Genomic DNA, 115,343 nt, shown 5'->3' with positions numbered 1-115,343 from the left:
GTGATCGCCAACGGCGGCATCGTGTTCTCCGGTACGCCGGACGAACTGCAGGCCAGCCAGGACCCGCTGGTGCGCCAGTTCCTGCACGGCCAGCCGGACGGCCCGATCCCGTTCGATGCGCCGGCGCGCAACTACGGCTTGGAGAACGCGTGATGGTGCCGATGCACGAAAAGCGTGATTCCTGCCCCCTCACCCGCATGGCGGGAGAGGGTTGGGGAGAGGGCGCTTCTGCGCGCAAGGCTGCTCCCCTCCGCCCTTCGGGCACCTCCCCCCGCAAGCGGGAGGAGAACAACAGCGGCTTCTGCACATCCAACACTTCAGGAGTCGCTCTCTAATGCCCTTCGCCTCCTCCATCCGCTCGCTCGGCCGCGCCGGCCTGTTCTCGCTGACCGTGCTGCGTGGTTCGCTGCCGACCCGTGACTTCCTGGCCGAGCTGACCCGCGAGATCTACAAGATCGGCGCACGTTCGCTGCCGATCATCGCCGTGGGCGGCGCGTTCGTCGGCCTGGTACTGACCCTGCAGGGCTATCGCACGCTCACCACCTTCGGTGCTTCCGATGCGCTGTCCACGCTGCTGGGCCTGTCGCTGTACCGCGAGCTGGCGCCGGTGCTGACCGCGCTGCTGTTCATTGGCCGCGCCGGCAGCTCGATCGCCGCCGAACTGGGCCTGATGCGTGCCACCGACCAGATCAAGGCGCTGGAGCTGATGGCCATCGACCCGGTCGCCAAGGCGGTGGCGCCGCGCTTCTGGGCGGCGGTGCTGACCGTGCCGCTGCTGACCGGCATCTTCTGCTCGCTGGCCATCACCGGTGGCTACTTCGAGGCGGTGCATGTGCTGGGCCAGGACAACGGCACGTTCTGGTCGGGGCTGCGTGGCAGCGTCGACTTCTGGGATGACTTCGCCGTGGCCCTGCTCAAGTCGGCGATCTTCGGCGGCACCGCGGCGCTGGTGGCGGCCTACGTCGGCTTCCACGCCGAGCCGACCATTGAAGGCACCTCGGTGGCGACCACCCGCGCGGTGGTCAACGCCTCGCTGCTGGTGCTGATGTTCAATTTCGTGCTGTCGGCACTGCTCTTCCAGTAATACCCACGTCCCGCGCCGGTCGCGTGGGAACAGAACCCGAACGGCTTCGCCGCGGCGAAGCACCAGATGGATCAGGAGTGAGATAACAACATGGCCATCCGTGGACCCAGACTCGAATTTTCCGTCGGCGCCTTCCTGCTGCTGGCCCTGGCCTCGCTGCTGGTGCTTGCCGTGGCATCGACCAACCAGCGCTTCGGCGTGGGCGGCGGTGACTACGTGCTCAAGGCCCGCTTCACCCAGATCGGCCAGCTGCGCAAGCAGGCGCCAGTGAAGGTCGGCGGCGTGACCATCGGCCAAGTGGCTGATATTCAGCTCGACCCGGTTAAATACGACTCCATCGTCACCCTGGCCCTGGACGGCAAGTTCAAGGATCTGCCCGCCGATACCTCGGCAGGCATCTTCACCAGTGGCCTGCTGGGCGAAAGCTACATCGGCCTGCAGCCCGGTGGAGACCCGGAACCGCTCAAGTCCGGTGACGAGATCGTCTTCACCCAGCCGGCGGTGGACCTGATCCAGCTGGTTGGCAAGTACATGTTCAGCGGTGGCGGCAATGCCGCCGGCGCCGAGACCCACGAAACCCCCGGCGCAGACGCGCCCGCAATGGAACCGCAACCATGAACGTGAAACTGCTCGGCGCCGTGCTTGCTTCGGCCCTGCTGGCCTCCACCCCGGCACTGGTCAGCGCGCAGGCGCGCCCGGCCGCCACCGCGGCCCAGCCGTCGCCGGCCGCACGCACCGTGCTGGATTCCAGCACCCGCATCATCGACACGCTGCAGTCCCGCCGCAGCGAGTTCCGCAGCAACCCGGCCGCCCTGCGCAGCTTCATCGACGGCGAGCTCAGCCGTGGCTTCGACCGCGACTACGCCGCCCGCCTGGTGCTGGGCGTGCACGGCCGCGGCGCGTCGGACGAGGACGTGAAGCTGTTCGCCGACGCCATGGCCGACAACCTGATGTCGCGCTACGGCTCGACCCTGCTCGACATCCAGGGCAAGCCGAGCTTCCGCTACAAGGGCGAAACCGCGCTGCCGGGCAACCGCGGCGTCAAGGTAACCACCGAACTGGTGCGCTCGGGCAGCGAGCCGACCCCGGTGGAGTACCTGATGCGCAACGTCGGCGGCCAGTGGAAGATCTTCGACGTGATGATCGAAGGCATCTCCTACGTGCAGACCTTCAAGAACCAGTTCGACGCCCCGCTGCGCCAGAAGTCGATCCGCCAGGTGGCCACCGAGCTGCGCAGCGGCAGCATCCAGGCCAACGCCGGCCCGGCTCCCCGTGGCAAGTAATGCCAGCGCCCGCATCGAGGGCGACACCCTGCACCTGGCAGGCGTGCTCGACCGCGCTGCGGTAACGGCGTTGTGGCCGCAGCTGGCGCGCGTGCCGGGCACGTTGCGCCAGCTCGACCTGCAGCTGCTGGAACGTGTCGACAGCGCCGGGCTGGCCGTGCTGGGCGAGCTCGCCGCACGCCTGCGCGCGCATGGGCCAGTGCAGGTCCTCGGTGCGCCGGCAGGGCTGGACGAACTGCGGGCAGCCTACCGGCTGTCCCCGTCACTCGATTTCAATGCGACCGCAGCAGGAAGCTGACATGAGCCTCATCCGCACCCTCCCCCTCCTTGCCTGCGTCATGCTGCTGGCCGCCTGTGCCGGCAAGCCGGCACGCGACAGCGCGCCGGCCTCCCGCCTGGTCGAACCGTCGCAGGCCATCGAACAGCCCGTGGCGGCCAATGACGTGCCGGCGGCGGCGGAAACCCCCGCCGTCGATACCGACACCTCCGGGCACGACACGCCACCGCCGGCCGCGGCCAGTGCGGGCACCGCCAGCGAAGAGGTGGCCCCCACCGCTGCCGAGGACGACTTCGCTGCGCTGTACGGCGGCCCGTCACCCGGCACCGGCGCGGAGGAAGCCACCGGCGCATCGCCGTCCTACGACCCGTGGGAGAAGTACAACCGCGGCGTGCACCGCTTCAACAATGCCGTCGACCGCAGCGTCGCCCGTCCGCTGGCCACCGCCTACACCAAGGTGGTGCCGCAGTTCGCGCGCACCGGCGTGACCAACTTCTTCAGCAACCTGCGCTCGCCGCTGACCATGGTCAACCAGCTGCTGCAGGGCCATGCCGATGACGCCTGGGACACGCTGGGCCGCTTCCTGATGAACAGCACCTTCGGCATCGGCGGCCTGTTCGACCCGGCCAGCAAGGCGATGGTGCCCAAGCGCAGCGAGGACTTCGGCCAGACCCTGGGCACCTGGGGCTGGCGCCAGTCGCGCTACGTGGAACTGCCGTTCTTCGGCCCGCGCACGGTGCGTGACGTGTTCGGCCTGGCCGGCGACATGCCGCTCTCGCCGATCCGCCAGATCGAGATGGACAAGGTCCGCATCGGCCTGCAGGGCCTGCAGCTGGTCGACACGCGTGCCCAGCTGATGGCGGTGGACTCGCTGCGTGACACCGCCGTCGACGAATACGCCCTGACCCGCGATGCATGGCTGCAGCGCCGCACGTACCAGATCGAGCGCGACCTGCGCCACAACCGCGGCGACGACGACGATGACCCGACCACGATCCCGGTCGATGCGATGCCAATGCCCGATTGGGGCAATTGATCGCCGCTGATGCCGCAAAAGAAAAAGCCCGGGGAAACCCGGGCTTTTTTTGTGCCGCTGGAACCCGTTACGCAGCAGGGCCGGGAGGCGATCCCGGCCCCACGCATCACGCCGCCAGGGCGGTATCGATGGCCGCCAGCAGCGCCGCGTTGTCAGCCGGGGTATCCGGCGAGAAACGGGCGACGACGCTGCCGTCCTTGCCGATCACGAACTTCTCGAAGTTCCACAGGATCGCCGGCGCGGCGTTGGTCGGGATGTCCAGGCTGGCCAGCTTCTCGCGCAGCGGGCCATCACCGGTGGCAACCGGCTGGGCCGCGGTCAGCTGCTGGTACAGCGGGTGGATGTCGGCGCCGGCCACGCTGATCTTGGAGAACATCGGGAAGCTGACGTCGTAGGTGAGCGCGCAGAACTGCTTGATCTCGTCCTCGCTGCCCGGCTCCTGGCCGTTGAAGTTGTTGGCCGGGAAACCCAGCACTTCCAGGCCGTCACCCTTCTTCTGGCGGTACAGCTTTTCCAGGCCTTCGTACTGCGGGGTGAGGCCGCACTTGGAGGCGGTGTTGACCACCAGCAGCACCTTGCCGCGGTAGTCGCCCAGCGTGGCCGGTGCGCCATCGATGGTGGTCAGCGCGGTGTCATACACGGAAGCAGTCATTGCGATTTCCTGCGGGGGTTGGGGAGGGCAAGCATAGCGGGCGTGGATGGCGCTGGCACGACATCGGGGTGCCCGTTACGCGCTGTTCCAGTGGTGCCGGTAATGCCCGGCGTCGCCTGCGATCAGGTTTCGTCGGCACCCGTGTCTTCGGCCTCATCCTCGCCGCCGAGATCGCCGAGCAGCGCCTGAGAGGCATCGGCCGACAGCGATTCCACGCCGCGCAGCTTGCGCTCGATGGTGCGGGTCTTGCGGCTGGCATCGCCCAGGCTCTTGCCGACCGTGTTGATCTGCTTCTCGGCCTTCTCCAGGATGCCGGCGAACTTGCCGAACTCGCCCTTGACCGCGCCCAGCAGGCTCCACACTTCGGAAGAACGCTGCTCGATGGCCAGCGTGCGGAAGCCCATCTGCAGGCTGTTGAGCAGCGCGGTGACCGTGGTCGGGCCGGCGATCACCACGCGGTGCTCGCGCTGCAGCGCGTCGACCAGGCCCGGCCGGCGGATGGTTTCGGCATACAGGCCTTCGGTCGGCAGGAACATCACCGCGAAGTCGGTGGTGTGCGGCGGCACGATGTACTTCTCGCTGATCGACCTGGCCTGCACGCGGATGGCCCGTTCGAGCTGGTTGCCGCTGCCACGTACCGCCTCCAGGTCACCGGCTTCCTGCGCATCGAGCAGGCGTTCGTAGTCCTCGCGCGGGAACTTGGAGTCGATCGGCAGCCATACCGGCGCCTGGTCGTTGCCGCGGCCGGGCAGGCGCACCGCGAAGTCGACCATCTCGCCGCTGTCCGGGCGCACCTTCACCCCGCGCGCGTACTGCTCGGCGGTCAGGGTCTGCTCCAGGATGTTGTCCAGCTGCACTTCACCCCAGCCGCCGCGGTTCTTGACGTTGCTCAGCACGCGCTTGAGGTCGCCCACGCCGGTGGCCAGCTGCTGCATCTCGCCGAGCCCGCGCTGCACCTGCTCCAGCCGCTCGGACACCAGCTTGAAGGACGAATCCAGGCGCGTGTTGAGCGTGCTCTGCAACTTCTCGTCCACGGTCTGGCGCATCTGCTCGAGCCGGGTGGCGTTGTCGCCCTGCAGGTCCTTCAGGCGCGCTTCCAGCGTCTGCCGCATCTCGTTGATGCCGGTCTCGTTGCGCTGGGTCAGCTCGACCAGGCGCTGGCCGAGCAGTTCACCGAAGCGCTGCTGCAGCTGCACGCCTTCCTCGCGGCCCTTGCGGGTGTCTTCCACCAGCGCCTGCTGCAGGCCGGCCAGCTGGCGCGCGAACACGTCCATGCGCCCCTGCTGCTGTTGGCCGAAGGCATCAAGCTGGTCGCGTACTTCCTGCAGGCGCGCGCCGAGCAGCTGCGCCAGCTGCTGCTGCAGCACGTTGTTTTCCTCGCGGCCCTTGCGTGCGTCGTCGTTGAGGCTGTCGCGCAGCAGGTCCAGGCGCTGGTCGGTGCGGGTGGACAGGTCGGTGAGGTTGCGGCCGAAGCCGTCCATGCGCGCGTCCTGCTGGCGGGTCATCGCCTCCAGCTGCTCGCGCAGTTCGCCGCGGCCGATGCGTTGCTCCTCGCGCAGCGCATTCTCCAGCGTGGCATTGTCGGCGCGGCGGAACAGCAGCACCAGCTGCAGCACGAGGACGACCAGCACCAGGGCCGCCAGGATCAGGGTTTCGGTTTGCATGCATGCAAGTGTAGCCCCGTCGATCTCACCGCCTGCGCCGCATCTGCGATCATGTAGGCCCCCTGCATCACCCATTTCCCATGAAGCCGTCGCTTTCCCTGCTGCTCGGCCTGGCCTGCCTGGCGCCCTTGCCGGTACCGGCCGCGCCCTCGCAGACCGTCACCTCGCCCCACGCACTGCCCGCCCACGACACCCGTCCCAAGGTGTTCCTGGCCGGCAGCATCGAGATGGGCAAGGCCGGCGACTGGCAGCAGCAGGTGCAGCAGGCACTGGCCGACGAAGGCGTGCTGATGCTCAACCCGCGCCGCGCCGACTGGAACCCGGCCTGGCGCCCGGAAGCGGATGAACCCGAGTTCCGCCGCCAGGTGGAATGGGAGCTGGCCGCGCTGGAACAGGCCGACATCGTGCTGATGTACTTCACGCCGGGCACGCAGAGCCCGATCACGCTGCTGGAGTTCGGGCTGTACGCGCGCTCGGGCAAGCTGCTGGTCGCCGCACCGGCCGGCTTCTGGCGCAAGGGCAATCTGGACATCACCGGTGACCGCTACGGCGTGCCGCGCCATGACGACCTGCCGGCGCTGATCACCGCGGTGAAGCAGCGCCTGGCCGCACAGCGCGCGGCCCAGCCCGGGACCTGAGCCATGCCGTGGATGGGCATCAACGACGTCGGCACCTTCGTGGTGGCGGTGATCCTGTTCCTGATGCTGCCCGGCCCGGGCACCTTCACCCTGCTCACCGCCACCGCGCGCGGCGGCGTGCGCGCCGGCTACGCGACGCTGGGCGGGTGGATGCTGGGCGACCAGATCCTGATCGCCATCGCCGCCACCGGCGTGGCCGCGTTGTTGCAGGCACACCCGGCGCTGTTCGCCGGCCTGCGCTACCTCGGTGCGGGTTACCTGATCTGGGTAGGCGTGCAGCTGCTGCGTGAACCGGCCGCCGGCAGCAACGGCAGCGACGCGGTCCAGCACGGCCGGCGCTGGTTCCGGCAGGCCTTGCTGGTCGGCGTGCTCAACCCCAAGGCCATCCTGTTCTACATGGCCTTCTTCCCGCTGTTCATCGACCCGGCGCGGCAACGTGGCGCGCTGACCCTGGCGACCATGGCGGTGCTGATCGCCGTGCTGAGCATCGGCTGGTGCTCGGTGCTGATCTTCGGCGGGCAGTTCATCGCCCGGCGCCTGGCCGGGTATCCACGGGTCGGGGTCTGGCTGCGCCGCGCGGTCGGCGTGTGCCTGATGGTGTTCGGCGTGCGGCTGGGCCTGGAATAGGAGCCGCTGCGCCAGAGCGGTACGATCGGCCGACAACCCTGGCTGTGCGAGGCGGGCAATGAAGATCTCCTGCAAACGGGCCTATGAGGCCGCCAGCGCCGACGACGGCCAGCGCTTCCTGGTCGACCGCCTGTGGCCGCGCGGCGTCAGCCGCGAGAAGCTGCAGGCCATCTGGCTGAAGGACGTGGCCCCGAGCACCGCATTGCGCCAGTGGTTCGACCACCAGCCCGAGCGCTGGGAGGCGTTCGAGCACCGTTATGCCGCGGAACTGGCCGGTTCCCCGCAACACCTGAAACCGCTGCGCGACGCCCTCGACGCCGGCCCGGTCACGCTGGTCTACGGCGCGCGCGACACCCGGTACAACCAGGCCGTGGCGCTGCGGGATTACCTGCTCGCCCACCCTCGCCATTCATGATCAGCGCGCGGCCCCGGTTTTGTGCCGGTTCCGGCAGCGATGCCAATGGCAATCGCCAAAGCTCGCTGAAACCGCGCATCTTTCTGGCTTTGCTGCACTGCATTCGGCGACACTCGCCGACTTCCTGAATCACCACGAACCGTGAGGTCCGCATGCAGTCCTGGCTCCGGCGCAAGCCCATCGACCAGCTCACCGAACACGAAGAAGGCCGCCGCCTGATCCCCTCGCTGAGCTGGCCCCACCTGGTCGCACTGGGCATTGGCGCCATCGTCGGTACCGGCATCTACACGCTGATCGGCGTGGGCGCGGACAAGGCCGGCCCCGCGGTGCTGCTGTCCTTCATCATCGCCGGCGTGATCTGCGCCTGCGCGGCGCTGGCCTATGCCGAGCTGTCGACGATGATGCCGGCCGCCGGCAGTGCCTATACCTACAGCTACAGCGCGCTGGGCGAGACCATCGCCTGGGTGGTGGGCTGGAGCCTGATCCTGGAGTACTCGCTGGTGGTCAGCACCGTGGCGGTGGGCTGGTCGGGCTACTTCGTCGGCTTCCTGGAGTGGCTGCACACCTCCTTCGGCTGGAACGTGATGCTGCCGCAGGCGCTGGCCGCCGGCCCGCACGCCGGTGGCGTGATCAACCTGCCGGCCATCGTCATCACCTTCCTGGTGGCCGGCATGCTGATGCTGGGCACGCGCGAGAGCGCCACGGTCAACGCGGTGCTGGTGGTGCTCAAGCTGATCGCGCTGGCGGTGTTCGTGGCCGTCGCGCTGCCGGCCTTCAACGCCGAGAACCTGCAGCCGTTCATGCCTTACGGTTTCCCCAAGTCGGTCAGCGCCGACGGCGTGGAGCGCGGCGTGATGGCGGCCGCGGCGATCATCTTCTTCGCCTTCTACGGCTTCGACGCGATCTCCACCGCCGCCGAGGAAACCAAGAACCCCAAGCGCGACCTGTCCATCGGCATCATCGGCTCGATGGTCGGCTGCACCATCATCTACCTGCTGGTGGCCGCCGCCGCGGTCGGCGCGATGAGCTACACGGTGTTCGGCAAGAGCGCCGAGCCGCTGGCATTGATCATGCGCGAACTGGGCCACGGCACCGCCGCGCTGGTGATCGGCATCGTCGCCATCATCGCCCTGCCGACCGTGCTGCTGGCCTTCTTCTACGGGCAGAGCCGCATCTTCTTCGTGATGTCGCGCGATGGCCTGCTGCCGCGCGGCCTGTCCAAGGTCAACCAGCGCACCGGCACGCCGGTGGTCATCACCCTGTTCACCGCCGTGCTGGTCGCCGCCCTGGCCGGCGTGGCGCGCCTGGACGAGATCGCCGCCCTGGCCAACGCCGGCACCCTGGCCGCGTTCACCGCAGTGGGCCTGTGCCTGCTGGTGCTGCGCAAGCGCGAGGCCGGCCGCGAGCGCAAGTTCCGCGCACCGCTGGCGTGGATCGTCGGCCCGGTCGCCATCCTGGGCTGCATCTACCTGTTCTTCAGCCTGCCCACCCGCACCCAGCTGTGGTTCCTGGCGTGGAACGCACTGGGCCTGGTGGTCTACGCGGTGTACAGCCGCCGCAATGCGGTGCTGGGCAAGCGGTAATCCACCGTTCCATGTGGATGACACAAGGCGGGCTTCGGCCCGCCTTGTGTTTGTGGGATTACATCCCAGCCTACCTGCGTTACCGAGCCTGCCTGGCCGCGTAGTCCTGCGCCTGGCGCATCACCCGCAGCACGTTGCCGCTCCAGATGTTGGCGATCTGCGCCTCGCTCAGGCCACGGCGCTGCAACCATGCGGTGATCTTGGGCAGGTCGGCGGCGTCTTCCATGCCGATCACGCCACCACCGCCATCCCAGTCCATGCCGATGCCCACGTGGTCCGGCCCGACCACGTCCAGCATGTGGCCCAGGTGCTGGAAGAAGTCATCCAGCGTCGCCTTGCGGCGTGGGTACTTCTGGTCCAGCTCGGCCATCGCCCGGGCCAGTTCCACGCCCTTGGCCATGCTCATGTCGTCCCAGCCCCCCAGGCGCTTGCCGAGTTCTTCCTCGGCCTGCTTGCGCTCGGCGGTCTTGGTCTCGTCGATCAGGTAGCCGCCATAGGCATTGGCCTGGATCACGCCCCCCTTTGCGGCGAGCTGGCGCAGGCGCGCGTCGTCGAGGTTGCGCGGGTGGTCAAACACCGCCTTGGCCGAGCTGTGCGACAGGATGAACGGCACCGGCATCATCTCGATGAGGTTGTCGAACACCGCATCGGACGCGTGCGACTGGTCGATCACGATGCCCAGCTTCACCGCCTCGTTGACCAGCGCCTCGCCGGCCGGGCTCAGCCCCTTCCACTCCGCGCCCTTGGGGTCGGTGGCCGAATCGGCGAACTCGTTGTTGGCGAAATGCACGGTCGACATCAACCGCAGGCCGGCCTTGTAGTAGAAGCTGAGCAGCGAGGGGTCGGCCACCAGCGGGCTGCCGTTCTCCATGCTGATGTAGACCACGCGCTTGCCGGCGGCCTTGATCCGCGCCGCGTCATCGGCGCTCAGCGCCAGCTGGAACTTGTCCGGGTTGGCGGCCAGCATCTCGTGGATCTGCAGCATGCGCTGCAGGCCATGGTCGCGTTCGGCGGTGTGCGCGGCCGGGGTGCGGTCGCCCTGGTCGGTGTAGATGGCGAAGAAGCCGCCATCGAGCGCGCCTTCGACCATGCGCGGGTAGTCCACCTGCGACAGCGCGTTGTGGTCGTGGCGCTGCATGATGTTGAAGTCCGCCCGGGCGAAGTTGGCCGGGGTATCCAGGTGCGAGTCCAGGGTCAGCAGGCGGCGCTGCAGTTCACTGGCCTTGGCCAGTTCGGCCTGGCTGAACTCCACGGCCGAGGCCGCCAGCGGGAAGCACAGCGACAGGGATACCAACAGGGACAGGGGACGCAGCGTCATGAGGCCTCACCAGGGGTGGAAAGGCCCGACCTTAGCCCCGCCTACCGGTCACGGCCAGTGACGGACGGCATGGGCGCGCCGGACACCCGCCGCGCGCGATCCGCCCCCTCCCTTTGGCGCAGCCAAGGGGAGGGCTGGGGAGGGGTAAGGCCCTCCCGCCGAGCGTGGGTTAATCCACCACGCGGCAGAACACCGCCTTGAGGTAGCGCGATTCCTGCACGTGCGCCATGAACGGATGGTCCGGGCCGGCACCGGCCACCTTCAGGATCTGGATGGTGCGGCCGGAATAGAACGCGGCGCGGCGCAGCATGTCCAGGAACTGGTCCTCGGCCACCAGGCCGGTGCAGGAGAACGTGGCGAACAGGCCACCGGGCTTGACCACGCCCAGCGCCAGCTTGTTCATGTCCAGGTACTTCTTCAGCGCATTGATGACCTGGTCGCGGTCGCGGGTCATCTTGGCCGGGTCCAGGATCACCACGTCGTACTGCTCGCCGCGGTTGGCCGCATCACGCAGCCACGGGAAGATGTCGGCCTGCACGAACCGCGGCTTGGCGTTGTTCAGGCGTGCATTGCCCTTGGCGATCTGGATCACGTCCTGGTCGATGTCCACGCCCAGCACGTCGCTGGCGCCGCGCGCGGCAGCGTACACGGCGAAGCCACCGGTGTTGCAGCACAGGTCCAGCACGCTCTTGCCTTCCACCTGCTGGCTCAGCCACTCGCGGTTCTCGCGCTGGTCGGCGAAGAAACCGGTCTTGTGCGCGCCGGCCGGGTCGGCACGGAACTTGATGCCGTACTCGGTGATGACCGCTGGTTCGGTGGTGGTGTTGCCGTGGAAGTCGAAGCTTTCCTGCTTCTGCACGTGCTCGTCGGCGAAGCTGTGGAAACGGCAACCCGGGAACTGTTCGCGCAGGGCCTCGTAGATCCACTCGCGGTGGCGGAACATGCCGGCGGCGAAGAACTCGACCACAATCAGGTCGTCGTAGCGGTCCACCACCAGCCCGGACAGGCCGTCACCCTCGCTGTGCACCACGCGCCAGGCGTTGGAGACCTGGTCCAGCTTGAGCACGTCACGGCGCAGCGACACCGCCTCGGCGATCTTGCGGCTGAACCAGGCCTGGTCCACCGCCACCTCCGGATGGGTTTCCAGAATGCGCACGGCAATCCGCGAATGACCGTTGTAGAAGCCCCGGCCAATCCACTCACCGTCCACGCCGACCACGTCGACGATGGTGCCGGACTTCGGCTTGACGGTCGGCTTCTCGACCAGTTTCTGGAAAATCCACGGGTGGCTGGAGCGCCACGCGTTCTTCAGGCGTACGACGGGGAGTGGGGTATTCATGCCGCTATTGTAGCCGCGCCGGGGCCGCTCCCGCGGTGCTCTCATTGACTGTGCGGGGCGCAGCCGGCAGTATTCAGCCCCAGAAGGGGAGTAGCTCCCAGACGTTGTCGCCGTCAGTTCGAGCCGCAAGGCTCCGGTGCAACGGCAGTTCCGGCCTCCGGTACTGTGAGCAAGACCTTCGCCGCATTGGCGAAGCTCTGTCCCCGGTCTCCCCGATTCCGTGTCCAGCTCTTGGCCTGTGTGGTTCCGAGAACCCTTTTAACGACCGGAATTTCCCATGATCCAGACAATCGGTAATCCCTGGCTTTGGGGCGGCTTCATCGCCGTCGTCATCGCCGCCCTGTTGATCGACCTGGTGCTGATGCGCCACGGCGGCCCGCACAAGGTCACCTTCAAGGAGGCCCTGCTGTGGTCCATCGGCTGGGTGGCGTTGGCCCTGGCCTTCAATGCCGGCCTCTGGTACTACCTGAACGAGACCGCCGGTACCGCGGTGGCCAACGAGATCGGCCTGCAGTTCCTGACCGGCTACCTGATCGAGAAGGCGCTGGCGGTCGACAACATCTTCGTGTTCCTGCTGATCATGGGCTACTTCGCGGTGCCCGAGACCCAGCGCCAGCGCGTGCTGATCATCGGCATCCTCGGCGCCATCGCGCTGCGCACGGTGATGATCTTCGCCGGCACCGTGCTGGTGAACCAGTTCCACTGGCTGCTCTACGTGTTCGGTGCGTTCCTGCTGTTCACTGGCTGGAAGATGTGGTTCGCCGCCGGCCAGGAGCCCAGCCTGGATGACAACCCGGCGCTGAAGTTCATGCGCAAGCACCTGCGCATCAGCCACGAGTACAACGGCAACCGGCTGGTCGCCGAGAAGGACGGCGTGCGCTGGTTCACCCCGATGTTCGTGGTGCTGATCCTGATCGCGGTCACCGACGTGATCTTCGCGGTGGACTCGATCCCGGCCATCTTCGCCATCACCACCGACCCGTTCATCGTGCTGACCTCGAACGTGTTCGCGGTGCTGGGCCTGCGCGCGATGTTCTTCCTGCTGGCCGGCATGGCCGACCGCTTCCACCTGCTGCCGTACGGCCTGGCCGTGATCCTGGCGTTCATCGGCGCCAAGATGCTGCTGATCGACCTGTACAAGATCCCGGTGCCGGTGTCGCTGGGCGTGGTCGCCGCGATCCTGGTCACCACCATGGTCCTGAGCCTGAAGATCCCGCCGAAGCAGAAGCACGGCTGATCCACCGCCGCCAGCGGGATTGTCCCGTTGGCGGCACAGCGGTTCCCATGCCCGTCCCCCTTGCAAACCGGGGACCCGCCGCAATCCCAATGACATGGATACGCCAAACGTCCCCGCCACCGGCGCCTCGCCGGCCAATGACCGCAGCGACCGCAACCGGGTGCTGCGCGCCTTCAACCTGAGCCTGGGCTTCGTGCTGCTGCTGGTGGCCGTGTTCGCCGTGCAGAGCAGCGGCTGGGACTGGCGCGCCTGGTCGGTGGCGCCCCTGGAAGCCAAGGGCCTGTGGGGCCTGCTGGGCGCCCCGCTACTGCATGGCTCGATCGAGCACCTCGGTGCCAATGCGGTGGCCCTGCTGATCCTCGGCACGCTGGCCGGCAGCGTCTACCCCAAGGCCACCGTGCGCGCGCTGCCGCTGCTGTGGGCGGGTTCCGGGTTGGGTGCCTGGTTGCTGGGCGAGCCCGGCAGCCATCACCTCGGTGCCAGCGGCGTGACCCACGGCCTGATGTTCCTGGTGTTCGTGCTGGGCCTGCTGCGCCGCGACCGGCCGGCCATCGCCGCCGGCATGATCGCCTTCCTGTTCTACGGCAGCATGCTGATCACCATCCTGCCGCATGAGCCGGGCGTGTCCTGGCAATCGCACATGGGCGGTGCCGCCGCCGGCGTCATCGCCGCGCTGATGTTCCGCCACGCCGACCCGATGGCCCCCCGCAAGCGCTACAGCTGGGAAGACGAGGAGGAAGACGAGGTGCTGGCCGACGCCGATGAGCTCGAGCCACCGTCCCCGCGGCAGGTACCGGTGTTGTGGCAGCCTCGCGAGGGCCGCGACTACGAAGTGGTGGTGCCGCTGCGCCGGCGCGACCCGAACGACCCCGCGTAAGCGCGGCCCGGGCCGTCAGGCCTACCCCTGCCGCGAGTAGCGCCCCGCGATGGCCAGGCGCAACCCGCCCCATGCCAAGGCGGCAGGCACGAGTACTTCCAGCACCGCGATGAAGAGCTGCAGCAGGAAGCCGTAGGGTTCGGCTCCCCAGTGATAAACCACCGAACCACTGCCCCGCCAGTGGCTCACGCGGAGCGTTCCACTGCCCAGTGCGTGCAACAGCACCCAGGCCTGGCTGAGCGCCAGAACGGCGAGGAATGCCCCGATCAGCGCCATGACGACGCGGACGCCTGCCGGCAGGGCATCGTCCTGTCGAGGGGCGCGCGGTCGCGTTCCAGGGGCGCCCTCCACGACGCTGGCCTGCCGTGGGGGCCGGTGCCGGGGCGCGGCTGCCGGCGAGTTCAGCGGCACGACCACGATCCCGGCCGGAGCCTCCACCTGCAGATGCGTGGCGATCCGTTGCAGCCATTCGCCGGTGACGCCGCTGCCCGGCCGCACGGCGATCGTTTCGAAACTGAGCTGGTGCTCGCTTCCATCGGCGTGCATCAGCCATAGCCGCACGGGGGCACGGGCGCTATCGCCATGGCGCCGGAGCTGCAGGCGAGGCTGACCCGCCAGCACGAACGCCGCATCGACGCGCCGCGCCCTTCCAAACAGGTTGTGGGAGATGCGGATGCCCTGGTTGCCGGGCCTATCCAACACCAGCGTCTCGCGCAGACGGAAACACCAGAGCGAAGCCAGCGCCATGGCGATCATCAAAGCCGATGCCAGCCCTGCCAGCACCGGGTCCATCCCGGTGCCATGGAGGTCGCGCGAAAAGAGCAGCAGCACGGGGCCGACGGTGAAGACCAGGCTGAAAGCGACCAGCAGTACCGTCGCCACCGCGTTGCGCGAATGGATGCGCAGCACGGCGCCTTCCTCGAACCGGTAACCGATCAGCAAAGCGTCCCTCCATGATCCTGCCAATGCCCACTGCCGGCATTTTCACACAGGACAACCGCCCCCCCCTTTGGGCACCGCCGTGACTGGCAAGCGATGACAGGGCGTCAAGTGATCGATCCGGTGCCGCCAACCCGCGGCGGCCCGGGCCGAAGCAGCTGCGGCGTCGCGGTGCAGGCCGCTCCTTACGGAGTGCCGTCCACCGCGCGGCGGCCCAGTGCGGGATCGTCGGTGAACAAGGCATCGATGCCGGCCTTGAGGTACTCGCGCATCTCGGCCACCGATGCCTCCGGGTTGCGCGCGTTCTCCACACCCTGGCGCATTGCCGGCGGCAGGAACGGGTTCTCCGGGCGGAAGGTGTAGACCACCACCTGCAGACCGGCGGCATGCGCATCCCCGACCAGTGCGGTGGGCGCAGCCAGGCCCCCCTGCGCGTTCCACGGGATCACCATGCGCCGTTCCGGGCCGATGGCGTCGGCGTAGCCGGCGATCTCCTTCAGCCCGGCCGGCGTCGCCATCTGCGCATAGGTCAGCGTGCCGCCGGCCAGCGCCACGTCGGCCGGCATGTCGCCGGCAGCATCCAGCAGCTGCAGCAGGCGGATGTTGGAATCGCGGCCCAGCTTGGCGCGCAGCGCGCGCAGGTTGGCGGTCTCGAAGGACTGCACCATCACCGGCGCCACCTTGGTATAGGCATTGCCCTGCAGCGCGGCCAGCAGCTTGTCTTCCATCGGCAGGCCAATGCCGCGGAAGTAGCTGCCGTGCTTGATCTCCGGCACCAGCCCGATGCCGCGGTTGGCGCGGCCGGCCTGCTGCACCAGGAAGCTGATGATCTCGTCCAGCGAGGCAATGCGGAACTGCCCGTCGAACGCAGTACCGCGCACCTGTGGCAGGCGCTCGCGGGCGTACAGGGTCTTCAGCTCGGCCAGGGTGAAGTCTTCGGTGAACCAACCGTCGATCTTCTTCCCGTCGATCACCTTGGTGGTACGGCGCTCGGCGAATTCCGGATGCGCGGCGACATCGGTGGTCGAGCCGATCTCGTTCTCATGGCGTGCCACCAGCACGCCGTCCTTGGTCATCACCAGGTCCGGCTCGATGTAGTCGGCGCCGTCGGAGATGGCCTGGGCGTACGCGGCCAGGGTGTGTTCGGGCAGCAATGCGCTGGCACCACGGTGCGCGTAGACCGAAACGTGTGGATAACTCTGGGCGGCGTTGGCGTGCATTACCGGGCAGCATGCCATGCCTGCCATCATCAACCATCCCCACCTGGACATCGCACCGCACCTTCATAAAAAAACGAAGGCGCAATGATGCCGCTGCGATGTGACCGGCGAAAGAAAGAACAGCCTCAGGCCGGCTGCAATCGCCAGCCATCCCTGTCCAGCTGCAACGTGGCATCGATGCCAATGGCCTGCAGGAAGGCCGGATCGTGGGAGACCACGACCAGCGTGCCGCGGTACTGCCGCAGCAGGCCTTCCAGGGCTTCCAGTGATTCCAGGTCCAGGTGGTTGCCCGGCTCGTCCAGCAACAGCAGCTGCGCCGGCGGGTCCGCGTAGAGCACGCAGGCCAGCGCCGCCTTGAGCCGCTGCCCGCCACTGAGCCGGGCCGAGGGCAGCACCGCCTGCGCGGCGTCCAGGCCCAGCAGCGAGAGACGGCTGCGAGAGACGGCTTCCTCCTGCAGCGGGTTGCTTTCGCGCAGCCCCTGCAGCGCACTGCATTGCGACGGCAGGACCGCCAGTTGCTGGTCCAGCAGCGCTGCGGGCACCGCAACCTGTACGTTCCCCGCCACCGCTTCGCACTGACCGGTCAGCAGCTTGAGCAAGGTGGATTTGCCGGTGCCGTTGGCTCCACTCACGGCCAGGCGCTGGCCCCGGCGCAGCGACAGGTCCAGCGCGGGCTGCGCCGGGTCGCTCCACGGCAGACGCACGCCTTCCAACCGCACCACCCATTCCGGGCCACCGGAGAGCAGCGCCGGCATCAGCAACACCGGTGGCGGCGCATCCAGCTGCGCATGCGCTTGCCGCACCGCGTCGTCCAGCCCCGCATGCCGTTGCTGGAGCTGCTGTCGTGCCTTGCCAGCGTTGGCTTCGGCACGCTGGCGCTGCAGGCCCAGCAGGATCGGCGCCTGGTTGGCCCTGGCCGCATCGCGGCTGCCACGCGCGCTGCGCTGCTCCAGCCGTTCGCGTTGGACGCGCAACTCCTGCTCGCCCTTGCGACGTTCATGGCGACGCTGCTGCAACAGGGTTTCGGCCGCCGCCCTTGTGGCAGCGCGCGCCTGTGCATAACTGGCGTAGTCGCCACCATGGCTGCGCAGGCCCTGCGGCGACAATTCGACGATGCGCTCCACCTCGGCCAGCAACAGGCGGTCGTGGCTGACCAGCAGCACGCCCTGCCCCCGTGCCCGCAGTTGCGCGGCCAGCCACTGCCGGCCAGCCAGGTCCAGGTGATTGCTGGGCTCGTCCAGGATCAGCAGCTCCACCGGTTGCAGCAGCGCGCCCACCAATGCCACCCGCATCCGTTGCCCGCCGCTGAGCTTATCCACAGGCATGTCCGCAGAGATACCCTCCAGTCCCGCGTCGAGCAACGCCTGCTGCAGCGTTTCGCGCAGCATCCACTGTTCGCCCACCGCGTCGAAGTCGGCCGGGTCGGTGCTGCCCGCCTCGATCCGCAGCAGCGCCGCCAACACGTTATCCACAGCGGCAAGCTCGGCTACCCGCTGCCCTGGAATCACCGCCACCTGCTGCGGCAGGTAGTGGACGCGGCCCATGCGCCGGCAGTGTCCGGCGCTGGGTACGCGCAGCCCGGCCATCATCTGCGCCAGCACGGACTTGCCCACGCCATTGCGGCCGACCAGGCCAGTCAACCGGCCATCGAAGCGTGCGGTGAGATCAGAAAAAAGGCAGCGCCCATCGGGCGTGTGCCAAGCGACGCCATCCAGCGTCACGGATACGGAAGTTGTCATGCGTGGTTCCATCGATGCCCGAAGCACCCGGCCGCCAACGGCAGCAGGGACTGGAAGGGACCGTCATTGCGACGGTGGCATCAATGGCGCATTGGACTGGCTCCGCAGGCGGGGGGATCCCGTAACGGCGCATAGCCTACTGCGCGCAGGCTGAATGTGTCACGTCGCCCCGTCGCTGCCCGGGCTCTTCCCACTCAATGCTTCGATGGCCCGGTCAAAGTCACTCTCGAATACCCTGTCCTGCGTGACCCGATACTTCTCGAACTCGCTCAATGCATGGCTCTGGGCCAGCTTTGCCGAGACGCGGCCGCTGTCCTGCAGCACATCCCTGTCGTCAAACACCAGGAACGCATCGAGCCGCTTGGACCAATCTTCCATCGTCATCGGGATCCTGCGCCGCGCGCGATCTTCGGCCAGCTCCAGATAGGCGTTGACGATGCGGCCCAACGAAGCAAGTTCTTCCCTGTCAAGGTAGTTCTTTGCCACCGTCACGTCGGTCCGCAGGATCTTGCCCGCCGGCGCGGTCGCCCAGGTCTGCAGCCCCATGTTGGGTTTGTTGCCATCCGCACGGCGATGGATGAGTTCGGCGGCAGTGTGCCCGTGGATTGCGTAGTGCAGCTTGTTCTGCACCTTTGCGAAGAACGACTGGGTGGTCGGCGCATCCTTGTTGTAATCGACGCTGGTGGCGTAGATATCGGTGATCTTCTGGTAGAAACGACGCTCGCTGAGACGAATCTCGCGGATTTCGGCCAGAAGCCGCTCAAAGTAGTCCTCGCCCAGGAAGCTGCCGTTTTCCATGCGTTGGCGATCGAGGACGTAGCCCTTGATGGCGAACTCCCGAAGGACCGCTGTCGCCCATTGGCGGAACTGGGTCGCACGGAGGGAGTTGACCCGGTAGCCGACCGAGATGATGGCGTCGAGATTGTAGAAGTCCACCGCCCGCGCCACATTGCGAAGACCTTCCTGCTGAACTATCCGGAATTTCCGGATGGTTGGTTCAGGCGCCAATTCCCCGCTGCTGAAGATGTTCTTCAGGTGCTCACTGACCGTGCGTACATCCACGTCAAACAGCTCAGCCATCAACTTCTGCGACAACCACAACGTTTCATCGTCGTAGCGCGCTTCGATGCTCTGTTCGCCGGCCTGACCGGTAAAGATCAGGAACTCGACGGTGCTATTGCGGATCAGGGTACGTTTTCCGTCGCTCATGCCTGCCCTTCCACGTGACGCAAAATCTGGGGTCGATACTACTTGCCGATGCAGAAACTCGAAAAGATACGCCCCAGCAGGTCGTCGGCCGTCATCCGGCCGGTGATCTCGCCCAGTGCATCGTGGGCCAGCCGCAGCTCCTCGGCAGCCAGTTCGAGCTGGTCGTGGTGCAGCTGCGCGTCGGCGATTTCCAGGTGCCCGGCGGCACTGGCGATGGCCTCGACATGGCGCAGGCGCGCGGAGAACTCCCCCTGCATGCCTTCTCCGGCACCGTCGCTGGCGATGGCGCGCAGGCGCGCGTGCAGCTGCTCCAGCCCTGCCCCGCTGGCCGCCGACAACGCGATGCTGTCGGCCCCCAGGTCCTGCGGCCACTGTGGCAGCAGGTCGCATTTGTTGAATACCCACAGCTGCCGCGCGGCCTGGGCGGCGGCATCGCCAATGGCCTGCTTGCCCGCGTCCGGATCACGCGCATCCAGCACCACGATGGCCAGGTCGGCGCGCTGCATTTCGGCACGGGCGCGGCGCATGCCTTCGCGTTCGATGGCATCGCCACCTTCGCGCAGGCCGGCGGTATCGACCAGTTCCAGTTCCAGGCCGTCGATGCGGATGGTCTCGCGCAAGGTGTCGCGGGTGGTGCCGGCGATGTCGGTGACGATGGCGCGCTCGCTGCCGGCCAGGGCATTGAGCAGCGAACTCTTGCCTGCATTGGGCGGGCCGATCAGCACCGCGTGCAGGCCATCACGCAGCTTGCGGCCACGCTCGGCGTCGATGCGCAGTTGCTCCAGCAGCGCACGCGCCTGTTCGATGCCGGCGCGTACCTGCGCGCCGCCCAGCGTATCCAGTGGCTCATCGGCAAAGTCGATGGCCGCTTCGACATGGATGCGCAGACGCACCAGCTGTTCCCCCACCTCTTCCACGCGCCGCGAGAACACGCCATCGAGCGAACGCCGCGCCGCGCGTGCGGCGCGTACGTCACCGGCGGCGATCAGGTCGGCGATGGCCTCAGCCTGGGCCAGGTCGAGCTTGCCGTTGAGGAAGGCCCGCTCGCTGAACTCACCGGCACGCGCCTGGCGCGCGCCCAGTTCGATGCAGCGCGCGAGCAGTTGTCGCAATACGACCGGACTGCCGTGGCCCTGCAGTTCCACCACGTCCTCGCCGGTGAAGCTGCGCGGGCCGGGAAAGTACAACGCGATGCCGTCATCGATCACCTCGCCGCCAGCATCGCGGAACCTGGCGTAGTGCGCGTGCCGCGGCTGCAGCATCGGGCAACCCAGGTCCACGGCGATCTGCAATGACCGCGGCCCGGAGACGCGCAGCATGCCGACGCCGCCGGCAGCGGCGCCGCTGGCAATGGCAACGATGGTCTGGCCGGTGGACAACGCGCTCATCCGCTACAGCTTCTGCAGTTGCGCGCGCGCCTGGGCCGCGCCGCTGCCTTGCGGCTGCAGCTCCAGGTAGGTGCTGTAGGCCTGCCTGGCCTTGGCCTTGTCGCCGGCATTGAAGTACGCATCGCCCAGGTTGAGGTAGGCCACCGCACGCGAGGGATCGATCTTCACGGTGTTCTCCAGCCAGCGCGCAGCCTCGGCATAGCGCTGCTGGCGGTAGTAGACGAAGCCCAGGTTGTTGGCCGCCAGGGCGAAGTCCGGACGCAGTTTCAGCGCTTCGGTGAACTGCGCCACGGCCTCGTCATAGCGCTTCTCGCGGTACAGCTGGAGGCCGCGGTCATTGGCCTGCTGGGCACGCTGGCGGTCGGACACCGCCCCGGCCGCCGGCACCACCAGCGTGCTCCTACCGCCCTGCAGGTCGGTCACGGTCACCGGTGCCTCGGCCTCGCCCTTGGCATCCTGGGCGGCGTCGACGCGGTTGTTGAGCGCGATGGCATCGGCCGAGAGCTGGCGGGTATCGGCGGTCAGGTATTCCTGGCTGTCCGGCACCTGGAACACGAACTCGCCGCCCTGCGATCCGGGCAGGCTGCCGAATGCCGGGGTCTGCCGCGACACCGCCGACACCGCCGGTGCCACGTACGCGGCCAGCTCGGTGCCGGTGATCAGGCCATCGCCATTGAGGTCGCCCTTGCCGGCCAGCGCCTGCAGCAGCACCCAGGTGAACACCGAATGCCCGTTCGGGCCGCTGTCGGCCACCTGCTGGTCGGCGCCACCGGCGGTCAGCATCTGGCGGGCGCTGCGGCGCGCGTTCTCGCGCAGGAACGCCGACGAGGACGGCCCGCCGCGGGTCAGGCCCAGGCCGCTGTAGCAGGCATCCATGACGAACATGACGTGCTTGGCGCGCATGCTCTCGGCGATGTTCTGGATGTCGGTCATCGCGATCGCGTCGGTGGCGAACTCGTTGGGGTCCGAATCCACCGGGATGATGTAGCCTAGGTCGCGCCCGGAGGCGAGCTGGCGGGTGGCACCATGGCCGGCGAAGAACACGAACACGCGATCGTTCCGGCCGGTGCGGTCATCGGCCAGGCGGTCGTGGAAGGCGGCCAGGATGTTGTTGCGCGTGGCCTGTTCGTTCTTCAGCACGATCACCTGCGAGGACGGGAAGCCGAACTGCCCGGTCAGGGTATCGGCGATGGCCTGCGCGTCATAGCTGGCGTACTCGAGCTTGGGCCACCTGGCGTAGTCGTCGATGCCGATCACGATGGCCCACGACTTCTCGTAGCCGGTGGTCACTGTGGCGTCGCTGGCCGCGCCCTTGCGCGGGCGGCTGACGCTGAAGTCACGGCCGTTCCAGCCGGCGAACTGGTAGCCGTCGGCGATCAGCCGGTCCAGGATCTGCGGCAACGCCTTCACCGCGCGGTCGTGGATGTCATGGAACAGGATGATGCCCTTCTGTTCCTTCTGCACCTGCTCGACCACGCGCTGCACGATCGACTCGGGCACCGGGTCGGCCCAGTCCATCGAATCGATGTTCCACATGATCGACTTCAGGCCGGCCTCTCCGAGCAGCTGCAGGCCTTCGGCGTTGCGCGCGCCATACGGGAAGCGGAACAACGGCGCGCGGCGGCTGTCCACGTCCTTGAGCAGGATGTCGGTGCCCAGCACCTGCTCGCGCAGCGCGTCGCCGCTGGTCCGCGAGAGCTGTGCATGGGTCAGGCTGTGGTTGCCCACCGCGTAGCCCTGCTCCATCAGGTTGCGGCTGATGCCGGCCATCGGCCCGAGCTTGACCTTGCCATCGGGCTGGATCGCGCCCAGGTTGCGGCCCACCTCGAAGAACACGCCCGGCACGTCGTAGCGCTTGAGAATGGCCACCACTTCATCGGTATAGGCCTTGTGCGGGCCGTCATCGAAGGTCAGCACCACGGTCTTGGCCGGCAGGTCGCGGCCGAAGATCTCGCGCTCGCTGTCCTTCATCGACATCGGGTAGGGCTCGATCACCCCGTAGTCGCGCAGGATCGCCTCGCGGCTGTATTGGGTATGCAGGTGGGCGATGTAGTCGTCCCACTTCTCGCGCTTGAGCGTGATGGCACGGGTGCGATCGAAACGGCTGAAAATCCGGGTGATTTCCTGGTTGTAGTTGCGCTCGATCTCGTCCAGCGCCTCCAGGTCCTCGCCGATGCGCTGGTGCAGCTTCACCGCCGGCAACGAGGAGTCCTTGCCGACCCGCTCGTGCAGGTCACGCAGCACTTCGCGGAACGCTAGGCGGTCGGCGTCGTACAGCTCCGGTGCCGATTCGATGTAGTCCAGCACCGTGCCCAGCGTGGCGAAGCGTTGTGGGCTGCTCTCGCGCAGCAACGCATCGAACTGCGCGGCGATGGCCTCGCGCTGCTCCAGCCCGTCATGGAACAACTGTTGGCCAATGCGGCTGGAGGTGGTGCGGTCGGCCGGCGTCTGCTGTGCCTCATCGGCCAGCAGCACGACGATGCGGCGATGGCCATCCAACTGCTTCTGCAACGCGCCCAGCAGCGGTGCCGCCGCCGGGTCCGTCGCTGCTGCCGCGGCGGCGCTGGGTTGGGCGACGGGCGCCTTGCCGGCCAGTTCCTGCTGCCTGCCACAACCGGAGGCCAGCACGCAGGCCAACAACAGGGGCGACAACAGCGCGCGGGACGAAGGCAGCGAACGGGGCATGGCGGGCTCGACGACGGAAAACGGTGGAAGGGGCGCGAACGCGGGGCGATTCTAACGCCACATGCGAAAAGCCCGCCTTGCGGCGGGCTCCTCGACTTACTTGGCTTCGACCTTGGCCGGCAGCGTGTCCTCGCCGTGCTTCTTGATCATGTACCACTGCTGCAGCAGGCTCAGGCCACCGTTGACCACCCAGTACAGCACCAGGCCGGACGGCATGAAGGCCATCATCACGCCGAACACCAGCGGCATGAACTGCATCATCTTCTGCTGCATCGGGTCCATGCCCACGGCCGGCGTCAGCTTCTGGGTGAACCACATCACCGCCATGTTGATGACCGGCAGGATGAAGTACGGGTCACGCGCGGTCAGGTCCTGGATCCAGGCAAACCACGGGGCCTGGCGCAGTTCCACCGACTCCACCAGCACCCAGTACAGGGCGAAGAAGATCGGCATCTGGATCAGCAGCGGCAGGCAGCCGCCCATCGGGTTGATCTTTTCCTTCTTGTACAGCTCCATCATCGCGGTCTGGAACTTCTGGCGGTCATCGCCATAGCGTTCCTTCAACTGCGCGATGCGCGGCTGGAACTTGCGCATCTTGGCCTGCGACTTGAACTGCGCATTGGCCAACGGGAACAGCGCCAGCTTGAGCAGGATCACCAGGCCGATGATCGACCAGCCCCAGTTGCCGACCAGCTTGTGCACCTGGTTCATCACCCAGAACAGGCCCTGGCCGATGATCGCCATGATCGAGAAGCGGCTGTAGTCGACCACGCGGTCCAGGCCCTTCACGTCTTCCTTGGCGATCTGGTTGACCAGCTTCGGGCCCACCCACAGGCGCGCCTCGGTGCTGACCTTCTGCCCCGGTGCCACGGTGAAGCCCGGACCGCTGGCTTCGATCACGTTGCGCGGGCCGTTCTGCGACAGGCGGTACAGCGCGGCCTGGTCGGCCTGCGGGATCCACGCGGTGAAGAAGTGGTGCTGCAGCATCGCCGCCCAGCCACCGGTGATGGTCTGGTTGAGGTTGCCGTCATCCATGTAGTCCTTGAACGCACGGCGCTGGTAGCCATCTTCCGGGCTGAACCAGGTGGCGCCATTGAAGCTGAAGGAGTCCGGGTTGGTCATGCCGCGGGTGACGATGGACGGCACACGGTCCAGCTTGCGGAACACGTAGCCCTGCCACGGCGCGCTGCCGGCGTTGCTCACTTCATCCTTCACCGAAACGGCGTACTCGCCGCGGGTGAAGGTATAGGTGCGGTGGATGCTCACGCCGTTGGGGCCATTCCACACGAACGGCACCTGCACCTGGTTCTGGCCGTCGGCCAGCACCACCTCGGTGGCGTTGCCGGCCGGCTGGAAACCGGCGGCGCCAGGTACCGGCGAACCGGACTGGCTGGCCCAACCGGCGGTGGCGGTATACGGGTGCGCCTTGTCCTCGGTCAGCAACTGCACCGGCGGGCTGCCGGCGGCCTTGGTCTGCGGGAACTGCAGCAGGTCGGCGTCGAGCACGCTGCGGCCATCAAGCACCAGCTTGAGGACGTCGGTGGTGACGGTCACGCGCGGTGGGGCACTGGCCGCTTCGACGCCGGCAACCGCCGGGGCGGCCGGAGCCTCATGGCCGGGGACGGTGGCCTGCGGCACAGTACCGGTGCCGGGCACGGCGAGGTCGGCATCGTTGGACACCGGCACGGCCGGCTGGGTCGCGGCCACGGTGGCCGGATCCGGCGCGTTCTTCTCGCGACCCCATTCCATCCACAGCAGCACGGCCACCATCAGCCAGGCGAAAATCAGGAATACACGGGTCTGGTTCATCAGCAGGCTGGCTCGGCTCGGCCGGACGAAGCATCCGGCGCGTTCAAAGGAGTGGGTTCAGCGCCCTTGCGCGGCGGCATTGTGCCGTCCGCGCCCGAAGCGGGCAATGCGCCGGCACGGCGCAGCAGGCGTTCGAACGCCTCGCGGATCTGTTGATTGCTGGCCGTCTTGGCCGCCGAGCGGGCAACGACGACGAAATCGCCATCGGCCAGGCACGGCAAAAGATGGCGTGTTGCATCGCGCAACACACGCTTGATACGGTTACGGCCGACCGCACGCGTATCCACCTTCCGTGACACGGCCATGCCCAACCGAGCGGGGGCATCCCCTTTCAGCCAGTGGAGTGTCATCAGCGGGTCGGACACACGGCGGGCGCCGTTGAAGACCGTAGAGTATTCAGCGCGCGTACGAACCCGCGCAGAGCGAGGGAATCGCTTGCGCGGGAAGGCACTGCTCACGATTGAAGTTGCATGTGCCGCGGAGAGCGGCAACGCAATCAAGCGCTGAGGACTTTGCGGCCCTTGGCGCGGCGACGCGACAGGACCTTGCGGCCGTCAGCGGTCTTCATGCGGGCACGGAAGCCGTGATCGCGCTTGCGCTTGAGGTTGCTGGGTTGGAACGTGCGCTTGGTGGCCATGGGGGCACCTGTATGAATGGGACGGAAAGAACCGGAAATTCTATAGAAGCGCCCCCCACCCCGTCAAGCTTACGAAACGACGGATATTCACAGGCCGGTGCACAGCTTGTGGATGAGCCTGTGAATAAATCCGGGACAAGCATTCCCGCATCCGGTCTGCGGTGGTAGTCTGGGCCATCCACTTTTCCCTGTTCCGGCCTGTGGCCCGGCGGCTTCCTGCGCCTTGCCGACAAGGCCTTTGATGATTATTGCTGATGGATGCCTGGTCTCTTTGTCTTGAACGTCTTGAAGCGGAATTCCCGCCGGAAGATGTCCACACCTGGTTGAAGCCCTTGCAGGCCGACCAGCGCGCTGACAGCCTGGTGCTGTACGCGCCCAATGCCTTCATCGTCGAGCAGGTGCGCGAGCGGTACCTGTCGCGCATCTCCGAGCTGCTCGCCCATTTCGCCGGTTTTTCCGAGGTCATCCTGGAGATCGGCTCGCGCCCCCGCGTGGCCGAGCCGGCCCCGCTGCCGGTGAGCAGCGGCGTCCAGGCGCCGGCATCGGCACCGGTGGTGCCGTTCAACGGCAACCTAGATGCGCACTACACCTTCACCAACTTCGTCGAAGGCCGCAGCAACCAGCTGGGCCTGGCCGCCGCGTTCCAGGCGGCACAGAAGCCCGGCGACCGCGCCCACAACCCGCTGCTGCTGTACGGTGGCACCGGCCTGGGCAAGACCCATCTGATGCTGGCCGCCGGCAATGCCATGCGCCAGGCCAACCCGGGTGCCAAGGTGTTGTACCTGCGTTCGGAACAGTTCTTCAGCGCGATGATCCGGGCGCTGCAGGAAAAGACCATGGACCAGTTCAAGCGCCAGTTCCAGCAGGTGGACGCGCTGCTGATCGATGACATCCAGTTCTTCGCCGGCAAGGACCGCACCCAGGAAGAGTTCTTCCACACCTTCAACGCGCTGTTCGACGGCAAGCAACAGATCATCCTGACCTGCGACCGTTACCCACGCGAGGTCGAAGGCCTGGAAGCGCGCCTGAAATCACGCTTGGCCTGGGGCCTGTCGGTGGCGATCGAGCCGCCGGATTTCGAGACCCGCGCGGCCATCGTGCTGGCCAAGGCACGCGAACGCGGTGCCGAGATCCCGGATGACGTGGCGTTCCTGATCGCCAAGAAGATGCGCTCGAACGTGCGCGACCTGGAAGGGGCACTCAACACCCTGACCGCCCGCGCCAACTTCACCGGCCGCGCGATCACCACCGAGTTCGCCCAGGAAACCCTGCGCGACCTGCTGCGTGCCCAGCAGCAGGCGATCAGCATTCCCAACATCCAGAAGACCGTCGCTGACTACTACGGCCTGCAGATCAAGGACCTGTTGTCCAAGCGCCGCACCCGTTCGCTGGCCCGTCCGCGCCAGGTCGCCATGGCGCTGACCAAGGAGCTGACCGAGCACAGCCTGCCGGAAATCGGCGATGCCTTCGCCGGCCGTGACCACACCACCGTGCTTCACGCCTGCCGCCAGATCAAGACGCTGATGGAAACCGACGGCAAGCTCCGCGAGGACTGGGACAAGCTCATCCGCAAGTTGAGTGAGTAAGCCATTCGGGGCACCGGATAGGTCGTAGGGAAGAAGCCGGACGAATCATGCACCGACGCCGCAGAGGCGTCATCGCACAAAACGGTGCATGATTCGGGGGCAGACGTTGGGGAAGTTGTGGATAAAAACGCGTCTTCAAAAACGTGCAAAGTTATCCACAGCATTCCCCACCCGTTCCGGGCCAGTAGTACAGAGGGTTTCAGTGCATAGAAACCTTTTTAAAACAAATACTTGGGTGTGTTTTAAACCAAATCTGGCTCTACCAGCACCACCAAGCTTTTGATTTAACCCACATCTTTTAAAAGCATAGGGGCACGAAACCACATGCGTTTCACACTGCAGCGCGAAGCCTTTCTCAAGCCGTTGGCCCAGGTCGTCAACGTGGTTGAACGCCGCCAGACTCTGCCGGTTCTGGCCAATTTCCTGGTCCAGGTGCAGGGTGGTCAGCTTTCATTGACCGGTACCGACCTGGAAGTGGAGATGGTCTCCCGCATCGCGGTCGAAGACGCCCAGGATGGTGAAACCACCATTCCGGCGCGCAAGCTGTTCGAGATCATCCGCGCCCTGCCCGATGGCAGCCGCATCACCGTTTCGCAGACCGGCGAAAAAATCACGGTGCAGGCCGGCCGCAGCCGCTTCACCCTGGCGACCCTGCCGGCCAACGACTTCCCTTCGGTTGACGAAGTCGAAGCGACCGAGCGCGTTGCCGTGCCGGAAGCGGCGCTGAAGGAACTGATCGAGCGCACGGCGTTCGCAATGGCCCAGCAGGACGTGCGTTACTACCTCAACGGCCTGCTGTTCGATCTGCGCGACAAGACCCTGCGTTGCGTGGCTACCGACGGCCATCGCCTGGCACTGTGCGAAACCGAGCTGGAAAGCAGCACCGGCAAGCGCCAGATCATCGTGCCGCGCAAGGGCGTGACCGAGCTGCAGCGTCTGCTGGAAGGCGGAGATCGTGAAGTCGAACTGGAAGTCGGACGTAGCCACGTCCGCGTCAAGCGCGACGATGTCACCTTCACTTCGAAGCTGATCGACGGCCGCTTCCCGGATTACGAAGCGGTGATCCCGATCGGTGCCGACCGTGAAGTGAAGATCGAGCGCGAAAGCCTGCGTGCTTCGCTGCAGCGCGCCGCCATCCTGTCGAACGAAAAGTACCGCGGCGTTCGCGTCGAGGTGACCCCGGGGCAGCTGAAGATCAGCGCGCATAACCCGGAACAGGAAGAAGCGCAGGAAGAAGTCGAGGCCGATACCCAGGTCAATGATCTGGCCATTGGCTTCAACGTGAACTACCTGCTCGACGCCCTGTCGGCACTGCGCGACGAGCATGTGGTCATCCAGCTGCGCGACTCGAACTCCTCGGCGCTGGTGCGCGAAGCCAGCAGCGAGAAGTCGCGCCACGTCGTGATGCCGCTGCGTCTCTGACCGGCGTTCCACGTGGAACCTGATTCCGGGGCGGACGTTTCGGACGCCGTTCGCAATGGTGGCAATGGGCCGCCATTGCAGCCGGTCTTGCGCAGTTTCCTCTCAGAGGCCCAGGGCACTTCGCATCAGCCGTCGCGCCACCTGTTTTTTTTCTTTTCTGGATCTCGAATTCCGGCAAAGGGACCTGCCCCAAGCACCGGGTTCTTCCAACGGTGATCCGATTCCGGGCTCAGATGGCCCCGGCTTGGAGGCCATCTTCGGAGCAACGCGAGATGCTGCGGTTCTGGTTGCCTGGCTGATGGGTATCGAGAACGCCATTTTCCGCAGAAGCTCGGCAAGCGGGTTGTTCCGTTGAGCTTGGCCGGCCATGGGACCGCAGATTTCGCCAGTTCCGCAGCCGTTCGGCTGGAAAGCGAAGCGCGCAGGCAGCAGATCCCCGATGTCGCTTCGCCCAGCGTCCGCCGTTTGCCCCTGGTTTCGTTGACTTCTGCCGGTATCGGGCCGCATGACGAGTCCAGAAACGGCAATATCCGCGGTTTCGGAGTGCCTGCGTGGGGCGAGAAGGCCGGCAGGTTCCACGCGGCGCCTTCGAACCCAGCTCAGCGCCCGGGGATTTCTTCAAATCTGAAAGTCAGGTGGCGTGCAGGACTTCCGGATTTCGCCATTTGAGCCGCTTTGTCCCGGCCCTGTTGCGGCGATGCTTTTTCGCAGCTCTATGCTTTAAATCTGAGAATAAATCTAAAGCTTGGTGGTGCTGGTAGAGCTGGATTTCATGTAAAACTATGCTAAGTGACTGTTTTAGCTAAATATATTAGCTTCGAAACCCCCTTGAAAAGTGGCCGTCAAGCCTGTGGATATCTGTGCATAAGGTGATCTCTGTGGAAAAGTGCCAAATTTATCCACAGATTGCCAAAGTTATACACAGACCTTTCCCCCAGAGCTGTCCCGCGAGGAAAAAGCGTCCAAGAACAGCCCACCGCGAGCGGGGCGTGATTTCGTGAAATCTGAAACGGCGTGAAGGGTTGGATGCTGCAGAATTCGCGAAATTGCAGGTGTTCCACGTGGAGCGCCTGGGCGAGCGTATTGCCCGCACCCTGTTGGCAGATGCTTTAAGCTGCGCCCTTGTCCGCCGCGGATGGCGCGGTGGTTGGGTACTTGAGCGTCAATGCATATCGTCCGTGTTGCCCTGAACCGCGTCCGTCGGTTCGATTCGGTGGAATTGGCGCCCCGCCCTGGCATCAACCTGATTACCGGCGCCAATGGCGCTGGCAAGACCAGCCTGCTGGAAGCGCTGCATCTGATGGCCTACGGCCGCAGTTTCCGCGGGCGCGTACGCGATGGCCTGGTCCAGAAAGGTGCGGACAGCCTGGACGTCTTTGTGGAATGGGAAGAGCGCGGAGCCGGCGGTGAGACCGTAGTTCCACGCCGAGCCGGGCTGCGTCATGGTGGCCAGAGCTGGAAGGGCCGTCTGGATGGCGAGGATGTCGCGCAACTGGGCACATTGTGCGCCGCGTTGGCGGTGGTGACCTTCGAACCGGGCAGCCATGCCCTGGTCAGCGGGGGGAGCGAGCCCCGTCGTCGCTTCATCGATTGGGGATTGTTCCACGTGGAACCGGACTTTCTCCCCCTGTGGCGGCGTTACACCCGGGCGTTGAAGCAACGCAACGCGCTGCTCAAGGCCGGGGCCCCGGGCTATCAGCTTGATGCCTGGGACAGGGAATTGGTTGAAGCGGGCGTGCCGCTGACTTCGCGCCGCCAGCACTACGTGGAACGTCTGCAGGAGCGGGCGATTGCCATTGCTGCCGATCTGGCCCCGACCCTGCAGTTGCAGACCCTGGAACTGCTGCCGGGGTGGCGCCGCCACGAGGTATCGCTGGGGGATGCCCTGCTGCTGGCCCGCGAACGTGACCGCAATGCCGGCTTCACGTCGGTGGGACCACATCGCGCGGACTGGGATGTGGGCTTTGCGCAGATCCCAGGCCGCGACGCGCTGTCCCGCGGGCAGGCAAAGCTGACCGCACTGGCCTGTCTGTTGGCCCAGGCCGAGGACTACGCTGCCCTGCGCGGTGAATGGCCGGTCATCGCGCTGGATGACCTGGGCTCGGAACTGGACCGCAATCATCAGCGGCGGGTGCTGCACCGCCTGGCCCAGGTGCCGGCCCAGGTGTTCATCACCGCCACCGAAGTACCGGCAGCCCTGGAAGAAGAGCTGCGCCCGGCGGCAATGTTCCACGTGGAACACGGCACGCTGCAGGCCGTGGTTTGAGCCTTCAGGGCGGAAATCTGCCCGGTAGGTATAATCGGAACGTCACCCCTATCCCTCATGCCCCTGCCGTACCGGCAGTGCATGACCTGCGGAGCCTACGGCAAGCGCAATGAGCGAAGAACAGAACACCCCGGCCACGAACGGCAATTACGACGCCAACAGCATTACCGCCCTGGAAGGCCTGGAAGCGGTCCGCAAGCGCCCCGGCATGTACATCGGCGACGTCCATGACGGCACCGGTCTGCATCACATGGTGTTCGAGGTCGTCGACAACTCGATCGACGAAGCGCTCGCAGGTCACGCCGACAACGTCACCGTCACCATCCACGCCGACGGTTCGGTGTCGGTGTCGGACAACGGCCGCGGCATCCCGGTCGGCAAGCACGAGCAGATGAGCAAGAAGCTCGACCGCGAAGTGTCCGCGGCCGAAGTGGTGATGACCGTCCTGCACGCCGGCGGCAAGTTCGACGACAACAGCTACAAGGTTTCCGGCGGCCTGCACGGCGTCGGCGTCAGCGTGGTCAATGCGCTGTCGGAGAAGCTGATGCTGGATATCTTCCAGGGCGGCTTCCATTACCAGCAGGAGTTCAGCCACGGCGCGGCGGTGCGTCCGCTGGAAAAGCTGGAAACCAGCGACAAGCGCGGCACCACCGTGCGCTTCTGGCCGTCGGTGGTCGCGTTCAACAACAACGTCGAGTTCCACTACGAGATCCTGGCGCGCCGCCTGCGCGAACTCTCGTTCCTCAACTCCGGCGTCAAGATCGCCCTGGTCGACGAACGCGGCGAAGGCCGTCGGGATGACTTCCATTACGAAGGCGGCATCAAGAGTTTCGTGGAACACCTGGCCCAGGTGAAGACCCCGCTGCACCCGAACGTGATCGCGGTGACCGGCGAGTCCAACGGCATCGTGGTGGAAGTGGCGCTGCAGTGGACCGATTCCTACCAGGAAACGATGTACTGCTTCACCAACAACATCCCGCAGAAGGACGGCGGCACCCACCTGGCCGGTTTCCGTGCCGCGCTGACCCGTACGCTCAACAACTACATCGAGCAGAACGGCATCGCCAAGCAGGCCAAGATCAGCTTCACCGGCGACGACATGCGCGAAGGCATGATCGCGGTGCTGTCGGTCAAGGTGCCGGACCCGAGCTTCTCCAGCCAGACCAAGGAAAAGCTGGTCAGCTCCGACGTCAAGCCGGCGGTGGAAAGCACCTTCGGCGCCAAGCTCGAAGAGTTCCTGCAGGAAAACCCGAACGAAGCCAAGGTCATCGCCGGCAAGATCGTCGATGCCGCGCGTGCCCGCGAGGCCGCCCGCAAGGCGCGTGACCTGACCCGCCGCAAGGGCGCGTTGGACATCGCCGGCCTGCCGGGCAAGCTGGCCGACTGCCAGGAAAAGGACCCGGCGCTGTCGGAACTGTTCATCGTCGAGGGTGACTCGGCAGGCGGCTCGGCCAAGCAGGGCCGCAACCGCAAGAACCAGGCGGTGCTGCCACTGCGCGGCAAGATCCTCAACGTGGAACGCGCACGCTTCGACCGCATGCTGGCCTCGGACCAGGTCGGTACGCTGATCACCGCGCTGGGTACCGGCATCGGCCGCGACGAGTACAACCCGGACAAGCTGCGCTACCACAAGATCATCATCATGACCGACGCCGACGTCGACGGCGCCCACATCCGCACCCTGCTGCTGACGTTCTTCTACCGGCAGATGCCGGAGCTGATCGAGCGCGGCTACGTCTACATCGGCCTGCCGCCGCTGTACAAGATCAAGCAGGGCAAGACCGAGCTGTACCTCAAGGATGACCCGGCGCTGGATGCCTACTTGGCCAACAGTGCGGTGGAAAACGCCGCCCTGGTACCGGCCACCGGCGAGCCGCCGATCGAGGGCGTGGCGCTGGAAAAGCTGCTGATGGTCTACGCCGGCGCGCAGGATGCGATCGAGCGCAACGCGCACCGCTATGACCGCGGTCTGCTCGAGGCGCTGGTCGATTTCACCCCGATGGACCTGCAGCACCTGCGCAGCGCCGGTGAGGGCGAAGGCCTGGATGCGCTGGCCAAGCATCTCAACCAGGGCAGCCTGGGCACGCCGCGTTTCACCCTGACCCTGCAGGAACCGAACGAGCAGCGGCCGGCGGCCGTGCTGGTGACCCGTCGCCACATGGGCGAGGAGCACATCCAGGTGTTGCCGTTGTCCGCGTTCGAGTCCGGCGAGCTGCGTCCGCTGCACCAGGCGTCGCAGCTGCTGCATGGCCTGATCCGCGAGGGCGCGACCATCAGCCGTGGCAACAAGAGCACCGAGGTGACCGGTTTCGCGCAGGCGCAGGCCTGGTTGATGGAAGAGGCCAAGAAGGGCCGCCAGATCCAGCGCTTCAAGGGCTTGGGTGAAATGAACCCGGAACAGCTGTGGGACACCACCGTGAACCCGGATACCCGCCGCCTGCTGCAGGTACGCATCGAGGATGCGGTGGAAGCGGACCAGATCTTCAGCACCCTGATGGGCGACGTGGTTGAACCGCGCCGCGACTTCATCGAGGACAACGCGCTGAAGGTCATGAACCTGGATATCTGATAGATCCAGCCGCAAGACCCGGGCGCCAGGCATCCATGGCGCCCGTCTTCTGCCCACCGCCTGCTCTGCAAAGGCCCGCGATGTCCGTCCCTCCCCCGCTCTCCCCGCCCATGGCACGCAAGGAATCGCCGGTCATCGGCTTCATCGCGGACCTGTTGCTCGCCGCCGGCTTCCTGCTGTGCCTGAGCCTGGCGTGTGGCCTGGCCTGGGGCCTGTGGCGTGGCGTCATGGTGGGCATGGAGGCCGCGAAGAACGGCAATGGCATGCCGGCCGGCAAGGAATTGTCGGGCCTGCTGGGTGACCCGGGCGCGCTGGCGCAGATCCTGATCGCCCTGATATCCACCGGCGGCGCGGCACTGGTGCTGTACTTCTGGCGTCGTCGCGCCACGCCGGCCGAGCGCGCGCAATCGCACCGGAATGCCCGCCGCGGCACGACCTGGGGCTGGACGCTGCTGGTAGCGGCCTGCGTGTTCATTGGCAGCAGCCTGATCAGCTGGATCGGCAAGCAGTTCGGCATCGAGCCGGCCCCGACCAACCTGCCGCTGATGGAACAGGCACTGGCCAACTATCCCCTGCTGCTGGTGGTCTTCGCCGTGTTCCTGGCCCCGGCCTATGAGGAATTGCTGTTCCGGCGCGTCCTGTTCGGCCGCCTGTGGGCCGCCGGCCGACCATGGCTGGGCATGCTGTTGAGCGGTGCGGCTTTCGCGCTGGTGCACGAGGTGCCCGGCACCAGCCCCAACGGGCTGCCGGAGATGCTGCTGTTGTGGTTGATCTACGGGGGCATGGGCATCGCCTTTGCCTGGCTGTACCGCAAGACCGGGACGCTGTGGGCGGCCATCGCCGCGCATGCGATCAACAACGCCATCGCGCTCGGCGCGCTGGTCTGGTTCGGCGCGCAGTAAGCCGAACGCGCGGTTGACGAAAAATTAAGCAGGACGCTCGCACACTGCAGCCATGAATGTGGGGGATCCATCATGAAAGCCGCTGCTTTCGCCATCACTGCCATCCTGTTGCTCGGCGCCTGCGCGACCACCACGTCGCCGACCGGGCGTCGTCAGGTCGTCGGTGGCGTTTCCCAGCAACAGCTGGACCAGCTTGGGGCGCAGGCCTTCGCCGAAACCAAGGCCAAGGAAGCCGTCAACCGCGACGCCCGGCAGAACGGTTACGTGCAATGCGTGGTCAACGCGCTCGTCGCCCAGTTGCCCTCCCAGTACCATGGCGTACGTTGGGAGACGGCGGTGTTCGTCGACAAGGAACCCAATGCCTTCGCCCTGCCCGGCGGCAAGGTCGGAGTGAACACCGGCATCTTCAGCGTGGCCCGCAACCAGGACCAGCTGGCGGCCGTCATCGGCCATGAGATCGGCCACGTCATTTCGCGCCACCATGAAGAACGCATCACCAAGCAGATGGGCGCCTCCGGGCTCCTGCAGGTGGCCAGCGTGCTGGCCGGCGCCGCCTACGGTGAAAGCGCGGCCAGCACGGTCAGCCAGCTCGGTGGCATGGGCGCGCAGACCATGTTCCTGCTGCCCGGCTCGCGCACCCAGGAAAGCGAGGCCGACGTGGTTGGCCAGCGGCTGATGGCCCAGGCCGGGTTCGACCCCTCGCAGGCGGTGAACCTGTGGCAGAACATGATGGCGGCCAGCGGAAACCGCTCCCCGCAATGGCTTTCCACCCACCCGGACCCGGCCAACCGCATCCGTGAACTGCAGCGCGATGCGCCGGCGCTGATGCCTGTTTTCCAGCAGGCCCGCCAGGCCGGACGGGTCCCGCGGTGCGGATGACCCGGGACATTGCTGCAGTACACCAACGGAAGTGATTTCTCCGTCAAATATTTTCTGCTACGTTTGCGTGCTCGGTTTCTTTCCGAATAGTCCGAACTCCGCTCCCAAGCGGTCCCATCGAGGTGAACCATGATCTTCCGCAGCCATAAACAAGCCGTGCTTTCCGTCCTTATCGCGACCGCGCTCGGTGGTGTTGTGGTGGCTGATGCCGTTGCACAGTCGCGTTCGTCCGATCGCAACGAGCGTCGCGGTGGCCGTGGTAGCGCCAAGGCTGAAGTGCTGTTCCCGGAAGCGACCCGCCAGGAGCCCAACGGCAAGGCTTCCTCGAAGATGAGCGGCAAGCTGCAGAAGCTGTTCGAGGCCTACAACAAGAGCGAGTTCGAGCAGACCCGTGCGCTGGCCGATGAAATCATCGCCGCCGAGGCTGCCAACGACTACGACAAGGCCGTGGCCAACCAGCTGGCCTCGCAGGCCGCCTACAACTTGGATGACAACGCCGGCGCCAAGCAGTACCTGCAGCAGGCGCTCACCCTGAACCAGCTGGACAACAACGGCCACTACCAGGCACTGCTGATGCTGGCCCAGCTGCAGATCCAGGACGAGCAGTACGCCGAAGGCCTGGCCAATCTGGACAAGTACTTCGCCGAGTCCAAGTCCAACAAGCCCGAAGAGCTGATCATCAAGGGCCAGGCCCTGTACCAGACCGAAAAGTACGCCGAGGCCATCCCGGTGCTGCGCGCCGCCATTGCCGCCTCGCCCGAGCCGAAGGACAACTGGAACCAGCTGCTGATGGCGTCCTACGCCGAAGCCGGCCAGACCGGTGAAGCGGTCAAGGAAGCCGAGGCGCTGGCCAGCCGCAACCCCTCGGACAAGAAGGCCCAGCTCAACCTGGCCAGCATGTACATGCAGGCCGACCAGATGGACAAGGCCGCCGCAGTGATGGACAAGCTGCGTGCGTCCGGACAGCTCACCGAAGAGCGCGAGTACAAGCAGTTGTACTCGATCTACGCAAACACCGAGAACAAGGAACGGGACGTCATTGCGGTGATCAACGAGGGCCTGGAGAAGGGCATCCTCAAGCCGGATTACCAGGTTTACCTGGCCCTGGCGCAGTCGTACTACTACAGCGAGCAGATCCCCCAGGCGATCGAGGCCTGGCAGAAGGCCGCTCCGCTGTCCAAGGATGGTGAGACGTACCTGAACCTGGCAAAGGTTTTGCATTCGGAAGGCCGTATCCCGGAAGCAAAGCAGGCTGCCCGGGACGCAAAGGCCAAGGGTGTCAAAAACCCGGCTGATGCCGACAAAATCATCAACCTGAAGTAAGCAGGAATAACGCCTGAACAGCTGTTTTTGAGATGCGCAGCTGGTCAGGATTGGTATAAGCTTGGAGGTTCCTGCGGTGTCATGCACCGCTGAATCTCAGGGGCGACAGTAATGCTTGCCCCGCCTCACTACAGAGCTCTTGGCGCATGACGGAACAATTGGTCTTCCACCACAGGTACGACGACAGCGATAAGGATAAGGGTCTGAGCTGGCCCCGTATCGCTGGCATCGCCTTTGTAATCGCACTGCACTTGGCAGCCCTGATGATGCTTCTGATCCCGGCCGTGGCCCCGAAGGCCGCTGCGGAGAAGGAACGCAACGTCATGGTGACGCTGGTCGACGCCCCGCCGCCGCCGCCGCCACCGCCGCCGCCGCCGCCGCCGCAGGACATCCCGCCGCCGCCGGTCAAGAACCTGGCGCCGCCGAAGCCCTCGCCGCTGCCGCCGCCGCCGGAAGCCCCGGTGATCGACGTGCCGGAACCGCGCCCGAATGACGTGGTGACGCCGCCGGCCCCGCCGGCTCCGCCCGCCCCGCCGGTCGACATCCAGGCCAGCGTGGACATCTCGTCCAAGAACATGAACCCGCCGCGTTACCCGCCGGCCGCTTTCCGCGCCGGTATCCAGGGCGAGGTCATCCTGATCATTGATGTCGATGCCAACGGCAACGTCACCAATGTCGCCGTCGAGAAGTCCAGCCGCAACCGTGACCTCGACCGTGCTGCCATGGAAGCGGCGCGCAAGTGGAAGTTCAACCCCGCCTCAAGCGGTGGACAGAAGGCGGCTGGTCGCGTCCGCGTCCCGGTCAACTTTGCGCTGAGCTGATCCGTGTGGCGGCCAGGACTGGCCGCTGCTGGAACGGTTCAACTTTAGCTACACCCTTTAACACCACACACAACAAAGGTAAGCGTCATGCTGCAGGAAATTTTCATCGCCGCTGCTGCCGGGGGCAACGCAAACAACGCCCTCTCGCAGATGGGCTTCGAGCACCTGATCCACGAAATGACCTCCAAGCCGGGTGACTTCGCCGTCTCCTGGGTCGTGCTGATCACCCTGGTGGCGATGTCGGCCATGTCCTGGTACTGGACTGTCATCAACATCTTCCGTACTGCCCGCCTGAAGTCGGCCGCTGGCCGCGTTCCGAGCCTGTTCTGGGATGCCCCGAACGCCCAGGACGCCATCCGCGCCATGGAAGAGCAGCCGGCTTCCGAGCCGTTCTCGAAGATCGCCCTGGACGCTGCCCAGGCTGCTGCCCACCACCAGCAGGCCGGTGCCGCCGAGACCCTGAGCCGTTCGGAGTTCGTCGATCGCGCCCTGCGTCAGGCCGTGACCCGCGAGTCCAACAAGCTGCAGGGCGGCATGATCCTGCTGGCCACCGTCGGTGCAACCGCTCCGTTCGTGGGTCTGCTGGGTACCGTGTGGGGCATCTACGGCGCGCTGATCAAGATCGGTGCAACCGGTTCGGCCTCGATCGACGCCGTTGCCGGCCCGGTGGGTGAAGCGCTGATCATGACCGCCATCGGTCTGTTCGTGGCTATCCCGGCCGTGTTCGCCTTCAACTTCTTCAGCAAGATCAACAGCGCGACCATCAGCAAGTTCGATACCTTCGCGCACGATCTGCACGACTTCTTCGCCACTGGCTCGCGCGTTCGCTGAGCCAGTAAGCCGAGCAGTCCTCGCAACGATATAGACGGAGCCCGTTATGGCTTTCAGTAGTGGTAACAGCAGCGGCCCGATGGCCGACATCAACGTGACGCCCCTGGTGGACGTCATGCTGGTGCTGCTGATCATCTTCATCATCACGGCTCCCCTGATGTCCCACAAGGTCAAGGTGGAGTTGCCCGAGGCCAACCTGATCCAGAATCCGGACGATGCTGAAAAGCGTCCGAATCCGATCACGGTTGCCGTCAAGGAAGACGGTTCGCTCTACTGGAACGACGAGCCGGTCTCGAAGGAGACCTTGGAATCGCGTTTCGCCACCGCTGCGCAGCAGACGCCGCAGCCGCCGCTGAATCTGCGTGGTGACAAGACCACCAAGATGAGCGTGATCAACGAAGTGACCAAGATCGCGCAGGGTCAGGGCATGCTGGACGTCGGTTTCGTTGCCACCAAAGAAAAGGGGCAGTAAGCGATGGCATTCAGTAGTGGCAACAACAAGGGCCCAATGGCCGACATCAACGTCACGCCCCTCGTGGACGTGATGCTGGTGCTGCTGATCATCTTCATCGTGACCGCGCCGATCATGACGTACCCGATCGCCGTGGATCTGCCGCAGCGGGTCATCAACCCGCCGCCGCAGCTGCGCGAGCCGCCGCCGCCGATCGATCTGCGCGTGGATGCGAGCAACCAGGTTTTCTGGAACAACAGTCCGGTGAACGTGGCTGACCTGCAGCAGAAGATGGAAGAAGAGGTACAGAAGGATCCGACCAACCAGCCGGAACTTCGCATCGAAGCAAGCCCGGATTCGGAGTATGAAGTCATGGCCAAGATCCTTGCCCAGGCCAAGAATGCTCAGATGAAGAAGATTGGCTTCGTGCAGTAATACTGCAACACCAAGTCATGACGCGACTGGAAAACGCCCCCGGAAACGGGGGCGTTTTTTTTGCTTCGCGAATCGTAATGGCGCGCAGCGGTGGAAACCGGAATGGGGCGCGCTGCCCTGCCCTGCTGTGCACCGGCAGGGAGCAGTTGGACACGAGCGCCAGGTGCTAGGTGGCATCGAGTGACGGGCTTGTGGATAAATGAAGCAGAAGGCGGCCGCGGTAGCGCATCTGGAAGGGGAAGCGCGTGGCGGCGTGCAGATTGCGTTGCGCCGGAAAGCCCTGCGTCGCGAACCTCCCGCTGTGGATAAACATGCGCCGGGCCTAGGTACGTGTGCGGAAAATCGCTGGGTTCCACGTGGGATTGCGCTGCAGAATGCCTGGCACCGAGCCTGATTCGGCGCCATCGATCGGAGAAACAAGGCGTGCCTGTTGGGATATCCACAGATTCGGCGCAGGCTGTGGATGAAACTGCAGCCTCATCCAATCCGATGCATCGCTCCGGATGCACGATTGCAGGCCATCAGGAGGTGTTGTTATCCACAGCTCCTGCGCTGAGCGGCTCGATTCCCCAGCCTGGTGAACGCGGATTCCATGGTTATCCACAGGCCACGGTGCACCCGTTTCGGGATGCCGGATGGCGCTTATCCACAACCGCCAGCGAGTGGCGTCATTCTGCCAAGGCGGATCCGGGCGGATGATCGGTCTGGCTGTGGATAACTCCTGCTATACCTCGCGAAGCGCTATCACTGACAAAGCAGCCGGATTTCCGGGAATCTACAGAAATTGCGCGATGTTCAGCGATCTTTGTGCCTGACACCCGACGCATCAGGAACGCCCGAGCAGGGGGCGCGGACGGAATCAGGCTGCCTGCCGCACCCCCGGCGTGGCAGGTCCAGGAGCGCGACAGGGGACCGGTGGATAAGTCATGCCTCTGAACGTACCGGGCGCCAGATATCCACAACAGAGCAGCGGGAGGGCTGCCGGTTGCCATCGAACCGGTGTTTATCCACAGGAGAAGGGCAAAGCAGCGCTGCATCAATGCCCCGAATGGCCCCGGATGCTCCCGTTTGTGGATAAAAATGCGTTCAAGCGACGAGGGATGCCTACTTATCCACAGCAATCTGGGGATAAGCGGCTTCGCAGGCCTCCGGTGTGCTTCGTGAGCCGGACGACACCTGATCTATCCACAGGTGCTGACCGAATCAGGCTCGTTGCCTGTACATGGGCCGTTGCAGCTGTGGACAAGTCCGGGCCGGAAGCACGCGGCGCCCGGGAAAATAGAGCTATTTGTCGTCCTATTGGTAGAATTTAGGAGAAGATAATCGCCGAAATGGCCCTTTTCGATACGGCGAATCCATCCACAGGGCATCGTCGCCAGGGGCCCAGGAGAGCATCCGCTTCCTGCTACATGCCCCGCGTGTCCTGCAAGTCCTCTTCGGATGGTCCGGCGTTCCTTCCCCGCTCCGCCATCAAGCGTGCAGGGCCCGCACTTGAGGGGATGACTGTGCCCGCACTTGAGGGGATGACTGTGGATGGCTGTGAAAGCCATCGCCCGGCCTGTGGATAACCATGTGAATGATCATGTGCTCATGCCGCATGCGCATGTCGTCCATCGCCGGGTACCCCGCCTCCGACCTGGATCAGGCGTCGACGGCTGGTTCCCCTGCCCGCTCGATGATCGTCAGGTAGCCTGCCACCGTGGCTTCGATGCCTTCGTACAGGGCCTCGCCGATCAGTGCATGACCGATGGAGACCTCCAGCACGTCGGGGACCTGGGTCAGGAAGTGATACAGGTTTGCCTGCGACAGGTCATGTCCGGCATTGACGCCCAACCCGGCGGCCTGCGCGCGGCGTGCGGCATCGGCAAACAGGGCCAACGCCGGGTCCACCGGGCCGGTGGCGAAGGCCTCGGCGTAAGGGCCTGTGTACAACTCGATGCGATCAGCGCCCAGGGCTGCGGCCTGGGCAAGGTCGGGATTGCCGGCATCGACGAACAGGCTGACCCGGCAGCCATATCCCTTGAGCGTGGCGATCAACGGACGCAGGCGTTCGCTGTCCCGGCCGAAATCGAAGCCATGGTCGGAGGTGAGCTGGCCGTCGCCGTCGGGTACCAGGGTGACCTGCGCCGGACGGGTCTGCTCGCACAGCGGCAGCAGGCCGGGATAGCCCTCGCGCGGCGGCGCGAACGGATTGCCTTCGATGTTGAACTCCACGCCATGCTGGCGGGTGAGTTCGGACAATGCGTAGACGTCGTCGGCGCGGATGTGGCGCTGGTCCGGGCGCGGATGCACGGTGATGCCGTGCGCGCCGGCGCGCAGGCAGGTCATCGCGGCACGCACGACGTCCGGATCGCTGCCGCCACGCGAATTGCGCAGCACGGCGACCTTGTTGACGTTGACGCTGAGCTGGGTCATGGCTGGTTGGGGTCCTGCAGCTGCGGGGGGGCGGGAGCCGCTGCCGGCGCCGGCGAAGGGGGCGTTGTGGTCGCGGCGTCGGCAGTGGCCGCGGGACGGAGCTGCTCGCGCAGCGCCTGCAGTTCGGCCGCATGCAGTGGCCGCGGGACATCGTTGACCACGCCGTCGAACTTGGCCGCGTACAGCCCCTTCACCCACAGCAGCATGAACACCAGCGCCGCCACCAACGACAGCACCAGCAGGGCCATGTTCGTCGTGGACAGGGCGAACACGAATGCAGCCAACGCAAGCAACAGGAACAACCAGTACATGGTCTCGACCTCCCCGGAGAGGACTGCAGTTTAACGGCCGCTGCAAGCCCGGTTCCATGGGTTTGAGCATGGACGGAACGGCGGAGGGCATGGACGGCGAAACGCTCCCAGCCGCCGCCGGTTCAGCGACGACGGATGGGACGTGCGTGCAGTCTTCAGAGCAGTGGTGAGGCCAGCCGGGCCACGGCCTCCGGCAGCCGCTGCCGCCACAGGGGGCGCTGGCTGCTTGGCACCACCTCGGTGGCGCTGTCGAACTCCCGCTGCAGGATGGCGTCCAGCTCGGCGGTCAACCCGCGGTCGTTGTACATCATCGACAGCTCGAAGTTCAGGCGGAAGCTGCGGTGGTCGAAGTTGGCGGTGCCGACGATGCAGGTGTGGTCATCGGCGATGAAGGCCTTGCTGTGCAACATGCGCGGGCCGTACTCGAAGATGCGCACGCCGGCCTCGAGCAACTCGTCGAAGTAGGAGCGGGCGGCCAGGGTGACGAACTTCGAATCGCTCTGCCGCGGGACCATCAAGCGCGTGTCCAGCCCGCCGAGCGCAGCCGAGGTCAGCGCCATCCGGGCGGCTTCGCCGGGCACGAAGTACGGGGTGACCAGCCAGACGCGGTGGCGGGCTTCCTGGATGGCGGCCACGTGCAGGCGGTGGATCGCCTCCCATGCCGAATCCGGCCCGGAGACCAGCACCTGCGCGCGGATCGTGCCCTGGTCGCGCCGCGGCACGTCGGGCGGGAACAGGTCCTCGCGCCGGAAGTTGCCCGCGCCCTGCCCGGTGGCGTAGATCCAGTCTTCCAGGAACACCAGTTGCAAGCTGTGCACCACATGGCCCCGGATGCGCATGTGCAGGTCGCGATACGCATTGGGGTTGCGGCTGTCGTCTTCCTCGTCGGTGACGTTGATGCCGCCGGTAAAGGCGACCTCGCCGTCCACCACCACCAGCTTGCGGTGCGTGCGCAGGTTCAGCCATGGGCGCTTGAACGGCTTCAACAACTGGCGCGGGTGGAACCAGGCCACTTCGCCGCCGGCGTCGAGCAGCGGTTGCAGGAAGCGCTTGCCGATGCGCGAGGAACCCACCGCATCGAGCAGCAGGCGCACCTTGACGCCGGCCCTGGCGCGTTCGACCAAGGCATCGCGCATGGCGGTGCCGGCGTGGTCGGGCTCAAAGATGTAGTACTCCAGGTTCACGTGGCGACGCGCCTGGCCGATGGCGGCGATGATCGCCGCGTAGGTGGCCGCGCCATCGACCAGCCAGTCGACTTCGGTGGCGGTGCTGGGCGGCAGGCCGGTGGTGGCCTGCCCGACGCGCGCCAGCTCGGTGCAGGTGTCATCCTGTGCGCCGACCGCGTCGTAGGTGCCCAGCCCCTCGCGCGAGCGCCCGCGGCGCAGGCGCTGGCGGACGATGCGTTGTGGGCCGAACAGGTAGAACACGAACAGGCCGATGTAGGGCAGTGCCGCCAAGGACAGGATCCAGCTCAGCGTGGCCACCGGTTCGCGCTTCTGCAGCACGATGTAGCAGGCCAGCAGGACCAGGTAGACCACGTAGGTGGCGGCCAGGATCTGGCCGACGTGGGGAAGGCTGGACAAGCTGGCCCAGAGGCTGTGGAAGGCATCGCGCATCCACCGATTCTAGCCATCCGACGGCGCACGCGAGGGACAAAAGCCGCCCATGGCGCCGGTCGATCACCTTGTGCAAGGCCGGCTGAAGCGCCGGGCAGCTGAATGTGGCCAGTCGCTGACAGTGAGACAGGCGCGCGCTAGCGTAGGCCGATGTCGACCCCCTCCCCCATCAAAGGCCGCGGTGCCAGCAGCTACCTGCCCGGCCGGTTCGAGACACAGCTCACCGAAGCCGTGGACGATGGCTGGGCGACAGAGGAGAGCGAGGAGTTCGCCCAGGCCCGGCTGCGCACGGACGTACGCCCGGAAACCGCGCGCAGCATCATCAGCCGCAACACCTCGCCGGACGTGGGTTTCAGCCAGTCGGTGAACCCGTACCGCGGTTGCGAGCACGGGTGTTCGTACTGCTTCGCCCGCCCCACGCATGCCTACCTCAACCTGTCGCCGGGGTTGGACTTCGAGACCAAGATCTTCGCCAAGGTCAACGCGGCCGACGTGCTGCGCCGGGAGTTGTCCCGGCCGGGCTACGTGCCGCAGCCGATCGCGCTGGGCATCAACACCGACGCCTACCAGCCGATCGAGCGCAAGCTGGGCATCACCCGGCAGCTGATCGAGGTGATGCTGGAGACCCGGCACCCGTTTTCGCTGATCACCAAGAACGCGCTGGTGGAGCGTGACATCGACCTGCTCGCCCCGCTGGCCGGGCAGCAGCTGGTGAGCGTGCATTTTTCGGTGACCTCGCTGGACCCACACCTGTCGGCGAAGCTGGAGCCGCGTGCCTCGGCCCCGCATGCCCGCCTGCGCGCGATGCGGCGGCTGAGCCAGGCCGGCATCCCGGTGGGGGTGATGGTGGCGCCGGTCATCCCGTGGATCAACGACGCCGAGCTGGAAGCGGTGCTGGAGGCCGCCCGCGATGCCGGGGCCTGCAGCGCGGGCTATGTGCTGCTGCGCCTGCCCTACGAAGTGGCACCGCTGTTCCGCGATTGGCTGCAGGCGCACTACCCGCAGCGTGCCGAACACGTGATGAGCACCATCAACCAGCTGCGCGGCGGCAAGGATTACGACAGCCAGTTCGGCAAGCGCATGCGGGGCGAAGGGGCGTACGCCGACCTGCTTTCCAACCGTTTCAAGCTGGCGCGCAAGCGGTTGGGGTTTGATGCCCAGAACAGCCATTGGCCGAAGCTGGACTGCAGCCGTTTCATCGCGCCGGCCCCGCCGAAGAAACCGTCGCTGCAGGGCGAGTTGTTCTGAGCGGGCAGGCCGGTTGCCGGGTCAATCGCCGCCACCTCCACCGTCCGCGCCACCATCGCAGCTGCCCGCATCGCCGCTGCACTCGCTGGCATAGGCGTCGGTTCCCAGGATCGGCCCGCCGCCGTCGGATGCGGTGAACGTGTCATCGCGCGGTGTGGCCGCAGTATTGGCCTGGGTGCTGGCGAAGCTCAGGCACAACACCGCGCCGATGACCGGCAGCAGCCAGATCGTGGCGATCTGCAGCACGCGCTGCGAGGCGGACAGGTCCGGCACACGGAACACTGCGCCGGTGGCGAGGAGATTGACCAGGACGAGCAACAGCGCGGCAAGCGCGATCCAGTTCATCGGTGAGCTCCAGTGTTCGCGTGATGCGGGCCGGGTGCCGAGCAGCGTAATGCCTGCCGCGTGAAGGGGGGACGTGGCGCCTAAGGCTGCCCGTACAGCCGCTGGGCGGACTGGAACAGGATCCAGCTGGTGGCGATGAACTTGTCGCCGCCCTGCGGGCGGTTGCCGCGATGGGTGTGGGTGAAGGCGGTCGGTGCGATCAGCAGGCTGCCGGTGCGCGGGGCAACCTTGCGTTGCTGGAACAGGAACTCGGTCTGGCCTTCGTCGAAACCGTCGTTGAGGTAGAGCGTCCACAGCAGGTGGCGGTGCAGGGTTTCACCGCTGGCGTCGCGCGGGAACAGCTCGCAATGCCAGTACGGGTAGCCGCCCTCGCCCGCGGTGTACCACTGCAGGTTGATCGCGCCCGGACGCAGGCAGGTGCGGGCCAGGTCGGACAACGCGCGCTCGTCCATGGCGGGGAAATCATCGGCGGTGAGGCGGCGCGGTTGGCCGTCGCTGCCGGGGACCTGCAACATCAGCGGCGAGATCAGGGCCTGTGGATAACGTCGTAGATAACGCAGCAGGCCATTGAAGACGGCGACCTGCAGGCGCTGGTCGACATCGCGCCAATCCTCGCTGCCGCTGATGCGCAGGTCGCGGCTGTGCTTGAGGTCCGGATGCACGCCGCCGCCCACGCGGCCGGGTTGCAGCTGGTTGCTGTGCTGCATGCGCTGCACGATCGCCGCGCAGTCCTGCGCGGACAGCGCGTCGTCGTAAACCTCGATGAAATCCACGTCGCTCATCGGTGGTTCCCAGGAGAACTGAGGCCGATGGTGGCGTGGAACACCTGCTTTGGGTAGTGCCAGGCCCACCCGGCGGTGCATTGCCGGGTGGGCTGCAGCGGAGCGTGGCCCCGCTGCAACGAGCGGTGATCAGTTGGCGTCGTGGTCGGTGTGGTAACGGGTGGCTTGCGCCACCTCGTTCTTCGAACCGAGGAACACCGGCACGCGCTGGTGCAGCTGGGTCGGCTGGAGGTCGAGGATGCGCTCGCGGCCGTTGGTGGCGGCACCGCCGGCCTGCTCGACCAGCAGCGCCATCGGGTTGGCTTCGTACATCAGGCGCAGCTTGCCGGCCTTGCCCGGGTCCTTCCTGTCCCACGGGTAGATGAAGATGCCGCCGCGGGTCAGGATGCGATGCACGTCGGCCACCATCGAGGCGATCCAGCGCATGTTGAAGTCCTTGCCACGGCTGCCTTCCTTGCCGGCCAGCAGGTCGGCCACGTAGCCCTGCATCGGCGCTTCCCAGTGGCGCTGGTTGGACATGTTGATCGCGAACTCCTTGGTGTCCGCCGGGACCTGCATGTTGCGCTGGGTCAGGATGAAGGCGCCGGTCTCGCGGTCCAGGGTGAAGGCGTGGGTGCCATGGCCGACGGTCAGCACCAGCATCGTGCTCGGCCCGTAGATGCAGTAGCCGGCGGCCACCTGCTGCACGCCCGGCTGCAGGAAGTGTTCGTCGCCGGGTTGCTTCACGCCGGCCGGGGCACGCAGCACCGAGAAGATGGTGCCGACCGAGACGTTGACGTCGATGTTGGAGCTGCCATCGAGCGGATCGAACAGCAGCAGGAAGTCACCCTGTGGGTATTCCGACGGCACCGGCTGGCTGTGGTCCATCTCCTCCGAGGCGCAGGCCGCCAGGTGGCCACCCCAGGCGTTGGCTTCGAGCAGGATCTCGTTGGAGATCACGTCCAGTTTCTTCTGTGCCTCGCCCTGCACGTTGCCGGTGCCGGCATCGCCCAGCACGCCCCCCAGGGCGCCCTTGCTGACGGCGATGGCGATCGAGGTGCAGGCGCGGGCGACCACCGCGACCAGCTGGCGCAGGTCGGCGTTGATGCGCTTGTTCTGTTCTTCCTCGATCAGGAAGCGGGTCAGCGACGTACGGGACATGGACGGGAGCTACCTTCAGACAAAAGGAGCGCTATTGTCGCGGGTTGTCCTGCTTTTTTCGAGCTGATGGCCATGCCGTGTCCTTTTGCGGACAAAAGCAGCCATGCGGCGCTGCCGTTGGCTTTATCCACAGGGTCCGTACCATGGAGGCCCGGAGGGGAGTGGCATGGATTGGAATCAGGTGACACATGGCTTGTTGGCAGCCCTGGGCATCGGGCTGCTGATCGGTGCGGTGCGCGAGCGCCAGCACGGCACGACCCGCACGCTGCAGGCCGGCGTGCGTACGCACGCCCTGCTGGCGCTGATGGGCGCGGTGGCGATGCTGCTGGGCTTGCCGGCGTTCCTGGTGGCACTGCTGGCCGCCGCCGCCCTGGCCTGGACCAGCTACCGCATCAGCGCGGCCGACGACCCGGGGCTGACTGGCGAGATCACCATGCTGACCACGGTGCTGCTCGGCGGGCTGGCACTGGAGCAACCGGCGCTGGCCGCCGCATTGGGCGTGGTGGTGGCGATCCTGCTGTGGGCCAAGGCGCCGTTGGCGCGGTTGAGCCGCGAAGTCATCACCGACCAGGAGGTGCGCGATGCGTTGCTGCTGGCGGCGTGCGCGCTGGTGGTGCTGCCGATGCTGCCGATGCTGCCGTCCGAGGCGGTGGATCCCTGGGGCGTGCTGGTGCCTTACAAGCTCTGGCAGATCGTGGTGCTGGTGATGGGCACCGGCATGCTTGGGCATGTCGCGCTGCGTGCGGTGGGCGCGCGCTGGGGCCTGCCAGTGGCCGGCTTCTTTTCCGGTTTTGCCTCCTCCACCGCTTCGGTGGCGGGGTTCGGGCGCAGCAGCCGGGCGGCACCGGCACTGGTCCCGCCTTCGGCATCGGCCGCCTTGCTGGCCAACCTGGCCTCGTTGTTGCTGTTCGCGGCGGTGATTGGCACCACCTCGCCGGCCCTGCTGCGCGCCAGTGCGTGGCCATTGCTGGCCGGCGCGCTGGTATTGCTGGGGTTCGCGGCACTTGGCCTGCGCCATGTGCCGGATGAAGCGGTGCCCGAGACTTCGACGGCCAAGGCATTCCAGCTGCAGCATGCGCTGATGATCGCGGTGGCGATTGCCGCGGTGCTGCTGGTATCGGAAGGGCTGCGCCAGCTGTTCGGCCAGGCCGGGGCGCTGGTGGGCGCGACGGTGGCGGCGCTGGGTGAACTGCATGCGGCGGCGGCAAGCATCGCCAGCCTGACCACGTCCGGCGGGCTGGAGCTGGGCCAGGCGCGTTGGGGCGTGATCGCCCTGCTGGCGTCGGCGTCGTTGGCCAAGTCGGTGCTGGCCTTCCTCAGTGGCGGTGCACGCTATGGCGGCATCGTCAGCGTGGGGCTGGGCGGGATGGTGGTTGGCGCGGCGGCGGTGGCCTGGCTGGTCGGATGAGGAACCTCGGGGAGCGGAAGGGCTTTGCGATCCTGCGGAACCCCACGCATCAGGCATTTGGCCGCTGGCTTCCGGTTCGCCGAGGACGTGCTGGAGAGAGGTAAAGCTCTTCGTACGGCACTAAAAAAGCCCGGGTTTCCCCGGGCTTTTCAACAGGACAGCGACGGTCGATCAGCCGCGGCTGACCTCGTAGACGGCCTTGGCCACGTAGTCCAGGTTCTTCTGGCTCAGCGCGGCCACGCAGATGCGGCCGGTGCCGACGGCATAGATGCCGTAGTCGTCACGCAGCCGGTCCACCTGCGCCTTGCTCAGGCCCGAGTACGAGAACATGCCGGCCTGCTTCTCGATGAAGCTGAACTCCGGCGCGCCCAGGGCGGCCAGCTTCTGCACCATGCCGGCACGCAGGGCGTGGATGCGCTCGCGCATCTCGGTCAGTTCGGCGTCCCACAGGCCACGCAGCTCGGCGCTGCCCAGCACGCCGGCCACCAGGGCGGCGCCGTGCGTGGACGGGCTGGAGTAGATGGTGCGGATGATGCGCTTGACCTGCGACTGCACGGCCTTGGTCGAGGCCGCATCCGGGCCCACCACCGACAACGCGCCGACGCGCTCGCCGTACAGCGAGAACGACTTGGAGTACGAGTTGGCGACGATGAAGCTGTCGATGCCGGCCTCGGCGATGATGCGCACGGCCTGGCCGTCCGGCTCGATGCCCTTGTCGAAGCCCTGGTAGGCCATGTCGATGAAGGGGAACAGCTGGCGGTCCTTCAGCAGCGCGGCAACCTGCTTCCACTGCTCGGTGCTCAGGTCCGCGCCGGTCGGGTTGTGGCAGCAGGCATGCAGCAGCACCACGGTGCCCGGCTGCAGCTTCTGCAGGTCGGCGACCATGCCGGCGAAATCCAGGCCGTGGGTGGCGTTGTCGAAGTAGGTGTAATCGACCACGTCGAAACCGGCGGCGCCGAACACGGCGCGGTGGTTTTCCCAGCTCGGGTTGCTGATGGCCACGGTGGCGTGCGGCAGCAGCGTGCGCAGCAGGTCCGCGCCGACGCGCAGCGCGCCGCTGCCGCCGATGGTCTGCGAGGTGGCCACGCGGCCGGCGGCCAGCAGGTCCGAACCTTCGCCGAACACCAGCTTCTGCGTGGCCAGGGTGTAGGCCGGCAGACCGTCGATGGGCAGGTAGCCACGCGGTTTGGCCTCGGCCACCAACTGCTGCTCGTACTGCTTGACGGCACGCAGCAGCGGGATGCGGCCGTTTTCGTCGTAGTAGATGCCGACGCCAAGGTTGACCTTGGTCGGGCGGCTGTCAGCGTTGTATGCCTCGGTCAGACCCAGGATCGGGTCGCCAGGAACCTGTTCCACGTTTGCAAAGAAGGACACGGCGGTACTCGTTTCAGAGTGGCGGGGAGTGGGGGTGTCCGGCGCGGATCACGCACGGCGGCCAGAACCGCCACATCGTAGCAGGGTGGGGCGGCGATGGCCGGAGGATTTCAGTTGGAACTACAGCGGCAGTCATGCACGCGTCGCAGGCACCACCTGCGCGATCATGAACGGATGCGCACCCCTGCCCCGTTCCTGATCGTTTCCGGCCTGTTTCTTGCCGATCCCGTCCACGCCGTCGAACCGGTGCCGGAAACCCTGCGTGCCGTGCAGGTACAGGCGGCCAAGGTGCATGCGGTGGATGACTTCGAATTGCCCGCCTCCAGCACCACGGTGGACGTGGGCACTGCTGGCAATGGCCGCGGCGCGCTGGTGGGCGAAGCGCTGGGCGGCGTGCCGGGCCTGTCGGCGCGCGAACGCCAGAACCTTGCCCAGGACACCCAGCTGTCGATCCGCGGCTTTGGCGCGCGCTCCACCTTCGGCGTGCGCGGCGTGCGCCTGCTGGTCGATGGGGTGCCGGCGACGATGCCCGATGGGCAAGGCCAACTGTCGCATTTCAGCCTGCTCGGCGCGGACCGCATCGAGGTGCTGCGCGGTCCGTTCTCGGCGCTGTATGGCAACTCTTCCGGCGGCGTGCTGCAGCTGTGGAGCGCCGATGGCCAGGCCGGTGACCCGTGGCGGTTGCGCAGCAGCGCCGGCAGCAATGGCAGCGCCAGCACCGGCGTGCAGCTCAAGGGCAAGACGGGGGCGATGCATTACAACGTGGCCGCCAACCACTTCCGCACCGATGGCTGGCGTGACCACAGTGCGGCGCGACGGGAGTCGCTCGCGGCGCGGTTGGGGTTCGCGCTGGCCCCGGGGCAGCGCCTGGACCTGCTGCTCAACGGCTTCGATGCCCCGCACGCGCAGGACCCGCTGGGCCTGACCCGCGTGCAGGTGCAGGCCGATCCACGCCAGGCCACGGCGGTCGCCACCCAGTACGACACCCGCAAGTCGGTGCGGCAGAACCAGGCCGGGCTGGTCTACACGCTGGACCGGGAGCACCAGACCTGGCGCCTGATGGGCTATGCCGGGCAGCGTGCGGTCGAACAGTTCCTGGCGATCCCGCCGGCGACCCAGGGCAACCCGCTGCATTCCGGCGGCGTGATCGACCTGGACGGCAACTACGGCGGCGTGGACGCGCGCTGGGCCTGGCATGGCGCGCTTGCCGGCCGGCCATTGGAGCTGGTGCTCGGCGCCAATGCCGACCGCCAGCGCCAGCACCGCACCGGCTACGAGAACTTCATCGGCACCACCTATGGCATCAAGGGCCGGTTGCGCCGTGACCAGCGCGACCAGGTGCAGAACGTGGACCAGTTCGCGCAGGCATGGTGGCAGTTCAGCCCGCGCTGGTCGGCGCTGGTCGGTGCGCGGCACACGCAGGTGCGGTTCCGCTCGCAGGACCACTACCTCACCGCCGGCAACCCGGATGACAGCGGCCGCCGCGACTATTCGGCCACCACGCCGGTCGGCGGACTGGTGTTCCGCGCCAACGACGGCCTGCGCCTGTACGCCTCGGCGGGCCGCGGCTTCGAGAGCCCCACCTTCAATGAGCTGGGTTACCGCGCCGATGGCGGTGCGGGGATGGCGCTGGACCTGTCCTCCTCGACCAGCCGCAACTACGAACTGGGCGCCAAGTGGCGTGCACAGAGCGGGGCGCGCCTGGAACTGGCGCTGTTCCGCGCCGATACCGATGACGAGCTGGCGGTGGCGACCAACAGCGGTGGGCGCAGCAGCTACCGCAACATCGGCGCCACCCGTCGCCAGGGCGTGGAGCTGGGATGGCAGCAGCCGATCGGCGAAAGCCAGCACCTGCAGCTGGCCTGGACCTGGCTGCAGGCCAGCGTGCGTGACGGCTACCTGACCTGCACCGGCCTACCCGCGCCGTGCCGGGTACCGACCAACCGGGTGGCGCCCGGCAGCCGCCTGCCGGGCGTGCCGCGCCAGCAGCTGTCCGCGCGTTGGCAGTGGCAGCCAGGGGCATGGCAGTGGGCTGCCGAAGTGGTCGCGGCCAGCGACATGGTGGTCAATGACCTGGCCGATGCGCGCGCACCGGGCTACGCCCTGCTGAACCTGGAGGCGGCACGGGAATGGCTGACCACGCGCGGTCCGCTGCGGGTGTTCGCGCGCGTGGACAACGTGCTGGACCAGCGCTACATCGGCTCGGTCATCGTCAACGACGGCAACCAGCGCTACTACGAGCCGGGACCGGACCGCGGTGTCACGCTGGGGCTGCAATGGTTGTGGGACCGGGGTTCCTGAGCCTGCGGCGGGCAGCCGTCCAGGGCCCCGCTCTGCCCTGCCCCATTCACCGGCCGTCTCTCACTGTTCGCTAACAGGCAGCTCACGGCGAACTGACGGGAGGGGGCGTAATTGTGGCTGCCCCGCAGGAGGAGGGTCGTGCCATGTACCGCCCTGACCGTGTCGAACACCGCCCCGCCCCGACGTTGTTCCGGGCTGATCCGAGCGTGATCCGGCGTGGGCGACTGCAGCGCAACGCGCATGCCGCCGACGAGGTGGCGCAGGACTTCGTGCAGTACAGCCTGGATGACTACGCGCGTCGCCGTCGTGGCGCACTGCGCTGGCGTGACCTGCAGCCGGCCTATGCCTTCGCGCTGGTCACGCACGCGGCGGATTGGCCGCGCGGCAGTGCCGACACCGAAGCCGAGCTGGCCGCGCACTGGGAGCAGAGCCGTGGTGAATCGCGGCTGGGCTGGGAGAAGGTGCGCGGGGTGATCGAGGATGCGTGGCTGGCGCTGGATCGGATGCCGACTGCCGCGGTGCACGTGCGGGCGGGCTGAGGGAGAAAGCCCAAAGCGACCCTCCCCGGCCCTCCCCTGGGCTGCGCCCAAGGGAGGGCGTGTTCATGGCTTCCACCCTCCCCTGCACCTTCGGCGCAGGCGGGGGCAATGCATCAGGCGCTGAAATCCAGCACCACGCGGCCTTCGATGGCACCGGCGTGCATGCGCGCGAACACGTCGTTGATGTTCTCCAGCGTGTCGGTGCTCACCGTCGCGGCGACCTTGCCGTCGGCGGCGAACTGCAGCGATTCCTGCAGGTCCAGGCGGGTGCCGACGATGGAGCCGCGCACGGTCACGCCGTTGAGCACCATGCCGAAGATGTTGAGCGGGAAATCGCCCGGCGGCAGGCCGTTGAGCGATACCGTGCCGCCACGCCGCACCATGCCCAGCGCCTGCTCGAAGGCCTTCGGCGAGACCGCCGTCACCAGCGCACCATGGGCACCGCCGATCTCCTTCTTCAGGAACGCCGCCGGGTCGGTGGTACGGGCATTGACGGTGACGGTGGCGCCCAGGCGCTTGGCCAGGGTCAGCTTGGCCTCGTCCACGTCCACCGCGGCCACGTTCAGGCCCATCGCCTTGGCGTACTGCACCGCCATGTGGCCCAACCCGCCGACCCCGGAAATCACCACCCAGTCGCCGGGCTTGGTGTCGGTCATCTTCAGGCCCTTGTACACGGTGACACCCGCGCACAGCACCGGGGCGATCTCGACGAAGCCGACGTTGGCCGGCAGGTGGCCGACATAGCCGGCGTTGGCCAGCGCGTACTCGGCGAAGCCACCGTTGACCGAGTAGCCGGTGTTCTGCTGGCTCTCGCACAGGGTTTCCCAGCCGCCCAGGCAGTGCTCGCAGTAGCCACAGGCCGAGTACAGCCACGGCACGCCGACGCGGTCGCCTTCCTTCACGTGGGTGACGCCGGCACCCACCGCCACCACGTGGCCAACGCCTTCATGGCCGGGGATGAAGGGCGGGTTGGGCTTGACCGGCCAGTCGCCTTCGGCGGCGTGCAGGTCGGTGTGGCAGACGCCACAGGCTTCGATCTTGACCAGAATGTCACCGGCGGCCGGGCGCGGCACCGGTACTTCCTCGATGGTCAGCGGCTTGCCGAATTCACGAACCACCGCAGCTTTCATCGTCTTGTCCATCGTCGATCTCCTTACTGGGGGATAGCCCTACTCTGACGCCGGCCCATGTCCGGCGCATTGATCGTGATCACGCCCGGCACGTTGGCGTGCCGGGCATGTGGGGTCAGAAGAAGCCCAGCTTCTTCGGTGAATAGCTGACCAGCAGGTTCTTGGTCTGCTGATAGTGGTCGAGCATCATCTTGTGGTTCTCGCGGCCGATGCCCGACTGCTTGTAGCCTCCGAACGCGGCATGCGCCGGATAGGCGTGGTAGCAGTTGGTCCACACCCGCCCGGCCTGGATGGCGCGGCCCATCCGGTACAGGCGCGAGGCGTCGCGGCTCCACAGCCCGGCACCCAGGCCGTAGGCGGTGTCGTTGGCGATCTGCAGGGCTTCTTCCTCGGTCCTGAAGGTGGTCACCGAGACCACCGGCCCGAAGATCTCCTCCTGGAAGATGCGCATGTCGTTGCGGCCCTTGAATACGGTCGGCCTGACGTAGAAGCCGTCTTCCAGGTCGCCGTGCAGCGTGTTGCGCTCGCCGCCGATCAGCACCTGCGCGCCCTCGGCCTTGCCGATCTCGATGTAGGACAGGATCTTGTCCAGCTGCTCCTTCGAGGCCTGCGCGCCGACCATGGTGTTGGGGTCCAGCGGGTTGCCCTGGACGATCGCCGCCACGCGCGCCAAGGCGCGCTCCATGAACGCCTCGTAGATCGACTCCTGGATCAGCGCACGCGACGGGCAGGTGCACACCTCGCCCTGGTTGAAGGCGAACATCACGAAGCCTTCCACCGCCTTGTCCAGGAAATCATCGTCCTCGGCCATCACGTCGGCGAAGAAGATGTTGGGCGACTTGCCGCCCAGCTCCAGCGTCACCGGGATCAGGTTCTGGCTGGCGTACTGCATGATCAGCCGGCCGGTGCCGGTTTCACCGGTGAAAGCGATCTTGGCGATGCGCGGGCTGCTGGCCAGCGGCTTGCCCGCTTCCAGACCAAAGCCATTGACGATGTTGAGCACGCCCGGCGGCAGCAGGTCGCCGATCACTTCCATCAGCACCAGGATCGAGGCCGGGGTCTGTTCGGCCGGCTTGAGCACCACGCAGTTGCCGGCGGCCAGCGCCGGGGCCAGCTTCCAGGCGGCCATCAGCAGCGGGAAGTTCCACGGGATGATCTGCCCGACCACGCCGAGCGGCTCGTGGAAGTGGTAGGCCACGGTGTCCTCATCCAGCTGCGACAGGCTGCCTTCCTGCGCGCGCAGGGCACCGGCGAAGTAGCGGAAGTGGTCGGCCATCAGCGGCACGTCGGCGTTGAGCGTCTCGCGGATCGGCTTGCCGTTGTCCCAGGTCTCGGCGTGGGCGATCAGCTCCAGGTTCTGCTCGATGCGGTCGGCGATGCGGTTGAGCAGGTTGGCGCGCTCGGTGCTGGAGGTCTTGCCCCAGGCATCCCTGGCGGCATGCGCGGCATCCAGTGCCAGCTCGACGTCCTCGGCATTGGAGCGCGCCACCTGGGTGAACGGCTTTCCGGTGACCGGGGTGATGTTGTCGAAGTACTGGCCGCTGCGCGGCGCCGCCCATTGGCCGCCGATGTAGTTGCCATAGCGGGGCTTGAACAGCGACTGCGGGTCGGTGGCCATGGGCTTGGTGGACAGGACTGCGTTCATGCGTGCATCTCCGGGATCAGCAATGGGATGGACCGCGCGCGGCGGTGGTCCCTGCAAGGCGCAAGAGCGATGCCAACTTCGCCGTGCTGCGTTGCCGCACGCGGCAAATGCCGCCGGGACGGCGCCGCGGGGCGTCCGGTGTTGCGCTGCATCAGCCCCGGACGTTGCAGTGGCCGCGGCGCTGTGCTGTTAATCGGAACAGGCAAACGGACACCTGTCGCAATCTGCGACACAGGAGTTTCCATGGCACAGCTACCGCAACACCGCGTGGGCAACGCCCGGCGTTCGTTCTTCGAGCGGGGCACCCTGCCCGTCGGCACCGTGCCCGATGCCATCCTGCAATCGTGGCGACGTTGTCAGCGCAGCGGCCTGGCGGTCGATGCGCAGCCGCAGCTGGAACCGCTGCCCGGTGCCAATCTGCGTGAACTGCGCGAGCGCCACGAGCGCCTGTGGCACCTGGCGCGGGCCGAGCTCGATGGCCTGGCTGCGCATGCCGCCAGCACCGACAGCATCGTACTGCTCACCGACGAATCCGGTTGGATCCTCAATGCCGAGGGCAATGCCGGCTTCCTGGACAGGGCCGGCCGCGTCGCGTTGATGCCCGGCGTGTGCTGGAGCGAAGCGGCGGTGGGCACCAATGCCATCGGCACCGCTATCGTCGAAGGGCGGGCCATCGAGGTGCGCGGCGGCGAGCACTTCTTCGCGCCGCACGGCATCCTCAGCTGCGCGGCCACGCCCATCCATGACCCGCATGGGCAATTGGTCGGCGTGCTGGATTTCACCGGACCGGCCAGCGTGCAGCAGATGCATGCGCTGGGCCTGGCGCGGTTGGCGGCCAATCGCATCGAGCACCGCTTCTTCGAGAACGGCATGGACAGCTGCGAGCTGCTGCGCCTGCACCACGACCGCGCGCTGCTGGGGACCGCCGGTGAAGGGGTGCTCGGTTTCCGCAATGGACGGTTGGTGGCGGCCAATGGCGTGGGCTTGCGCCTGTTCGGGCTGGAGCGTGGTGACATCGGCCGCGCCTCGTATGAGGCATTGTTCGATGCACCGCTGTCGCGCATGCGCGATGACGGCATGCTGCAGGACCGTAGTGGCCGCATCCTGCACGGCCAACTGGAGGCGTCGGCGGCGCGCGTGGCGCGTACGCAGGCGGTATCCGTGCCGGTGCCGCAGGCGCGCCCCGCCCTGCCCTTGCCGGCGGCCGGCACGGTATTCAGTGCGGCGCAGGAACAGCAGCTGGGGCGCGCCGGCCGTGTGCTGGAGGCCGGTCTGCCGGTGTTGCTGCAAGGCGAGACCGGCACCGGCAAGGAGGTTGCGGCGCGCGCGCTGCATGCGCGTGGCAGCCGTGCCGGCAAGCCGTTCGTCGCGGTGAACTGCGCGGCGCTGCCGGAAGGATTGATCGAGGCCGAGCTGTTCGGCTACGAGGAAGGCGCCTTCACCGGCGCGCGTCGCCAGGGCAGCCCGGGCCTGCTGCGCCAGGCACAGGGCGGCGTGTTGTTCCTGGACGAGATCGGCGACATGCCACTGGCCCTGCAGCCACGCCTGCTGCGGGTGCTGCAGGACCGCGAACTGTCACCGCTGGGGGGTGGCAAGCCGGTCAAGCTGGATTTCATGCTGGTCTGCGCAACGCATTGCGATCTGCAGCAGGCGATGGATGAAGGTCGTTTCCGTTCGGATCTGTACTACCGCATTGCCGACCACGTGATGCGCTTGCCGGCGTTGCGCGAGGAAGCGGACCGTACCGCGCTGGTGCAGGCGCTGTGGGCGCCGTTGGCGCAGCAGCGCACGTTGTCGGACCAGGCCCTGCAGAAGCTGGCGGCCTACCACTGGCCGGGCAACCTGCGGCAGCTGGTGGCCTGCCTGCGCACGCTGGTGGCGTTGAGCGAGCCGACCGCGGTGATCGCGGCGGAGGGCTTGCCGGAATATCTGCTTGTGGCGTCCCCACCTGCCGTCGTCCCGGCCGGCGACGGCAGCCTGCAGGAGATGACGCTGGAGGTGATGCGCCAGGCGCTGGCGGCGTGCGATGGCAATGTCAGCCAGGCGGCGAAGCGGCTGGGGGTGAATCGCAGTACGTTGTATCGGCGGTTGAAGCTTTAGGAGCCAGACCCCTCCCCAACCCTCCCCTTGGCTGCGCCAAAGGGAGGGAGCAAAAGCGGCAATCGCTGCTATCTGAAAGACCTCGCATAACCGCCCCCTCCCTTTGGCGCAGCCAAGGGGAGGGTTGGGGAGGGGTAAGCGCCCTGCCCCGTCTTCCAATCAACCCGGCAACACCGACGCCTGTCGCGCCAACTGCTCGATGCCGGCCCAATCACGTGCCTGCAGCAGCTCGCGGGTGGTCAGCCAGCTGCCGCCCACGCACAGCACGTTGGGCAGGTGCAGGAACTGCGCGGCGGTCTGCGCGCTGATGCCGCCGGTCGGGCAGAAGCGCACGTCGCTGAACGGGCCGTTCCAGGCCGAGAGCATGGCCGCACCACCGGCCTGCACCGCCGGGAAGAACTTGAACGTATCCAGGCCCTGCTCCAGCCCGCGCATCAGTTCCGAGGAGGTGGCCACGCCCGGCAGCAACGGCAGGTCGGTGTCGCGCGCGGCGGCATACAGCCGGTCGGTGGCGCCCGGCGATACCGCGAAGCGCCCGCCAACCGCCTTGACCTGTTCCATCTGCGCCGCGGTCAGCACCGTGCCGGCGCCCACCACCGCATCGGGTACCGCCTCGACCATCGCCTTGATCGCGTCCAGCGCGATGGACGTGCGCAACGTCACCTCGATCACCGGCAGCCCGCCACGGAACAGGGCATGCGCCACCTGCACCGCATCGTCCACGTTCTCCGGGGTGAACACCGGGATCACCGGGGCCAGTTTGAGCACTGCGCGTACGCGCGGATCAGCGCCGGACATCGAATTTTCCTTCGCCCATCAGGGCCATCACGTCGGCCACGCCGACCGGGTTGAAATCACCGGGGATCGAGTGCTTCAGGCAACCGGCCGCCAGGCCGAAGCGAAGGGTGGTGTCGGCGTCCAGGCCCTCGATCAACCCGTGCAGCACGCCGGCAGCGAACGCGTCGCCACCGCCGATGCGGTCAATGATATCGGTCAGCTCCTCGACCGGTGCGAGCGCGCGCGTGCCATCACGGCCGAGCAGCATCGCGCCGATCGAATGGTGGCCTACGCTGTGCGCGGTGCGCTGCGTGCAGGCCATGTACTGCAGGCGCGGGAAGGCGGCGAAGGCCATCGCCGCGGCCGCGTCCACGCGCGCCTGCGCGTCGGCCTGCGCGAACTCGCCGCCCAGCACCACGCCGATGTCACGGTAGTCGGCGAACACGATGTGCGCGCAGTCGAACAGGTCGCGCAGGATCGCCTTGGCGTCCCCGCCCCAACGTTCCCACAGCTTGGGTCGGAAGTTGCCGTCGAAGGAGACCTTGATGCCCAGTGCGCAGGCTGCGCGCGCGGCATCCAGCGTGGCCTGCGCCGCTTCCGGCCCCAGTGCCGGGCTCACCCCGGACAGGTGCAGCCACTGCGCGCCCTGCAGCAGCGCCGGCCAGTCGTAGCTGTCGGCGCGCGCGCTGGCGAAGGCCGAATCGGCGCGGTCGTACACCACTTCACTGGGACGGTGGCCGGCACCGGTGGTCAGGAAGTACAGGCCCATGCGGCCTTCGGCGCGGCGCACGCGGCCGGTGTCCACGCCGTGGCGGCGCAGCTCACCGGTGACCGCGGCACCGAGCGGGTTGTCGGCGACCACGCTGACCATGGCCACGTCATGGCCGAAGTGGGCCAGCGACACGCCGACATTGGCTTCGGCGCCACCGCAGTGCACCTCCAGCAAAGGGCTTTGCAGCAGCAGCTGGTGGCCGGGGGCGCCCAGCCGCAGCAGCAGCTCACCGAAACAGACAACGCGGGGGGAATTCATCGGGACTCCTGCTCATCGTCGAACCGGCGCGCATCATGGCACGGGAAATTGACTATCGGTGTCATTTCGCCGCTTCTGTCCTCCTGTCCCGTCGCCGCAATGGGCGGGAATGTCCTTGGGACAAGGTATTGCAAGGGTCTTGCGGCCTGTTGCAGTGCAAGATGCCCCACCTTCACGCAGCTGCTACTTTCCGTTTTGACTAGCGGTGTCATCCGCGCTCAGCAGTACATAACGATCAGCCGATTCGCATGTAGACCTTGGAGAGGGGAAGCACATGGATCCACGTAACGCATCAAAAAAGACACCGGTTACCTTGCTCGCGCTGGGCATCGGCCTGGCCCTGCAGGCCGGCACCGCCGCCGCCCAGGACGCGGGTACCGCGGCGACCGAACTGGATGCGGTGACCGTCACCGGCTACCGCGCCAGCGTCGAGAAGGCCCTGGACATCAAGCGCGGCGAAACCGGCATGGTCGATGCCATCGTCGCCGAGGACATCGGCAAGTTCCCGGACAGCAACCTGGCCGAATCGCTGCAGCGCATCCCCGGCGTGGTGATCACCCGTGACGGCGGCGAAGGCCGCAACATCTCGGTGCGCGGCCTGGGCCCGGACTTCACCCGCGTGCGCATCAACGGCCTGGAAGCGCTGAGCACGGTCGGGAGCAGCGATGGCCAGGGCGGCACCAACCGCGGCCGCGGCTTCGACTTCAACGTGTTCGCCTCGGACCTGTTCTCGCAGCTGATCGCGCGCAAGACCGCCTCGGCCGACGTGGAAGAGGGCTCGCTGGGCGCCACTGTCGACCTGCGCACCGCGCGTCCGTTCGACTACGACGGCCTGACCATCGTCGGCAACGTGCAGGCCGGCTACAACGATGCCTCGCAGTCGGCGATGCCGCGCTTCGCCGGCCTGATTTCCAACAACTGGGCCGACGGCAAGTTCGGCGCGTTGTTGTCGGTGGCGTATTCCGAGCGCGAGACGGTGGAAGAGGGCACCGGCACCGTGCGTTGGGCCGGTGGCAATACCAACGGTGGCTTCAACCCGGCCTCCGCGTTCAAGGATGCACTGCGTGCGGACGTATACTCGCCGCGCTTCCCGCGCTACACGCTGATGGAGCATGACCAGAAACGCCTGGGCGTGACCGGCGCGCTGCAGTTCAAGCCCAGTGACCGCACCACTTTCAGCCTGGATGCGCTGTACTCCAAGATCGACGCCAAGCGCGACGAGAAGTACATCGAAGCCAATGGCCTGAGCAAGTCCAGTGCCGATGGCAAGAAGGAAATCCTGGTCAACGACGGCGAAGTGCGCAACGGCGCGCTGGTCTACGCGCAGATGGACAACGTCGACATCCGCGCCGAGAACCGCCACGACGAGTGGAGCACCGAGTTCTACCAGGTCAGCCTGGACGGCGAGCACCGCCTGAGCGACAACTTCACGATCACCGGCAAGGTCGGCACCTCGCGTTCCAAGCACGAGAACCCGATCCAGGCCACGATCATGATGGACAAGCTCAACGTCCAGGGCTACAGCTACGACTACCGTGGCAACGCCAACAAGCCGGTGTTCAACTACGGCGTGGACCCGACCGATCCGAATGGCTGGACGCTGTCCACGGTCCGCCTGCGCCAGAACTACGTGACCAACGAGTTCAACAACGGCCAGTTGGAGTTCGCCTGGAACCTGGGTCCGTCGTTCACGCTGGAAGGCGGCTTGCAGGCCAAGAACTACAGCTTCTCCTCGCTGGAGCGCCGCCGCCAGGCCGCCGAGACGCAGGTGCCGACCTTCGACAATGGCACCCGCATCGTGCCGCCGGACATGACCGAGCAGGCCAGCCTGCAGGGCATGAGCGGCTCGCCGGGCAAGTGGGTTGTCCCCAACTTCAGCGCGATCGTCGACAAGTTCGGCATCCTCAGCAACCAGGGCAGCTACCTGGTCACCGACTATGCGCCCAGCCATCGCGGTGTGGACGAGCAGGACCGCAGCGGTTGGCTGATGGGCAAGTTCTCCACGGAGATCGGCGCGATCCCGGTGTCGGGTAACGTCGGCGCGCGCTACGTGAAGACCAAGCAGCTCTCGTACGGCATTGGTACCAGCACCGCGACGCCGGTGATGATCACCGCCAAGCGCGAGTACAACGATTTCCTGCCCTCGATCAACCTGGTAGCCGAGATCACCCCGGACTTCCTGGTCCGCTTCGGCGCGGCCAAGGTGATGTCGCGTCCGGGCCTGGGCAGCCTGACCCCCGGCGTCACGGTCAACGTCAGCGGCAGCGCCAAGGCAGTCAGTGCCGGCAACCCGGACCTGGAACCGGTGCGCGCCAAGACCGTGGACCTGGGCTTCGAGTGGTACTTCAACGAAGGCGCGATGCTCGGCGTCGGTCTGTTCTACAAGGACATCAACAGCTTCATCCAGGCGACCAAGGAAAGCCGCATCTACGCCGATAGCGGCCTGCCGGCGAGCCTGCTGGAGGGCACCGGGGCCACGGTCAACGACGAGTTCGTGTTCACCGTGCCGGTCAACACGCCCGGTGGCGACCTGACCGGCGTGGAGGTCAACTACACCCAGCCGTTCTCGTTCCTGCCGGGCAAGTGGGCCAACTTCGGCACGCAGTTGAACTACACCTACGTCGAATCGAAGGTGCAGTACGTGGCCAGTTCCGGCGCGCTGGCGCAGAAGACCGACCTCACCGGCCTGTCCAAGAATGCGTGGAACGCGACGCTGTTCTATGACGGCGCCAGTTGGTCGGCGCGCGTCTCGGCCACCAACCGCGACGACTATCTGATCCAGGTGCCGGGTACCGAGAAGGGCTTCGACAGCGATGGCCGTGGCGTGCATGGCCAGCGTGGCACCACCTTCCTCGATGCCTCGATCCGCTACCGCATCAGCGACCAGCTGGAGATCAGCCTGGAAGGCGCCAACCTGACCAACGAGGCACAGGAGTCGTGGGTGTCCAACCCGTCGGTGTCGCTGCCGCTGGAATACAGCGAGACCGGGCGCCAGTACACGCTGGGCCTGCGCTACAAGTTCTGATGCTGAAAACCCGTCCCGGTGCAAGGCCGGGGCGGGGCAATGATGGTGCGACGCAGGATGTGAAGACGCGTTGGCGTCGCTAACTTGGCCCCCCGCATGCGGAACCGTTCCGCCGCTGCATGCTTCCAAGAGACGCCCGATGTCCCCACGCTCCATTGTTTCCGCACTGCCCCCGTTGCTCCTGGCTTCCGCGCTGCTGGCTGCTCTCCCGGCGGCAGCGCGGGCTTCTTCGCCGGGCATGCTGTTCCGCGTATCGGCCGACAACGGTTTCGTCTCCGACAGCGCCCAGGGCGACCCGGTACCGAACTTCCAGGACAAGGTGAGCCTGGTCGATGACGGCGCGCACGGACGCGCCATCCAATGGCAGGACGACGGCGTGCTGTCCTGGAACGCGCCGGGCAACATCCAGGCCGCGCGCGGCACCTTGTCGTTCTTCTGGCGCGCACGCTACGCAGTGGGTGAGGCGCCGTTCGTGATCTTCCGCGTCGGCTACGCCGACCACAGCAGCTGGGACATGGCCTGGCTGCGCATCGACTGGAACGGGCAGGGCTTCGATGCCTTCGTCACCGACGCCAACCTGGCGCGTACCCGCGTCTCGTTCAAGCTCGACCACATCCCCGGTCCCGAGCAGTGGCAGCACATTGCCTTCGGCTGGGACGAGGACCACGGCGTGCGGCTGTTCGTGGACGGCCGCGAAGTGGCGCGCGCCGAAACCACCGGTGACTATGACGCGGCGCTGGACCAGTTCGGCCTGGCCGGGCGGGTGATGGCGCCCTACCAGGTACAGAGTCGCTACAACTTCCTGCGCGGCAGCGACGTCGACGAGATCCGCGTCTACGACCGCCTGCTCGACGCCACTGCCGTCGCTGCATTGGCCCGCAATGCCGAGCCGCGCATCGCCGGGGAGGGGACCGGCTCGCAACGCGCGTGGTGGCACCGCCACGGCTGGGATGGCGCGCCACCGCCGTTGCTGTCCACGCCGGTGACCACGGTCCGCAAGATCGAGTTCGCTGACGTCAAGGACAAGCAGCAGTGGATGTGGAAGGGCACCGACGGCATCGCCGAGACGACCTGGCCCGGCGTCTACAACCGCTCGCGCCTGCCCGGGCGCAATGACTACTTCCAGCTGCCGGACTGGAACACCTACGTCGAAGGCGGGCAGCGGCTGGACCTGACCGTGCCCGATGGTGAACGCATCAACCGCGTGGAGATCCGCGGCGCGGCGTTCGGCACGCTGGCCGGCACCGCCGGCACCCTGTTCACCCGGCCCAAGGGCGTGGTGCGCAGCGTTGACGGTTTCGCCGAGCAGCGCGGCGGGGTGCTGCACTTCAGCAACGTGGAGCAGGAGACGCCGATCCAGGAACTCTGGGGCTACTACGTCAGTGACGCAGCCGAGCCGGAAGGCACGGTCAAGCAGCGCTACCTGATCGACAGCAGCGTGCTGCCGGACTACACCAACATCGCCACCCTGCGCGACTACATCGACGGCCGCTTCGCCGCTGATGAGCGCAGCACGGTGATGGCGTTGCCCAAAGGGGCGGGCGCACGCAAACGTGGCGCCGACACGTTGCCATCCGCGCCGGCACCGATCGTGCACGTGCTGATCCCCTCCGGGGTGGGCGATGCGCCGGCGGCGCAGCCGCTGATCCGCAGCTGGGCCTACAGCTGGGAGAACATGCACGACGGCCTGGATGGCGTGGCCATCGACATCCCCGCACTCGACCTGCCGGCCACGCATGACGGCCCGGACGGGAAGGTCATCCCGCTCAACATCCGCATCAAGGACCCGATCTGGCCGGCGCGCGACATGATCGACGTCTCGGTGTCGGTGAAGCCGGGCCAGGCACGCACGCTGTGGCTGGACCTGCGCGACCGCATCCTGACCGCCGACAGCCTGTGGCTGTCGATCGCCTCGGCCGCACCGGGCTTCAACGCCACTTCGCTGGACGGGGCCGAAGTGCGGCTGGTCTTCAAGGACCGCAAGGAGGCGCTCAAGGAGCACGTCGCCGACCGCTTCAACCAGGTCCGCGACAACTGGGGCTTCCTGGTCGAGGAGCACACCACCTCCAAGCGGCAGCGCCTGTACGCGCGCGTCTACGCCGACCTCAGTGACCTGCTGCGGGTGGACCCGGACCATGCGCTCGGCCGCCTGTACTGGAACTACATCAGCTACAACAGCCAGGGCAGGCCACCGTTCACCGCGCCGCAGCCGCCGAAGGGCGTGCCGGCGTGGGCGTTCAACCAGCTCGAGGACCTCAAGCACGTGCGTCGTTTCGTCGACTGGTGGATCGACGAACGGCAGGTGGCGTACGGCGATTTCGGCGGTGGCATCTCCGACGATTCCGACCTGACCCAGCAGTGGCCGGGGCTGGCCCTGATGGGCGTGCAGCCGGACAAGCTCAACGCCTCGCTGACCGCGTTGTCCGACGCGGTGTACCGCAACGGCATGTTCTCCCACGGGCTGAGCACGATCGAGACCGACGAGCTGCATGCCTACGAGGAGGGCATCAACACCAACAGCGCGATGCTGTACCTCAACTGGGGCGACCCGCTCACCGTGGAGCGCCTGATGGAGACGGTGAAGGCCTTCGATGAACGCATCGTCCTGCCCAATCCGCAGGGCCACCTGTTGTTCTCCAGCAACTGGTACGGCGGCAACAAGGTCTACCGCGAGCCGAACTGGCAGTGGCAGAAGCCGTACTCGTTCCCCGCGCTGCACCCGGCGTTCCTGGTCGGCGAGTACAACGCCGACCCGACCGGTCGCAAGCTGGTCACCGGCCTGGCCGACAGCTACCTGGCCCATGCCTACACCGACGACAAGGGACGCTGGGCCTTGCCCAACGAGATCCACTGGGCGACCGGCAAGACCCGCGGCGGCGAGTTGAACCAGGGCTCGGGCAGTGGCGATGTCATGCACTTGTTCTGGGCGGCCTGGCGCTGGAGCGGTGATGACCGCTACCTCAAGGGGCTGGACTACCGCGTGGCGCGTGGCGGCCCGGGCGTGCTGTCCAACCTCGGCGAGAACTACATCGACGTGCTCGGCCGCCAGCAGGACTGGGGCAGGCAACTGCTGGCCGAGGCCGACAAGGGGGCCGGCGGCTTTGCCAACATCACCGCCTGGCAGCTGACCGGCGACATGAAGTACCTGCAGCAACTGCACGCCGATGGCATCCAGGCCAAGGCGCAGCGCGAGTACATGAACACCGAAGGCCACTGGTGGAGTGATCGCGTGGAAGCACCCAGCGAGTTCCTGCAGCGCGTGCGCCTGGGCGGCATCGCGCTCAAGCGCAACCAGAGCTGGCCGGGCCACACGCTGAGCTGGTCGTTCGCGCAGCCCGACGGCGCGGAGCAGGTGGCGCTGGCGGTGCATGCGCCGTCGCGTGAGGCCTTCAAGGTGATTGCCTACAACGTGAGCGCCACGCCGCAGGATGCGACGTTGACCGGCTGGAACATCGCGCCGGGCACCTGGCGGATCCGCAGTGGCGTGGATCGTGACGGGGACGGCGTCATCGATGGCACCGCACAGGTGCGCGAGGTGCTGCTGGAGAAGAGCGTCGGCACCGGGCTGCGCTTCCTGCCGAAGCAGACCCAGGTGTTCGAATTCACCCTGGTCACGCCGGGCGAGCCGGTGGAGACGCGTGCGGACCTGGGCATCGGCCGCGGCGACCTGCGCGTGGAAGGCGGGCGCGTGCTGTTGACCGTGCATAGCCTGGGCCACGTGGCCACGCGTGCCGGGCATGCGCTGCTGGAGGATGCGCGCGGGCGTGAAGTGGCGCGGGCGGCGATTCCGGCACTGGAAGCGCCGCTGGACCTGGTGCCGCGCACCGTGCAGGTGGCGTTGCCGTTGCCGGCAGGTTTCAACCGTAGCGGCGCGCGGGTGCGGGTGATGCAGGACGGGCAGGGTAGCGAAGTGACGCTGCGTAACAACAGTTTGCTGCTGAACTGAGGAGAATCGCGAAGAGCACCCCTCCCCAACCCTCCCCTTGCCGATGGCAAAGGGAGGGGGCAAGAGCAGGCTTCATCGCGAACTGACAGCACTAAGCAGAACCGCCCCTCCCTTTGCCGCAGGCAAGGGGAGGGCTGGGGAGGGGTCGCTTGAAGGGGCTTCAGCGAGAAGCCCGGCCCGTCGGGACGCTCACCCCCGCCAGCGCCGCAGCACCGCGGCCTGGGCCCAACGCGCGGCGATGTTCGGCGCGGTGATGCACACCGCCTCGTCGGTCACGGTGGTTACCGCACGCTCCAGCAACTGGATGTCGGCCTCATGCTGGCGCGCCACGTGCGGGTCCTCGAAGAAGATCGCGCGCTGGCAACGGTGCTCCAGCACGCGGTCGGCGATCTGTGCATCGCCGCCGAGCGGACCGCTCTGGAAACGCTGCACCCATTCCTTCTCGCGCGGCCAGCCGCGGCTCCACGCCATCTCGTTCAAGCGCTGGCCAGTGGTGCCGGTACCCACGCGTTCGGCGAACTGCGAGAGCACGTCGAAGTGCTCGGCGGCGAAGGCCAGCATCTGCGGCTTGCGCGCGTCGTGCGCGATCAACGCCAGGCACTGGTTGCCGAAGTCATTGAGGTCGTCCGCGCCGGGGTCCGGCGCCAGGCCGGCGTGGATGCGCTCCATCTCGATCCAGTCACGCGCGGTGGCCACCGTCGAGATGAACGGCTTGCCGTGGATCACGCACTGGCGCTTGAGCGCGATGGCCTCGGGAAAGATCGAGGACGGGTCCACCGGATCAATGAAGTAGATCGCGCCATCGAGCGTGCGCTCCGGCGAGCCCATGCCGACGACTTCGGCGACCAGCTTCATCAACCCGCCCTCGCGGCCATACGGGTAGCGGTGCAGGGCAGGGTAGTCGGCCAGCGGGCCGGCGCCGACGATGGCGTCATGGGTGCGGCCCACCGCATGCAGCTCCAGGCCCAGTTCGCGGATGCCGCCCTCGCAGGCGCGCAGCCAACGGAACAGCGCCGCGTCGGTGCTTTCATGGTGCAGTCGGTTGGCGGCCAGGCCGATACGCATGACGGGAAACATCCGGAAGGGAGACGCCGCTAGTGTACGGCGTGCTCCGTTACCGCGAAGCGGGTCAGGCCTGCAGCAGCGTGACGATGCTTTCGGCGGCGTCGCGGCCTTCGGCCACCGCGGTCACCACCAGGTCCGCACCGCGTACCGCATCGCCGCCGGCGAACAGCTTGGGGTTGTGGGTCTGGTAGGGCAGGCGGCCGGTACCCCCGGCGATGATGCGGCCATTGCCGGTGGCTTCCACGCCCTGCGAACCCAGCCACTCGGGCAGGGTCGGCGAGAAGCCGAACGCAATGATCACCACGTCCGCTTCCAGCAGCGATTCGCTGCCCTCGATCGGCTCGGCGTTGCGGCGGCCATTGGCATCGGGTGCGCCCAGCTGCGTCTCGACCACGGTCACGCCGATCACTTCGTCGTCGGCACCGGCTTCGATGGCGAGCGGTTGGCGGTTGAACAGGAAGCGCACGCCTTCCTCGCGCGCGTTGGCCACTTCGCGCGCCGAGCCCGGCATGTTGGCCTCGTCGCGGCGGTAGGCACAGGTGACGCGCGCCGCGCCCAGGCGGATCGCGCTGCGCACGCAGTCCATGCCGGTGTCGCCACCGCCGAGCACCACCACGCGCTTGCCGTTGAGGTCGGGCAGGGCGATCTGGTCCTCCCAGCCGGCAATCGGTCGGCCATGCGGATCGTTGCCGCCGACGATGCGGCTGTTCTGCACCAGGAACGGTAGTGCCGGCAGCACGTTCTTCAGGTCCTGGCCGATCAGCCCGCCATCGGTGTAGCGGTATGCACCGGTGCCGAGGAACACCGCGTCGTAGTCGGCCTGCAGTTGATCGACGGTGATGTCGCGGCCGATCTCCACGCCCAGCCGGAATTCCACGCCCATGCCTTCGAGGATCTCGCGGCGGCGGCCGATGACGCTCTTGTCGAGCTTGAAGCTGGGGATGCCGAACTGCAGCAGGCCACCGATCTGCTCATAGCGGTCGAACACCACCGCCTGGATGCCGGCACGCGCCAGGCGGTCGGCACAGGCCAGGCCGGCCGGGCCGGCGCCGACGATGGCCACGCGCTTGCCGGTGGGCTGCACCGCGTGCAGGTCCGGCTTCCAGCCGGTGGCCAGCGCGGTATCGACGATGTACTTCTCCACCGCGCCGATGGTGACCGCGCCGAACTCCTCCAATGTGCAGCTGCCTTCGCACAGGCGGTCCTGCGGGCAGACGCGGCCGCACACTTCGGGCAGCGGATTGGTCGAGTGGCACAGTGTCGCCGCTTCGTGGATGCGGTCTTCCTGCACCAGCTGCAGCCACTGCGGGATGGCGTTGTGCACCGGGCACTTCCAGCTGCAGTACGGGTTGCCGCAGTCCAGGCAACGGCCGGCCTGGTACTGCGCGTCGGCCTTGTCGAACTTGCCGTACAACTCGCCCCAATCGCCGGACGTGCGCAGTTCCACCGGGATGCGCTGCGGCATGGTGCGGGGGAGGTCGAGGAACTGGAAGGCTTGCTTGCGGCTCATGGGAACTCATTGCGTCTGGGAGGCTCCCTTCTCCCGCGTGCGGGAGAAGGTGCCCCGAAAGGGCGGATGAGGGAGGCTTTCAAAGCGCCCTCACCCCGGCCCTCTCCCGTAGACGGGAGAGGGGGACAGTGCATCAGGCAGCGTTGCGCAGCGCGGCGGCCAGCGATTCGATGCTGGCCGCCTTGGGCTTCACCAGCCAGAACTTGCCGACGTAGTCGCGGAACTCGTCCAGGATCTGCTGCGCCCAGATGCTGCCGGTCATCTCGCGATGACGGCCGATCAAGGTGTGCAGGTGCTGGCGGTAGCTTTCGAAGCCCTCGGCCGAGATGCGGTGGATGTCGATCAGCTCGTGGTTGTAGCGGTCCACGAAGTCGCGGTCGATATCCAGCACGTAGGCCAGGCCACCGGTGAAGCCGGCGCCGAAGTTCAGGCCGACCTTGCCGAGCACCGCGACGATGCCGTCGGTCATGTACTCGCAGCAATGGTCACCGGCCCCTTCGATCACCGCCAGTGCGCCGGAGTTGCGCACGCCGAAGCGCTCGCCGGCGCGGCCGGCGGCAAACAGCTCACCACCGGTGGCGCCGTACAAACAGGTGTTGCCGATGATGGCGGTGTTGCGGGCCTCGAAACGCGCACCGCGCGGCGGACGCACCACCAGCCGGCCACCGGCCATGCCCTTGCCGACGTAGTCGTTGGCTTCGCCTTCCACTTCCAGATTCAGGCCATCGACGTTGAACGCACCCAGGCTTTGCCCGGCGGTGCCGCGGAAGCGCAGGTTCAGCGGTGCCTCGGCCATGCCGTGGTTGCCGTGCGCGCGGGCGATGGCGCCGGCCAGGCGCGTGCCCACCGAGCGGTCGGTGTTGTGGATCAGGAAGCGATGCTCGCCGCCGCGCTTGTGCGTGATGGCATCGGCCAGCAGGTCGTCCATCTGCGTGGCCAGGCTGTCCGGTGACTGGTACAGGCGCTGCGCGGCGCAATGCGAACCCTGGTACTGCGCTGGTGCGAGCAGGCGCGACAGGTCGACCTTGACGCCTTCGCGCGGCGAGACCTCCAGCTGTTCCAGCAGGTCGGTGCGGCCGACGATCTCATCCAGCGAACGCGCGCCCAGCAGCGCCAGCCACTCGCGCACTTCCTCGGCCAGCAGCCGGAAGAAGTTCTCCACGCGCTCGGGCAGGCCGGTGAAGTAGCCTTCGCGCAGGCGCTCGTCCTGCGTGGCCACGCCGGTGGCGCAGTTGTTGAGGTGGCAGATGCGCAGGTACTTGCAGCCCAGCACGATCATCGGGCCGGTGCCGAAACCGAAGCTGTCGGCACCGAGCAGCGCGGCCTTGATCACGTCCAGGCCGGTCTTCAGGCCGCCATCGGTCTGCAGGATGGTGCGCCCGCGCAGGTCGTTGCCGATCAATGCCTGGTGCGACTCGGCCAGGCCCAGTTCCCACGGCACGCCGGCATAGCGGATCGAGCTGATCGGCGAGGCACCGGTGCCGCCATCATGGCCGGACACGGTGATCAGGTCGGCGCCGGCCTTGACCACGCCGGCGGCAATCGTGCCGACGCCGGCATGGCTGACCAGCTTCACCGATACCAGCGCATCCGGGTTGACCTGCTTGAGGTCATAGATCAGCTGCGCCAGGTCCTCGATGGAATAGATGTCGTGGTGCGGCGGCGGCGAGATCAGGCCGATGCCCGGCTTGGCGTACCGCAGCCGCGCGATCAGTTCGTTGACCTTGTGGCCGGGCAGCTGGCCGCCTTCGCCGGGCTTGGCGCCCTGGGCGACCTTGATCTGCAGCACTTCGGCGTTGACCAGGTACTCGGCGGTGACGCCGAAGCGGCCCGAGGCCACCTGCTTGATCTTGGAACGCTTCTCGGTGCCGTAGCGCACCGGGTCTTCACCGCCTTCGCCGGAGTTGGAACGGCCACCGAGGCGGTTCATCGCAATGGCCAGCGCCTCATGCGCTTCCGGCGACAACGCACCCAGCGAAATGGCGGCGGTGTCGAAGCGCTTGAACAGCGCCTCGGCCGGTTCCACTTCCTCCAGCGGTACCGGCGTAGCCGCCGGCTTGAGCTGCAACAGATCGCGCAGCGCCGAGGTCGGGCGCGAATGCACCGCGTCCATGTACTTGCGCCAGTCCTCGGCCTTGCCGGTGCGCGCGGCGCGCTGCAGGGTCAGCACCACGTCCGGGTTGTACATGTGGTACTCGCCGCCGTGCACGTACTTGAGCAGGCCGCCCACTTCGGCCGGCGCCAGTTCGTTCCACGCACGCGCGGTGAGTTCACGCGCCTCGGTATCCAGCCGCGCCAGGTTGACGCCGCCGATGCGCGCGGTGGCATCCGGGAAACACAGCTGCACCACGTCCGGGTCCAGCCCGATGATCTCGAACAACTGCGCGCCGCGGTAACTGGCCACGGTGCAGATGCCCATCTTGGAGATGATCTTGCTCAGGCCCTTGTAGATGCCCTTGCGATAACTGCGGCCGATCTGTGAAACCTCACCGCCCTTCTTCAGCTGCAGGATGCCGCGCCGGCCCATGTCGAACAGCGTCTGGTAGGCCAGGTACGGGTACACCGCGGTGGCACCGTAGCCGAGCAGGCAGGCCATGTGGTGCGCGTCGCGCGCGGTGCCGGTCTCCACGATCAGGTTGACGTCGCAGCGCAGGCCCACCTTGGACAGGTGGTGGTGCACCGCGCTGGTGGCCAGCAACGCATGCACCATCGGGCGGTCCGGCACCGGGTAGCGGTCGGACAGCAGCAGCACCACGATGCCGTCGCGCGCGGCCTGCTCGCACTGCGCGCAGATCCGCTCGATGCCGGCCTTGATGCCTTCCTCGACGCTGTAGGACAGGTCGATCAGGCGGTTGCGGTCGACGTACTGCGCCATCTTCACCAGCTGGCGCAGCTTGCGCTGGCTGAGCACCGGCGAGTTCAGGATGACGTGGTTCACCGTCTCCGGGCCGGCATGGAAGATGTTGGTTTCCTTGCCGAGCTGGGTGCTCAACGACATCGCGCAGTCTTCGCGCAGCGGGTCGATGGGCGGGTTGGTGACCTGCGCGAAGGCCTGGCGGAAGTAGTCATACAGCGGCCGGGTGTTGCGGCTGAGCACGGCGATGGGCGTGTCATCACCCATCGAGCCGGTCGCTTCCTGGCCGGTCTCGGCCAACGGGCGCAGCACCTGTTCCACCTCTTCGGAGGTCAGCTGGAACAGCTTGTGGTAGCTGCGCAGGGTCGGCTCGTCGAACGGCTCCTCGGCCAGCGACGGGTCGATCAGCTCGGTCTGCAGGTAGGTCACGCCCTGATGCAGCCACTGCTTGTACGGCGCGCGCGCGCGGTTGATGCGGTCGATCGCGTCCGAGTCGAGCAGGTCACCGCGCTTGAGGTCGATGGCCATCATCTGGCCCGGGCCCAGCTTGCCCTTGCGCACCACGCGCTCGGTGGGCACTTCCCACACGCCGGCTTCGGAGGCGACCAGGAAGTGGCGGTCGGAGGTCAGCATCCAGCGCGCCGGGCGCAGGCCATTGCGGTCCAGCGTGCAGGCGGCATAGCGGCCATCGCAGGCGACGATGCCGGCCGGGCCGTCCCACGGTTCGGTGTTGAGCCCGTAGAACTCGTAGAACGCGGCCAGGTCAGGGTCCTTGAACTCCAGCGACTGGGTCGCCGGCGGCACCAGGATGCGTAGCGCCTGGATCAGCTCCATGCCACCGGCGACCATCAGCTCGAGCATGTTGTCCATGCTCTGCGAGTCCGAGCCGTGCATCGAGATCACCGGGTCGAACTGGGCGATGTCGAACTTCCGGGTCTTCCACACCTTGCTGCGCGCCTGCGCCCAGTGGCGGTTGCCTTCGATGGTGTTGATCTCGCCGTTGTGGGCGAGCATGCGGAACGGGTGCGCCAGCGGCCAGCGCGGCATCGTGTTGGTGGAGAAGCGCTGGTGGAACACCACCACGCTGGCGGCCAGTTCGTGGCGCTGCAGGTCCGGGTAGAAGCTGCTCAGCTTGTCCGGCAGCACCATGCCCTTGTAACTGATGGCATCGGCGCTGAGCGTGGTGACGTAGTAGTCGGCCACCTCGCGCAGCTGCTGCTCGCTGCGGCGGCGCGCCAGGAACAGCGCGAGCGCGAACTGCTCGGCGCCCTGGCTGGCATCGGCGTCGACGAATACCTGCTCGATCTTCGGCAGCGTATCGCGGGCCAGCTCACCGCAGACGCTGGCATCGGTGGGTACCTCGCGCCAGCCGCGCGGGTGGCAGCCGGCGCTGCGCAGCTGGGCATCCAGTTCGTCGCGACAGCGCTGCGCGGCGTCGGCGTCATGCGGCAGGAACACCACCCCGGCGGCGAAGTTCGGGCCGATGCGGATGCCGGCTTCCTCGGCCAACTGGCGCAGGAACACGGTGGGCTTGCGCAGCAGCAGGCCGCAGCCGTCGCCGGTGAGCCCATCGGCGGCCACGCCGCCGCGGTGGGTCATGCGCGAGAGCGCGGCAATGGCGGTGTCGACCAACAGGCGGGACGGCTGGTCATCGAGCTGGGCGACCATGCCGAAACCACAGGCGTCGCGTTCGTCTTGCGGGTCGTAAAGCCCTTGCGGGGTACCGGCGGCCATCTGTGCCTCGTAGCGATGTCAGGTGAGCGGCGACACTTCCGCCCGCTCGCCAAGCACGCCATGCACACGGGGGTGAGGCGCGCCGCACGTACTGCAATCGCTCGGCTTGTCTGGGGAAAGGCTGGAGGTGGTCGCCGTCACGGCGTTCATTACCAGCGCAGGCGCCCTCGCGCTCACCCAGTGCACACGATGTGCTCTTCCTGGAGCGCACCTGAAGGTCACCGGATGCGATCGACTAGATCACACATGTTGCGACGCCGCAATACATCGTTGCTTGCGCAACCAAAGCCTTGCAGGACAAGGCTTTGGCGGTTTCCTGTTCAGCCGCAGCGGACGCCGCTGATGACGCCCTTGTCATCCACTTCGATGTTCAGGCGTTCGCCGATGAACTCCATGGTGATGGGCTGGTTGGGCTTGAGCAGGCGGACATCGTTGGCGCCGGCGTCTTCCTTGGCCTGCGCCTGCATGGCGTCGGAATAGGTCTGGCCGACCAGACCCTGCACCTGGCTGGCGTCGCAGCTGCCCGGCGGCGGCGGGGTGGGATCGGCGTCGGCGGCAGCGGCCTGGGCGGCCTGCTGGGCCTGGTCCAGGACCTGGTCCTGCTCCTCCGGGGGTGGGCCCTTGCAGGCGCCCAACAGCAACACGAGTGCGGTGGTGGCAATCAGGGCGGCGGGGCGGCGCAGGGCGCGCGGCGTCGACGGGAATTGCATCGGTACTCCAGAGCATGTGAAGACGGAGCAAGCATATCGCTTGCATCCGTACCTGTGCCGCTTCCGGTGAACGGATTCAGCCGCAGCGCAGTGCGGTGATGTTGTTGGTGCGGCCGACTTCGATGGTCAGGTGGTCGCCGCCGCTGCTGGCCGGTGCCGGTTCGGAGGCGGTGGTGGTGCCATCGGAACCCCGCACCACGCTGACGTGCAGGCTGTCGCTGTCCACCCGCGCGCGCTCCACCGTGCCGGGGCCGGCGGCCAGGCCGACCGCGCCGCGCACCCTGTCGGTGTGGCATTGGCCCGAGATGACGCCGTCGATGGGTTGCACCTGGGTGACCTGTGCGGTGCTGCAGGCGGCGCAGGCCAAGGAGAGACCAGCCAGAAGAACAATGCGGTGCATGGCGCGCTCGGCTTCGATGGGGGAGGTCCAGCCTGCGATGGCGGGGGTAAGCAGCGGGTGAAAGGGGGCGGTTCCCGGGCAGGAGCGCCCCCTGCCCAGCCTATGGCAATGGCAGGGAGCGGATCATGGCTCCCGGTCCGTATCCGCAAGCCGACGCATTGGCTCCCTCCCTTTGCCAGCGGCAAGGGGAGGGCCGGGGAGGGGTGCCTTCGGCGACAAACCCAACGTCCACTTCCCGGATAATCCCCGCATCCAACCTCGCAGGACGTCTTGATGCAGCAGGAAAGCTGTCGTGTTCTGGTCCTCGGCGGGTACGGCCACTTCGGTGCACGCATCGTGCGTGCGCTGGCCACCACGCCGGGCATCACCGTCATCGCCGCCGGCCGCAATCCCGCGCAGGCCCCGGCCAACCTGCCGGGGGTGGATCTGTCGCGTATCGAGCTGTGCCGGTTGGATACCGCCGATCCTGCATTTGCCGACCAACTGGCCGCCACCGGCGCGCAGCTGGTGATCCACACCGCCGGGCCATTCCAGGGACAGGGCTATGACGTTGCGCTCGCGTGCCTGCAGGCCGGCATGCATTACATCGATCTTGCCGACGGGCGGGAATTCGTCCGTGATTTCGCCTTGAAGGTGGATGCGCCGGCACGTGCCGCCGGCCGCAGTGCGATCAGCGGCGCCAGCACGCTGCCGGCGCTGTCCAGTGCGGTGGTCGATGCGCTGGCACCGCAGTTCGAGCGGCTGCAGGGCATCGACATGGTCATCGCGCCCGCCCAGGCCACGCCGTTGGGCATGGCCACCGTGCGCGCGGTGCTGTCGTACTGCGGCAAACCGTTCGATTGCTGGATCGATGGCCGCTGGCAGCCGGTGATCGGTTGGGCCGACCCGCAGCCGGTGCGCTTCGCCCAGATCGCACCGCGCCTGGCAGCGGCCTGCGACGTGCCCGACCACGACCTGCTGGTGCAGCGTTATCCGGGCGTGCTGACGGTGCGCTTCCGCGCCGCGCTGGAGTTGCCGTTCCTGTCGCGCTGCCTGGCCGGCATCGCCTGGCTGCGTCGTTGCCGGTTGCCACTGCCGATGGAGGCCATGGCTGGCGTCTTCGCCCGTGCAGGACGCTGGTTCGACCGCTTCGGCACCGACCTGGGCGGCATGCGCGTGACCCTGCGCGGGCTGCGCGGCGGTGTTCCCCACACCGCGCATTGGGACCTGACCGCACCGATGCTGCACGGCCCGGAGATCCCGACCTTCGCCGCGGTGCTGCTGGCGCGCCGCTTCGCCCGCGGCGAGCCTCTGCCAACCGGCGCCCACGCCTGCGTCGGCCTGCTCACCCTGGCCGAGTTCGAAAGCGAGTTCGTGCGCTGGCAGATCGAAAGCGCAGCCTCCTGAACCGGCTGCGTTGCCAGTGCGGGGTCACATCAGCCCCTGCTTCCTTGCTTCCTGGACGATGTCCAGCATCACGCGCGGTGGCTGCACCTGGGCGAGGAACATCAGGTGCTCGACGGCCTTGACCTTCTGCAGGTGATCCAGCCTGCAAGGGCCGCCGAGCGCGAGTGCGGGAACGAAGCCGTACATTTCGCCGGGGCGAAGTCGCCCCAAGAGATTCACTGCTCGATCAAACAGCGGTTTGTCGTCGTCATCGTTCTCATCAAAATCCTTCTTGTCGCTGGAAGAGAACCAGCTCCTCAACATCGAATCCGCTCTGCCTTCGTCCATTCTCGCAGACCTGTCAGAAGGGAAGATCATCGAGTACGGCGAATTGATGTGCAGGCTGGGGCCGGTACGTTCGCCCCATGCATAGAGCTCGCCGAAGGCGCCACAGGCGAACACGTGATATCGATCCCTGCCGTACAGTTCGGTTCCGTGTAACCAGGTACTGAGAACATCGGAGTATTCGCGTGGATTCACCAACCAGAGCAAGCCATTGCCGTAGCCGCCCCAACCTAGTTCCCTCCAGTAAGTCAGTAGCGCATCGGGCAGTTTGCCGCGATAGCTATCAATAATTGAAGCAGCTACAGGTTGGCTGTCAATTTGAGGGCCAAAACCTTCGTCGTTATAGAAATAGTCGAATCTTTCATCAGGCATCTGGGTCATCTGCATCGCTCCATTTTTCCATTCATCTTGTAGTCTCCCCGCTCTGCTGAAGGAATGGAGTTCGCAGCCTCATCCAGTTCCTGGACTCGTGATGGCTCACCTTTACGCCGATGGTTCCATTGCCTGCCGATGGTGGAGTTGACTTCGCCGTCGCCAAAGTCTGCGATTGCATCCTTTCCACCGGCAATCAGATCCGGGTTGTGCAAAGCATGCAGGGCTCCCATGGTCTCGTTGACTTCTGTTTGGGCCATGCGCTTTGCATCAGACGATGAGTAGCCGGAGTACTCGAACTCTTCTTGTTTCACTTTAAGGAGGGCACGCGCATAGTCGTCTCTGGCTTTTCTTGCCACCTTGGGGTCACGCGCGTCACCTGCCTCAAACGCTTTTCTACCATCCAGATACTCCTGCACGGTCATGTCGTTCAGGCCCTGCTGCTGGCCGGCCAGCTGCCTGTCCATTTCCGGGTATTTGTCCGCGGGTAGTTTCTGCGGGCTGAAGCACGGCAGTCTCTTCTCCGGCATGCGTTTGGGCAGCCAGTGGCTTTCCACCACGTGGTTTCCATCGGCGTGGCGATTGTTGTCGGCGAGGCGGCGTTTGCGCGTGCGCAACGCCTTGGAAAGGTGCAGGAACGCATCCTTGACCTCGTCCAGCAGTGCCATCGCCTGGCGGCCGATGCGTGCGGCGGTGGCGCCGGCCTTGGCGGTGGCGTAGCCGAAGCCACCCGCGCCGCCGGCCTCGATGGTCACCGCGGCCAGGATCACCGAAACCACCACATCCAGGATGATCTGGCTGGAGTAGCGGGCCTTGATGCCTTCGGCTTCGTCCGGGGGGATCGCTTCCCACCAGTCGGCGGCAAAGCGGGGTAGCCCGGTGACGATGGCGGGGTCATCGATGAGAAGGTTGAACAGCTCCTTCATCTCGCTGGCAGCGTCCATCACCTTGCCGCCTTGGGCGCGGTACTGGGCGATCTTGCGGTCCAGGCCGGCGCGGTCACGGCTGACCAGCAGCACCTTCCACTGTTCCAGTTCGCGGTCGAACCTGTAGCTGGCGACGGCCAGTTGCCACAACGTCTCCACCGTACCGCTGGCGTAATCCCAAGCGCCCTTGCCGGTGCCCAAGGCCGAGTTGCCGAGTGTCAGCCCACGGCGCTGCCACGGCTCGGCCTGCTCCCATTGCCGCCATTGCGCCGCGAAGTCCTGGCGTGTCTGCCGGACGATCGCCGCCAGCGCCTGCTCGACCCTGATTCGCGCCGACACGATGGCGCTGTCGTCGGCATCCTCCCGGTCATGCTGGTAGATGACCTGCAACGGGCCGACCGAGACGTTGCCGAGTATCGCCGTGCCGTTGTCATCCAGCGTACCGGTGCGGATGCTGTCATCGGCCAGCATGACCCGGTAGGTCACGCCGCGAACCGGTGTCCTGTCCAGGTCGTCATAGTGGTACTGCAGGGTGTAGTCGACCTGCACGGCCTGCATCGGCATGGACGTGGCCGCTGCAGGCCTTGCCCGCCCGCCGACCCGGCCTGCGGCAAGCGCTGCAAGGTTGCCGGCAGCAGCGCCGGTGGTATTGCCGGCCTCCACCCAGACACGGGACTGCCGCCCGGCGATGAGGCTGCAGCCACATGCCAGGCGGTCTCCATGGCGTGCCACCGGATGGCCGTCGATGATGATCGAGGCGTCGCCGCTGACAATGCTGAAAACACCGTGGTGGCGCGGGCAGATGGCCTTGTCGCTGACGCGGGCGACCGGCTTGCCGTCGATATCGGTATCGGGGCTACCGGTGAGGACGCTGCCACCGCTGCAGGTTGCATCCCCGACAACGATCCATGTTCGGGACACGGCTGCATCCTTGGCCGCATGGCGTGGTCAGAAATCCTCCCAAGTCATTGTCAGGAGCTCCATCAGAGGCGTCTGGAAAATGGAAACCATGACGAAACCAGATGGCATCAGTTCGAGCCGGCCACCGGGCTGAACTGTTCAGCAGAGCGGCAGCAGGGGTGCCGACCGGGCTATTGACTACATTTGTAGTCAGGCCTACCGTGACGACACGTGTAGTCACCGGAGCGGGCCATGCGCCGCAAGACCATCGGGGACCAGGAACTGGCCCTGCTGCAGTACATCGGAGAGAACGAACCCACCAGTGTCGGTGAGGTCGCCACGGCGTTCGGCGAGGCGCGCGGGTTGGCCCGCTCGACCGTGCTGACCATGATGGAGCGGCTGCGCACCAAGGGGTACCTGCAGCGCGCCCAGCAGGACGGCGTGTACCGCTACCACACCACCGCCGAGCAGCAGGACGTGGTCAACAGCGCGGTCGGCAGCTTCGTGGAGAAGACCCTGCAGGGGTCGATCTCGCCGTTCGTGGCGTGGATGTCGGAAAAGGCCGCCGTCAGCGACAACGAGCTGGCCGAACTGGAAGCGCTGGTCAGCAAGCTGCAGTCGCAGCGCAGGGAGGATTGATCATGGACAGCCTGTTCGAACTGCTGGGCAACCGCCTGCTCGCCACCAGCGTGCAGACCGTCGTGCTCACCGCGCTGGTCTGGGCGTTGTGCCGCTTCGTGCGGCGCCTGCCGGCCAGCACCCAATGCGCGCTGTGGTGGCTGGTCGCGCTGCAGGCGGTGGTCGGCCTGGTCTGGAGCGCACCGCTGCAGCTGCCGGTGCTGCCGGCGATGGACAGCACCGTCAACGTGGTGCAACAGGCCGCCGCTGCCGCGCCGCCGCAGGCCAACGCCGCACCGGTGATCGTGATGCAGCCACTGCCGTTGGAGAGCGGCTGGTCCTGGCTGCAGGTGGTGATGGCGGTGTGGTTGGCCGGCGTGCTGGTGATGGCGCTGCGCACCTGGGTGGCCTGGCGTGCCAGCCGCGCGCTGCTGCGCCACGCCCAGCCGTGCCAGGACCACAAGCTCAACGCGGCCCTGAAGCTGGCCGCCGAGGCCCATGGCCTGTCGCGTGCACCGCGGCTGATGCTCAGCAGTGCCATCGACTCGCCGCAGTTGATCGGCCCCTGGCGGCCGGTGCTGCTGTTGCCGGCGCGTGGCCTGCCGCGCATGCGTGACGACGACCTGGACATGGCGTTGACCCATGAGCTGGTGCACCTGCAGCGCCACGACCTGTGGCTGGGCTTGATGCCGGCCCTGGCCCAACACCTGTTCTTCTTCCACCCGCTGGTGCATCTGGCCGCGCGCGAATACGCCATCGCCCGCGAAGCCGCGGTGGATGCAGCGGTGGTCGCCGGCGACCGCCATTGCCGCCAGCACTACGGGCGCCTGCTGCTGCAGCTGGGCGTCGCACCCCGGCCCGGTGCTGGCCTTGCCAGTGCTTCGCCGACCTTCCTCAGCCTCAAGCGGAGATTGCTCATGCTGCAGAACACCTCTTCGTTCCCGCGCGTCGGCGCGGGCCTCATCCTGGCCGCGGTCGCGCTGGCGGGGGTGATGCCGATGCGCCTGGTCGCCATGCCGGGCCCGCCCGCACCCCCGGCGCCGCCTGCAGCCCCGCTGGCACCGCCGCCGCCGCCGGTACCGCCTGCACCGGCAGCCGGCGCGTCGGTGGAGCACACCGTGATCCGTACCAACGGTGACCTGGATGACCTGCCGGTGCCCCCGGCACCGCCCGCTCCGCCCGCACCCCGCGCGGCCAAGCCACCGGCCGCTCCTGCAGCGCCGGCTGCACCGGCGCGATCGCTGGGCACGCAAGGCGTGATCCACCTCAGTGATGACGGCGGCCGCAACAGCTACGTGCTGGTCAAAGGCAACCAAAGCATCATGAACGGCACGCTCGCCGACCTGCACCAGGCGCAGCGGCTCAACGATGGCAATGGCGTGATCCTGCTGCGCCGCGACGGCAAGCGTTACGTGGTGCACGATGCCGACACGCTGTCGCGCTTCCAGCAGATCCACCAGGAGACGCAGCGCATCGCCGACGAACAGGGCAAGCTGGGTGACCGCCAGGGCGTGTTGGGTGACCGTCAGGGTGAAATCGGCGAGCGCATGGGGGAAATCGGCGAGCGCATCGGTGAGATCGCCGCGCGCCAGGCCGAGCTCGCACTGGCGCGCCGGGACGACGCATCGGCGCGCCGGGCGATGGAAGACGCGCGCCGCGAAGCGGAAAAGGCGCGTGCGGAAATGGACAACCCGGCGATGCGCGAGGAGATGCGATCGCTGGCGCGCCAACAAGCTGAGCTGGGCCGCCAGCAGAGTGAACTCGGCCGGCAGCAGGCTGCGGCGAGCCAGCGCGCCCGCCAGGAAGTCGAGCGCCTGATCGACCAGGTCATCCGCAACGGCATCGCGCGGCCGATCAACGGTTGAGGGTGCATGGGCCGGCCCGCGCTGCGGTGCCGGCCCATTGCGGCGTGCCGCCGCCGCATGCGCGGCATCCATCCCGTCCACCGGCAGGACGGCAGCACGCGGTAACGCCGCCTGCCGTTGCCTGCGGGTCAGCCTTGCCCGGTCAACGCCAGCGCCGCGCGCTCGTCGGCCTCGGCCTGCACGAGCCGCAGGAACAGCTGCGCCAGCGTCACCACGTCCTGGTGGTTGTGCTCGCCGACGCGACGCAGGTTGCGCGCGCTGCCGCCGCGCAGGTAGTTGAGCCACGCCGCCGGTGCCTCGGAACCGGGCAGGTCGTCCTCGCGGGCGATGCGCAACAGCTGGCGTTCGATGGTTGCCAGCCGGCAGTTCTCCCAGGTGCCGCGGTAACGACGCCGCGTCGGGTAGAGCAGGTCCACGTGGTCAAGCGCCGAGATCGGGTCCGCGCGCCGCGCCAGGCGGTAGCGGGTCTTCAACAACGGCGCGTCGTAGCTGCGGCCGTTGTAGCTGGACAACACGGTGGACGGCGACAACCAGCTGGCGAACCGCTCCAGCATCGCGCCTTCGGCCGCCATCGTGGACATCAACAACTGGCGCACGCGCAGGCCTTCGCCGCACCTCGCGTCGCGGTACCAGTCGGCGGCACCGATCATGAAGGCGCGGGTGCCGGTGCCACCGGCCAGGCCGGTGGTCTCGGTATCGAAGAACAACAGGTCCTGCGCGGCGACCGTTTCATCCGGCCGCTTGCTGAAGGCCAGTGACAACGGCTGGGCGGGAATCGCCTGCGGAATGAAGGCTTCGATCAGGTGCAGGCCGGGCGCGACCTCGGTGCCGGGCAGGCTGCGGTCGACCGGCCCGCTGGGCTCGGCGCGCGGGGTGGGCGTGATCGCGCGGTTGCGCGAGGCCAGCAACCGGCGCAGGGCATCACCGTCCTGTGCGCGCGGCGCAGTGGGTTTGTGCTGGATCGCATCGACCCAGTCGAACACCGAACCGCCTTGGCCTGCCTGTCGCGGGCGCGGCCCTGGCCGCGAAAGGGAAGATGCATCCGCAGCCGACGAAGCGCTTGCTGCAACCGCAGGTGCGGCCGCGGCCTCCACCGGCGCCGGCTTCGCGCCCAAGGGCGCTCCTGCCGCGGGAGTTTGCGGGGCATGGCCGGCCTGCGTGCGCAGCGCCTTCAGCTTCTCCAGGCTGATGCTCATGGCAGCAGGTCGAGTGCCTCGTCGGCCTCATCGGCCATGACCGGCTGCACCTGCTCGCAGCGTTCGGCCGACAGCAGTGACAGCACCCGCAACGCCAGCGCGCGCGGGGTGACGCCGTTGCCTTCTTCCTGCGCGGCCAGCACCGGGCCCACGCAGGCCGGGCAGCCGGCGGTGCAGTCGCAACGCTCGACCAGTTCCAGCGCGCGCTGCACCAGCTCGCCCTGGCGCAGCCACAGCGGCTCGCTCAGGCCGACGCCGCCGGGGAAGTTGTCGTACAGGTACACGGTCGGCACGAAGCTCTGCATCAGCTCCACCGCGCCTTCGCCGCCTTCGCCGCCTTCCACGCCACGCAGCTGGCCGCGACCGGTCTGGTCGGCCACCGCGAACCACGCGCCGTCGCCGTTGCCCACCGCCTTCTGCAGGTCGCGCGCATCGGCCATCACCGCCACGGTGGCGACGATGTGCAGCGCATAGGCCGCGCCGAGGAAGCCATCGAGCGCGTCCTGCTTCTGCGCGAAGCTGCGCAGCAGCGTGGCCTGCGGCAACTGCCACCACACCGAGGTGGTGTGCAGCTCCTGGTCGGGCAGGTTGACCGGGCCGTAGCCGATGTTCTCGTGCGTGTAGTAGCGGATCTTCTTGTAGCCGGCCACGCGCCGCACCACGTGCACCTCACCGTGATGCGAGTCACCGCGCCCGGCCACGTTGCCGTCGAAGCGGTCCAGCACCTTGAGCTTGGTGTAGTCGATGCTGTCGGTGTAGTAGTCCACGTGCGTGCGGGTGACGTAGGCCTTGCGCCCGTCCCAGTCCAGCCGCTCGACCTGGTAGGGCGTGCTCTGCACCATGTGGATCGCGCCTTCGTACAGGGTCAGCGCGGCGGCGGAGTAGTCCACCTCGGCGATGATCTGCTGCTTGCCGTCGCTGCGGTCCACCACCACGAAGTTGCCGTCGGCCACCGCGCGCAGGCTCACCGCGTTGGCCGGGTAGCTGTCGGCGATCCACTCCCAGCGGTCGCCTTCCTGGTGGATCACCTCGGTTTCGGCCAGCGCCTGCAGGAACACCAGCGGGTCGATCGGCCCGAACGGCTCGCCGGCCAGGAACGGCAGTTCGAACGCCGCGCAGCGGATGTGGTCGAACAGGATCAGCGGTTGGTCCGGCGCGATCCGCGCGTGCTCGGGCGTGGCGTTGGCGAAGAAGTCCGGGTGCCGCACCACGTACTGGTCCAGGGGTTGGCTGCTGGCCACCATCACGCCCAGCGCCGCCTGCTGGCGACGGCCGGCGCGGCCGAAGCGCTGCCAGGTCGCCGCCACGCTGCCGGGGTAACCGTTGAGCACCACCACGTCCAGCGCGCCGATGTCCACGCCCAGCTCCAGCGCCGAGGTGCTGACGATGCCGTCGATGTCGCCAGCGCGCATCGCGCGCTCCACCTCGCGGCGCTCGGTGGGCAGGTAGCCGCCACGGTAGGCACGGATGCGTGCCGGCTTGCGCGGGTCGTTGTCGAAGATGTCCTTCAGGTACTTGGTCAGCACTTCCACCATCAACCGCGTCTGCGCGAACACCAGCGTCTTCAGGCCGCTCTTGATCGCGATGCGGGCGATGCGGTTGGCCTGCGAACGCGCCGAGGCGCGCTGGCCCAGGTCCGGGTTGATCACCGGCGGGTTCCACAGCAGCACGTGCTTGGGCCCGGCCGGTGCGCCGCTCTCGGTGATCGCATGCACCTGTTCCTCCACCAACGCCTCGGCATGCGCATGCGGGTTGCCGATGGTGGCCGAGCACAGGATGAACTGCGGTTGCACGCCGTAGAACGCGCAGATGCGCTTGAGCCGGCGGATCACGTTGGTGACGTGGCTGCCGAACACGCCGCGATAGGTGTGGATCTCGTCGATCACCACGTAGCGCAGGTTCTCGAAGAACTGCGCCCACTTGGTGTGATGCGGCAGGATCGCCTGGTGCAGCATGTCCGGGTTGCTGACCACGATGTCGCCATGCAGGCGGATCGCCTGGCGCGCGTCACCGGGGGTATCGCCGTCGAAGGTGAAGGCCTTCACGCCGAGGTCGCCGGCGCGGTTGAGCTCCAGCAGCTCGGCCACCTGGTCCTGCGCCAACGCCTTGGTCGGGAACAGGTACAACGCCTTGGCGTTGCCCTGCATCGCCGCGCTCACCACCGGCAGCGTGTAGCACAGCGACTTGCCCGACGCGGTGGGGGTGACGATGGCGACATGCTCGCCGCGCTGGCTGGCGTCCCAGGCCTCGGCCTGGTGCGAGTACAGCTGCTCGATGCCACGCGCCCGGAGCGCGGCCTTCAGCGCCTCGGGCACGTCGTCGGGGATCGGCGCGTAACTGCCTTCGCGGCCCGGGATCGTGAAACTGCCGGTGACCCGGTCGCTGTAGCGCTTGGCCAACCGCTTGCCGAGTAGCGAGCCATCACGCGAGGGCAGGCCATCGGTGGTTGCCAGCGCCCGTTCGCTGGCTTCGGTGCGGGGAGCGAGGGAGAACGCCATGCACGCAACTGCCGATCAAAGGACGGCATCAAAGCACAGCGGCGTCTCATGTTGTGAGACGCCGCCATGCGTTGGCCTGGCGATGCACGGCGTGACTTCAGGTTGCCGCGCCGATGAGTGGCGTCAGAAGCGCCAGGGTTGCCCGGGCGGGGGCCGCCTGGCGATGTCCTGGGCCAGGGCGGTGCGGCGGGCAAGGGCCTGCCGCAGGCCTTGTACCAGCAGGTAGCCCTGGCCCAGGAGCAGGCCAAGGCTGAGCATCAGCAGCAGGCTGCCGGCGATGGCCGCCATGCCCCTGCTCGCGCCGTCGGCGTCCATCGCCATCAGGTCCAAGTGCAGGCTGCCATTGTCCTGGTAGGCCGCCATGACCCGTGCCTGCAGGCTGAACGGGCTCGGTTGGAGGGACAACTGCTCGGACCGCGCCCATTGCACGAGCAGGTTGTCGGGCACCGCGCGGCCCTGCACGGCGTAGGCTTCGGTGATGCGCTGGTCGATCTGCTCGGTGGGCAGGACAGGGTCGTCCAGCGCGAGGATCACCCCGCCGCGCTGCTGTTCGAGCAGTGGCGTGCTCTGGCCGACCAGCGCCTGCTTGAGCGGCGTGCTGGCGAAGTCCCGGGTGAGGGTGCGGATGGCCTCCACGTCACCAGGGCTCATCTCGATGCTGTTGAATGCTGCCGGTATCTCGGCGGCCTGCTTGCGCAACTGCGCGGCGAGCGAAGGCCAGTCGTCCAGGGCCGTGTCACCGTCCGGTCCGTTGAACTGCAGGTCCAGTGTCCGCACCAGCGAGGTCTTCAGGTCGATGCAGGCCGGGGCGTCGGTGGTGCAGGCGTCTTCCACCAGCGCGACGAGATCCTCCAGGCCGCGGACTTCCCACACTTCCCGCAGCGCGCTGAGCGAGAGCGTGTCCATCGCGCCCAGCATGGACGCCAGTGCGGCGTGACGGCTGGAGGGGCGGGTCCGCAGATACTCCCCGCCATACAGCGCCAGCAGTGCGGGTTCGACCTGCGGGAACGGCATGCGCGCCGGGGTGCCGCCCCAGAGCACCTGGCTGCAATCGGCAATGGCGATGTCCTCCTGCCCCGGGGTGCGGTCGCTCACCAGGGCACAGGTGCCCTCCCCGGAGACCTTCAGGACATCACCCGGGGAGGGGCGATCCTGCAGCAGCCCCTGCGGCGTGGCATCCTCGCGCACCGTGCCGGGGATGATCGACGCCATGCCGGTGGTGAGCATGTTGCGCATGGATCCTTCGTCCGGCAGTGCCAGCAGCAGGCCGAACAGCCCGAGCAGGGTCAACAGCAGCGGCACGCCCCAGCGCGGCGCGGGAAAGCGCTGGTGTTCCTCGGCCAGCGACCAGCCTTCGCCCAGCCCGAGGACCCGGCCGTTGAGGCGGTCGACCTCGATGTGCATGTCCTCGCCGTAGGGCACCCGGTTGCTCTTCTGCCAATGCTTGGGCAACTGGACCTGCAGGTTGCTGCCCAGGAACGTGTGGCGCTGGGTGAGGGACGCATTGTTGGCCGCCTTCATCGCGAATTCGGCCAGGCGTCCCCTGGCGCGATCGATGCGTCGTACCGCGGGCACCACCGGTGGCGTGCGGCGCACCGCGCGCACGATGGCCACCGTGATGCAGGCCAGGCCGGCGACCAGGAACAGCAGCTGGACCGGCCTGCCGAACGCACAGGTGGCCAGCCACAACAGGAAGACCGCCAGCACGCAGCACCACACGGTGGCCGAGCGCCACTGCCGGGGAAGGCGCAGCTGCGCCTCGGCAGTGGTTTCATCCCGTTGTCCCAGCCATTCCGGTTCCGTCGCCGCCGCAACGGTCGTTGCCGGCGTGACGGGCGCGTCCGACGCCGTGGTGGTGAGGACTACGGGGGCTTCCTCCGGCGTGGTCTCTGTCCCGGTGGGAGGCGTCGCCCGCAGCGCGCGACAGTAGCCGTCCACCACCTCGAAGCCATTGAGCTTCACCACGACGGCGACATTGCCGGAGATCACCACTTCGGCCTCGTTGTCCTCGGCCAGGAACGCCTCGGCGTCATAGGGCAGCAGCACCGTCACGTCATCGATGGTGTCGTGCGTGGTGCTGCTCCCGTTGGCGGAAAGCCCATGCTGGCGATACCGACCGCGGATGCGTCGGACATCGGGCTTGAAGTGGAGCTTTTGTGCCTGCTGCAGGGGTGCCAGCGCGGCCAGTTCCTCCTCGCTCAGCGTCCGCAGGACCGGCTGCGTGCGCAGGGTTTCGAGCGCATTGCGGTCATCGGCGCGCCGTATCGCGTAGATGATGAGGCTGATCAACGCCCACGCCAGGAAGGCAAGCTTGGCCCATACATACCAGCTCATGGCCGCCACCCTGGGTGCGCTGCCAGACCTGCTTGCCCGTGATCCTTCGCCATGCCGGCCATCGTTCCTCCCTGGAACTGTCGAATGAACATCCGTTGTCAGGTCCCTGCCCGGAGAGGGCGGATAGCCCCGTGGCTACAACCGATAAGTCTCAATCCGTAAATCGTGATCTACGGGTGATGTGGGTAGGGAATGCCGGATTTTAAGCACAGATTTTTGCGATTGGCACGGCGCAGCGCGGGAGGCGATGGCGATGTGTCCGGGTGAATGGCGTCCCTGGCAGGAGATCCACCGGGAGCGTGGGCCGCCGGTCTGCGGGTGTCCCGCGGGCCGCTCCTTCTGCATCGATGACGGTGTCAGCTGGCCCGTCGCAACGAATTCTGAAGCTCGCATCCGTATCCTGCGCATGACCGGTAACGCGCATGAGGATGCTGTGGTGGCAACAGGTGGATGGCAGGGAGCAACCGTGGTGGTCGGCATGATGCTGGCCGGCGTGGCATCGGCGCAGCAGGCGGCCCCGCAAGCGGTCCCGCCGGCGCTCAGCCCGCCGCCCGTGGATGGAACGGCGTTGCCATCGCCGCCGCCGGCCACCGCCGGTGGCAATGTCACCACGCTGGGCGAGGTCCGCGCGATCAAGCCCGAGGACGACCAGCCGCTGGACCTGTACCGGTTCAAGAACCCCGTGCAGGCCGAGCCCAACCGCTTCAGCAAGAACTGGAGCGAGCCGCCCACGGTGGAGGAGGTCAGCCTGAGCGGCGGCTACGTGATGATGGGCATCTACTACGGCCTGGCCAAGGCGGCGCAGGGCTTCAACAAGCTGACCCATGCACCGGCGCAGATCCAGTCGGCCATTGCCCGTCCCCCGCCGGAGCTGACGCCGGAGCAGCAACGGCGTGCGGCCACCTTCTGCGCGCAGCAGGATTGCGTGCAGCCGGCCGAGGGCCGCTGACGCAGGATGCCGGCCTGGCACGCTGGCCGCGGTACGCATCGCTGTCTTCCTGGCGTCTAATACGCGCATGAATCCCCCGCACCAACGTCCGCCGCAGCGGCAGGCGGCTGCCAAGTCGACGCCCGCCAGCCCCCTGCACCCGCGCAATCGTCACCAGGGCCGTTATGACCTGACGCGGCTGGTGGCCGCCAACCCGGCATTGCGCCCCCACCTGGTCCACACGCCGGCCGGCAGCCAGAGCATCGACTTCAGCAACCCCGTCGCGGTGCGTGAGCTCAACCGCGCACTGTTGGCCAGCGACTACGGCATCGCGCACTGGGATATCCCCGAGGGTTACCTGTGCCCGCCGGTGCCCGGTCGCGTGGACTACCTGCACGGGTTGGCCGACCTGCTGGCTGCCGATGCCGGTGGCAGCGTCCCGCGCGGTCCGGCGCTGCGCGTGCTGGATGTCGGGGTGGGCGCGAACTGCATCTACCCGCTGCTGGGCCAGGCCGAATACGGTTGGTCGTTCGTCGGCAGCGACATCGATGCCGGCGCGCTGCAGTCGGCCGGCGCCAACGTGCGCGCCAATGGCCTGCAGGGCGTGATCGAACTGCGCCAGCAGCACGCGCGTGGCCAGCTGTTCGAGGGCGTGCTGCGTTCGGACGACCACTTCCACCTGACCCTGTGCAACCCGCCCTTCCACACCTCGGCCAAGGAAGCCGCGCAGGGCAGCCAGCGCAAGGTGCGCAACCTGGGCGGGGCGGCCAGCCCCCGTGGCAAGGCGCCGGCGCTGAACTTCGGGGGCCAGGCCAACGAGTTGTGGTGCACCGGCGGCGAGGCTTCGTTCCTGCGCCGGATGGTGCGCGAAAGCGTCGATGTGCAGGCGCAGGTGCTGTGGTTCAGCTCGCTGGTGGCCAAGCGCGAGCACCTGGCCGACCTGCACCGGCAGCTGGCCAGGGCCGGCGCGGTCGAGGTGCGCGAGGTCGGCATGGCCCAGGGCAACAAGCAGAGCCGCTTCCTGGCATGGAGCTTCCATGCGGCCGGGCGGCGCCGGGCCGCGTTGCGGGGCGATTGATCAGGACGAGATGCCGGCCAGCACCGCATAGGTGACCACCAGCGACACCAGCACGGTGTAGATGCCGCCGATGAACAGGTAACGCAGCAGCGTCAGCACGACGTTGCCACCGTACACCCGCTGCTGCATCCAGATCAGGTACACCGGCACCGACAGCCACAACAGCACGTACACCACGTCGGTGGTGGCGTTGACGACCGGGCCGGCCAGCGCGTTGCCCAGCCCGGCGACCAGGAAGGTGGCCAGCAACACCAGCATCAGCCAGGCATGGCTGTACAGCGCCACCACCAAGTGCTCCAGGTAGCCGATGCCGCGGCCCAGGTAGGCCACGCGCAGCACCAGCGCGAACACCGGCATCAGGAAGAACAGCGCGCCGGGCAGGGCGGTGAGCACGGCCTGCACGTACAGGTCGGTCTTGCCGCCCATGCGCGCGACGTTGGCGTTGGCGTTGTCCAGGCGATGGTTGAGCCACTTGTTGGCGAACCCCGGCCAACTGTCGATCACGATCGGGTTGGTCTCCGGATCCCATGGCTTGCCACCGACCTGGTGGTTGAAGAAGCTGCCGCCCCTGCCCTGGGCGGTGCGCCCGGCCACCGCCGTGGCACGTTGCACGGCGTTGCCCGCCGCGCCCTGCGGCGCAGTCTTCGCCAGTTCGGCCAGGCGTTGCTCGGCGGCCGCGTTGATCGCACCGATGCCGATGCCCAGCGCAGGGCCACCGGTGGCACCGTCGTTGAACTGCTGGCCCAGCCGGGTCAGCTCGGCATCGCGTCGCGCCTCCACCTCCTCGGCGGTCTGCGCCGTATCGAACAGCGTGGTGCCCTTGACGTGCCCGCCAAAGTCATCGGCATGCAGGGTCAACTTGCCGACGAAGAAGGTGAACAGGGTGAGGATCACGAACAGCCGCAGGGGCTGCACGTAACCCACCCGCTTGCCGCGGAGGTAGTTGAGCGCCACCCGGCCCGGGACCAGCAGGTCGCGCAGGGTGCGGAAGATGCGCCCGTCCAGGTGCCAGAACGACTCGAACACTTCCTCGATCGCATGCCCGACGTGCTTGAGCGGGTTGTGCGCGGATTGCCCGCAGGTGTGGCAATAGTGCCCCTGCAGCGAGGTGTCGCAGTTCTCGCAGGCACCGTGGGCGTGCGGGGCGTCTGGCAGGGCGTCGGGTGGGTTCATGGGTGCGGCAGGCAGCGAACAGAAGCTGCATACGATAGCGGGGTTTTCCTTTTCTGTTCAGTTGCCAGTCATCGAAATCAGCCGCGCGCCGGTCGCCGCTACCGCGTCAGCCGCGCTTCTTGCGGTGCCACAGCGCGTTGACGATCACCCAGCGCCCGTCGAACCGCCCCAGCTGCAGATGGTCGATGAACCAGGGGCTTTCCAGCCGCACGGTGGCGATGTCCTCATCCACCGCCAGCACGGTGATGCTGCGCTGGCATTGGTCGCGTGGTGTCTTCAACGCGCCTTCGCGGGTGTAGCGGATCAGCTCGTCCGAGCTCATCCGGCCCAGCCCGAGGGTTTCGTTGGGATTGGCCACCACGTTGCGCTTGGCCAGGTCCGGGTGCAGCGCCCGCGTTACCCGCGCCACGTCGCCTTCCAGCTGGCCGTCCATGTAGTCATAGGCGGTGGCCTCGATGGCCTGCAGGGTCGCCGCATCCGGCGCCGCCGATGCCGCGCCGGTCACCCACAGCATGCCCAGCAGCACTACCCGCATCGCACCCGTTCGCATGGCCCACTCCCGATGGTTGGTGGCCCAGCCTGCCAGTGGTCGTGGCCGGTGCCATGGGCCGGTGGTCACCCCGGAGGCCATGCCTTACCGTGTGGCCAATGCCTGCAGGGAGATCACTGCCGATGGAAGCCGCCCCCCGCTCCGCCAACCCGTCCTATCGTTTCGGCCTGGCCGCGCTGCTGATGCCGCTGGTCAGCCTGCTGGTCGGCAGCATCGCGGTGGCGGTGATCCATGGGGGGCTGGAGGAACTGGCTGCCATGTTGATCGTCGGCATCGGTGGTTGCGTGATCGGGTGCCTGCTGGCCCTGGTCTCGCGCTGGCGCCGCGAATCCAACGCCTGGTTGGGCTATACCGCGCTGTTCTTCAACGGCCTGCCGCTGCTGGGGCTGCTGGTGGCCTCGCTGTAGGAGCGGCCTTGGCCGCGAAGCACACAGGCTTGCAACCGTACCGGTTTCGCGACCAGAGCCGCTCCTGCGCAAGCGCGCGCCAGGTCAGCCGCCGATGGCGGCCTTCAGTTCGGCCAGTTGCTCCTGCAGCTCGGCCACGGTGGCTTCCAGCTGCTGCACGCGGGCTTCCAGCGCGCTGTCGCTGACCGCCGCCGGTGCAGCCTTGTAGGTCTCGGCCAAGGCGTCCAGGTCCAGCGGGCCGCCCATCAGGTGCATGAAGCGGTCCTCGCGCTGGCCACCGGCGCGCGGCAACTGCACGACCAGGCCGCGCTGTTGCAGGCGGTCGAGCTGGTGGCGCAGGTCGGTGGCGTCGGCGAACCGGGCCATGCGCTCGCTGCGGGTGCTCAGTTCACCGACGGTCTGCGGGCCACGCAGCAGCAACAGGCCGAGCAGGGCAACCTGCTGGCGCGGCAGGTCCAGCTTGGTGCCGGCCAGGTGCTCGTAGCGCTCGGCACGCGAGGAGAAGTGCTGGCGGGCCAGGCCCAGTCCCTCGAGCTGGCGCAGCGCGTGCTGCACCTTGCCCGCGTCCAGGTTCATCACCGGCTCGCGCGCGGTCTTCTGGTTGGCCGCCACCTGGGTGGCGTTGACGGTCAGCGGGTAGGCGTCCGGGGTGGTGGCTTCCTTCTCGATCAGGCAGCCCAGGGTGCGGGCCTGCACGGGGTCGAGGATCGGGAAGCTGGGGGTCTGCGGGCTGTCGTCGGTCATGGTGGGTGTTCCGGTCACGCGGGGGCGCAAGGATAGCCGAGGCGGGAAAACCGGGGTCAGGCCCGGTCCGGCGCGGCTGCCGCCGGGGCGGGCAAACCGGGGAGCCGGTAAACTTGGCCGGTTTTCGCTGATCCCGGTAGTTTTCATGTCCCGATTCCCCGCCCTCGTCCTGCTGGCCGGCACCGCGTTGTCGCTGGCCGCCTGCACCGCCCCTGATCGCCTGCAGCGCCCGTCGGCGCCGGTCGCCCCGGCCGCGGTGGTCCCGGCCCCGGTGGCCAATGACAACCTCAACGCCGTGTTGTGGGTGCAGCGCTCGCAGGAGTACCGCGCCAGCGCCTTGCAGACGTGGAAGCTGGCTGGTGAACAGCTGGACCGCGCCCTGGCCGACCCGACCTGGACCGCGCTGCTGCCGGAGGAAGGGGGCACCCACCAGTCGGCCCGGCTGAAGCCGGCCGTGGTGGTGGACGTGGACGAGACCGTGCTGGACAACTCGCCGTTCCAGGCGCGCCTGGTGCACGACGAAGGCAGCTACAGCGACGCTGGCTGGGCGGCCTGGGTCGACGAGCAGAAGGCCGAGCCGGTGCCGGGCGCGGTGCGGTTCGCACAGTTGGCCGCGTCCAAGGGCGTGACCATGATCTACATCAGCAACCGCACCTCGGCGATGAAGGACGCCACCCTGGCCAACCTGCGCAAGGTGGGCTTCCCGGTGGCCGATGACAGCGTCTACCTGGGCCTGGGCACCGAGGTGCCAGGCTGCCGCCAGGTGGGCAGCGAGAAGGGTTGCCGGCGCCTGCTGGTGGCGCAGCAGTACCGGGTGCTGATGCAGGTCGGCGACCAGTTCACCGATTTCCTGCAGGTCCAGGACAACACCCTGGCCGCGCGCGACGCGCTGCTGGACAAGTACCAGGGCTGGATCGGCTCGCGCTGGTGGATCCTGCCCAACCCGACCTACGGCGGCTGGGAAAGCGCCGCGTTCAACAACGCCTGGTCGCTGCCGGCCGAGCAGCGCAACGCCGCCAAGCGCGCCGCGCTGGAGGTGGCCCGATGAGCCGTGCCCCGCTGCCGCTGCGCACCGATGAACGGCTGATCTTCGCGCTGGACGTACCGGGCAAGGTGCAGGCGCTGGAGTGGGTGGAGCGGCTGGGTGATGCGGTGTCCTTCTACAAGATCGGCATGGAACTGCTGGCCTCGGGCGAGTATTTCGACGTGCTTGATGCACTGGCCGCGCGCGACAAGCGCGTGTTCGTCGACCTGAAGTTCTTCGACATCCCGGCCACCATCGCCGGTGTCATCGGCCGCCTGTCGCAATGGCCGGTCAGCTACTGCACCATCCATGGCTGGCACCCGGAGATGATGGCCGCCGCCGCGGCCGCCAACCGTTCGGACATGCGCCTGCTGGCGGTGACCGTGCTGACCTCGATGGGGCGCCCGGACCTGGCCCAGATGGGCATCGACCGCGAGCCGGTGGACGTGGTGGTCGAGCGCGCGCTGGCCGCCCAGCGCGCCGGCATCGACGGGGTGATCGCCTCCGGCCAGGAAGCTGCGCCGATCCGCGCGGCCACCGGCGCCGGTTTCTCCATCGTCTGCCCGGGCATCCGTCCCGGTGGCCCGGTGGGCGATGACCAGCAGCGCACCGTGGGCGTGGCCCAGGCCTTTGCCGACGGCGCCGATGCCATCGTGGTCGGCCGCCCCATCCGGCTGGCCGCCGATCCGCGTGCCGCGGCCTTGGCGATGCAGCGCGAAATCGCAGATGTATTCAAATAAATCAATAACTTATTTAATGATTAATAAAGTATTGCTTTAACTGAAGTGGGCGCGTAGGCTACGCGTCGTCCGGCCCTGCCGGTCGATGTGTCAAACATGTCTACCGGCTCACGCCGGCTTGAGGAGGTTCGCCACCGGCAACGGGGCGGCCTCTTTTTTTATGTGCGTTTTCCAGCGGCGATGCACCGTGCAAGGGCGCCGCTCCGCCCCTGCCTTTGCCGAAGGCACGGGGAGAGCCGGGGAGGGGAGGCTTCTGCCATCAGCGGCACCCCGCCTCCGCTCCCGCCCCATCCGCCCAGCCGTGACGGTCGTGCTTGCCGCTGTCACCGGGCAGGCTTCAAGATCAGCCCGCTCACGGGGGAGAGGACCAACGACGCCATGCAACGCCGTTCTTTACGTACCTGCCAGCAGCTCGCGTTCCTGTCCGTCTGCGCGGTGGCGCTGCTGGGGGCTGCCTGCAAGCGCGACAGCGCGCCGCTGCCCGGTGCGGCCACCGAGCCGGCGGCCACCGTGCGCCAGCTCGCCCAGTACCTGCATGACAACGACCTGCCCGGCTACGCCAGGGCCTCGGTTACCCCGGCCCAATACGCCGCGCTGGAAACCGCCTGGGCGCAGGGGCACAGCCGTTGGCCACTGACCGACCTGCCGCTGGACGAGAAGCTGCCCGACCTGCTCGGGGCGCTGTCCGAACCCGGTGCCGAGCAGAAGCTGCAGCGCGCCTTCCGCGCGCAGTTCGAGGGCCAGGCCGCCAGCGTCCGCCAGGCCGCGCATTCACTGGGCCTGTTCGGGGTGCAGTACATCACCCACCAGGGCGACTACACCCCGGCCGAGCGGGATCACTACGTGCAGCTGGTCAACGTGCTCAGCGGCTGGGCGCAATCGGCACCGCTGTCCGATGCCAAACTGGCGCGGACCAACATCGGCACGCTGACCACCGCTGCGCGCGCCACCGGGCTGGGCAGCGCACAGGCCTTCCAGGACGCCGGCATGAGCGGCAGCCTGCAGCGGCTGGTGCCGTTCGCGGCGGCGCTCAAGCAGGTGCTGGCCAGCTACGGGCTGGCCCTGGACGAAAGCGTGGCGCAGATGCGCACCGGCCTGGTCTCGCAGGACGGCGACAACGCGCTGGTCCGCGTGCAGTACCCGCTGGCCGGCAAGGACGTGGACCTGCAGGTCGCGTTGGTGCGCCGCGACGGGCATTGGTACCTGGCCCGTACCGTGGCCGAAGCCGACCAGGTGATCGCCGCGGCCCAGGCCGCCGAACAGGCCCGGGTGGAAGCCGCACAGGCCGCCGCGACCGCAACGGACCCGGCCACGGCGCCGGGCAGCGATCGGCCAGACACCGCCAAAACGGCGGCTAAGCCATAATGGTCCAGATGTCGAAACAGAAATCCCAACCCGAACAGGGCGACCTGCTTCCGCCGGACGATGCCCACGCGGCGCCGCCCGCCCCGCCTGCCGCCATCGTGCCGGGCACCCCCAGCCGTGCCGTGCCCGCCCGGCCCGCCGGCCGTCGTCCGCTCTGGGCGCGCCTGCTGGGCAAGCTGGTCGAGCCCTGGCTGGGCCTGAAGATCGAGCCCGAACAGGCCGGCGAGTACGACGACGGCCGCCCGGTGGTCTACGTGCTGGAGGACTACGGCCTGTCCAACGCGCTGATCCTGGACAAGGCCTGCCGCGACGCCGGCCTGCCTTCGCCGCTGGTGCCGCTGGCCGGTGACCTGCTCGGCCGCAAGCGTGCCTATGTGGCGCTGTCGCGGCGTTCCAGCAACAACGCGCTGATCCCCGAGCAGCGCGGTGCCAAGACCCACTCCGATTCGCTGGCCAAGCTGCTGCAGGCGCACCGCGCCAACCCGGCGCTGGACGTGCACCTGGTGCCGGTGTCGATCTTCGTCGGCCGCGCGCCGGACAAGCAGAGCGGCTGGTTCGCGGTGCTGTTCTCGGAAAACTGGGCGCTGGTCGGCCGCTTCCGCCGCCTGCTGGCGGTGCTGCTGAACGGCCGCGACACCATCGTCCGCTTCGCCCCGCCGGTGTCGCTGCGCGAAACCGTGGACGAAGGGCTGGAGCCCGAGCGCACCGTGCGCAAGCTGCAGCGCGTGCTGCGCACGCACTTTCGCCGCATCCGTGAATCGATCATCGGCCCGGACCTGTCCACCCGCCGGCTGCTGGTGGACAAGGTGCTGGCCGCCGACCCGGTGCGCGAAGCCATCGCCGCCCAGGCCAAGCGCGACAACTCCAAGACCACCGACGCCTGGAAGAAGGCACAGGGCTACGCCTGGGAGATCGCCGCCGACTACTCCACCCCGGTGGTGCGTTCGGCCAGCTTCATGCTCAGCCACGTCTGGAACCGCATCTACGCCGGCGTGCTGGTGCACCACCTGGACAAGTTCAAGGAAGCCGCGCCCGGGCACGAGATCGTCTATGTGCCCAGCCACCGCAGCCACATGGACTACCTGCTGCTGAGCTACCTGCTGTACGACCGCGGCATCGTGCCGCCGCACATCGTGGCCGGCATCAACCTCAACCTGCCGGTGGTCGGCACGTTGCTGCGCAAGGGTGGCGCGTTCTTCATCCGCCGCTCGATCAAGGGCAACGCGCTGTACTCGGCCGTGCTCAGCGAATACGTCGCCCAGCTGGTGGCCGGCGGCTATTCGATCGAGTACTTCGTCGAGGGCGGGCGCTCGCGTACCGGCCGCCTGCTGCAGCCCAAGGGCGGCATGATCTCGATGACGCTGCGTGCCTTCCTGCGCCAGCCGCGCAAGCCGGTGCTGTTCCAGCCCATTTACATCGGCTATGAAAAGCTGATGGAGGGCGGCAGCTACCTGGACGAGCTGTCCGGCCGGCCGAAGGAGAAGGAATCGATCTGGGCGCTGCTGTGGGGCATCCCCAAGGTGCTCAAGCAGAACTTCGGCCAGGTGGTGGTGAACTTCGGCGAGCCGATCGCGCTGAACGACGTGCTGGCGCAGAAGGCACCGGACTGGAACGGCCAGCCGGTCGGCGAGGACGAGAAGCCGAGCTGGCTGTCCAGCGCGGTCGATACCCTGGCCGAGCAGATCCAGGTGCGCATCAACGGCGCCGCCGACGTCAACCCGATCAACCTGCTGGCGCTGGCGCTGCTGTCCACGCCCAAGCACGCGATGGGCGAGGCCGACCTGATCGCGCAGATCGAGCTGAGCAAGAAGCTGCTGGTCGAGATGCCGTACTCCGACCGCGTCACGGTCACCCCGCACTCGCCCGAGCGCATCATCGCCCACGCCGAGGAAATCAACGTCCTCACCCGCATCAAGCACCCGCTGGGCGACGTGCTCAGCGTGAGCGGCGACACCGCGGTGCTGCTGAGCTACTTCCGCAACAACGTGCTGCACCTGTTCACCGCCTCCTCGTGGGTGGCCTGCTGCTTCCAGAACAACCGCCGCATGAGCCGTGGCGGCCTGCTGCGGTTGGGCCGCGGGCTGTATCCGTTCCTGCAGGCCGAGCTGTTCCTGCCGTGGAGCGAGGACGAGTTCGCCGCGCGCATCGACCAGACCATCAGCGTGTTCGTGCGCGAGGGCCTGCTGCAGCACGTGGGCGAGGACGACGGCGGCATGCTGGCGCGCAGCACCGGCCAGACCGACGAGGTGTTCCGCCTGCGTGCGATCGGCCATTCGCTGCAACAGGCGTTCGAGCGTTACTACATCGCCATCGCGGTGCTGGTGAAGAACGGCCCCGGCACGCTTGGCGCCGCCGAGCTGGAGAGCCTGTGCCAGCAGGCCGCGCAGCGCCTGAGCCTGTTGTACGCACCGGCCGCGCCGGAGTTCTTCGACAAGTCGCTGTTCCGTGGCTTCATCCAGAAGATGCGCGAACTGCGCCTGGTGTGGCCGGACGAGAACAGCAAGCTGCTGTTCGACGAGCGCCTGGACGCCTGGGCCAAGGACGCCAAGTTCATCCTCGGCCGCGAGTTGCGCCACACCATCGAACGGGTCAGCCCGGAAGCGGTGAAGCCGGAAGCCCCGGTCGGCAAATGAGCCGCCGGTGCATCCACGCGTACGTGGGTGTGCCGCTTTTCGCGGCGCTGTTGCCATTGTCGCCTGCGCTGCAGGCGGCAACGCAGGCGGGGCGCTGCGCTGAGGATGAACTGCCCGGCCGCTTCACCGGTGCGCCGTTGCGGTTGTGCGTGGCCGGCGAGGGCGAACAGCGCCATTACGTGCTGTCCATCGCCGGCGTCGAGCGCCTGCAGGCGGACATCGCCAGCGTGCGCAGTGGCGCGGTCGCCGACTGGGCCGGGCACGCGCTGGGCCTGCAGTGCAGCGAAGACGGCCTGACCTGCGAGATCCGCGTGGACGAGCGCGATGCCTGGAAAGGACAGCTGCCGGAGCACCCTGGAGTGCCGGTCGCCGATTGACGCGGGCCGTGCGGGAGCGCCGACATCATCGCAGGTGATGCATATGCTTGGGTGGCGCGGAGTGACGGGGGGCAGGCCTACGCCGGCTCGTCCGGGATCAGCATGCTTTCCAGCTTGGTGATGCAGTCCTTGAGCTGCAGCTTGCGCCGCTTCAGCCGTTTGGCCTCCAGCTCGTCGTCCGGGTTGGCGGCAAGGCGGGTGATGCGATCGTCCAGGCCGCGGTGTTCACTCCGCAGTACGGCGATGCGCTGGCTGATCTCGGCGGGCGTCATGGTCTCCACGGGGGCTGAGCATAACCGGTTGCCGCGTCCGGTGAGGAGGGGCGCCGCCGAGCCGGTAGAATGCCGGCAATGAGTGCCGTCATCCCCCTGCCCGATCCCGCCCCGCGTGCCCGCGATCCGCGCCTGGCCGAACGTGAACACCACAAGCTGGCCAAGCGCCTGCGCCGCCAGGTGGGCCAGGCCATCGCCGATTTCGGCATGATCGAGGCCGGCGACAAGGTGATGGTCTGCCTGTCCGGTGGCAAGGACAGCTACACCCTGCTGGACATCCTGCTGCAGCTGCAGAAGAAGGCGCCGGTGCCGTTCGAGCTGGTCGCGGTGAACCTGGACCAGAAGCAGCCGGGCTTTCCCGAGCACGTGCTGCCGGAGTACCTGGCCGGCCTCGGCGTGGCGCACCACATCATCGAGCAGGACACCTATTCGGTGGTCAGCCGGGTGATCCCGGAAGGCAAGACCATGTGTTCGCTGTGCTCGCGCATGCGTCGTGGCGCGCTGTACAACTACGCCGAGGCGAACGGCTTCACCAAGATCGCGCTGGGCCACCACCGCGACGACATCGTGGCCACGTTCTTCATGAACCTGTTCCACCATGCCAAGGCCGCCGGCATGCCGCCCAAGCTGCTCAGCGATGATGGCAAGCACGTGGTGATCCGGCCGCTGGCCTACGTGCGCGAAAGCGACATCATCGACTACGCCGTGGCACGGCAGTTCCCGATCATCCCGTGCAACCTGTGCGGCAGCCAGGAGAACCTGCAGCGCAAGCAGGTCGGGCTGATGATGAAACAATGGGAGAAGGACCACCCCGGCCGCATCGAGCAGATTTCGCGCGCGCTGGGCGATGTCCGGCCCTCGCAGCTGGCCGACCCGCGGCTGTTCGACTTCATGGCGCTGGGGCGCCGCGACGAAGCCCCGCTGCCGGACGCGCATGCGTGGCTTTCCGGCGGCGAGCAGGGTACGGAGCCCGCGGACCCCTGATCCCCTGATGCCCCGCAGGTCGGGCCTGGTCCGGCCCCGCCGCCGTCTGTTGCATTCCCGTTTTCCCTCTTTCCTTTTCTGGCTTCCAATTCATGTTTTTCAAGAACCTGACGCTGTTCCGCTTCCCCACTTCCATTGATTTCTCCGAAGTCGACACGCTGTTGCCGCACGTGGTGCTCAAGCCGGTCGGCGCGCTGGAAATGACCTCGCGCGGCTTCATCTCGCCGTTCGGCCGCGACGAGAAGAACGTGTTCTCGCACCGCATCGGCGACGCGCTGTGGCTGACCGTCGGCGGCGAGGAGAAGATCCTGCCGAGCGTGGTGGTCAACGACCTGCTGGCCCGCAAGCTGGAGGAAATCGAGGAGAAGGAAGGCCGCAAGCCCGGTGGCCGCGAGCGCAAGCGCATGAAGGACGACCTGCTGCACGAGCTGCTGCCGCGTGCCTTCGTCAAGAGCTCGCGCACCGATGCCTTCCTGGACCTGGAGCACGGCTACGTCGCGGTGGACAGCTCCAGCCGCAAGACCGGCGAGAACGTGATGAGCGACATCCGCGGCATGCTCGGCAGCTTCCCGGCGATGCCGCTGAACGCCGAAGTGGCGCCGCGTTCGATCCTGACCGCGTGGATCGCCGGCGAGCCGCTGCCCGAGGGCCTGAGCCTGGGCGAAGAGTGCGAGATGAAGGACCCGGTGGAGGGGGGCGCGGTGGTCAAGTGCCAGCACCAGGAACTGCGCTGCGACGAGATCGACAAGCACCTGGACGCCGGCAAGCAGGTCACCAAGCTGGCGCTGGTGTTCGAGGACAACCTGTCCTTCGTGCTCGGCGACGACCTGATCGTGCGCAAGCTCAAGTTCCTGGACGGTGCGCTGGACCAGCTCGAGCACATCGACGAGGACGGCCGCCGTGCCGAGCTGGATGCGCGCTTCGCGCTGCAGAGCGGTGAAATCCGCCGCCTGTTCCTGCTGCTGGAAAAGGCGTTCAAGCTGAGCAAGGCCGACAGCTGAACCGGAACCGGCGCCGTCCCGGCGCGGTAACCCGGCCGGGTCTATGCTGTCGCCATGGCCAGCCTGCTTCGCCGTCTGATCGCCCCCACCGCGCCGGGTATCCAGCGCGACACGGTGCGCCTGCGCCTGGATGACGCGGCCGAGATCGAGGTGCTGCGCGTGCGCGACCCGCGTGCGCGCCGGCTCAAGCTCAGCGTGGATGAACGTGGCGCGCGCTTGACCTTGCCCACGCGCGCGAGCCTGGTCTCCGGCGAGCGTTTCCTGCAGGCCAACCGGCAATGGCTGCAGCAGCAGTTGGCGCGTTTCAGCGACGATGGCCTGCTGGCGCCGCCGCTGTTGCTGCGCGAGCCCGGCGTGCTGCCGCTGCGCGGTGCATTGCTGCCGGTGCATTGGGAAGAGGGGCGCTTCAGCCGCATCGAAGTGGACGAGGCCGGGGCGCATATCCAGCTGTCCGCGCGTGCCGGGGAAGCGGCCTTGCGTCGTGCATTGCGCGAGTTCTACGAAGCCCAGACCCGCGCCGACGTCGGCCAGTGGCTGCCGAAGTACCTGCCGGGGCTGGCGCGCGCGCCGGCACGGCTGCGGCTGAAGGTGATGTCCTCGCAATGGGGCTCGCTGGCGCCGGACGGTTCGATGGCGCTGGACCTGGCGCTGGTGCTGGGCCGGCCCTCGGCCTTCGAGTACGTGCTGGTGCACGAGCTCTGCCACCTGCTGCAGGCCAACCACTCGCCGGCGTTCTGGGCCGAGGTCCAGGCGCGTTTCCCGCACTGGGAGCAGGAGCGCGATTACCTGCGGCTGGAAGGGCGGCGCTTGAAGGGCACGCTGCACCAGTTGTTGCAGGTACGGGCGTAGGGGCGAAGGGCTTACCCCTCCCCAACCCTCCCCTGCTGCGCAAGGGAGGGGCGGTCCACGCGATGTGACAGATGGCAGCCATGCTGCTTCTACCCCCTCCCGTGCGCAGCAGGGGAGGGTTGGGGAGGGGTGCTTTGGGGGCTTTCCCGATAAACCCCGGGAGCCCGTACGCCCTCCCGGCTCCCACGCTTCGTACCGGCGCGTGGGTCAGGCAATACGCCGCTGCGGGGACCGCCCGCGCACCTCGCCGGCACCCGCATAACGGAACACCGACACCGCGCCGGCCAATGCCTCGGCCTGCTGCTCCATCGAACGCGCCGCCGCGCTGGCTTCCTCCACCAGCGCCGCATTCTGCTGGGTGGTCTCGTCCATCTGGGTCACGGTGTGGTTGACCTGCTCGATGCCCACGCTCTGCTCCTGCGATGCGGCGGCGATGCGCGCCATCAGGTCGGTGACCTCCTTCACCGCGGTGACGATCTCGTCCATCGTGCTGCCGGCCTGGGTGACCAGGCGGGCGCCGTCGTCCACCTTGCCCATCGAATCCTCGATCAGGCCCTTGATCTCGCGCGCGGCGGTGGCCGAGCGCTGTGCCAGCGAGCGCACCTCCGAAGCGACCACGGCGAAACCACGGCCCTGGTCGCCGGCACGCGCCGCTTCCACCGCGGCGTTCAGCGCCAGGATGTTGGTCTGGAAGGCAATGCCGTCGATCACCGAGATGATCTCGGCGATCCGATGCGAAGCCTGCTCGATGGCCTGCATGGTGCTGACCACCTGGCCGACCACCTGGCCGCCGCGTTCGGCCACGCCGGCTGCGCCGATCGCCAGCCGGTTGGCATCGCGGGCGGATTCGGCGTTCTCGCGCACGGTCGAGGTCAGCTCCTCCATCGAGGCGGCGGTTTCCTCCAGGCTGGCCGCCTGTTGCTCGGTGCGCCGGGACAGGTCGTCGTTGCCGCTGGCGATCTCGCCGGCGGCGACGGTGATGGCCTGCGAGCAGTGCTTGATCTGGTCGATGATCACCGCCAGCCGCTCGGCGGTCAGGTTGGCATCGTTCTTCATCGCCTCGAAGTCACCGGCATGCTCGCCGGTGATGCGGTGGTCCAGGTCGCCGTCGGCCAGGGCGGCCAGCATCGCGCGGACCTGGCCGGTGGTGCCGGCCAGCGTGTCGAGCAGTTGGTTGATGCCCAGCGTCAGGGTCTGGATGAAGCCGGCCTCGGCCACCGGCTGCAGGCGCTTGCCCAGGTCGCCGGCGTTGGCCGCGGCGACGATGCCGGCCACGCTGTTCTCCAGCTGCAGCTCCTGGGTACGGTCGTGCCACTCCACCGCGAAGCCGCTGCGGCTACCGTCGGCGTTGAACACCGGCGTCACCACCTGGCTGAAGTGCACGCCGCCGATCTGGATGCGGCCGTTGTGGGGCTGCCGCAGCTGGTCGAGGATGCCGCGGATGCGCGCCGGGTTGGCGTGGAAGCGGTGGATGCTGCTGCCTATCAGCGTGTCCACGTCGAAATCCGGGAAGGCCTTGCGCAGGGTGTCCTGCTGGTTGCGCAGCAGCGCCACGACCGAGCGGTTCACGTAGCGGATGATGTGGTCGTTGTCGGCGATCATCATGCCGGTGCGCGAGGTGTCCAGCGACGCGCGGATCTGCGCGTTCTCCTGGTGCATGGCCTGCTCCTGCTGCCAGCGCTGCTGCACGCGTGCCTGCAGCGCCGCCACGCTGGCGGCCAGCGTGCGCGTGGTGCCAGTGCCGGTGCCGTCGCCGGCAACCGCATCCAGCTGCGCGCGCAGGCTGGCTGGTGTATCGCCCAGGGCCCGCAGCGGGCGCAGCAACGTGACCGTCAGCAGCGGCAACCCGCACAGGCAGAGCACCAGCAGCAGCCATTGCCGCGACCATGCCGCGATCGCGACGGTGGCCACGCACAGGACCAGCGCCGCCAACAGCGTGCCGCGCTGGCCTGCCCAGGCCAGCTGCAGTGCGGACGGATCGGGGGGCTGGGCGACGGGGTGGGGACGTGGATGCATGGCAACTCCGGGTCAGGCAATCGGGGGAAGGACGACGGGAAGGACGATCACAGCGGCCGTTGCCGGCCCGCACGCGCAGGCGCGCCGCCGGCGTGGCCGGCAGCGGTGCGGGAGGATCCGGCCCGGGAACAGGGGGCCGCGGCGGGAAAGGCGGGAAAGCATGCTGCGATCGGACGCGCAGGGCCCATCGCGGGCCTGCGTTACTTCATTCCCTGTAACGGTCGTAACCCCGTTAGCGGCGGCGCCGCGGGCCTCTGAACCAGACCAAGGCCGTATTGCGGTGCCGGGATTCAGCTGGCGTCGGGCAAACCGGCGATGAAGCGCTCGATGATCGCCGCCACCGCGGCCGGCTGGTCCATGTGCACGTGGTGGTGGCCGGGCAGGGTGTGCAGGCGGCCGTCGGGCAACAGCGCGGCGCGCTGGCTGCGCTGCGGTTCGGGGAAGTAGTCCTGCGCCGGCGTGGCATAGATCACCTGCACCGGGCAGCCGATGGCGCTGACCACGTCCCGCACCTGGTCCTCGGTCATGCGCACGGCGGTGGGCAGCATCAGGCGCGGGTCGCTGCGCCAGCTCCAGCCGCCATCGACCGGCTTGACCCCGCGCTCGACCAGCAGCCGCGCCGAGGTCTCGCTGAGCTGGTTGACCATCATCCGGGCCCGCACCGGCGTGGCCAGGTCGGGGAACACGCGCAGCTGCTTGTCATCGAGCCTGGACGCGGCGGTGACGAAGGTGCGCAGGCGCTGCACGGTCTCGGTGGCCGGCGCGGCCAACCCGCCCAGTGCCTCGATCGATACCAGCGCCTGCACGCGCTCACCGGCCACCGCCGCGACCAGGCTGGCGATCGCCGCGCCCATCGAGTGGCCGAGCAGCACGCAACGGTCCCAGCCCAACGCATCGGCGATGGCCAGGGTGTGCACGATGGCCTGCGGCGTGGTGTACGGCGTGGTCAGCGGCAGGTGCTCGCTGAAGCCGTGGCCGGGCAGGTCGATCATCACCAGGTCCAGCGTCGGCAGGTGGGCGGCCAGGGGCAGGAAGCTGGCGGCGTTGTCGAGCCAGCCATGCAGGGCCAGCACCTTCAGCCCGCCCGGGGTGCCGCTGCGCAGGCCGGCCAGGCGTTGCCCGTCGACCCGCAGTTCGAACGCGGTGGCACTCATGCCGTCTGCGCCGTGGCCAGTGCCGCCAGGGCACGGGCATGGGCGGCGCTGTCGTTGAGGCAGGGGATGTAGCGCATGGTCGCGCCGCGTTCGGCCAGGGTGGCGGTGAAGCCGAGCGCGACTTCCTCCAGCGTTTCCAGGCAGTCGGTGGCGAAGCCCGGGCAGACCACGTCGATCTGGCGGACGCCGCGCTCGGCCATGGCCCACAGGGTGGGCTCGGCATACGGCTGCAGCCAGCGTTCGCGGCCGAAGCGTGACTGGTAGGCCAGCGTCCAGGCCTCGTCGGACAGGCCCAGCGCGGCGGCGATGGCACGGGCGCTGGCTTCGCAGCGCTGCGGGTAGGGGTCGCCGGCGTCGGCCAGGCGCTGCGGGATGCCGTGGAAGGAGAACACCAGCTTTTCGGCGCGGCCGTGCTGCTGCCAGTAGGCGGTGATGGACGCGGCCACGGCGGCGACCCATTGCGGGTCTTCGGCGTAGTCGCGGACCAGCTGCACCTTCACCTTCGGGTGACGCTGCTGCCACTGCAGCACCACGTCCTCGACCGAGGCGGTGGTGGTGGTGGAGTACTGCGGGTACAGCGGCAGCACAACGATGCGGCGCGCGCCTTCGGCGGCCAGCGCATCCAGTGCCGGGCGCAGCGCCGGGTTGCCGTAGCGCATCGCATCGCGCACGCGCCAGTCCGGCAGCAGCTGCTGGATGCCCTGCGCCAAACGGCGGGTATGCACGGCCAGCGGCGAGCCTTCCGGCAGCCATACCTGCGCGTACTTGTGCGCCGAACGGCCCCCGCGCAGCGGCAGGATCAGGCCATGCAGCAGCGGCTTCCACAGCAGGGGGGGAATGGACACCACGCGCCGGTCACCGAGGAACTCGGCCAGGTAACGGCGCACCGCCGGCGCGGTAGGGGTGTCGGGCGTGCCTAGGTTGACCGCGAGCAACGCGGTGGTGGGGGCGTTGGACATCCGGGTATTTTCGCAGGTCTTGGGCGGTTGGGGACGACGCGTGGTGGCCGGGGAGGGTGGGGAGGGGGAAGCCATGGCGCCGGCTTGCACGCACCCGCCACAGGCTTCCGCTCACCACCGATTCATCCCGCCGCGCCTAATTTCAGGCACTTGCGTTATCTTTCTGTGCACCGACCTACGGAGTTCACCATGCGCCGCCTGCCGTGCCTCGCCCTGTTGCTGTCCGCCAGCCTCCTGTCCGCCAACGCCGTTGCCGGCCCACAGGAAGACCAGCGCGCACGCAATGCCGTGCGCGTGCTCAGTGAAATCCAGGACATCCCCGAACAGGCGATCCCGGACAAGCTGCTCGACGAAGGTCGCGCGATCATCGTCATCCCCGACACGATCAAGGCCGGCCTGGTGCTGGGTGGCCGTCGTGGCCACGGCCTGATGTCGGTCAAGACGCCCGATGGCAGCTGGTCCAACCCGGTGTTCATCAAGCTCACCGGCGGCAGCATCGGCTTCCAGGCCGGCGTGCAGTCCTCCGACGTGATCCTGGTGTTCCGCAACGACCGCAGCCTGGACAACATCGTCAACGGCAAGTTCACCCTCGGCGCCGACGCCGGCGTGGCCGCCGGCCCGGTCGGCCGCAATGCCGCCGCCGCCACCGATGGCCAGCTCAAGGCCGAGATCTGGTCGTGGTCGCGCGCGCGCGGCCTGTTCGCGGGCGTGGCGCTGGATGGCGCGGCGCTGCAGATCGACGATGCCGCCAACCTCGATGCCTACGGGCAGGGCACCACCCCGCGCATGATCATCGAAGGCCGCCTGGCCAGCGCGCCGTCCAGCGACGTGGTCGCCTTCCGTGACCGGCTGGAGGAATCCACCTATGCCGCCCGTGAAAAGCGCGGCACCCAAGGCACGGTGGCACCGGTGGCGTCCACCGCGCCGCGCGCCGATGCGGTCAGCGTGCCGGCACCGGTCGCAGCGGGCAGCGATACCGCCACCACCGCCCCGATCCAGCCGGCACCGGCTCAAACCGCGCCGCAGCAGGGCTTCCAGCCGGTGAATGAGGGCGAGATCCGCACCGAATCGCTGGACGGTGGCAACTGACCTTCGGCATAGCGATCGGGTCATGCCCGGTGCGCTATGCTCAACAACCTTCCACACATAACGCGAGCGGATCATGGGCAGTTTCAGCATCTGGCACTGGTTGGTCGTGCTGGTCATCGTCCTGCTGGTGTTCGGCACCAAGCGGCTGACGAGCGGCGCCAAGGATCTGGGCAGCGCGGTCAAGGAATTCAAGAAAGGCATGCGCGAGGAGGACAAGCCCGCCGCACAGCTGGGCGATGACTCGCGCAAGGCCGAGAAGAGCGCCGAAACGCAGGCCGAGCACGACCGCGAAGCGCGCTGATCCGGAGTTCCGGGCGTGTTCGATATCGGTTTTGGCGAGCTGTTGCTGATCGCCGTGGTGGCCCTGGTGGTGCTCGGTCCCGAGCGCCTGCCCAAGGCCGCGCGGTTCGCCGGGCTGTGGGTGCGCCGCGCCCGCAACCAGTGGGATTCGGTCAAGCAGGAGCTCGAGCGCGAACTGCACGCCGAGGAACTCAAGCGCAACCTGCAGGACGTGCGGCAATCGATGCAGCAGGCCGAGAGCGGGCTGCGCGATCAGGCCCGCCAGGTGCAGGACGGCGCCGACGCGCTCGGCCGCGAGGTCGAACAGGTGCCAGCCTCGGAAACGGAAACGTTCATCGAGCCACGGCCGATCGCGCCGCGCCCGGTTGCCGCGGAAGCCACCGCTGAAACACCGGCGCAGGAACCGGCCGACCGTGCCCTGACGCAGAAAGGCCCGGCGTCGCCCGCGCAGGAGCCGTCGCGATGAGCGGGACCGATTTCAACGAAAGCCCCCTGATCGAGCACCTGATCGAGCTGCGCGCGCGGCTGGTACGCGGCCTGCTGGGGTTGGGGGTGGTGCTGCTGGCGCTGCTGCCGTTCTCGCGCACGTTGTACAGCCACCTGGCCACGCCGCTGATCTCGCAGCTGCCGGCCGGGCAGACGATGATCGCCACCAATCCGGCCGGCGCCTTCTTCGCGCCGCTGAAGCTGACCTTCTTCACCGCGGTGTTCGTGGCCGTGCCGTGGCTGCTCTACCAGGCCTGGGCGTTCGTGGCCCCGGGCCTGTACGCCCGCGAAAAACGGCTGGCGGTGCCGCTGCTGGCCTCGGCGGTGGCACTGTTCTACATCGGCTGCGCCTTCGCCTATTTCCTGGTGCTGCCGGCGGTGTTCCACTTCCTGACCACGTTCCGCCCGGAAGTCATCGCCATCACCCCCGATGCCAATGCCTACCTGGACTTCGTGCTGGCGATCTTCTTCGCCTTCGGGGCCAGCTTCGAGCTGCCGGTGGCGATGGTGATCCTGGTGCTGCTGGGCTGGGTGACCCCGCAGCAGCTGCGCGAAGGGCGCGGTTACGCGGTGGTCGGCATCTTCGTGCTGGCCGCGATCCTGACCCCGCCGGACGTGGTGTCGCAGCTGATGCTGGCCATCCCGATGTGCTTTCTCTACGAACTGGGCATCCATGCCGCGCGCTGGCTGCAGCCACGTGACCAGGACAGCAAGCGCGCGGCCTCCTGAGTCCTGCCTCACCGCGCTGGCACAGGTTCTGCGATACCTTTCCCGATGAATACAGGCCAGGTCCGGTTACAGTGGCCGGGACGGCGCCGGGGGAATTGAGAGTGACGGACAAAAAAGAAAGCTGGATCAATAACTTGCCGCTACTCGGGAAGATGGTCGCGGCGTTTGCGCTGGTGTTCCTGTGCTTCCTCGTCGCCGGTGGCATCAGCTACCGGACCGCCAGCGAGGATGACCTGGCGCGGAAACGTGAAAGCCAGCAGATCGAGGTCATCCGCCACGTCGAGGATGCCATGCAGGCGGTGCGCCTGCAGCAGCTGGCCCTGCGCAACTACCTGCTGGGGCAGGGCGAGGACGAGCGGGTCGCGCTGCGTGAGCAGGGTGACCGGCGCGACGCGGCGCTGGAGGCGGCCAGCAAGGCCGGCAACGCCGCGCACGTGGAGCAGATCCGCACCGCGACCCAGGCCGCCAACAACTGGGACCAGATGGTGGAGTCGGTGCTGGCCGAGCCGGCCACCGATGCGGACACCTTCGAACAGGCGCGGCGCAAGCTGGAGCGGGTCAACACCGGGCAGGCCAATGCGCTGGTGGTGATGCTGGGCAACATCTACGACAGCGAGATCCGCACGCTGCTGGCCGAGCGCGAGGAAATGAGCAAGTGGATCGACCGCGCGCAGAAGGTATCGCTGCTGCTGCTGGTGATCGGCTTCGCGGTGATCGTCGGCACGCTGTGGATGATCGCGCGGGTGGTGGTCGCCCCGATCAACAGCCTGACCGGCAAGATGACGCGGCTGGCCGACGACGACCTGGAGGTGGAGATCGGCGGGCTGGAGCGGGGCGACGAGATAGGCGCCATCGCCCGCGCGCTGGAGGTGTTCCGGCGCAATTCGGTGGCCTCGCGCGATGCCAACTGGGTCAAGCTCAGCGTGGGCGAGGTCGGCGCCGAGCTGCAGGCCATGCAGGAGGCCGAGACCTACGGCCAGGCGCTGGTGTCGCAGATCGCGCCACGCATCGACGCGCCGATCGGCGTGTTCTTCCTCTGGGACGAGGACGAACAGGAACTGCGCCTGCAGGGCAGCTACGGCTTCCAGCGGCGCAAGCACCTGGGCCTGCGGTATGCCATGGGCGATGGCCTGATCGGCCAGGCCGCACTGGAGCGCAAGCGCATCAGCGTGCAGCAGGTGCCGGATGATTTCTTCGGCGTGCATTCGGCGCTGGGCGAAGCGCAGCCGCGCCAGCTGGTGGCGGTGCCGCTGTTGTTGCAGGGGCGCCTGCTCGGCGTGCTGGAGTTCGGCACCTTCGGCCAGTTCACGCACACCCAGGAAGCCTTCCTGGACGCGGTGCTGCCGCAGGCGGCGCTCGGCCTGGAGAACATCCGCGCCTCCGAGCGCACCCGCACCCTGCTCGAGCGCACCCGCGCCCAGGCCGAGGAACTGCAGCGCTCGCAGGTGGCCCTGCAGGCGCAGGAAGAGGAACTGCGCGCCACCAACGAGGAACTGCAGGGCAAGACCGTCGAGCTGGAGGAGCAGGCACAGCGCCTGTCCGCCTCGGAGGAGGAGCTGCGCGTGCAGGCCGAGGAATTGCAGGCCTCCAACGAAGAGCTGCGGCAGAAGACCGAGGTGCTCAACGAGCAGAAGGACGTGCTGCAGGTGCTGCAGCGCGAGACCGAATTCAAGGCGCAGGAACTGGCACGCGCCAGCCAGTACAAGACCGACTTCCTGGCCAACATGTCGCACGAGCTGCGCACCCCGCTCAACAGCCTGCTGATCCTGTCCAAGGAGCTGGCCGAGAACGAGAGCGGCCACCTGGACGTGGAGGAAGTGGAGGCCGCCGCGGTCATCCACGACTCCGGCTCCAACCTGCTGCGCCTGATCAACGACATCCTGGACCTGTCCAAGATCGAGGCCGGCAAGATGGACGTGCACCGCGAGGAGGTGCGCATCGAGGGCGTCACCCGCGAGGTGCTGCGCCATTTCCGCCACATGGCGGTGGAGAACCGGCTCGAATTCGCCATCGACCTGGACCCGTCGGTGCCGGAAGTGCTGGTCACCGACCGCTCCAAGCTGCAGCAGGTGCTCAACAACCTGCTCGGCAACGCCTTCAAGTTCACCCGCGAGGGCAAGGTGACGCTGCGCCTGGCGCTGGCCGACCACGCGATGCTGACCCGCATCGGCGTGGCCGCCGGCGAGCAGTACATGGCGCTGTCGGTGCAGGACACCGGCATCGGCATTCCGCCGGAGCGCCTGGATTCGATCTTCGAGGCCTTCGAGCAGGTCGACTCGAGCACCAGCCGCCATTACGGCGGCAGTGGCCTGGGCCTGGCCATCGCCCGCCGCCTGGCGCAGCTGCTCGGCGGCCACCTGGTGGTGGAGAGCGAGCCGGACAAGGGCAGCTGCTTCACCCTGGTGTTGCCGTTGCTGTCGACCGCGGTCAGCAGTGCCGCCGCCACCGGCGACGCGGCGCCGGCACCGCTCGAGCGACGCCCGGCGGCGACGCCGGCGCGTGCGGCCACCGCGCAGCTGATCGACTGGATCCCGGACGACCGCCACAACATCGCCGCCGGCGAGACGGTGATCCTCACCGTCGAGGATGACCCGGCGTTCGCGCGGATCCTGGTCGACCTGATCCGCCGCAAGGGCCACCGCGCGCTGGCCGCCGCCGACGGCGAGAGCGGCCTGGAGCTGGCCCGTCGCTACCGTCCCACCGGCATCCTGCTGGACGTGATGCTGCCGGGCATGGACGGCTGGTCGGTGCTGCAGCACCTCAAGCACGACCCGGTCACCGCGGCGATCCCGGTCCACTTCATCTCGGCCGTGGACGAAGCGGCCAAGGGCGTGGCGCTGGGCGCGGTCGGCTACCTGACCAAGCCGGTGGACCGCCCGGCGCTGATCGCCGCCTTCGACCACCTGCTCGACGTGGCCGGCAAGATCGTGCGCAAGCTGCTGCTGGTCGATGACGATGCCGATTCACGGCTGGCGCTGACCCGCCTGCTGCAGGCCGACAACGTCGAGATCGACCAGGTGGCCTCCGGCGAGGAAGCGCTGGAGCGCATCGCCACCCACAGCTACGACTGCATCGTGCTGGACCTCAACCTGGGCGGGATCTCGGGCGTGGAGTTCCTGGAGAAGGCCGCCACCCTGGTGGCGGTGCCGCCGGTGGTGATCTATTCCGGCCAGGACCTCAGCCGCGAGGAAAGCCTGAAGCTGCGCCAGTACACCGACAGCATCGTCATCAAGGGCCAGCGCTCGCCCGAGCGCCTGCTCGACGAGGTCAGCCTGTTCCTGCACAGCATCGGTTCGCGCGGCGCCAACGCCACCCCGTCGGACGACCAGAACCTGGGCGGCCGCCAGGTGCTGCTGGTCGACGACGACATGCGCAACCTGTTCGCCCTGTCCAAGTCGCTGCGCGCGCGCGGCATGAACGTGATCATGGCCCAGGACGGCTACAAGGCGCTGCAGCAGCTGCAGGAAAACCCGTCCATCGAGCTGGTGCTGATGGACATCATGATGCCGGGCATGGACGGCTACGAGACCACCCGCGAGATCCGCAAGCGGCCGGAATGGGCCAACCTGCCGATCATCGCGGTCACCGCCAAGGCCATGCACGGTGACCGCGACAAGTGCCTGGATGCCGGTGCCAACGATTACCTGACCAAGCCGGTGGACCTGGACAAGCTGTTGTCGATGATGCGCGTATGGCTGCAAAAGTAGGCCCCGATGCTCCCCTTGCCAGTCGCGATGAGATCGACGACATCGAAGTCGATGCCTTCATCCAGGCGATGGCGCGGCGGCACGGCTACGATTTCTCCGGTTACGCCCCGGCCTCGCTGAAGCGCCGGGTGCAGGCGCTGGTGCAGACGCTGGAGATGCCGCACATCGGCGAGCTGACCGCGCGCGTGCTGCGCGACGACGAGATGGTCTCGCAGGTGATCTCGCGCCTGTCGGTGCCGGTGTCGGAGATGTTCCGCAACCCGGCGGTGTTCCGGAAGCTGCGCGACGAAGTGTTCCCGGTGCTGGCCTCCTACCCGCAGATCAACATCTGGCAGGCCGGCTGCGCGCACGGGCAGGAGGTGTACTCGCTGGCCATCCTGCTCAAGGAGGCCGGGCTGTACGACCGTTGCCAGATCTACGCCACCGATTTCAGCGACGAGGCGCTGGCGCGCGCGCAGGAGGGCATCTTCCCGATCCGCGACGCGCGCCTGTACTCGGAGAACTACCTGGCCGCCGGTGGCCGGCAGACGCTGTCGGACTACTACCACGCCCGCTACGACTTCATGAAGCTCGACGCGCGGCTGCGCGAGCGGGTCACCTTCGCCAACCACAACCTGGTCTGCGACGGGGTGTTCTGCGAGGCGCAGCTGATCCTGTGCCGCAACGTGCTGATCTATTTCTCCGACGCCCTGCAGGACCGGGTGCTGGGGCTGTTCCGCAGCAGCCTCAGCCGCGGCGGCTTCCTGTGCCTGGGCAACCGCGAGTCGATCCGGTTCGCGCCCAGCGCCCGCGACTTCGTGCCGCTGGACGCCGAGCTGCGGCTCTACCGCAATGCCGGGGGCACGCTGTGAACCGCCCCGCCGGCCCGCAGCCGCAGGCCGTGGTGGTGGGCTGCTCGGCGGGCGGGCTACAGGCCCTGCACGTCCTGCTGGGCGGGCTGTCCGGGCCGCTGCCGGTGCCGATGGTGGTGGTCTGCCACAGCGGTTCGGAGGACATGCGGCTGTTCTGTGAACTGCTCGCCGGCCGCAGCGGCCAGACCGTGGTGGAGGCCGAGGAACGCCAACAGCCCCGGCCCGGCACGGTTTATGTCGCGCCCTCGGGCTATCATCTGCTGCTGGAACGTGACGGCCGTTTCGCTTTGAGTGTCGATCCGAGGGTGTCGTTCTCCCGCCCCTCCATCGATGTCCTGTTCGAATCTGCTGCCGGCGTCTGGCGTGAACACCTGCTTGCCGTGCTGCTCACCGGGGCCAATTCCGATGGCGCCGAGGGCTGCCTGCGCGTCCGCGGCCAAGGCGGTACGGTGATCGTGCAGGATCCACATACCGCGCAGGTACCGGTGATGCCGGCCGCCGCGCTGGAACTGGCGGGGGCCGACCATTGCCTGCCGCTGCCCGGAATTCCCAAATTGCTGGAAACCCTATGTTCGTGACCAAGCCGCCTGCCCCGCAGCGCCCGAAGATCCTGGCGGTGGATGACAACCCCGCCAACCTGCTGGTGATCCGCCGCGTGCTGGCCAAGCTGGACGTGGACGTGATCGAGGCGTCCTCCGGCAACGAAGCACTCAAGGCCACGCTGGACGACGAGTTCGCGCTGGTGCTGCTGGACGTCTACATGCCGGACATCAACGGCTTCGAAGTGGCCGAGATCCTGTCCCAGGAGGAGACCACCCGGCAGACCCCGATCATCTTCGTCACCGCCACCTACGCCGATGACGTGCACCGCCTCAAGGGCTACGGCTTCGGCGCGGTGGACTACATGGCCAAGCCGCTGGAGGCGACCATCCTGCTGTCCAAGGTGCAGGTGTTCCTGGAGCTGTACCGGCACCGGGTGGCGCTGCGCGATGCCCTGAGCGAGCTGTCCGAGCGCAACCGGCAGCTGGAGATCGAGGTCGAGCAGCGCAAGCAGATGGAGCAGGAGATGCGCCACCTGGCCATGCACGACATGCTCACCGGCCTGCCCAACCGCGCGTTGTTCATGGACCGCCTGGAGAGCGCGCACCACCGCGCCTCGCGCCACAACGGCATGTTCGCGCTGGTCTACGTGGACGTGGACCGCTTCAAGGACGTCAACGACACCTGGGGCCATGGCGCCGGCGACGCGATGCTGGTGGAGCTGGCCGCGCGCCTGCGCGGCACGCTGCGCGAGAACGACACCGTGGCCCGCCTCGGCGGCGACGAGTTCGCGCTGGTGCTGGAGGAACTGGACGACATCAGCGACGCGCACCGCCTGCTCGAACGGCTGGGCAAGGCGCTGGAGGTGCCGATGTGCTATCGCCTGCGGGATGGCGAGGACGTGGCCCTGACCATTGCCGCCAGCATCGGGCTGGCCGCCTACCCGGCCGATGGCGCAGAGGTGAATGCCCTGCTGCATGCCGCCGACCAGGCCATGTACCTGACCAAGCGCAGCCGCGACACGGCGTGATCGTGCACGGCCGGGGTTCCCCCGGCGCCGCGGATGCCTCCCGCCGTTGCCGGGCCGGGAGGCGGGTCGAAACTCAGGCCTCGAACACGTGGCCGCTGGACGGCGGCGGCGTGCTGCTGGCATCGGCCGGGGCCAGCATCTGCTTCCAGGCGGCGTAGACCGCGCCGGCGAACACCGGCATCAGCACCGCCATCAACAACAGCTGGGCCACGGCCATCGCCGCGGCCTGGCCGGCGATCAGGCCGATGACCAGCGCCACGATCATCACCGCGAAATAGATCGCGAAGATGGCGATGAAGGCCAGCACGAAGAACACCAGCATCGCCGGCAGGTTGTGGATGCTGGCGCGCAGGCTCTGGCGCAGTGCATGCACGCCGGTGGCGCGCTGGAACATCACCTGCGGCGGCATCACGAACAGGGCCAGGGTCAACGCGGCGAAGGTGGCCAGCATCAGCAGCAGCCACAACAGGATGCGACCGGCCGGCAGGGTGGCGACCAGCGCCTCGATCTGCGCCGGGTCCGGCTGCGTGCCGGACTGGCTGAGCTCGTTGAGCTTGAGCATCACCTCGGACAGGTGCTGGAAGCCGGACGGTCCGCCGACCAGCACCAGCAGCAGCGTGCCCAGCAGCAACGCGCCCACCAGCTGCGGCAGCAGGGCGACCAGCAGGTGCGGCGCGCGGCCTTCCTGCACGCCCTGCAGCAGGTGTGCCGGACGGGCCGGGCGGCCCTGGTCGACTTCGCGCACGGCCCACAGCAGGCCGCCCATGAACAACGGGCCGGCCAGCAGCAGCAGGAACTGCAGCAGCGTGCCCAGCGCGGGCACCAGCAGCGACAGCGATAGCACCAGCGAGGTCCCCAGACCCCACAGGATGCCCAGCGAGCCCAGCGCCAGCGGCGCGCGCTTGAGCAGGCCAAAGCCGGTCAGCAGCCATTCCGCGCCGGCGGAGGCCGACACCTTGCGAATCTCGCTCATTGCAGTTCCGAAACAGGGGGGAGCGTCGGTCATGCCGACGTATGCGGATTATCGCTTGAAACGTGTCGTGGCGTTATGAGGCGCAGGTAACGACCCCTTCCTGGCCCCGGCCTGGCGGTGCGCCGAAGGACCGGCGCGGAACGCCGGAATTCATCCGGCCCGGGAAGGGGCGGCCTCGAAGCGGCGTAGCAGTGCCGGGCGCCCTTCGACCACTTCGTACAGCGCCAGGCGGCGGAGGATGAAGCGTTCGGCGGGGACCGCCTCGGCCAGCAGGTGTTCCTGCTGCTCCACCGCAAGCGTGGTGGTACTCAGGCTGCAATGCGGCGTGTAGGCGAAACGGTGCGGCTGGAAGGCCAGCCCGCTGCCGGCCAAGGCGCGGTGGAAGGCTTCCAGCGGGGCGGGATCTTCCGGCTGCAGCC

Annotated in this window: 95 protein-coding genes (2 of these 95 cut by a window edge); 52 read left to right on the top strand and 43 right to left on the bottom strand. The window is 67.5% G+C overall.

Features of this window, described 5'->3' with window-relative positions; genetic code table 11:
• The 6 genes from ACIPR8_RS10900 to ACIPR8_RS10875 form a co-directional block, all read left to right on the top strand.
• Positions 1-153 carry the 3' end of an ABC transporter ATP-binding protein gene (locus ACIPR8_RS10900; protein ID WP_446541029.1) on the top strand. Its footprint begins 645 nt before the window's first position, so the window shows 153 of its 798 coding nt (coding positions 646-798); its start codon lies off the left edge, out of view; its stop codon occupies positions 151-153.
• A gap of 181 nt (positions 154-334) precedes the next feature.
• Positions 335-1,084 (top strand): MlaE family lipid ABC transporter permease subunit, encoded by a 750-nt coding sequence (locus tag ACIPR8_RS10895; protein ID WP_132864083.1) that lies wholly within the window; start codon positions 335-337, stop codon positions 1,082-1,084.
• Positions 1,085-1,174: 90 nt separating this feature from the next.
• Entirely contained in the window at positions 1,175-1,702 is a 528-nt protein-coding gene (mlaD, locus tag ACIPR8_RS10890) for an outer membrane lipid asymmetry maintenance protein MlaD (protein ID WP_132864082.1), read from the top strand.
• The gene (locus ACIPR8_RS10885) at positions 1,699-2,367 is read left to right on the top strand and encodes an MlaC/ttg2D family ABC transporter substrate-binding protein (protein ID WP_132864081.1); all 669 of its coding nucleotides are present in this window, start codon (positions 1,699-1,701) and stop codon (positions 2,365-2,367) included. Before mlaD ends, ACIPR8_RS10885 begins: the two co-directional genes overlap by 4 nt.
• Positions 2,357-2,665, top strand: a complete 309-nt coding sequence (locus ACIPR8_RS10880) for an STAS domain-containing protein (protein ID WP_132864080.1) — start codon at positions 2,357-2,359, stop codon at positions 2,663-2,665. Before ACIPR8_RS10885 ends, ACIPR8_RS10880 begins: the two co-directional genes overlap by 11 nt.
• A gap of 1 nt (position 2,666) precedes the next feature.
• Positions 2,667-3,680: an MlaA family lipoprotein gene (locus ACIPR8_RS10875; RefSeq protein WP_446541028.1), complete on the top strand. Its 1,014-nt coding sequence runs from the start codon at positions 2,667-2,669 to the stop codon at positions 3,678-3,680.
• A gap of 106 nt (positions 3,681-3,786) precedes the next feature.
• Here ACIPR8_RS10875 and ACIPR8_RS10870 read toward each other — a convergent pair whose 3' ends face one another.
• Both ACIPR8_RS10870 and rmuC read right to left on the bottom strand, forming a co-directional pair.
• Positions 3,787-4,332: a glutathione peroxidase gene (locus tag ACIPR8_RS10870; protein ID WP_132864078.1), complete on the bottom strand. Its 546-nt coding sequence runs from the start codon at positions 4,330-4,332 to the stop codon at positions 3,787-3,789.
• A gap of 122 nt (positions 4,333-4,454) precedes the next feature.
• Positions 4,455-5,996 carry a DNA recombination protein RmuC gene (gene rmuC / locus ACIPR8_RS10865; protein ID WP_446541027.1) on the bottom strand — a complete coding sequence of 514 codons (1,542 nt, stop codon included), beginning with the start codon at positions 5,994-5,996 and terminating at the stop codon, positions 4,455-4,457.
• 80 nt (positions 5,997-6,076) lie between these two features.
• Here rmuC and ACIPR8_RS10860 point away from each other — a divergent pair, with 80 nt between their 5' ends.
• From ACIPR8_RS10860 to ACIPR8_RS10845, 4 genes are all read left to right on the top strand, one after another.
• Positions 6,077-6,634, top strand: coding sequence for a nucleoside 2-deoxyribosyltransferase domain-containing protein (locus ACIPR8_RS10860; RefSeq protein ID WP_446541026.1), 558 nt, complete (start codon positions 6,077-6,079; stop codon positions 6,632-6,634).
• Between the two features lie 3 nt (positions 6,635-6,637).
• Positions 6,638-7,261: a leucine efflux protein LeuE gene (gene leuE / locus ACIPR8_RS10855; RefSeq protein WP_446541025.1), complete on the top strand. Its 624-nt coding sequence runs from the start codon at positions 6,638-6,640 to the stop codon at positions 7,259-7,261.
• Positions 7,262-7,319: 58 nt separating this feature from the next.
• On the top strand, positions 7,320-7,676 hold the full coding sequence (locus tag ACIPR8_RS10850; RefSeq protein ID WP_446541024.1) for a DUF488 domain-containing protein: 357 nt from the start codon (positions 7,320-7,322) through the stop codon (positions 7,674-7,676).
• A 152-nt stretch (positions 7,677-7,828) separates the two neighbouring features.
• Positions 7,829-9,259, top strand: a complete 1,431-nt coding sequence (locus ACIPR8_RS10845; RefSeq protein WP_192287200.1) for an amino acid permease — start codon at positions 7,829-7,831, stop codon at positions 9,257-9,259.
• 79 nt (positions 9,260-9,338) lie between these two features.
• Here the strand turns inward: ACIPR8_RS10845 and ACIPR8_RS10840 are convergent, their stop codons facing one another.
• On the bottom strand, positions 9,339-10,577 hold the full coding sequence (locus tag ACIPR8_RS10840) for a dipeptidase (RefSeq protein ID WP_446541023.1): 1,239 nt from the start codon (positions 10,575-10,577) through the stop codon (positions 9,339-9,341).
• A gap of 169 nt (positions 10,578-10,746) precedes the next feature.
• Positions 10,747-11,916, bottom strand: coding sequence for a class I SAM-dependent rRNA methyltransferase (locus ACIPR8_RS10835; protein ID WP_132864071.1), 1,170 nt, complete (start codon positions 11,914-11,916; stop codon positions 10,747-10,749).
• A gap of 280 nt (positions 11,917-12,196) precedes the next feature.
• On the opposite strand from ACIPR8_RS10835, the gene ACIPR8_RS10830 reads away from it, so the two are divergent.
• Complete coding sequence (locus ACIPR8_RS10830) at positions 12,197-13,153, top strand: TerC family protein (RefSeq protein ID WP_132866114.1); 957 nt, start codon at positions 12,197-12,199, stop codon at positions 13,151-13,153.
• Between the two features lie 94 nt (positions 13,154-13,247).
• Entirely contained in the window at positions 13,248-14,030 is a 783-nt protein-coding gene (locus ACIPR8_RS10825) for a rhomboid family intramembrane serine protease (protein ID WP_446541022.1), read from the top strand.
• Positions 14,031-14,051: 21 nt separating this feature from the next.
• On the opposite strand, the gene ACIPR8_RS10820 is transcribed toward ACIPR8_RS10825, so the two are convergent.
• The 9 genes from ACIPR8_RS10820 to rpmH all read right to left on the bottom strand — a co-directional run bounded on the left by ACIPR8_RS10820 (position 14,052) and on the right by rpmH (position 25,656).
• The gene (locus tag ACIPR8_RS10820) at positions 14,052-14,972 is read right to left on the bottom strand and encodes a hypothetical protein (RefSeq protein WP_446541021.1); all 921 of its coding nucleotides are present in this window, start codon (positions 14,970-14,972) and stop codon (positions 14,052-14,054) included.
• Positions 14,973-15,154: 182 nt separating this feature from the next.
• Positions 15,155-16,189: a glycerophosphodiester phosphodiesterase gene (locus tag ACIPR8_RS10815; protein WP_446541020.1), complete on the bottom strand. Its 1,035-nt coding sequence runs from the start codon at positions 16,187-16,189 to the stop codon at positions 15,155-15,157.
• 125 nt (positions 16,190-16,314) lie between these two features.
• A complete protein-coding gene (locus ACIPR8_RS10810; RefSeq protein WP_446541019.1) occupies positions 16,315-17,928 on the bottom strand; it encodes an ABC-F family ATP-binding cassette domain-containing protein in 1,614 nt (537 codons plus the stop codon).
• Positions 17,929-18,087: 159 nt separating this feature from the next.
• Positions 18,088-19,137 carry a virulence RhuM family protein gene (locus ACIPR8_RS10805; RefSeq protein WP_446541018.1) on the bottom strand — a complete coding sequence of 350 codons (1,050 nt, stop codon included), beginning with the start codon at positions 19,135-19,137 and terminating at the stop codon, positions 18,088-18,090.
• A gap of 38 nt (positions 19,138-19,175) precedes the next feature.
• Positions 19,176-20,525, bottom strand: a complete 1,350-nt coding sequence (gene mnmE / locus ACIPR8_RS10800) for a tRNA uridine-5-carboxymethylaminomethyl(34) synthesis GTPase MnmE (RefSeq protein ID WP_446541017.1) — start codon at positions 20,523-20,525, stop codon at positions 19,176-19,178.
• A 3-nt stretch (positions 20,526-20,528) separates the two neighbouring features.
• On the bottom strand, positions 20,529-23,210 hold the full coding sequence (locus ACIPR8_RS10795) for a polysaccharide deacetylase family protein (protein WP_446541016.1): 2,682 nt from the start codon (positions 23,208-23,210) through the stop codon (positions 20,529-20,531).
• A gap of 96 nt (positions 23,211-23,306) precedes the next feature.
• Entirely contained in the window at positions 23,307-25,019 is a 1,713-nt protein-coding gene (gene yidC, locus ACIPR8_RS10790) for a membrane protein insertase YidC (protein WP_446541015.1), read from the bottom strand.
• Positions 25,019-25,477, bottom strand: coding sequence for a ribonuclease P protein component (gene rnpA / locus ACIPR8_RS10785; protein ID WP_446541014.1), 459 nt, complete (start codon positions 25,475-25,477; stop codon positions 25,019-25,021). Before rnpA ends, yidC begins: the two co-directional genes overlap by 1 nt.
• Positions 25,478-25,515: 38 nt before the next feature.
• Positions 25,516-25,656: a 50S ribosomal protein L34 gene (rpmH, locus tag ACIPR8_RS10780; RefSeq protein ID WP_132864063.1), complete on the bottom strand. Its 141-nt coding sequence runs from the start codon at positions 25,654-25,656 to the stop codon at positions 25,516-25,518.
• 254 nt (positions 25,657-25,910) lie between these two features.
• Between rpmH and dnaA the strand changes: the two genes are divergently transcribed.
• The 11 genes from dnaA (at position 25,911) to ACIPR8_RS10725 (ending at position 39,141) form a co-directional block, all read left to right on the top strand.
• Positions 25,911-27,242 (top strand): chromosomal replication initiator protein DnaA, encoded by a 1,332-nt coding sequence (dnaA, locus tag ACIPR8_RS10775; RefSeq protein WP_313255813.1) that lies wholly within the window; start codon positions 25,911-25,913, stop codon positions 27,240-27,242.
• Between the two features lie 324 nt (positions 27,243-27,566).
• A complete protein-coding gene (gene dnaN / locus ACIPR8_RS10770) occupies positions 27,567-28,664 on the top strand; it encodes a DNA polymerase III subunit beta (RefSeq protein WP_132864061.1) in 1,098 nt (365 codons plus the stop codon).
• A 1,165-nt stretch (positions 28,665-29,829) separates the two neighbouring features.
• Positions 29,830-30,930, top strand: a complete 1,101-nt coding sequence (gene recF, locus ACIPR8_RS10765) for a DNA replication/repair protein RecF (RefSeq protein ID WP_132864059.1) — start codon at positions 29,830-29,832, stop codon at positions 30,928-30,930.
• A gap of 109 nt (positions 30,931-31,039) precedes the next feature.
• On the top strand, positions 31,040-33,499 hold the full coding sequence (gyrB, locus tag ACIPR8_RS10760) for a DNA topoisomerase (ATP-hydrolyzing) subunit B (RefSeq protein ID WP_192287190.1): 2,460 nt from the start codon (positions 31,040-31,042) through the stop codon (positions 33,497-33,499).
• 80 nt (positions 33,500-33,579) lie between these two features.
• Positions 33,580-34,401: a CPBP family intramembrane glutamic endopeptidase gene (locus tag ACIPR8_RS10755; RefSeq protein ID WP_446541013.1), complete on the top strand. Its 822-nt coding sequence runs from the start codon at positions 33,580-33,582 to the stop codon at positions 34,399-34,401.
• Positions 34,402-34,473: 72 nt separating this feature from the next.
• On the top strand, positions 34,474-35,280 hold the full coding sequence (locus ACIPR8_RS10750; RefSeq protein ID WP_446541012.1) for a M48 family metallopeptidase: 807 nt from the start codon (positions 34,474-34,476) through the stop codon (positions 35,278-35,280).
• A gap of 129 nt (positions 35,281-35,409) precedes the next feature.
• A complete protein-coding gene (locus ACIPR8_RS10745) occupies positions 35,410-36,603 on the top strand; it encodes a heme biosynthesis protein HemY (protein ID WP_132864055.1) in 1,194 nt (397 codons plus the stop codon).
• Between the two features lie 146 nt (positions 36,604-36,749).
• Positions 36,750-37,424 carry an energy transducer TonB gene (locus ACIPR8_RS10740; protein WP_132864054.1) on the top strand — a complete coding sequence of 225 codons (675 nt, stop codon included), beginning with the start codon at positions 36,750-36,752 and terminating at the stop codon, positions 37,422-37,424.
• 87 nt (positions 37,425-37,511) lie between these two features.
• Positions 37,512-38,255: a TonB-system energizer ExbB gene (exbB, locus tag ACIPR8_RS10735; RefSeq protein WP_132864053.1), complete on the top strand. Its 744-nt coding sequence runs from the start codon at positions 37,512-37,514 to the stop codon at positions 38,253-38,255.
• A gap of 46 nt (positions 38,256-38,301) precedes the next feature.
• Positions 38,302-38,727: an ExbD/TolR family protein gene (locus tag ACIPR8_RS10730; protein ID WP_132864052.1), complete on the top strand. Its 426-nt coding sequence runs from the start codon at positions 38,302-38,304 to the stop codon at positions 38,725-38,727.
• Positions 38,728-38,730: 3 nt separating this feature from the next.
• On the top strand, positions 38,731-39,141 hold the full coding sequence (locus ACIPR8_RS10725) for an ExbD/TolR family protein (RefSeq protein WP_132864051.1): 411 nt from the start codon (positions 38,731-38,733) through the stop codon (positions 39,139-39,141).
• A 1,641-nt stretch (positions 39,142-40,782) separates the two neighbouring features.
• On the opposite strand, the gene ACIPR8_RS10720 is transcribed toward ACIPR8_RS10725, so the two are convergent.
• The 3 genes from ACIPR8_RS10720 to cls form a co-directional block, all read right to left on the bottom strand.
• Positions 40,783-41,556: a pyridoxine 5'-phosphate synthase gene (locus ACIPR8_RS10720; protein ID WP_446541011.1), complete on the bottom strand. Its 774-nt coding sequence runs from the start codon at positions 41,554-41,556 to the stop codon at positions 40,783-40,785.
• Complete coding sequence (locus ACIPR8_RS10715; RefSeq protein WP_446541010.1) at positions 41,553-41,867, bottom strand: hypothetical protein; 315 nt, start codon at positions 41,865-41,867, stop codon at positions 41,553-41,555. Before ACIPR8_RS10715 ends, ACIPR8_RS10720 begins: the two co-directional genes overlap by 4 nt.
• 155 nt (positions 41,868-42,022) lie before the next feature.
• Positions 42,023-43,483, bottom strand: a complete 1,461-nt coding sequence (gene cls, locus ACIPR8_RS10710) for a cardiolipin synthase (RefSeq protein WP_446541009.1) — start codon at positions 43,481-43,483, stop codon at positions 42,023-42,025.
• Positions 43,484-43,633: 150 nt separating this feature from the next.
• On the opposite strand from cls, the gene ACIPR8_RS10705 reads away from it, so the two are divergent.
• Positions 43,634-44,731 (top strand): PA0069 family radical SAM protein, encoded by a 1,098-nt coding sequence (locus ACIPR8_RS10705; protein ID WP_192287185.1) that lies wholly within the window; start codon positions 43,634-43,636, stop codon positions 44,729-44,731.
• Positions 44,732-44,752: 21 nt separating this feature from the next.
• On the opposite strand, the gene ACIPR8_RS10700 is transcribed toward ACIPR8_RS10705, so the two are convergent.
• The 3 genes from ACIPR8_RS10700 to ACIPR8_RS10690 form a co-directional block, all read right to left on the bottom strand.
• A complete protein-coding gene (locus ACIPR8_RS10700; protein WP_446541008.1) occupies positions 44,753-45,076 on the bottom strand; it encodes a hypothetical protein in 324 nt (107 codons plus the stop codon).
• A gap of 80 nt (positions 45,077-45,156) precedes the next feature.
• Entirely contained in the window at positions 45,157-45,858 is a 702-nt protein-coding gene (locus ACIPR8_RS10695) for a 2OG-Fe(II) oxygenase (protein ID WP_192287183.1), read from the bottom strand.
• Positions 45,859-45,987: 129 nt separating this feature from the next.
• On the bottom strand, positions 45,988-46,998 hold the full coding sequence (locus ACIPR8_RS10690; RefSeq protein WP_446541007.1) for a class 1 fructose-bisphosphatase: 1,011 nt from the start codon (positions 46,996-46,998) through the stop codon (positions 45,988-45,990).
• A 166-nt stretch (positions 46,999-47,164) separates the two neighbouring features.
• Here ACIPR8_RS10690 and ACIPR8_RS10685 point away from each other — a divergent pair, with 166 nt between their 5' ends.
• Positions 47,165-48,406 (top strand): MgtC/SapB family protein, encoded by a 1,242-nt coding sequence (locus ACIPR8_RS10685; RefSeq protein WP_446541006.1) that lies wholly within the window; start codon positions 47,165-47,167, stop codon positions 48,404-48,406.
• 171 nt (positions 48,407-48,577) lie between these two features.
• On the opposite strand, the gene ACIPR8_RS10680 is transcribed toward ACIPR8_RS10685, so the two are convergent.
• Positions 48,578-49,780, bottom strand: coding sequence for an amino acid aminotransferase (locus tag ACIPR8_RS10680; protein WP_132864043.1), 1,203 nt, complete (start codon positions 49,778-49,780; stop codon positions 48,578-48,580).
• Between the two features lie 174 nt (positions 49,781-49,954).
• On the opposite strand from ACIPR8_RS10680, the gene ACIPR8_RS10675 reads away from it, so the two are divergent.
• Both ACIPR8_RS10675 and ACIPR8_RS10670 read left to right on the top strand, forming a co-directional pair.
• Positions 49,955-52,081 (top strand): TonB-dependent receptor family protein, encoded by a 2,127-nt coding sequence (locus tag ACIPR8_RS10675; RefSeq protein WP_446541005.1) that lies wholly within the window; start codon positions 49,955-49,957, stop codon positions 52,079-52,081.
• A gap of 143 nt (positions 52,082-52,224) precedes the next feature.
• Positions 52,225-52,620 carry a hypothetical protein gene (locus ACIPR8_RS10670; RefSeq protein ID WP_225591642.1) on the top strand — a complete coding sequence of 132 codons (396 nt, stop codon included), beginning with the start codon at positions 52,225-52,227 and terminating at the stop codon, positions 52,618-52,620.
• Positions 52,621-52,733: 113 nt separating this feature from the next.
• On the opposite strand, the gene adhP is transcribed toward ACIPR8_RS10670, so the two are convergent.
• Positions 52,734-53,762, bottom strand: a complete 1,029-nt coding sequence (gene adhP / locus ACIPR8_RS10665) for an alcohol dehydrogenase AdhP (RefSeq protein WP_192287179.1) — start codon at positions 53,760-53,762, stop codon at positions 52,734-52,736.
• A gap of 103 nt (positions 53,763-53,865) precedes the next feature.
• On the bottom strand, positions 53,866-55,395 hold the full coding sequence (gene adh, locus ACIPR8_RS10660; protein ID WP_446541004.1) for an aldehyde dehydrogenase: 1,530 nt from the start codon (positions 55,393-55,395) through the stop codon (positions 53,866-53,868).
• Positions 55,396-55,638: 243 nt separating this feature from the next.
• Between adh and ACIPR8_RS10655 the strand changes: the two genes are divergently transcribed.
• Entirely contained in the window at positions 55,639-57,495 is a 1,857-nt protein-coding gene (locus ACIPR8_RS10655; RefSeq protein WP_446541003.1) for a sigma-54-dependent Fis family transcriptional regulator, read from the top strand.
• Positions 57,496-57,654: 159 nt separating this feature from the next.
• On the opposite strand, the gene eda is transcribed toward ACIPR8_RS10655, so the two are convergent.
• A complete protein-coding gene (gene eda / locus ACIPR8_RS10650; protein ID WP_446541002.1) occupies positions 57,655-58,293 on the bottom strand; it encodes a bifunctional 4-hydroxy-2-oxoglutarate aldolase/2-dehydro-3-deoxy-phosphogluconate aldolase in 639 nt (212 codons plus the stop codon).
• Entirely contained in the window at positions 58,280-59,302 is a 1,023-nt protein-coding gene (locus ACIPR8_RS10645; RefSeq protein WP_446541001.1) for a sugar kinase, read from the bottom strand. The genes eda and ACIPR8_RS10645 overlap by 14 nt, the downstream gene beginning before the upstream one ends.
• Positions 59,303-59,576: 274 nt before the next feature.
• Between ACIPR8_RS10645 and ACIPR8_RS10640 the strand changes: the two genes are divergently transcribed.
• Together ACIPR8_RS10640 and ACIPR8_RS10635 are read left to right on the top strand one after the other, a co-directional pair.
• On the top strand, positions 59,577-62,327 hold the full coding sequence (locus ACIPR8_RS10640; protein ID WP_446541000.1) for a TonB-dependent receptor: 2,751 nt from the start codon (positions 59,577-59,579) through the stop codon (positions 62,325-62,327).
• A 139-nt stretch (positions 62,328-62,466) separates the two neighbouring features.
• Positions 62,467-66,273, top strand: a complete 3,807-nt coding sequence (locus ACIPR8_RS10635) for a LamG-like jellyroll fold domain-containing protein (protein ID WP_446540999.1) — start codon at positions 62,467-62,469, stop codon at positions 66,271-66,273.
• Between the two features lie 189 nt (positions 66,274-66,462).
• Here the strand turns inward: ACIPR8_RS10635 and ACIPR8_RS10630 are convergent, their stop codons facing one another.
• From ACIPR8_RS10630 to ACIPR8_RS10610, 5 genes are all read right to left on the bottom strand, one after another.
• The gene (locus ACIPR8_RS10630) at positions 66,463-67,338 is read right to left on the bottom strand and encodes a methylglyoxal synthase (RefSeq protein ID WP_132864034.1); all 876 of its coding nucleotides are present in this window, start codon (positions 67,336-67,338) and stop codon (positions 66,463-66,465) included.
• Positions 67,339-67,402: 64 nt separating this feature from the next.
• A complete protein-coding gene (locus tag ACIPR8_RS10625; protein ID WP_446540998.1) occupies positions 67,403-68,848 on the bottom strand; it encodes an FAD-dependent oxidoreductase in 1,446 nt (481 codons plus the stop codon).
• A gap of 133 nt (positions 68,849-68,981) precedes the next feature.
• A complete protein-coding gene (gene gltB / locus ACIPR8_RS10620; RefSeq protein WP_446540997.1) occupies positions 68,982-73,436 on the bottom strand; it encodes a glutamate synthase large subunit in 4,455 nt (1,484 codons plus the stop codon).
• A 320-nt stretch (positions 73,437-73,756) separates the two neighbouring features.
• Entirely contained in the window at positions 73,757-74,146 is a 390-nt protein-coding gene (locus ACIPR8_RS10615; RefSeq protein WP_132864030.1) for an I78 family peptidase inhibitor, read from the bottom strand.
• A 76-nt stretch (positions 74,147-74,222) separates the two neighbouring features.
• Complete coding sequence (locus ACIPR8_RS10610) at positions 74,223-74,546, bottom strand: hypothetical protein (RefSeq protein ID WP_192287170.1); 324 nt, start codon at positions 74,544-74,546, stop codon at positions 74,223-74,225.
• Between the two features lie 273 nt (positions 74,547-74,819).
• On the opposite strand from ACIPR8_RS10610, the gene ACIPR8_RS10605 reads away from it, so the two are divergent.
• Complete coding sequence (locus tag ACIPR8_RS10605) at positions 74,820-75,932, top strand: saccharopine dehydrogenase family protein (protein WP_446540996.1); 1,113 nt, start codon at positions 74,820-74,822, stop codon at positions 75,930-75,932.
• 24 nt (positions 75,933-75,956) lie between these two features.
• Here ACIPR8_RS10605 and ACIPR8_RS10600 read toward each other — a convergent pair whose 3' ends face one another.
• The gene (locus ACIPR8_RS10600; protein WP_446540995.1) at positions 75,957-76,637 is read right to left on the bottom strand and encodes a GAD-like domain-containing protein; all 681 of its coding nucleotides are present in this window, start codon (positions 76,635-76,637) and stop codon (positions 75,957-75,959) included.
• A complete protein-coding gene (locus ACIPR8_RS10595) occupies positions 76,634-78,475 on the bottom strand; it encodes a PAAR domain-containing protein (protein ID WP_446540994.1) in 1,842 nt (613 codons plus the stop codon). The genes ACIPR8_RS10600 and ACIPR8_RS10595 overlap by 4 nt, the downstream gene beginning before the upstream one ends.
• Positions 78,476-78,706: 231 nt before the next feature.
• On the opposite strand from ACIPR8_RS10595, the gene ACIPR8_RS10590 reads away from it, so the two are divergent.
• Positions 78,707-79,093, top strand: a complete 387-nt coding sequence (locus ACIPR8_RS10590; RefSeq protein ID WP_132864026.1) for a BlaI/MecI/CopY family transcriptional regulator — start codon at positions 78,707-78,709, stop codon at positions 79,091-79,093.
• A 2-nt stretch (positions 79,094-79,095) separates the two neighbouring features.
• Positions 79,096-80,937 carry a M56 family metallopeptidase gene (locus ACIPR8_RS10585; RefSeq protein WP_446540993.1) on the top strand — a complete coding sequence of 614 codons (1,842 nt, stop codon included), beginning with the start codon at positions 79,096-79,098 and terminating at the stop codon, positions 80,935-80,937.
• Positions 80,938-81,065: 128 nt separating this feature from the next.
• Here the strand turns inward: ACIPR8_RS10585 and ACIPR8_RS10580 are convergent, their stop codons facing one another.
• From ACIPR8_RS10580 to ACIPR8_RS10570, 3 genes are all read right to left on the bottom strand, one after another.
• On the bottom strand, positions 81,066-82,133 hold the full coding sequence (locus ACIPR8_RS10580) for a ribonuclease H-like domain-containing protein (RefSeq protein ID WP_446540992.1): 1,068 nt from the start codon (positions 82,131-82,133) through the stop codon (positions 81,066-81,068).
• Positions 82,130-84,631, bottom strand: a complete 2,502-nt coding sequence (locus ACIPR8_RS10575; RefSeq protein WP_446540991.1) for a DEAD/DEAH box helicase — start codon at positions 84,629-84,631, stop codon at positions 82,130-82,132. Before ACIPR8_RS10575 ends, ACIPR8_RS10580 begins: the two co-directional genes overlap by 4 nt.
• A 123-nt stretch (positions 84,632-84,754) precedes the next feature.
• Positions 84,755-86,965, bottom strand: coding sequence for an IgaA/UmoB family intracellular growth attenuator (locus ACIPR8_RS10570; RefSeq protein ID WP_446540990.1), 2,211 nt, complete (start codon positions 86,963-86,965; stop codon positions 84,755-84,757).
• Positions 86,966-87,443: 478 nt separating this feature from the next.
• On the opposite strand from ACIPR8_RS10570, the gene ACIPR8_RS10565 reads away from it, so the two are divergent.
• Both ACIPR8_RS10565 and rlmF read left to right on the top strand, forming a co-directional pair.
• The gene (locus ACIPR8_RS10565; RefSeq protein ID WP_446541062.1) at positions 87,444-87,914 is read left to right on the top strand and encodes a hypothetical protein; all 471 of its coding nucleotides are present in this window, start codon (positions 87,444-87,446) and stop codon (positions 87,912-87,914) included.
• A 67-nt stretch (positions 87,915-87,981) separates the two neighbouring features.
• On the top strand, positions 87,982-88,971 hold the full coding sequence (gene rlmF, locus ACIPR8_RS10560) for a 23S rRNA (adenine(1618)-N(6))-methyltransferase RlmF (RefSeq protein ID WP_446540989.1): 990 nt from the start codon (positions 87,982-87,984) through the stop codon (positions 88,969-88,971).
• On the opposite strand, the gene ACIPR8_RS10555 is transcribed toward rlmF, so the two are convergent.
• Both ACIPR8_RS10555 and ACIPR8_RS10550 read right to left on the bottom strand, forming a co-directional pair.
• Positions 88,972-90,144 carry a DUF3667 domain-containing protein gene (locus ACIPR8_RS10555; protein WP_446540988.1) on the bottom strand — a complete coding sequence of 391 codons (1,173 nt, stop codon included), beginning with the start codon at positions 90,142-90,144 and terminating at the stop codon, positions 88,972-88,974. It lies immediately after the preceding gene.
• 106 nt (positions 90,145-90,250) lie between these two features.
• Complete coding sequence (locus tag ACIPR8_RS10550; RefSeq protein ID WP_446540987.1) at positions 90,251-90,694, bottom strand: nuclear transport factor 2 family protein; 444 nt, start codon at positions 90,692-90,694, stop codon at positions 90,251-90,253.
• A 122-nt stretch (positions 90,695-90,816) separates the two neighbouring features.
• On the opposite strand from ACIPR8_RS10550, the gene ACIPR8_RS10545 reads away from it, so the two are divergent.
• Positions 90,817-91,101 carry a hypothetical protein gene (locus tag ACIPR8_RS10545; protein WP_446540986.1) on the top strand — a complete coding sequence of 95 codons (285 nt, stop codon included), beginning with the start codon at positions 90,817-90,819 and terminating at the stop codon, positions 91,099-91,101.
• 84 nt (positions 91,102-91,185) lie between these two features.
• Here ACIPR8_RS10545 and ACIPR8_RS10540 read toward each other — a convergent pair whose 3' ends face one another.
• Positions 91,186-91,845: a YceH family protein gene (locus tag ACIPR8_RS10540; RefSeq protein WP_132864013.1), complete on the bottom strand. Its 660-nt coding sequence runs from the start codon at positions 91,843-91,845 to the stop codon at positions 91,186-91,188.
• A gap of 145 nt (positions 91,846-91,990) precedes the next feature.
• Between ACIPR8_RS10540 and ACIPR8_RS10535 the strand changes: the two genes are divergently transcribed.
• From ACIPR8_RS10535 to ACIPR8_RS10515, 5 genes are all read left to right on the top strand, one after another.
• Positions 91,991-92,893: a 5'-nucleotidase, lipoprotein e(P4) family gene (locus tag ACIPR8_RS10535; protein ID WP_446540985.1), complete on the top strand. Its 903-nt coding sequence runs from the start codon at positions 91,991-91,993 to the stop codon at positions 92,891-92,893.
• On the top strand, positions 92,890-93,609 hold the full coding sequence (pyrF, locus tag ACIPR8_RS10530; RefSeq protein WP_132864010.1) for an orotidine-5'-phosphate decarboxylase: 720 nt from the start codon (positions 92,890-92,892) through the stop codon (positions 93,607-93,609). Before ACIPR8_RS10535 ends, pyrF begins: the two co-directional genes overlap by 4 nt.
• 378 nt (positions 93,610-93,987) lie before the next feature.
• Complete coding sequence (locus tag ACIPR8_RS10525) at positions 93,988-94,974, top strand: hypothetical protein (protein ID WP_132864009.1); 987 nt, start codon at positions 93,988-93,990, stop codon at positions 94,972-94,974.
• Complete coding sequence (gene plsB, locus ACIPR8_RS10520) at positions 94,974-97,607, top strand: glycerol-3-phosphate 1-O-acyltransferase PlsB (RefSeq protein ID WP_446540984.1); 2,634 nt, start codon at positions 94,974-94,976, stop codon at positions 97,605-97,607. The genes ACIPR8_RS10525 and plsB overlap by 1 nt, the downstream gene beginning before the upstream one ends.
• A gap of 23 nt (positions 97,608-97,630) precedes the next feature.
• Positions 97,631-97,984, top strand: a complete 354-nt coding sequence (locus ACIPR8_RS10515; protein WP_446540983.1) for a hypothetical protein — start codon at positions 97,631-97,633, stop codon at positions 97,982-97,984.
• A gap of 77 nt (positions 97,985-98,061) precedes the next feature.
• Here ACIPR8_RS10515 and ACIPR8_RS10510 read toward each other — a convergent pair whose 3' ends face one another.
• Positions 98,062-98,265 carry a YdcH family protein gene (locus ACIPR8_RS10510; RefSeq protein ID WP_192287156.1) on the bottom strand — a complete coding sequence of 68 codons (204 nt, stop codon included), beginning with the start codon at positions 98,263-98,265 and terminating at the stop codon, positions 98,062-98,064.
• A 69-nt stretch (positions 98,266-98,334) separates the two neighbouring features.
• Here ACIPR8_RS10510 and ttcA point away from each other — a divergent pair, with 69 nt between their 5' ends.
• The 3 genes from ttcA (at position 98,335) to ACIPR8_RS10495 (ending at position 101,090) form a co-directional block, all read left to right on the top strand.
• Complete coding sequence (gene ttcA / locus ACIPR8_RS10505; RefSeq protein WP_446540982.1) at positions 98,335-99,240, top strand: tRNA 2-thiocytidine(32) synthetase TtcA; 906 nt, start codon at positions 98,335-98,337, stop codon at positions 99,238-99,240.
• Positions 99,241-99,332: 92 nt separating this feature from the next.
• Positions 99,333-100,241 (top strand): recombination-associated protein RdgC, encoded by a 909-nt coding sequence (locus ACIPR8_RS10500; RefSeq protein WP_192287154.1) that lies wholly within the window; start codon positions 99,333-99,335, stop codon positions 100,239-100,241.
• A 54-nt stretch (positions 100,242-100,295) separates the two neighbouring features.
• The gene (locus ACIPR8_RS10495; RefSeq protein ID WP_446540981.1) at positions 100,296-101,090 is read left to right on the top strand and encodes a YgjP family zinc-dependent metalloprotease; all 795 of its coding nucleotides are present in this window, start codon (positions 100,296-100,298) and stop codon (positions 101,088-101,090) included.
• A gap of 207 nt (positions 101,091-101,297) precedes the next feature.
• Here ACIPR8_RS10495 and ACIPR8_RS10490 read toward each other — a convergent pair whose 3' ends face one another.
• The 3 genes from ACIPR8_RS10490 to hemH form a co-directional block, all read right to left on the bottom strand.
• Complete coding sequence (locus tag ACIPR8_RS10490) at positions 101,298-103,106, bottom strand: methyl-accepting chemotaxis protein (protein WP_313255729.1); 1,809 nt, start codon at positions 103,104-103,106, stop codon at positions 101,298-101,300.
• 290 nt (positions 103,107-103,396) lie between these two features.
• Positions 103,397-104,260 (bottom strand): alpha/beta fold hydrolase, encoded by an 864-nt coding sequence (locus ACIPR8_RS10485; protein WP_446540980.1) that lies wholly within the window; start codon positions 104,258-104,260, stop codon positions 103,397-103,399.
• Positions 104,257-105,219 carry a ferrochelatase gene (gene hemH / locus ACIPR8_RS10480; protein ID WP_132863995.1) on the bottom strand — a complete coding sequence of 321 codons (963 nt, stop codon included), beginning with the start codon at positions 105,217-105,219 and terminating at the stop codon, positions 104,257-104,259. The genes ACIPR8_RS10485 and hemH overlap by 4 nt, the downstream gene beginning before the upstream one ends.
• Positions 105,220-105,408: 189 nt before the next feature.
• On the opposite strand from hemH, the gene ACIPR8_RS10475 reads away from it, so the two are divergent.
• The 8 genes from ACIPR8_RS10475 (at position 105,409) to ACIPR8_RS10440 (ending at position 113,951) form a co-directional block, all read left to right on the top strand.
• Positions 105,409-106,308 (top strand): lipid-binding SYLF domain-containing protein, encoded by a 900-nt coding sequence (locus ACIPR8_RS10475; protein ID WP_132863993.1) that lies wholly within the window; start codon positions 105,409-105,411, stop codon positions 106,306-106,308.
• 73 nt (positions 106,309-106,381) lie between these two features.
• A complete protein-coding gene (gene tatA / locus ACIPR8_RS10470; RefSeq protein ID WP_132863992.1) occupies positions 106,382-106,609 on the top strand; it encodes a Sec-independent protein translocase subunit TatA in 228 nt (75 codons plus the stop codon).
• 15 nt (positions 106,610-106,624) lie between these two features.
• A complete protein-coding gene (gene tatB / locus ACIPR8_RS10465; protein WP_446540979.1) occupies positions 106,625-107,074 on the top strand; it encodes a Sec-independent protein translocase protein TatB in 450 nt (149 codons plus the stop codon).
• On the top strand, positions 107,071-107,823 hold the full coding sequence (gene tatC / locus ACIPR8_RS10460) for a twin-arginine translocase subunit TatC (protein WP_192287149.1): 753 nt from the start codon (positions 107,071-107,073) through the stop codon (positions 107,821-107,823). The genes tatB and tatC overlap by 4 nt, the downstream gene beginning before the upstream one ends.
• Before the next feature lie 134 nt (positions 107,824-107,957).
• A complete protein-coding gene (locus ACIPR8_RS10455; RefSeq protein ID WP_446540978.1) occupies positions 107,958-111,530 on the top strand; it encodes a response regulator in 3,573 nt (1,190 codons plus the stop codon).
• Positions 111,515-112,381, top strand: coding sequence for a CheR family methyltransferase (locus ACIPR8_RS10450; RefSeq protein ID WP_132863987.1), 867 nt, complete (start codon positions 111,515-111,517; stop codon positions 112,379-112,381). Before ACIPR8_RS10455 ends, ACIPR8_RS10450 begins: the two co-directional genes overlap by 16 nt.
• Entirely contained in the window at positions 112,378-112,959 is a 582-nt protein-coding gene (locus tag ACIPR8_RS10445) for a chemotaxis protein CheB (protein ID WP_132863985.1), read from the top strand. Before ACIPR8_RS10450 ends, ACIPR8_RS10445 begins: the two co-directional genes overlap by 4 nt.
• Positions 112,950-113,951 (top strand): diguanylate cyclase domain-containing protein, encoded by a 1,002-nt coding sequence (locus tag ACIPR8_RS10440; RefSeq protein ID WP_132863983.1) that lies wholly within the window; start codon positions 112,950-112,952, stop codon positions 113,949-113,951. The genes ACIPR8_RS10445 and ACIPR8_RS10440 overlap by 10 nt, the downstream gene beginning before the upstream one ends.
• 73 nt (positions 113,952-114,024) lie before the next feature.
• On the opposite strand, the gene ACIPR8_RS10435 is transcribed toward ACIPR8_RS10440, so the two are convergent.
• Entirely contained in the window at positions 114,025-114,924 is a 900-nt protein-coding gene (locus ACIPR8_RS10435; protein WP_446540977.1) for a BPSS1780 family membrane protein, read from the bottom strand.
• A gap of 150 nt (positions 114,925-115,074) precedes the next feature.
• Positions 115,075-115,343: the 3' portion of a 2'-5' RNA ligase family protein gene (locus ACIPR8_RS10430; protein ID WP_313255714.1), read on the bottom strand. 265 nt of this gene lie beyond the right edge of the window; the window shows 269 of its 534 coding nt (coding positions 266-534); its start codon lies off the right edge, out of view; its stop codon occupies positions 115,075-115,077.

It is taken from the genome of Stenotrophomonas sp. LARHCG68 (assembly GCF_052871705.1).
The sequence above is the reverse complement of the archived record's forward strand: the minus strand, read 5'-3'. Positions and strand labels throughout refer to the sequence as shown.

Bases quoted from the DNA above. Each gene is read 5' to 3' on its own strand.
- ACIPR8_RS10795 (WP_446541016.1), bottom strand. From the start codon at position 23,210: ATGCCCCGTTCGCTGCCTTCGTCCCGCGCGCTGTTGTCGCCCCTGTTG.
- tatA (WP_132863992.1), top strand. From the start codon at position 106,382: ATGGGCAGTTTCAGCATCTGGCACTGGTTGGTCGTGCTGGTCATCGTC.
- gltB (WP_446540997.1), bottom strand. From the start codon at position 73,436: ATGGCCGCCGGTACCCCGCAAGGGCTTTACGACCCGCAAGACGAACGC.
- ACIPR8_RS10690 (WP_446541007.1), bottom strand. From the start codon at position 46,998: ATGTCCCGTACGTCGCTGACCCGCTTCCTGATCGAGGAAGAACAGAAC.
- ACIPR8_RS10835 (WP_132864071.1), bottom strand. From the start codon at position 11,916: ATGAATACCCCACTCCCCGTCGTACGCCTGAAGAACGCGTGGCGCTCC.
- ttcA (WP_446540982.1), top strand. From the start codon at position 98,335: ATGAGTGCCGTCATCCCCCTGCCCGATCCCGCCCCGCGTGCCCGCGAT.
- ACIPR8_RS10655 (WP_446541003.1), top strand. From the start codon at position 55,639: ATGGCACAGCTACCGCAACACCGCGTGGGCAACGCCCGGCGTTCGTTC.
- ACIPR8_RS10750 (WP_446541012.1), top strand. From the start codon at position 34,474: ATGAAAGCCGCTGCTTTCGCCATCACTGCCATCCTGTTGCTCGGCGCC.
- ACIPR8_RS10695 (WP_192287183.1), bottom strand. From the start codon at position 45,858: ATGAGCGACGTGGATTTCATCGAGGTTTACGACGACGCGCTGTCCGCG.
- dnaA (WP_313255813.1), top strand. From the start codon at position 25,911: ATGGATGCCTGGTCTCTTTGTCTTGAACGTCTTGAAGCGGAATTCCCG.
- ACIPR8_RS10670 (WP_225591642.1), top strand. From the start codon at position 52,225: ATGTACCGCCCTGACCGTGTCGAACACCGCCCCGCCCCGACGTTGTTC.
- ACIPR8_RS10705 (WP_192287185.1), top strand. From the start codon at position 43,634: ATGTCGACCCCCTCCCCCATCAAAGGCCGCGGTGCCAGCAGCTACCTG.
- ACIPR8_RS10825 (WP_446541022.1), top strand. From the start codon at position 13,248: ATGGATACGCCAAACGTCCCCGCCACCGGCGCCTCGCCGGCCAATGAC.
- ACIPR8_RS10540 (WP_132864013.1), bottom strand. From the start codon at position 91,845: ATGACCGACGACAGCCCGCAGACCCCCAGCTTCCCGATCCTCGACCCC.
- adhP (WP_192287179.1), bottom strand. From the start codon at position 53,762: ATGGACAAGACGATGAAAGCTGCGGTGGTTCGTGAATTCGGCAAGCCG.
- ACIPR8_RS10580 (WP_446540992.1), bottom strand. From the start codon at position 82,133: ATGAGCATCAGCCTGGAGAAGCTGAAGGCGCTGCGCACGCAGGCCGGC.
- ACIPR8_RS10675 (WP_446541005.1), top strand. From the start codon at position 49,955: ATGCGCACCCCTGCCCCGTTCCTGATCGTTTCCGGCCTGTTTCTTGCC.
- ACIPR8_RS10740 (WP_132864054.1), top strand. From the start codon at position 36,750: ATGACGGAACAATTGGTCTTCCACCACAGGTACGACGACAGCGATAAG.
- mnmE (WP_446541017.1), bottom strand. From the start codon at position 20,525: ATGAGCGCGTTGTCCACCGGCCAGACCATCGTTGCCATTGCCAGCGGC.
- adh (WP_446541004.1), bottom strand. From the start codon at position 55,395: ATGAACGCAGTCCTGTCCACCAAGCCCATGGCCACCGACCCGCAGTCG.
- pyrF (WP_132864010.1), top strand. From the start codon at position 92,890: ATGAGCCGTGCCCCGCTGCCGCTGCGCACCGATGAACGGCTGATCTTC.
- rlmF (WP_446540989.1), top strand. From the start codon at position 87,982: ATGAATCCCCCGCACCAACGTCCGCCGCAGCGGCAGGCGGCTGCCAAG.
- ACIPR8_RS10555 (WP_446540988.1), bottom strand. From the start codon at position 90,144: ATGAACCCACCCGACGCCCTGCCAGACGCCCCGCACGCCCACGGTGCC.
- ACIPR8_RS10585 (WP_446540993.1), top strand. From the start codon at position 79,096: ATGGACAGCCTGTTCGAACTGCTGGGCAACCGCCTGCTCGCCACCAGC.
- mlaD (WP_132864082.1), top strand. From the start codon at position 1,175: ATGGCCATCCGTGGACCCAGACTCGAATTTTCCGTCGGCGCCTTCCTG.
- ACIPR8_RS10495 (WP_446540981.1), top strand. From the start codon at position 100,296: ATGGCCAGCCTGCTTCGCCGTCTGATCGCCCCCACCGCGCCGGGTATC.
- ACIPR8_RS10500 (WP_192287154.1), top strand. From the start codon at position 99,333: ATGTTTTTCAAGAACCTGACGCTGTTCCGCTTCCCCACTTCCATTGAT.
- ACIPR8_RS10805 (WP_446541018.1), bottom strand. From the start codon at position 19,137: ATGAGCGACGGAAAACGTACCCTGATCCGCAATAGCACCGTCGAGTTC.
- ACIPR8_RS10605 (WP_446540996.1), top strand. From the start codon at position 74,820: ATGCAGCAGGAAAGCTGTCGTGTTCTGGTCCTCGGCGGGTACGGCCAC.
- ACIPR8_RS10535 (WP_446540985.1), top strand. From the start codon at position 91,991: ATGTCCCGATTCCCCGCCCTCGTCCTGCTGGCCGGCACCGCGTTGTCG.
- ACIPR8_RS10685 (WP_446541006.1), top strand. From the start codon at position 47,165: ATGGATTGGAATCAGGTGACACATGGCTTGTTGGCAGCCCTGGGCATC.
- ACIPR8_RS10610 (WP_192287170.1), bottom strand. From the start codon at position 74,546: ATGCACCGCATTGTTCTTCTGGCTGGTCTCTCCTTGGCCTGCGCCGCC.
- ACIPR8_RS10730 (WP_132864052.1), top strand. From the start codon at position 38,302: ATGGCTTTCAGTAGTGGTAACAGCAGCGGCCCGATGGCCGACATCAAC.
- eda (WP_446541002.1), bottom strand. From the start codon at position 58,293: ATGTCCGGCGCTGATCCGCGCGTACGCGCAGTGCTCAAACTGGCCCCG.
- ACIPR8_RS10600 (WP_446540995.1), bottom strand. From the start codon at position 76,637: ATGACCCAGATGCCTGATGAAAGATTCGACTATTTCTATAACGACGAA.
- ACIPR8_RS10450 (WP_132863987.1), top strand. From the start codon at position 111,515: ATGGCTGCAAAAGTAGGCCCCGATGCTCCCCTTGCCAGTCGCGATGAG.
- ACIPR8_RS10755 (WP_446541013.1), top strand. From the start codon at position 33,580: ATGTCCGTCCCTCCCCCGCTCTCCCCGCCCATGGCACGCAAGGAATCG.
- hemH (WP_132863995.1), bottom strand. From the start codon at position 105,219: ATGTCCAACGCCCCCACCACCGCGTTGCTCGCGGTCAACCTAGGCACG.
- ACIPR8_RS10720 (WP_446541011.1), bottom strand. From the start codon at position 41,556: ATGACCCAGCTCAGCGTCAACGTCAACAAGGTCGCCGTGCTGCGCAAT.
- ACIPR8_RS10815 (WP_446541020.1), bottom strand. From the start codon at position 16,189: ATGCACGCCAACGCCGCCCAGAGTTATCCACACGTTTCGGTCTACGCG.
- ACIPR8_RS10640 (WP_446541000.1), top strand. From the start codon at position 59,577: ATGGATCCACGTAACGCATCAAAAAAGACACCGGTTACCTTGCTCGCG.
- ACIPR8_RS10440 (WP_132863983.1), top strand. From the start codon at position 112,950: ATGTTCGTGACCAAGCCGCCTGCCCCGCAGCGCCCGAAGATCCTGGCG.
- ACIPR8_RS10625 (WP_446540998.1), bottom strand. From the start codon at position 68,848: ATGAGCCGCAAGCAAGCCTTCCAGTTCCTCGACCTCCCCCGCACCATG.
- exbB (WP_132864053.1), top strand. From the start codon at position 37,512: ATGCTGCAGGAAATTTTCATCGCCGCTGCTGCCGGGGGCAACGCAAAC.
- gyrB (WP_192287190.1), top strand. From the start codon at position 31,040: ATGAGCGAAGAACAGAACACCCCGGCCACGAACGGCAATTACGACGCC.
- rpmH (WP_132864063.1), bottom strand. From the start codon at position 25,656: ATGGCCACCAAGCGCACGTTCCAACCCAGCAACCTCAAGCGCAAGCGC.
- ACIPR8_RS10550 (WP_446540987.1), bottom strand. From the start codon at position 90,694: ATGCGAACGGGTGCGATGCGGGTAGTGCTGCTGGGCATGCTGTGGGTG.
- ACIPR8_RS10435 (WP_446540977.1), bottom strand. From the start codon at position 114,924: ATGAGCGAGATTCGCAAGGTGTCGGCCTCCGCCGGCGCGGAATGGCTG.
- tatC (WP_192287149.1), top strand. From the start codon at position 107,071: ATGAGCGGGACCGATTTCAACGAAAGCCCCCTGATCGAGCACCTGATC.
- ACIPR8_RS10545 (WP_446540986.1), top strand. From the start codon at position 90,817: ATGGAAGCCGCCCCCCGCTCCGCCAACCCGTCCTATCGTTTCGGCCTG.
- ACIPR8_RS10645 (WP_446541001.1), bottom strand. From the start codon at position 59,302: ATGAATTCCCCCCGCGTTGTCTGTTTCGGTGAGCTGCTGCTGCGGCTG.
- ACIPR8_RS10575 (WP_446540991.1), bottom strand. From the start codon at position 84,631: ATGGCGTTCTCCCTCGCTCCCCGCACCGAAGCCAGCGAACGGGCGCTG.
- ACIPR8_RS10525 (WP_132864009.1), top strand. From the start codon at position 93,988: ATGCAACGCCGTTCTTTACGTACCTGCCAGCAGCTCGCGTTCCTGTCC.
- ACIPR8_RS10875 (WP_446541028.1), top strand. From the start codon at position 2,667: ATGAGCCTCATCCGCACCCTCCCCCTCCTTGCCTGCGTCATGCTGCTG.
- ACIPR8_RS10590 (WP_132864026.1), top strand. From the start codon at position 78,707: ATGCGCCGCAAGACCATCGGGGACCAGGAACTGGCCCTGCTGCAGTAC.
- rmuC (WP_446541027.1), bottom strand. From the start codon at position 5,996: ATGCAAACCGAAACCCTGATCCTGGCGGCCCTGGTGCTGGTCGTCCTC.
- dnaN (WP_132864061.1), top strand. From the start codon at position 27,567: ATGCGTTTCACACTGCAGCGCGAAGCCTTTCTCAAGCCGTTGGCCCAG.
- yidC (WP_446541015.1), bottom strand. From the start codon at position 25,019: ATGAACCAGACCCGTGTATTCCTGATTTTCGCCTGGCTGATGGTGGCC.
- ACIPR8_RS10630 (WP_132864034.1), bottom strand. From the start codon at position 67,338: ATGCGTATCGGCCTGGCCGCCAACCGACTGCACCATGAAAGCACCGAC.
- ACIPR8_RS10615 (WP_132864030.1), bottom strand. From the start codon at position 74,146: ATGCAATTCCCGTCGACGCCGCGCGCCCTGCGCCGCCCCGCCGCCCTG.
- ACIPR8_RS10895 (WP_132864083.1), top strand. From the start codon at position 335: ATGCCCTTCGCCTCCTCCATCCGCTCGCTCGGCCGCGCCGGCCTGTTC.
- ACIPR8_RS10850 (WP_446541024.1), top strand. From the start codon at position 7,320: ATGAAGATCTCCTGCAAACGGGCCTATGAGGCCGCCAGCGCCGACGAC.
- ACIPR8_RS10845 (WP_192287200.1), top strand. From the start codon at position 7,829: ATGCAGTCCTGGCTCCGGCGCAAGCCCATCGACCAGCTCACCGAACAC.
- ACIPR8_RS10860 (WP_446541026.1), top strand. From the start codon at position 6,077: ATGAAGCCGTCGCTTTCCCTGCTGCTCGGCCTGGCCTGCCTGGCGCCC.
- leuE (WP_446541025.1), top strand. From the start codon at position 6,638: ATGCCGTGGATGGGCATCAACGACGTCGGCACCTTCGTGGTGGCGGTG.
- ACIPR8_RS10475 (WP_132863993.1), top strand. From the start codon at position 105,409: ATGCGCCGCCTGCCGTGCCTCGCCCTGTTGCTGTCCGCCAGCCTCCTG.
- ACIPR8_RS10725 (WP_132864051.1), top strand. From the start codon at position 38,731: ATGGCATTCAGTAGTGGCAACAACAAGGGCCCAATGGCCGACATCAAC.
- ACIPR8_RS10715 (WP_446541010.1), bottom strand. From the start codon at position 41,867: ATGTACTGGTTGTTCCTGTTGCTTGCGTTGGCTGCATTCGTGTTCGCC.
- ACIPR8_RS10565 (WP_446541062.1), top strand. From the start codon at position 87,444: ATGATGCTGGCCGGCGTGGCATCGGCGCAGCAGGCGGCCCCGCAAGCG.
- ACIPR8_RS10485 (WP_446540980.1), bottom strand. From the start codon at position 104,260: ATGAGTGCCACCGCGTTCGAACTGCGGGTCGACGGGCAACGCCTGGCC.
- ACIPR8_RS10840 (WP_446541023.1), bottom strand. From the start codon at position 10,577: ATGACGCTGCGTCCCCTGTCCCTGTTGGTATCCCTGTCGCTGTGCTTC.
- ACIPR8_RS10700 (WP_446541008.1), bottom strand. From the start codon at position 45,076: ATGAACTGGATCGCGCTTGCCGCGCTGTTGCTCGTCCTGGTCAATCTC.
- cls (WP_446541009.1), bottom strand. From the start codon at position 43,483: ATGCGCGATGCCTTCCACAGCCTCTGGGCCAGCTTGTCCAGCCTTCCC.
- ACIPR8_RS10885 (WP_132864081.1), top strand. From the start codon at position 1,699: ATGAACGTGAAACTGCTCGGCGCCGTGCTTGCTTCGGCCCTGCTGGCC.
- ACIPR8_RS10570 (WP_446540990.1), bottom strand. From the start codon at position 86,965: ATGAGCTGGTATGTATGGGCCAAGCTTGCCTTCCTGGCGTGGGCGTTG.
- ACIPR8_RS10745 (WP_132864055.1), top strand. From the start codon at position 35,410: ATGATCTTCCGCAGCCATAAACAAGCCGTGCTTTCCGTCCTTATCGCG.
- ACIPR8_RS10870 (WP_132864078.1), bottom strand. From the start codon at position 4,332: ATGACTGCTTCCGTGTATGACACCGCGCTGACCACCATCGATGGCGCA.
- ACIPR8_RS10810 (WP_446541019.1), bottom strand. From the start codon at position 17,928: ATGACAACTTCCGTATCCGTGACGCTGGATGGCGTCGCTTGGCACACG.
- ACIPR8_RS10490 (WP_313255729.1), bottom strand. From the start codon at position 103,106: ATGCATCCACGTCCCCACCCCGTCGCCCAGCCCCCCGATCCGTCCGCA.
- ACIPR8_RS10635 (WP_446540999.1), top strand. From the start codon at position 62,467: ATGTCCCCACGCTCCATTGTTTCCGCACTGCCCCCGTTGCTCCTGGCT.
- recF (WP_132864059.1), top strand. From the start codon at position 29,830: ATGCATATCGTCCGTGTTGCCCTGAACCGCGTCCGTCGGTTCGATTCG.
- plsB (WP_446540984.1), top strand. From the start codon at position 94,974: ATGGTCCAGATGTCGAAACAGAAATCCCAACCCGAACAGGGCGACCTG.